This is a genomic window from Pseudidiomarina terrestris (genome assembly GCF_030466375.1).
GTDB lineage: Bacteria > Pseudomonadota > Gammaproteobacteria > Enterobacterales > Alteromonadaceae > Pseudidiomarina > Pseudidiomarina terrestris.
In genome coordinates this window covers 113,786-229,128 of the sequence record NZ_JAGGJE010000003.1, presented here as the reverse complement: position 1 = coordinate 229,128, position 115,343 = coordinate 113,786, and the positions used below count along the sequence as shown (strand labels likewise).

General features: G+C 52.6%; 99 protein-coding genes and 1 riboswitch (2 of these 100 running past the window's edge). Of the genes, 58 read left to right on the top strand and 41 right to left on the bottom strand.

The features are described 5' to 3' along the window. From J6J28_RS09530 to J6J28_RS09520, 3 genes are all read right to left on the bottom strand, one after another. Positions 1–22, bottom strand: partial view of a putative RNA methyltransferase gene (locus J6J28_RS09530; RefSeq protein ID WP_301721347.1) — the 5' portion only. Its footprint begins 836 nt before the window's first position; only the first 22 of its 858 coding nucleotides appear in the window; its start codon is at positions 20–22; the stop codon falls past the left edge of the window. A gap of 176 nt (positions 23–198) precedes the next feature. After that, a complete protein-coding gene (locus J6J28_RS09525; RefSeq protein ID WP_301721346.1) occupies positions 199–2,487 on the bottom strand; it encodes an EAL domain-containing protein in 2,289 nt (762 codons plus the stop codon). Continuing rightward, positions 2,484–3,926, bottom strand: a complete 1,443-nt coding sequence (locus J6J28_RS09520; protein ID WP_301721345.1) for an ATPase domain-containing protein — start codon at positions 3,924–3,926, stop codon at positions 2,484–2,486. Before J6J28_RS09520 ends, J6J28_RS09525 begins: the two co-directional genes overlap by 4 nt. 333 nt (positions 3,927–4,259) lie before the next feature. On the opposite strand from J6J28_RS09520, the gene J6J28_RS09515 reads away from it, so the two are divergent. Then, complete coding sequence (locus tag J6J28_RS09515) at positions 4,260–4,796, top strand: helix-turn-helix domain-containing protein (protein ID WP_301721344.1); 537 nt, start codon at positions 4,260–4,262, stop codon at positions 4,794–4,796. Positions 4,797–4,824: 28 nt separating this feature from the next. Here the strand turns inward: J6J28_RS09515 and J6J28_RS09510 are convergent, their stop codons facing one another. Beyond that, complete coding sequence (locus J6J28_RS09510; RefSeq protein ID WP_301721343.1) at positions 4,825–5,865, bottom strand: sodium:calcium antiporter; 1,041 nt, start codon at positions 5,863–5,865, stop codon at positions 4,825–4,827. Positions 5,866–6,028: 163 nt separating this feature from the next. Here J6J28_RS09510 and J6J28_RS09505 point away from each other — a divergent pair, with 163 nt between their 5' ends. From J6J28_RS09505 to J6J28_RS09490, 4 genes are all read left to right on the top strand, one after another. Beyond that, positions 6,029–7,897: a DUF885 domain-containing protein gene (locus tag J6J28_RS09505; protein WP_301721342.1), complete on the top strand. Its 1,869-nt coding sequence runs from the start codon at positions 6,029–6,031 to the stop codon at positions 7,895–7,897. Between the two features lie 74 nt (positions 7,898–7,971). After that, a complete protein-coding gene (locus J6J28_RS09500) occupies positions 7,972–8,409 on the top strand; it encodes a nuclear transport factor 2 family protein (RefSeq protein WP_301721341.1) in 438 nt (145 codons plus the stop codon). Between the two features lie 112 nt (positions 8,410–8,521). Beyond that, a complete protein-coding gene (locus J6J28_RS09495) occupies positions 8,522–8,974 on the top strand; it encodes a hypothetical protein (RefSeq protein ID WP_301721340.1) in 453 nt (150 codons plus the stop codon). 19 nt (positions 8,975–8,993) lie between these two features. Next, positions 8,994–9,365 carry a VOC family protein gene (locus J6J28_RS09490; RefSeq protein WP_301721339.1) on the top strand — a complete coding sequence of 124 codons (372 nt, stop codon included), beginning with the start codon at positions 8,994–8,996 and terminating at the stop codon, positions 9,363–9,365. A gap of 15 nt (positions 9,366–9,380) precedes the next feature. Here the strand turns inward: J6J28_RS09490 and J6J28_RS09485 are convergent, their stop codons facing one another. The 9 genes from J6J28_RS09485 to J6J28_RS09445 all read right to left on the bottom strand — a co-directional run bounded on the left by J6J28_RS09485 (position 9,381) and on the right by J6J28_RS09445 (position 30,009). Beyond that, positions 9,381–9,659 (bottom strand): peptidylprolyl isomerase, encoded by a 279-nt coding sequence (locus tag J6J28_RS09485; RefSeq protein ID WP_301721338.1) that lies wholly within the window; start codon positions 9,657–9,659, stop codon positions 9,381–9,383. Positions 9,660–9,715: 56 nt separating this feature from the next. After that, positions 9,716–11,359 carry a class I SAM-dependent methyltransferase gene (locus tag J6J28_RS09480; RefSeq protein WP_301721337.1) on the bottom strand — a complete coding sequence of 548 codons (1,644 nt, stop codon included), beginning with the start codon at positions 11,357–11,359 and terminating at the stop codon, positions 9,716–9,718. 129 nt (positions 11,360–11,488) lie between these two features. After that, complete coding sequence (locus tag J6J28_RS09475) at positions 11,489–12,286, bottom strand: SDR family oxidoreductase (RefSeq protein ID WP_301721336.1); 798 nt, start codon at positions 12,284–12,286, stop codon at positions 11,489–11,491. Then, complete coding sequence (locus J6J28_RS09470) at positions 12,287–16,462, bottom strand: hypothetical protein (RefSeq protein ID WP_301721335.1); 4,176 nt, start codon at positions 16,460–16,462, stop codon at positions 12,287–12,289. Further along, the gene (locus tag J6J28_RS09465) at positions 16,452–20,867 is read right to left on the bottom strand and encodes a hypothetical protein (protein ID WP_301721333.1); all 4,416 of its coding nucleotides are present in this window, start codon (positions 20,865–20,867) and stop codon (positions 16,452–16,454) included. Before J6J28_RS09465 ends, J6J28_RS09470 begins: the two co-directional genes overlap by 11 nt. Continuing rightward, entirely contained in the window at positions 20,867–21,748 is an 882-nt protein-coding gene (locus J6J28_RS09460; RefSeq protein ID WP_301721332.1) for a hypothetical protein, read from the bottom strand. Before J6J28_RS09460 ends, J6J28_RS09465 begins: the two co-directional genes overlap by 1 nt. Next, positions 21,735–24,140 carry a hypothetical protein gene (locus J6J28_RS09455; protein ID WP_301721331.1) on the bottom strand — a complete coding sequence of 802 codons (2,406 nt, stop codon included), beginning with the start codon at positions 24,138–24,140 and terminating at the stop codon, positions 21,735–21,737. The genes J6J28_RS09460 and J6J28_RS09455 overlap by 14 nt, the downstream gene beginning before the upstream one ends. Beyond that, positions 24,137–27,358, bottom strand: coding sequence for a poly-gamma-glutamate biosynthesis protein PgsC/CapC (locus J6J28_RS09450; RefSeq protein ID WP_301721329.1), 3,222 nt, complete (start codon positions 27,356–27,358; stop codon positions 24,137–24,139). Before J6J28_RS09450 ends, J6J28_RS09455 begins: the two co-directional genes overlap by 4 nt. Further along, the gene (locus J6J28_RS09445; RefSeq protein WP_301721327.1) at positions 27,358–30,009 is read right to left on the bottom strand and encodes a sensor histidine kinase; all 2,652 of its coding nucleotides are present in this window, start codon (positions 30,007–30,009) and stop codon (positions 27,358–27,360) included. Before J6J28_RS09445 ends, J6J28_RS09450 begins: the two co-directional genes overlap by 1 nt. Before the next feature lie 174 nt (positions 30,010–30,183). Between J6J28_RS09445 and J6J28_RS09440 the strand changes: the two genes are divergently transcribed. Continuing rightward, positions 30,184–32,082 carry a diguanylate cyclase domain-containing protein gene (locus J6J28_RS09440; RefSeq protein ID WP_301721326.1) on the top strand — a complete coding sequence of 633 codons (1,899 nt, stop codon included), beginning with the start codon at positions 30,184–30,186 and terminating at the stop codon, positions 32,080–32,082. An 11-nt stretch (positions 32,083–32,093) separates the two neighbouring features. Then, positions 32,094–32,288, top strand: a complete 195-nt coding sequence (locus J6J28_RS09435) for a zinc ribbon domain-containing protein (RefSeq protein ID WP_301721325.1) — start codon at positions 32,094–32,096, stop codon at positions 32,286–32,288. An 18-nt stretch (positions 32,289–32,306) separates the two neighbouring features. Here the strand turns inward: J6J28_RS09435 and J6J28_RS09430 are convergent, their stop codons facing one another. Further along, a complete protein-coding gene (locus J6J28_RS09430) occupies positions 32,307–32,546 on the bottom strand; it encodes a helix-turn-helix domain-containing protein (protein ID WP_301721324.1) in 240 nt (79 codons plus the stop codon). 202 nt (positions 32,547–32,748) lie between these two features. Here J6J28_RS09430 and J6J28_RS09425 point away from each other — a divergent pair, with 202 nt between their 5' ends. Continuing rightward, entirely contained in the window at positions 32,749–35,292 is a 2,544-nt protein-coding gene (locus tag J6J28_RS09425) for a putative bifunctional diguanylate cyclase/phosphodiesterase (RefSeq protein ID WP_301721322.1), read from the top strand. 116 nt (positions 35,293–35,408) lie between these two features. On the opposite strand, the gene J6J28_RS09420 is transcribed toward J6J28_RS09425, so the two are convergent. Beyond that, positions 35,409–36,281 (bottom strand): LysR family transcriptional regulator, encoded by an 873-nt coding sequence (locus tag J6J28_RS09420; RefSeq protein WP_301721321.1) that lies wholly within the window; start codon positions 36,279–36,281, stop codon positions 35,409–35,411. A 115-nt stretch (positions 36,282–36,396) separates the two neighbouring features. On the opposite strand from J6J28_RS09420, the gene J6J28_RS09415 reads away from it, so the two are divergent. Next, positions 36,397–36,846 carry a DoxX family protein gene (locus J6J28_RS09415; RefSeq protein WP_301721320.1) on the top strand — a complete coding sequence of 150 codons (450 nt, stop codon included), beginning with the start codon at positions 36,397–36,399 and terminating at the stop codon, positions 36,844–36,846. 16 nt (positions 36,847–36,862) lie between these two features. Then, positions 36,863–37,675, top strand: a complete 813-nt coding sequence (locus tag J6J28_RS09410; protein WP_301721318.1) for a DODA-type extradiol aromatic ring-opening family dioxygenase — start codon at positions 36,863–36,865, stop codon at positions 37,673–37,675. On the opposite strand, the gene J6J28_RS09405 is transcribed toward J6J28_RS09410, so the two are convergent. Together J6J28_RS09405 and J6J28_RS09400 are read right to left on the bottom strand one after the other, a co-directional pair. After that, entirely contained in the window at positions 37,672–38,646 is a 975-nt protein-coding gene (locus tag J6J28_RS09405) for an LLM class flavin-dependent oxidoreductase (RefSeq protein ID WP_301721317.1), read from the bottom strand. The two genes, J6J28_RS09410 and J6J28_RS09405, sit on opposite strands and share 4 nt — an antisense overlap. Positions 38,647–38,719: 73 nt before the next feature. Continuing rightward, positions 38,720–39,058: a hypothetical protein gene (locus J6J28_RS09400; protein WP_301721316.1), complete on the bottom strand. Its 339-nt coding sequence runs from the start codon at positions 39,056–39,058 to the stop codon at positions 38,720–38,722. 92 nt (positions 39,059–39,150) lie between these two features. Here J6J28_RS09400 and J6J28_RS09395 point away from each other — a divergent pair, with 92 nt between their 5' ends. Next, positions 39,151–39,432, top strand: a complete 282-nt coding sequence (locus J6J28_RS09395) for a PepSY domain-containing protein (RefSeq protein ID WP_301721314.1) — start codon at positions 39,151–39,153, stop codon at positions 39,430–39,432. Beyond that, positions 39,419–39,964, top strand: coding sequence for a cytochrome b/b6 domain-containing protein (locus tag J6J28_RS09390; protein ID WP_301721312.1), 546 nt, complete (start codon positions 39,419–39,421; stop codon positions 39,962–39,964). Before J6J28_RS09395 ends, J6J28_RS09390 begins: the two co-directional genes overlap by 14 nt. Positions 39,965–40,013: 49 nt before the next feature. Here J6J28_RS09390 and J6J28_RS09385 read toward each other — a convergent pair whose 3' ends face one another. Both J6J28_RS09385 and upp read right to left on the bottom strand, forming a co-directional pair. Next, a complete protein-coding gene (locus tag J6J28_RS09385) occupies positions 40,014–40,439 on the bottom strand; it encodes an OsmC family protein (protein ID WP_301721310.1) in 426 nt (141 codons plus the stop codon). Between the two features lie 63 nt (positions 40,440–40,502). Next, positions 40,503–41,132, bottom strand: a complete 630-nt coding sequence (gene upp, locus J6J28_RS09380) for a uracil phosphoribosyltransferase (RefSeq protein ID WP_301721309.1) — start codon at positions 41,130–41,132, stop codon at positions 40,503–40,505. A 241-nt stretch (positions 41,133–41,373) separates the two neighbouring features. On the opposite strand from upp, the gene katG reads away from it, so the two are divergent. Next, complete coding sequence (katG, locus tag J6J28_RS09375) at positions 41,374–43,593, top strand: catalase/peroxidase HPI (RefSeq protein WP_301721308.1); 2,220 nt, start codon at positions 41,374–41,376, stop codon at positions 43,591–43,593. A gap of 52 nt (positions 43,594–43,645) precedes the next feature. Here the strand turns inward: katG and J6J28_RS09370 are convergent, their stop codons facing one another. After that, complete coding sequence (locus tag J6J28_RS09370) at positions 43,646–44,071, bottom strand: secondary thiamine-phosphate synthase enzyme YjbQ (protein WP_301721307.1); 426 nt, start codon at positions 44,069–44,071, stop codon at positions 43,646–43,648. Between the two features lie 70 nt (positions 44,072–44,141). Between J6J28_RS09370 and J6J28_RS09365 the strand changes: the two genes are divergently transcribed. Further along, positions 44,142–44,732, top strand: coding sequence for a class I SAM-dependent methyltransferase (locus tag J6J28_RS09365; RefSeq protein ID WP_301721306.1), 591 nt, complete (start codon positions 44,142–44,144; stop codon positions 44,730–44,732). Between the two features lie 3 nt (positions 44,733–44,735). On the opposite strand, the gene J6J28_RS09360 is transcribed toward J6J28_RS09365, so the two are convergent. Next, positions 44,736–45,785, bottom strand: coding sequence for a GGDEF domain-containing protein (locus J6J28_RS09360; protein WP_301721304.1), 1,050 nt, complete (start codon positions 45,783–45,785; stop codon positions 44,736–44,738). 133 nt (positions 45,786–45,918) lie between these two features. Here J6J28_RS09360 and J6J28_RS09355 point away from each other — a divergent pair, with 133 nt between their 5' ends. The 7 genes from J6J28_RS09355 to J6J28_RS09325 all read left to right on the top strand — a co-directional run bounded on the left by J6J28_RS09355 (position 45,919) and on the right by J6J28_RS09325 (position 53,246). Continuing rightward, a complete protein-coding gene (locus J6J28_RS09355; protein WP_301721302.1) occupies positions 45,919–46,644 on the top strand; it encodes a metalloregulator ArsR/SmtB family transcription factor in 726 nt (241 codons plus the stop codon). Between the two features lie 78 nt (positions 46,645–46,722). Further along, positions 46,723–47,724 carry an ArsJ-associated glyceraldehyde-3-phosphate dehydrogenase gene (locus J6J28_RS09350; protein WP_301721301.1) on the top strand — a complete coding sequence of 334 codons (1,002 nt, stop codon included), beginning with the start codon at positions 46,723–46,725 and terminating at the stop codon, positions 47,722–47,724. After that, positions 47,718–48,929, top strand: coding sequence for an organoarsenical effux MFS transporter ArsJ (gene arsJ, locus J6J28_RS09345; RefSeq protein ID WP_301721299.1), 1,212 nt, complete (start codon positions 47,718–47,720; stop codon positions 48,927–48,929). Before J6J28_RS09350 ends, arsJ begins: the two co-directional genes overlap by 7 nt. Before the next feature lie 51 nt (positions 48,930–48,980). Continuing rightward, positions 48,981–49,646, top strand: a complete 666-nt coding sequence (locus J6J28_RS09340) for a hypothetical protein (RefSeq protein ID WP_301721298.1) — start codon at positions 48,981–48,983, stop codon at positions 49,644–49,646. 92 nt (positions 49,647–49,738) lie between these two features. Continuing rightward, positions 49,739–51,220, top strand: coding sequence for a flavin-containing monooxygenase (locus tag J6J28_RS09335; protein WP_301721297.1), 1,482 nt, complete (start codon positions 49,739–49,741; stop codon positions 51,218–51,220). Continuing rightward, on the top strand, positions 51,217–52,152 hold the full coding sequence (locus J6J28_RS09330; protein WP_301721296.1) for an alpha/beta fold hydrolase: 936 nt from the start codon (positions 51,217–51,219) through the stop codon (positions 52,150–52,152). Before J6J28_RS09335 ends, J6J28_RS09330 begins: the two co-directional genes overlap by 4 nt. Next, positions 52,152–53,246 carry an SMP-30/gluconolactonase/LRE family protein gene (locus tag J6J28_RS09325; protein WP_301721294.1) on the top strand — a complete coding sequence of 365 codons (1,095 nt, stop codon included), beginning with the start codon at positions 52,152–52,154 and terminating at the stop codon, positions 53,244–53,246. Before J6J28_RS09330 ends, J6J28_RS09325 begins: the two co-directional genes overlap by 1 nt. Here J6J28_RS09325 and mscL read toward each other — a convergent pair. Then, positions 53,243–53,704, bottom strand: coding sequence for a large-conductance mechanosensitive channel protein MscL (mscL, locus tag J6J28_RS09320; protein WP_301721293.1), 462 nt, complete (start codon positions 53,702–53,704; stop codon positions 53,243–53,245). The genes J6J28_RS09325 and mscL overlap by 4 nt on opposite strands. 179 nt (positions 53,705–53,883) lie before the next feature. On the opposite strand from mscL, the gene J6J28_RS09315 reads away from it, so the two are divergent. The 3 genes from J6J28_RS09315 to J6J28_RS09305 all read left to right on the top strand — a co-directional run bounded on the left by J6J28_RS09315 (position 53,884) and on the right by J6J28_RS09305 (position 58,415). Then, the gene (locus tag J6J28_RS09315) at positions 53,884–56,046 is read left to right on the top strand and encodes a TonB-dependent siderophore receptor (RefSeq protein WP_301721291.1); all 2,163 of its coding nucleotides are present in this window, start codon (positions 53,884–53,886) and stop codon (positions 56,044–56,046) included. A gap of 3 nt (positions 56,047–56,049) precedes the next feature. Beyond that, the gene (locus J6J28_RS09310) at positions 56,050–57,165 is read left to right on the top strand and encodes a PepSY-associated TM helix domain-containing protein (protein WP_301721290.1); all 1,116 of its coding nucleotides are present in this window, start codon (positions 56,050–56,052) and stop codon (positions 57,163–57,165) included. Between the two features lie 80 nt (positions 57,166–57,245). Continuing rightward, positions 57,246–58,415: a DSD1 family PLP-dependent enzyme gene (locus J6J28_RS09305; RefSeq protein WP_301721289.1), complete on the top strand. Its 1,170-nt coding sequence runs from the start codon at positions 57,246–57,248 to the stop codon at positions 58,413–58,415. A gap of 11 nt (positions 58,416–58,426) precedes the next feature. Here J6J28_RS09305 and J6J28_RS09300 read toward each other — a convergent pair whose 3' ends face one another. From J6J28_RS09300 to J6J28_RS09285, 4 genes are all read right to left on the bottom strand, one after another. Next, the gene (locus tag J6J28_RS09300) at positions 58,427–58,894 is read right to left on the bottom strand and encodes a DUF4440 domain-containing protein (protein ID WP_301721288.1); all 468 of its coding nucleotides are present in this window, start codon (positions 58,892–58,894) and stop codon (positions 58,427–58,429) included. A gap of 25 nt (positions 58,895–58,919) precedes the next feature. Continuing rightward, entirely contained in the window at positions 58,920–59,513 is a 594-nt protein-coding gene (locus J6J28_RS09295) for an LOG family protein (protein WP_301721287.1), read from the bottom strand. A 13-nt stretch (positions 59,514–59,526) separates the two neighbouring features. After that, positions 59,527–60,894: a M24 family metallopeptidase gene (locus tag J6J28_RS09290; RefSeq protein WP_301721286.1), complete on the bottom strand. Its 1,368-nt coding sequence runs from the start codon at positions 60,892–60,894 to the stop codon at positions 59,527–59,529. A 113-nt stretch (positions 60,895–61,007) separates the two neighbouring features. Further along, positions 61,008–62,345 (bottom strand): DASH family cryptochrome, encoded by a 1,338-nt coding sequence (locus tag J6J28_RS09285; RefSeq protein ID WP_301721285.1) that lies wholly within the window; start codon positions 62,343–62,345, stop codon positions 61,008–61,010. 120 nt (positions 62,346–62,465) lie between these two features. Between J6J28_RS09285 and J6J28_RS09280 the strand changes: the two genes are divergently transcribed. Continuing rightward, the gene (locus J6J28_RS09280; RefSeq protein ID WP_301721283.1) at positions 62,466–63,719 is read left to right on the top strand and encodes an APC family permease; all 1,254 of its coding nucleotides are present in this window, start codon (positions 62,466–62,468) and stop codon (positions 63,717–63,719) included. Between the two features lie 65 nt (positions 63,720–63,784). Beyond that, entirely contained in the window at positions 63,785–66,457 is a 2,673-nt protein-coding gene (locus J6J28_RS09275; RefSeq protein ID WP_301721281.1) for an EAL domain-containing protein, read from the top strand. Between the two features lie 44 nt (positions 66,458–66,501). On the opposite strand, the gene J6J28_RS09270 is transcribed toward J6J28_RS09275, so the two are convergent. Next, a complete protein-coding gene (locus J6J28_RS09270) occupies positions 66,502–68,634 on the bottom strand; it encodes a TonB-dependent receptor family protein (RefSeq protein WP_301721279.1) in 2,133 nt (710 codons plus the stop codon). Between the two features lie 114 nt (positions 68,635–68,748). After that, the gene (locus tag J6J28_RS09265; RefSeq protein WP_301721278.1) at positions 68,749–70,038 is read right to left on the bottom strand and encodes an anti-phage deoxyguanosine triphosphatase; all 1,290 of its coding nucleotides are present in this window, start codon (positions 70,036–70,038) and stop codon (positions 68,749–68,751) included. An 86-nt stretch (positions 70,039–70,124) separates the two neighbouring features. Here J6J28_RS09265 and J6J28_RS09260 point away from each other — a divergent pair, with 86 nt between their 5' ends. Then, a complete protein-coding gene (locus J6J28_RS09260; protein ID WP_301721277.1) occupies positions 70,125–71,363 on the top strand; it encodes a permease in 1,239 nt (412 codons plus the stop codon). Here the strand turns inward: J6J28_RS09260 and J6J28_RS09255 are convergent. From J6J28_RS09255 to J6J28_RS09245, 3 genes are read right to left on the bottom strand one after another with little or no spacing between them, the layout of a single operon-like run. Continuing rightward, positions 71,360–72,010: a class I SAM-dependent methyltransferase gene (locus J6J28_RS09255; protein WP_301721276.1), complete on the bottom strand. Its 651-nt coding sequence runs from the start codon at positions 72,008–72,010 to the stop codon at positions 71,360–71,362. The two genes, J6J28_RS09260 and J6J28_RS09255, sit on opposite strands and share 4 nt — an antisense overlap. Positions 72,011–72,012: 2 nt before the next feature. Beyond that, complete coding sequence (locus tag J6J28_RS09250; RefSeq protein WP_301721275.1) at positions 72,013–73,314, bottom strand: sensor domain-containing diguanylate cyclase; 1,302 nt, start codon at positions 73,312–73,314, stop codon at positions 72,013–72,015. Positions 73,315–73,369: 55 nt separating this feature from the next. Then, positions 73,370–73,855, bottom strand: a complete 486-nt coding sequence (locus tag J6J28_RS09245; RefSeq protein ID WP_301721274.1) for a YajQ family cyclic di-GMP-binding protein — start codon at positions 73,853–73,855, stop codon at positions 73,370–73,372. Between the two features lie 232 nt (positions 73,856–74,087). Between J6J28_RS09245 and J6J28_RS09240 the strand changes: the two genes are divergently transcribed. The 4 genes from J6J28_RS09240 (at position 74,088) to J6J28_RS09225 (ending at position 78,532) form a co-directional block, all read left to right on the top strand. Beyond that, on the top strand, positions 74,088–74,987 hold the full coding sequence (locus J6J28_RS09240; RefSeq protein WP_301721273.1) for an alpha/beta fold hydrolase: 900 nt from the start codon (positions 74,088–74,090) through the stop codon (positions 74,985–74,987). Further along, the gene (locus J6J28_RS09235; protein WP_301721272.1) at positions 74,984–76,069 is read left to right on the top strand and encodes a homoserine dehydrogenase family protein; all 1,086 of its coding nucleotides are present in this window, start codon (positions 74,984–74,986) and stop codon (positions 76,067–76,069) included. The genes J6J28_RS09240 and J6J28_RS09235 overlap by 4 nt, the downstream gene beginning before the upstream one ends. A gap of 75 nt (positions 76,070–76,144) precedes the next feature. After that, on the top strand, positions 76,145–77,428 hold the full coding sequence (locus tag J6J28_RS09230; RefSeq protein WP_301721270.1) for an O-acetylhomoserine aminocarboxypropyltransferase/cysteine synthase family protein: 1,284 nt from the start codon (positions 76,145–76,147) through the stop codon (positions 77,426–77,428). Between the two features lie 120 nt (positions 77,429–77,548). Then, a complete protein-coding gene (locus J6J28_RS09225) occupies positions 77,549–78,532 on the top strand; it encodes an alpha/beta hydrolase (RefSeq protein WP_301721268.1) in 984 nt (327 codons plus the stop codon). Between the two features lie 10 nt (positions 78,533–78,542). Here J6J28_RS09225 and J6J28_RS09220 read toward each other — a convergent pair whose 3' ends face one another. Both J6J28_RS09220 and J6J28_RS09215 read right to left on the bottom strand, forming a co-directional pair. Beyond that, on the bottom strand, positions 78,543–80,177 hold the full coding sequence (locus J6J28_RS09220) for a M48 family metallopeptidase (protein WP_301721267.1): 1,635 nt from the start codon (positions 80,175–80,177) through the stop codon (positions 78,543–78,545). A gap of 32 nt (positions 80,178–80,209) precedes the next feature. Then, positions 80,210–80,803, bottom strand: a complete 594-nt coding sequence (locus J6J28_RS09215; protein WP_301721266.1) for a LemA family protein — start codon at positions 80,801–80,803, stop codon at positions 80,210–80,212. Between the two features lie 93 nt (positions 80,804–80,896). Here J6J28_RS09215 and gmk point away from each other — a divergent pair, with 93 nt between their 5' ends. The 4 genes from gmk to J6J28_RS09195 are packed head-to-tail and all read left to right on the top strand — an operon-like array spanning position 80,897 to position 84,396. Then, positions 80,897–81,544 carry a guanylate kinase gene (gene gmk, locus J6J28_RS09210; RefSeq protein ID WP_301721265.1) on the top strand — a complete coding sequence of 216 codons (648 nt, stop codon included), beginning with the start codon at positions 80,897–80,899 and terminating at the stop codon, positions 81,542–81,544. A gap of 59 nt (positions 81,545–81,603) precedes the next feature. Further along, positions 81,604–81,879 carry a DNA-directed RNA polymerase subunit omega gene (gene rpoZ / locus J6J28_RS09205; RefSeq protein WP_301721262.1) on the top strand — a complete coding sequence of 92 codons (276 nt, stop codon included), beginning with the start codon at positions 81,604–81,606 and terminating at the stop codon, positions 81,877–81,879. A 5-nt stretch (positions 81,880–81,884) separates the two neighbouring features. Continuing rightward, positions 81,885–84,002: a bifunctional GTP diphosphokinase/guanosine-3',5'-bis pyrophosphate 3'-pyrophosphohydrolase gene (gene spoT / locus J6J28_RS09200; protein WP_301721261.1), complete on the top strand. Its 2,118-nt coding sequence runs from the start codon at positions 81,885–81,887 to the stop codon at positions 84,000–84,002. 1 nt (position 84,003) lies between these two features. After that, a complete protein-coding gene (locus tag J6J28_RS09195; protein ID WP_301721260.1) occupies positions 84,004–84,396 on the top strand; it encodes a RidA family protein in 393 nt (130 codons plus the stop codon). On the opposite strand, the gene J6J28_RS09190 is transcribed toward J6J28_RS09195, so the two are convergent. Then, positions 84,393–85,724, bottom strand: a complete 1,332-nt coding sequence (locus tag J6J28_RS09190) for a Na+/H+ antiporter NhaC family protein (RefSeq protein ID WP_301721259.1) — start codon at positions 85,722–85,724, stop codon at positions 84,393–84,395. The genes J6J28_RS09195 and J6J28_RS09190 overlap by 4 nt on opposite strands. Positions 85,725–85,882: 158 nt before the next feature. Between J6J28_RS09190 and J6J28_RS09185 the strand changes: the two genes are divergently transcribed. Beyond that, the gene (locus J6J28_RS09185) at positions 85,883–87,406 is read left to right on the top strand and encodes a bifunctional GNAT family N-acetyltransferase/carbon-nitrogen hydrolase family protein (RefSeq protein ID WP_301721257.1); all 1,524 of its coding nucleotides are present in this window, start codon (positions 85,883–85,885) and stop codon (positions 87,404–87,406) included. A 30-nt stretch (positions 87,407–87,436) separates the two neighbouring features. Continuing rightward, positions 87,437–89,086 carry a fatty acid--CoA ligase gene (locus J6J28_RS09180; RefSeq protein ID WP_301721256.1) on the top strand — a complete coding sequence of 550 codons (1,650 nt, stop codon included), beginning with the start codon at positions 87,437–87,439 and terminating at the stop codon, positions 89,084–89,086. On the opposite strand, the gene J6J28_RS09175 is transcribed toward J6J28_RS09180, so the two are convergent. Genes J6J28_RS09175 through J6J28_RS09160 form a run of 4 tightly spaced genes read right to left on the bottom strand, consistent with a single transcriptional unit; the run spans position 89,083 to position 93,885 of the window. After that, positions 89,083–90,000: a histone deacetylase family protein gene (locus J6J28_RS09175; protein ID WP_301721255.1), complete on the bottom strand. Its 918-nt coding sequence runs from the start codon at positions 89,998–90,000 to the stop codon at positions 89,083–89,085. The genes J6J28_RS09180 and J6J28_RS09175 overlap by 4 nt on opposite strands. A gap of 1 nt (position 90,001) precedes the next feature. Further along, positions 90,002–91,861 carry a GNAT family N-acetyltransferase gene (locus tag J6J28_RS09170; protein WP_301721254.1) on the bottom strand — a complete coding sequence of 620 codons (1,860 nt, stop codon included), beginning with the start codon at positions 91,859–91,861 and terminating at the stop codon, positions 90,002–90,004. Between the two features lie 34 nt (positions 91,862–91,895). Next, positions 91,896–93,185, bottom strand: a complete 1,290-nt coding sequence (locus J6J28_RS09165; RefSeq protein ID WP_301721252.1) for a M20 family metallopeptidase — start codon at positions 93,183–93,185, stop codon at positions 91,896–91,898. Between the two features lie 58 nt (positions 93,186–93,243). After that, entirely contained in the window at positions 93,244–93,885 is a 642-nt protein-coding gene (locus J6J28_RS09160) for a TIGR01621 family pseudouridine synthase (protein WP_301721250.1), read from the bottom strand. A gap of 45 nt (positions 93,886–93,930) precedes the next feature. Here J6J28_RS09160 and trmH point away from each other — a divergent pair, with 45 nt between their 5' ends. Genes trmH through hemB form a run of 12 tightly spaced genes read left to right on the top strand, consistent with a single transcriptional unit; the run spans position 93,931 to position 105,192 of the window. Next, positions 93,931–94,611: a tRNA (guanosine(18)-2'-O)-methyltransferase TrmH gene (gene trmH, locus J6J28_RS09155; RefSeq protein ID WP_301721249.1), complete on the top strand. Its 681-nt coding sequence runs from the start codon at positions 93,931–93,933 to the stop codon at positions 94,609–94,611. Positions 94,612–94,613: 2 nt separating this feature from the next. Beyond that, positions 94,614–96,695, top strand: coding sequence for an ATP-dependent DNA helicase RecG (gene recG, locus J6J28_RS09150; RefSeq protein ID WP_301721370.1), 2,082 nt, complete (start codon positions 94,614–94,616; stop codon positions 96,693–96,695). A 42-nt stretch (positions 96,696–96,737) separates the two neighbouring features. Then, positions 96,738–97,493, top strand: a complete 756-nt coding sequence (gene ubiE, locus J6J28_RS09145) for a bifunctional demethylmenaquinone methyltransferase/2-methoxy-6-polyprenyl-1,4-benzoquinol methylase UbiE (protein ID WP_335342635.1) — start codon at positions 96,738–96,740, stop codon at positions 97,491–97,493. Continuing rightward, positions 97,493–98,095 (top strand): ubiquinone biosynthesis accessory factor UbiJ, encoded by a 603-nt coding sequence (locus tag J6J28_RS09140; protein WP_301721245.1) that lies wholly within the window; start codon positions 97,493–97,495, stop codon positions 98,093–98,095. The genes ubiE and J6J28_RS09140 overlap by 1 nt, the downstream gene beginning before the upstream one ends. A 2-nt stretch (positions 98,096–98,097) precedes the next feature. Further along, positions 98,098–99,744 (top strand): ubiquinone biosynthesis regulatory protein kinase UbiB, encoded by a 1,647-nt coding sequence (gene ubiB / locus J6J28_RS09135; protein ID WP_301721244.1) that lies wholly within the window; start codon positions 98,098–98,100, stop codon positions 99,742–99,744. A 7-nt stretch (positions 99,745–99,751) separates the two neighbouring features. Next, entirely contained in the window at positions 99,752–99,961 is a 210-nt protein-coding gene (gene tatA, locus J6J28_RS09130) for a twin-arginine translocase TatA/TatE family subunit (RefSeq protein WP_301721243.1), read from the top strand. Between the two features lie 5 nt (positions 99,962–99,966). Further along, a complete protein-coding gene (gene tatB / locus J6J28_RS09125) occupies positions 99,967–100,344 on the top strand; it encodes a Sec-independent protein translocase protein TatB (RefSeq protein ID WP_301721241.1) in 378 nt (125 codons plus the stop codon). Next, on the top strand, positions 100,341–101,078 hold the full coding sequence (gene tatC, locus J6J28_RS09120) for a twin-arginine translocase subunit TatC (protein WP_301721238.1): 738 nt from the start codon (positions 100,341–100,343) through the stop codon (positions 101,076–101,078). Before tatB ends, tatC begins: the two co-directional genes overlap by 4 nt. Before the next feature lie 25 nt (positions 101,079–101,103). Further along, positions 101,104–101,604, top strand: coding sequence for a hypothetical protein (locus J6J28_RS09115; protein ID WP_301721237.1), 501 nt, complete (start codon positions 101,104–101,106; stop codon positions 101,602–101,604). 10 nt (positions 101,605–101,614) lie between these two features. Then, positions 101,615–102,409, top strand: coding sequence for a TatD family hydrolase (locus J6J28_RS09110; protein WP_301721368.1), 795 nt, complete (start codon positions 101,615–101,617; stop codon positions 102,407–102,409). Continuing rightward, positions 102,394–104,190: a sensor domain-containing diguanylate cyclase gene (locus J6J28_RS09105; RefSeq protein WP_301721236.1), complete on the top strand. Its 1,797-nt coding sequence runs from the start codon at positions 102,394–102,396 to the stop codon at positions 104,188–104,190. Before J6J28_RS09110 ends, J6J28_RS09105 begins: the two co-directional genes overlap by 16 nt. Further along, a complete protein-coding gene (gene hemB / locus J6J28_RS09100; RefSeq protein ID WP_301721235.1) occupies positions 104,191–105,192 on the top strand; it encodes a porphobilinogen synthase in 1,002 nt (333 codons plus the stop codon). It abuts the gene before it with no gap. Positions 105,193–105,195: 3 nt separating this feature from the next. Here the strand turns inward: hemB and J6J28_RS09095 are convergent, their stop codons facing one another. Continuing rightward, entirely contained in the window at positions 105,196–106,119 is a 924-nt protein-coding gene (locus J6J28_RS09095; RefSeq protein ID WP_301721232.1) for a Ppx/GppA phosphatase family protein, read from the bottom strand. Next, positions 106,119–107,408 carry an ATP-dependent RNA helicase RhlB gene (gene rhlB, locus J6J28_RS09090; protein WP_301721230.1) on the bottom strand — a complete coding sequence of 430 codons (1,290 nt, stop codon included), beginning with the start codon at positions 107,406–107,408 and terminating at the stop codon, positions 106,119–106,121. The genes J6J28_RS09095 and rhlB overlap by 1 nt, the downstream gene beginning before the upstream one ends. 88 nt (positions 107,409–107,496) lie before the next feature. On the opposite strand from rhlB, the gene trxA reads away from it, so the two are divergent. The 6 genes from trxA (at position 107,497) to J6J28_RS09060 (ending at position 111,085) form a co-directional block, all read left to right on the top strand. Next, a complete protein-coding gene (gene trxA / locus J6J28_RS09085) occupies positions 107,497–107,823 on the top strand; it encodes a thioredoxin TrxA (protein WP_301721228.1) in 327 nt (108 codons plus the stop codon). Between the two features lie 226 nt (positions 107,824–108,049). After that, entirely contained in the window at positions 108,050–109,315 is a 1,266-nt protein-coding gene (gene rho, locus J6J28_RS09080; protein ID WP_301721227.1) for a transcription termination factor Rho, read from the top strand. A gap of 447 nt (positions 109,316–109,762) precedes the next feature. Further along, positions 109,763–110,101, top strand: coding sequence for a hypothetical protein (locus J6J28_RS09075; protein ID WP_301721226.1), 339 nt, complete (start codon positions 109,763–109,765; stop codon positions 110,099–110,101). After that, positions 110,098–110,400 (top strand): hypothetical protein, encoded by a 303-nt coding sequence (locus tag J6J28_RS09070; protein ID WP_301721225.1) that lies wholly within the window; start codon positions 110,098–110,100, stop codon positions 110,398–110,400. Before J6J28_RS09075 ends, J6J28_RS09070 begins: the two co-directional genes overlap by 4 nt. A gap of 44 nt (positions 110,401–110,444) precedes the next feature. Then, the gene (locus J6J28_RS09065; protein ID WP_301721224.1) at positions 110,445–110,783 is read left to right on the top strand and encodes a hypothetical protein; all 339 of its coding nucleotides are present in this window, start codon (positions 110,445–110,447) and stop codon (positions 110,781–110,783) included. Positions 110,784–110,848: 65 nt separating this feature from the next. Further along, a complete protein-coding gene (locus J6J28_RS09060) occupies positions 110,849–111,085 on the top strand; it encodes a hypothetical protein (RefSeq protein ID WP_301721223.1) in 237 nt (78 codons plus the stop codon). 95 nt (positions 111,086–111,180) lie between these two features. On the opposite strand, the gene J6J28_RS09055 is transcribed toward J6J28_RS09060, so the two are convergent. Further along, positions 111,181–112,182 carry an endonuclease/exonuclease/phosphatase family protein gene (locus J6J28_RS09055; RefSeq protein ID WP_301721222.1) on the bottom strand — a complete coding sequence of 334 codons (1,002 nt, stop codon included), beginning with the start codon at positions 112,180–112,182 and terminating at the stop codon, positions 111,181–111,183. A 121-nt stretch (positions 112,183–112,303) separates the two neighbouring features. On the opposite strand from J6J28_RS09055, the gene ubiD reads away from it, so the two are divergent. The 3 genes from ubiD to J6J28_RS09040 form a co-directional block, all read left to right on the top strand. Next, positions 112,304–113,791 carry a 4-hydroxy-3-polyprenylbenzoate decarboxylase gene (gene ubiD / locus J6J28_RS09050; RefSeq protein ID WP_301721367.1) on the top strand — a complete coding sequence of 496 codons (1,488 nt, stop codon included), beginning with the start codon at positions 112,304–112,306 and terminating at the stop codon, positions 113,789–113,791. Then, entirely contained in the window at positions 113,788–114,486 is a 699-nt protein-coding gene (fre, locus tag J6J28_RS09045) for an NAD(P)H-flavin reductase (RefSeq protein WP_301721220.1), read from the top strand. The genes ubiD and fre overlap by 4 nt, the downstream gene beginning before the upstream one ends. A gap of 21 nt (positions 114,487–114,507) precedes the next feature. Beyond that, a riboswitch (TPP riboswitch) is annotated at positions 114,508–114,625 on the top strand. 61 nt (positions 114,626–114,686) lie between these two features. Next, positions 114,687–115,343, top strand: the 5' end (the start) of a protein-coding gene (locus J6J28_RS09040; protein WP_301721219.1) for a TonB-dependent receptor. 1,446 nt of this gene lie beyond the right edge of the window; the window shows 657 of its 2,103 coding nt (coding positions 1–657); it begins with the start codon at positions 114,687–114,689; its stop codon lies beyond the right edge, outside the window.

Genomic DNA, 115,343 nt, shown 5'->3' with positions numbered 1-115,343 from the left:
TCAATGAAGTAGAAGTCGTCATGCGCGTAGTTTAAGGCAGATTATCAAAAAGGTCAGGCCTTATTGCTGACGATCTCTGTTTCTGCCGGTTTGGTTGGCATCGCGCAGGCATCGTGATGAGGCAGCAACGAACGGCGGCAGCGCTGCGGCGCCAACATGAATTGCCCGATCAACTACATTAGAATTTCGTTGGGGGATTTAGTTATCTAGCAAACGTTCGAATTCGTCTGCCGGAACGGCCGGGCTGAGCAAGAAACCTTGCCCCCAGGCATTATCGCTTGATGTTGCCAGCAACAGCTGGCGTTGTTGTTCAGTTTCGATACCTTCAGCGATGGTCCGAAGATTGAGGCTTTTCGCCATCTGATGAATGATTGCGATTAGAGCTTCACTCTTGCTTTCGGGCTGACAGAGCTGGCTGACGAAACTGCGATCTATTTTTAACGTCTGAATGGACAGTTGCTGTAATCGGCTAAGAGATGAATAGCCGGTACCAAAGTCATCGATAGCCAGTTGGAAGCCTTCGTCGCGCAGAGCTCTCAGTAATAACTCGATCTCGACTGGATCTCCCATTAACGCATGCTCCGTAACCTCAAGGTGAAGCCATGAGGGATCGACATAGGGTTTAACCAAATCGGCAAAAAGACTCGCATTCCCGTTCGGATAAAGTTGATTAATGCTGAGGTTGACCGTCATGCTTAACTCGAAGCCCCGTTTATGCCAAGCCTGTAACTGGCGGGCGGCGGTTTCCAGAATCCAGTTACCTAGCGGAATGATGAGGCCTATTTCTTCTACCAGTGACATGAAACTGCCTGGCATCACTATTTCGCCGCTCTGCTGTGGCCAACGAATCAGCGCTTCGGCGGCAACGATTCGGCAAGAGTCGAGCTCGAATATGGGCTGATAGTAGAGTTCGAATTGCTCCTGCGCCAGCGCATGACGTAGCTTGGCTTCTAATGAAAAGCGTTGCTGTCGACGCGTTGAGAAATCCTCTGAAAAAAGCCGCACGCAGCCGCTTCCCTGGCGTTTTGCTTCGTACATCGCCTTGTCGGCGTTTTCGATCAGCAACGTCGGTTCGCGACCATGCTCGGGGAATAGGCTGATGCCAACACTGGCGTTTAGGCTATGCGTGTGAGCGCCGATGGTCAGTGGTTCGCTTAGGTGGGTAATAATCCGATCTGCCAGATGAAAGGCAACATCGTCCACAGCGACATTATCCTGAATGCCACTACGGGGAGCGTTGTGAATGACGACAATAAACTCGTCACCGCCTTGACGAACCACCAGGTCGGAGTCGCGAACTGCGGACTGCAGACGATGTGCTAACTGTCGCAGTACCTCGTCACCTGCGTCGTGCCCCAGGGCATCGTTGATCAACTTAAAGCCATCCAGATCGACAAAGAGAATCGCACCCACGGTCTCTCGCATTTCTGGATCGCTCAAGTTGCGCTCCAGGTAATCAATCAGGTGTCGGCGATTAGGTAGCCCGGTCAACGAGTCGGTGTATGCGAGATAGTGGATTTCGGAGGCCTGTTGCTTACGTACAATAGCGGCCCGTAACGAGTTCAGGCCGAAGACCAAATTGCCAGCCAAGCGTTCCAGTAACTGCCGTTCATTGTGGTCGAAATATTCGACTCGGTCGGAGTAGATCGTTAAACAGCCGGATGGGCCGCTTTCTGTGTTTAATGGCAGCACGATGGCGGCGGCCAGCTCGTGCTGCACGGCGCGTGCGCGTAACTCAGGTGATACTATGGTTTCGTTAAGGTCATTGACGACGTGAGTTGTGTTCGTACGAATACTGTCGGCAACAGCTTCGGTGCAGTTTGATTGCTGGCTCATACTCTGCTTCAGATCGGCGACAAAGCCCTGAGACGGGCCAGCCATGGCGCATATATTCAGTGCCAAATGACTCTGATCCTCCCAGAACCCAATCCACGCAAGGTTGTAGCCGCCTTGTTCGACAATTTTTTGGCACAGGGCAGAGGTTAACTCGTTTTCTGATTCGGAGCGCACCACAACACTGTCGCAGGCACTCAATGTCCGTAAGGCACTAACCACGCCAGCAACATGTTTTCTGGCATCATCTTGCTCTCTTACCAGCGCTTTAAGCCGAAGCAGGTTTTTGATGCGAGCTGTCAACTCTGCCTTACTGGTAGGGATCCGCAAAATATCATCGACACTGATACCCAGTTCTGATGCCACTTTCGGATGTGGGCCCTGGCGACTTTCGATGACTAAAAGTACTGGCAAAATCATAGGCCTGGCACGGCGACGAAGGTCACGGATTAAATGATAATGGCGTTGCAAAGAGACGACATCAACGATCAGCAGATCAGCCTTTTCAGCGAGTTGTTCGCCGCGCCCTGTGAGTCCGTAGCTCAGCTGAAACGATCGGCCTAGTAACTGTTCGAGTAATTCTCTGTTGGATGAACTTGCCAGAGCTATGACAATTTGGAACGTGTTCTCTTGCCGACCTGTGGGCGCTATCACTCGCTATCCTGACGACTTTTATTTATTTCGGGCGTGCCACTCAGAATACCTCGTAGTCCGTGAAAGGGTTGGCCAACTTTCAATCCTTCCGAGGAAACTTCAAATTCGCGCAGCGCCCTTTCAAAATTCCCCGCGCGTTTTTTCAACACTCCGATAGATTTACGTAGTTCACTTTCGAGCTCGATGTAGCGAAGTATGATGATATTGTCGGCGAGGTAGCTGAGTCCGAATTCGGTCACCCGGGTGTGTTGATCGGTGATAGAAAAAATCTCGTTGACCAGGATGACAGTGACGCCCATGTTGACCAAATATCGACATAAAGCATGAACACGCTGCTCCAGACCCTGACCGCGTACGGATTGTTGATAACCCGACAGGCTGTCGATCATAACCATGGTGGTGTTACATTCTTCAACCTCGTAGCGCACCCGGTCTGCAAACTCATCGGGACTATAATGGAGTGGCTCGACGGGTTCAAAATTTAAATAGCCGTCTGCGATCATGTCGCTCACCGGCAGGCTCACTTGCTCGCAGCGGGCGAAGAAAGTTGAAGAACCTTCGTCGAAGGAATAGATCACTGAACGCTCGCGGCGTTTTGCGGCCTCGCTCATTATTTGTGCACCGAGGGTCGTCTTTCCTACTCCTGTTGGGCCTGACAGTAAGGTTACCGTCCCCCGTTCAATGCCACCGTGAGTGAGTGCATCAAATTCTGGCAGGCCGGATCCCAGCAAGGTATGCTCGACTTTACGACCGTGATGGCCGGGTACAAGTCGAGGGTATAATCTAATACCAGAGTCGCTTAAGCTGAAAAAGTGAGCACCACTGGCAAATGAAGAGCCGCGCAACTTACTAATCTGACAATGGCGGCCATTTTCAGATTGTTCCAGGCTAATAACACCATCGCTTAGAAAGGGCAGAATTTCATCGTCGTCACCAGCCCCTTCCTCGGAAGTAAACAAAACCGTTGCACCCAAGGCGGTAAGTTTACGCAACAGGGACATTACTTGTTTGCGAAAGAGGAAGGTATCGGCGGCAAGATAGCGCATCTGGCTAAGTGAATCGATCACTATACGTTCTGGGCGGTGCTCTTGGGCGTGGGATAAAATACGCTCATAGACACCATTCCCCTCTACCTCCCAGCTCTCAAGAAGTGTATATGTTTCGCCGGATTCCTCCAAACTTGGGGAAAGATCAAGTACTGCCACATCGTCCATGGGTAAGCCGCAGAGCTTGGCGTTTTCGCGCAATTGCTGCTCAGATTCACCAAGTGTGATAAATAGGCTATTTGACCGAGCGCCACTGAGCAAAAAATGCAGACCAAAAGTGGTCTTGCCTGCGCCAGGTCCACCCCGGATCAGGTAAGTGCGTTCAGGGATCAATCCTCCGTGAAGGATTTCATCGAAACCAGAGATGCCAGTGCGGATTCGTCCATTATTCATGTAGGCCCTCCAACATTGAAAGCTCTAAGATTGCTAACGCACATTTAGTAGTCGCAAATGAGCTTTCCTGGTACTCGTCTTTCGTCCGAACTTAATCGCTTCTGTGGTATACTCGGTGATCGAATTATGAAGGAAGCTCGTATACTGCGGACACAACAACTCAGTTGCCGCCTCTGTTGAGGTGCTAACCGTTGTGACTCTGTGCTCTCACTCTACGGAGATAGCAGACTTTACTTTAGGAAGAGAAAATAACACCAGAGAGTTACTTTTTCAACTCCCAGGTATGAGCTTTCTCAAATAATTTATGCTTTTGGCAGTTAAGAAGGCTTTAACATGAAGAAAAATAACAGAAAGTCATCAGCAAAGAACGGTTCTCATTCAGGAGTTTTGTTTAAACTAGAGAGTGGGTTTTCGTGTCGGCTTAAGCAGGCTATAGGCAAGCGGTCCGTGCATTCGTTTGCTAAGTCTTGCGGAATTAGTGACAGCCTGATTCGGAAGTACCTCGCTGGCTCACTTCCGGGTTTGGACAAAGCATTGATTTTAGCCAGAGAGGCAGGAGTGAGTCTTGAGTGGCTTGCTACGGGTCAGGCATTACCAGAAAAGTCGGAGTCCGCGACCGATAAAAAGCTTTTAGATGTCGACTTGATGGAGGAAGTGATCGCCAAAACCCGAAGAAAATTTCGCGATCAAAATATCAGTATGACGCCGGAGGATGAGGCGAAGATAATACGCTTGATTTATGAGTTTAATTCCGAGACAACTTCGTGTTTGGACGGTGCTCCAGTCATCGACAATACCAGCGCTTTGGAGATATTCTTTTCAGAACTCGATCTTAAAAATCAGGGGGCGTCCGATTTAGAGGATAACTAAATCGTGAACTTTTATAGAGGCTTATTTGCTATAACTGCGCCAGTAGCAGCCACACCCCAAAAAAATAAAGCACAATAATCAGCACACTCTCCAGGCCTATGCCGGCCGGACCTTTGCGCTCGCGGCGCAGCAGGCCCATCATTAAAATTGCGGTCATCAGTAGTGTCAGGCAGACCCACATCAAGGTGCTGTCGGTGATGGTGTGGTAGATAGAACCCTCGCGATAGGCAATATCAGAAGCTGCCGTGAACAGGGTGTCAAAGGCATTGCCGCCGATGATGCCACCGACCGCGAGCGTCAGGGCGCCGCGGCGCACGGCCGCGATAGAGGTGACTAACTCCGGTGTCGAGGTGCTGATGGCGGTCAGTAAGATGCCCACCACCGTTTGCGTCATGCCCGTTCGTGAGGCAATCACTGTCGCCGCGGACTCGAGCAGATAACCGGCCATGCCAAGAATCACAAAAAGCACCGCAAACTCTGCGCTCAACCGTGCCATAGACGGCATCAAATCGACATCGTCGGGTTCGTCCTCACGGGTGTCATGGGTATGCTTCGGCCGCCACATAGGGGCCTCGTGCGCGTTTTGCACCATGCGCAGTCCGACCACATAAGAGATAAAAAGCAGCGGTGTGACCGGATGCACACCCCACAGCGTGACAGAAGGTAACAAGGGCGCCAGCAGTATGAACGCAAGCAGAATCATTAGCAGCGCGTTTTGCATCATGTTGGGCACAGAGGCCGCGGCATGCTCGAGATTGGCATGCCGGTAGGAGATATCCGCCAGTGCCAGGAAGAAGGTCTGCACGGCGATACCGCCCAGTGCATTACTGACCGCCAGCTCAGCGTTGCCATTCCAGGCGGCAGTGACCGACAGTACCGAGCCGCCAATCGACGTGGTTGCGCCAAGCAACACCGCGCCGGCGGCTGCCTCACCAATCCCAGTGCGGTCCGCCAGCTGGTCAACGATGCGGGTGATGCGCGTGCCCGCCACGCCAATGACCAGCGCGAGCAGCACAAATACCACAATTCCTTGGGTTAAGGTCCAGCCAGAGGGATCCAGCAACTGCACAGTTCTCCTTACCATTCACTGATGAATTGAGTATAGTCAGTCACCAGAGCGGATCAACGCCAGCCACCGTCACTTGCCTTAACTAGTGGCCCTGCTATCGTCCCTGCGTTGACATCCGCGGCCACAAGGGATATCAAAGATAAAAACCTACAGGAGATGACATATGTTTGAATACAAACGCATCGCGCTAGCAGTCTCGCTAGTGCTTATGACGAGCGCATGCTCAGAAGCCCCAAAAGAGAACGCCACCACCGCCGCGGAAACAACGCAAACCGCAGCCGCTGAGACAACTGCACAAGACACTCAGCAAACAGAATCGGAAAAAGCCAACGCGCTGTTTGAAGACATTTTCATGCAGGGTGTGATGCGCAGCCCGATGTTCCAGTCGTACCTGGGTATTAAACAAGATCAGGACAAGTGGGACGATATCTCTGAAGAGCGTGCGCAGGAAGATTTAGCTCTGCAAAAAGAAAACCTCGCTAAGGTCATGGCCATTGATGAATCGAAGCTCAATGAGCAGACCCGCATCAGCTGGATGTTGATGAAGCAGCAGCTTGAGCAGGAAATCGAAGACTTCAAATGGCGCCATCACAACTACCCTGTGAACCAGATGTTTGGCATGCACTCAAGCGTTGCCTCGTTGCTGATTAACCAGCACGGCATCAGCGACGTGGATGATGCAGAAGATTACATCGCACGTCTGAACGGTTTAACCGGTCTGTTTGACCAGCTTGGTGAAAACCTGCGCCTGCGCGCGGAAAAAGGCATTATCGCACCTAAGTTTGTTTACCCTTATGTGATCAGCGACAGCAAGAACATCATCACTGGTGCTCCTTTTGATGACGGCGAAGCCAGTGCCTTGTGGGCAGATTTCACTAAAAAAGTGGATAACCTTGATATTGATGACAGCCAGTACAATGAGCTGATGAGCGCCGCCGAAGCAGCCATGCTGCAGTCGGTCAAGCCAGCTTTTGAAAATTTGATCGCTGTGGTTGAAGATCTTGAAGAGCAAGCCACCACCAAAGACGGTGCCTGGAAACTGCCTGACGGTGAAGCCTTCTATAATAACGCTCTGAAGCGCACCACGACGACCGACTTAACGGCGGATGAGATCCATGAGATTGGCTTAAGCGAAGTGGCACGGATCCACGACGAAATGCGCGTGATCATGGAAAAAGTCGGCTACGAAGGTACCCTGCAAGAGTTCTTCGTGTACATGCGTAACAACGAAGACTTCATCTACCCGTCAACGCCAGAAGGTCGTAAGCGCTACATGGATGAGGCTACCGCTTTCATCGACAGCATGCGCGGTCGTCTTGATGAGCTGTTCCTGACCAAACCTAAAGCCGATATGATCGTTAAAGCGGTTGAACCTTTCCGTGAGAAATCTGCCGGTAAAGCTTTCTATCAGCAGCCGTCAATGGACGGCACCCGTCCAGGTATCTACTACGCGAATCTGTACGACATGGCGGCCATGCCGACCTATCAGATGGAAGCGCTGGCGTACCATGAAGGTATTCCGGGTCACCACATGCAAATCGCGATTCAGCAAGAGCTGGAAGGTATCCCGTCGTTCCGTAAATTCGGCCGTTACACTGCCTACTCGGAAGGTTGGGGACTGTACACTGAGTTTCTGCCAAAAGAATACGGTTTCTATGAAGACCCTTACTCAGACTTCGGCCGTTTAGCGATGGAGCTATGGCGTGCAGTACGTCTGGTGGTCGACACTGGTATTCATGACAAGAAATGGACCCGTGAAGAAGGTATCGATTTCTACGTAACGAATACGCCAAACGCGAAGTCTGATGCCGTGAAGATGGTTGAGCGTCACATTGTGATGCCAAGCCAGGCAACTGCCTACAAAATTGGTATGAACAAGATCCTGGAGCTGCGTGAGAAAGCTAAAGCTGAGCTGGGTGACAAGTTCGATATTCGTGAATTCCACGACGTCGTACTCGAAAATGGTCCGGTACCGCTGAATATTCTTGAGCAGTTTGTAAATGAGTATATTCAGGAAAAGAAAAACGCTTAACAGCAATGTTTAGTTAAAACTGAGCCGGATGCCCGTCAACTCTGTTGGCGGGTTCCGGTCTTTTGAGGATCATTATGCCACTTGTCTACAGCTTTATTGTTTATCTGGCTCTTGCCGTTTTGCCCGCACAGGCTGATAGCCTTGCAGTCGAACGTGCCGGTCAGGTACACAGTTTCATGGCGGCTTTTAATGCCCACGACAGTGAGCGTATGGCTGAGCATGTGACGGACAACGTGGAGTGGTTATCGGTTAACGGCACCGAAATCGTCGTTGAAACCCGTGGTAAAGCAAACCTGATAAGTGCGATGGACGCTTACTTTAAGTCCTGTTCCTCATGCCAGAGTGAATTGCTGGAAGTGATGGTTTCCGGCAGCCGTGTCAGCACTGTCGAACGTGCCACCTGGCAAAGCGAGACTGAGCAGGCGGTGCAGAACCGTGAGCAACGCAGCATTGCCGTGTACGAGTTTGCTGGTGATTTGATTCAACGCGTCTATTATTTCCCCGCGGACTAGCTTCTCACCGAGCAGCCGCCGATCTTTTACCTTCCTTTTCAATGGTCACCTGTACATCGCCTATGCATCGGTTATGCTTAAATGAACGCTTAGCTGTCATTTAGGGGATAGTATGAACTTGTATTTACGTGGATTAGTACTGGCACTGGTTGTTGTTCTTGCTGGTTGCGCATCGCCGACGACCACCAACATGATCGGCACTTCCCGCACACCGCTTCAGCCCGAGCAAGTGACGGTCTACACCCAGGAACCTGCATGTTTTGAACCTATCGCGCTGGTCACAGCCACCAGTGACATGTCCTTCACTTTTACCGATCAGGCACAGATGGACGTCGTGCTGGAGCGCTTACGTGAGGCCGCAGGCCGCGTTGGTGCCAACGGTGTGCTGTTACAACGTACCGGTGAAGAACGCGATGAATCCGTGCACGTCGGTACCGGCGTGGGCCGTCAGAGTGGCAGCGTTGGCTTTGGCGTCAATATCGGCAAGTCGTTTGGGCTGATGGAGAAAACTGCTGAAGCGGTGGCGATTTGGGTATCCGCTGACGCTGCCTGCGAAGAATTCTAAGCTTGAGAGGAACACGACAATGAATCTGGGTGCATTTTCAGTAAGTCTGGCAGTGAAAGATATCGCCGCTTCGCTGGCGTTCTATAAGAAGCTGGGGTTTGAGCCTATGGTCGATCACCGCGAACAAGGCTGGGCCATCGTCAAAAATGGCGAACACGTGATTGGTTTATTTCAGGGAATGTTCGACGAAAACATCCTCACCTTCAATCCAGGCTGGGATCAGTCGGGACAGGAAACCGAAGACTTTACCGATATTCGCGAACTGCATCGCCAGCTCGAGGATGCCGGCCTTGAGGTCAGCAATGCTAACCTTGATGGCCCCGACAGCCGCGGCAGCCTGACACTCCGCGACCCAGACCGCAATGTGATATTGCTTGACCAGCATCGTTGAGCGGGGTCGCTATGCTTACGCCCGTGACAACACCTTAATCAAGTGCCAGCCGAACTTGGTCTTCACCGGACCATGGACTTCCAGAGTGGGTTTGCCGAACACTACTTTATCGAAGGCTGGCACCATTTGTCCGCGACCGAACTCGCCCAGATCGCCTCCATTTTTGGCTGACGGGCATAGTGAGTGCTTACGCGCGAGATCGCCGAACTTCTTGCCGGCGGCTAACTGCTTCTTCAAATCTTGTGCTTCGGCTTGAGTACTTACCAGAATGTGTAGGGCATGAGCGCGTGCCATAAATGCCTCTCCTATAGTGTGTCTGCCATGTCGTATATGAAAGTAATGCTCAAGCGTTACCAATCTTCCAGCTGTTGCAAATGCTTGATGCGATCACGTTGCAGCGCGAGTGCTTCGAACACGTCCGAGTAATTTTCATTGCGAGGCGACAGATTGGGCAAGGCGAAGTTGGCCTGAGTGAAGAACTCACTCTTGTAATCTTCCCAGCCTTGTTGCCACCAGTGAACAATAAATTCGCGAGATTGCAAGAGCTTGTGATTGGTCGGTAGTTTATCCGATTTTTGTGCATTGATGGCAGCTTTCGTCGGCAACAGGTTCCACAAATCATTATTTGGCCAACGGGCGAACGGGAAGGCATGATCAACTGCATAACTGCGATGTCGGATGGCACTACCGGACCAGCAACAGTGGACTTTATCTTCTGCCAGCAATGCTTCAACGCGTTTGCGTATGCGGTGGGTGGTACGCTCGGGATTTTCCCAGCGTAACGCATTAAGGTAGTCGACCTGGGAAAATGAGCGTTGCAGATTGAATGAGTAGCTCGCCATTAGATTGCTCCACTCATTGACGAGCGCAGGCTCAATCCAGACACTAAAGCGTGACAAGGCGTCCCAGATACTGCGCGGTACGTAGAATGTACCCAGTGACTTCAGGAAATCATAATCTAATACGAGAGCCCCACCTGGCTTTCGCGTGCGTTGCAATTCAACCTGGAACACTTCGGTTTTGGTGCCCGGCAAAGTGATGTATTTAGCGGGCATATTTTTGATGGTAGCGGCGATATCTTTCAGTGTGTGATAGAGGTTGTTGCTGGTGCCAGTATCGAAATAACAGGCGCCAATGTAAAAGTCGTTTGCGGTGAATGACTTCAAGGTCTGCCAGCCGTCAGCTTTAACGAATCCGAGGCCTTTACTACTGCTGCTTTGCTGTATTTCGTATTGGTCAAGCAACGGCTTATAAAGTTTCAACCAATAAAGTGCGACTAAGCCCATGGGGAGCGCTACCGTGGTATCGGTTTGTTCAAGTACCGCGCCGGGATGCCCTTCGGCGATGCGCAATAAGGTGCGCAGCAGCGCAACTTTGTAGGTCGATGCCTTACTATCGTTGATCACGATATTCCGAATCAGCGGAAATGCGCCGGTGCCATCGTCTGGCAAAGTGAGCAGGATGATCTGTCGTGATGAGGCGTCATCGCGGTTGGCGAGCAGTTTGTAGGTTAACCCCTGCTGCTGTGCAAATTGCGCGAGCTCATTAGCGTGCTCGTCAGGGGTATCGCCACGAGATAGCGAGACGACCATTTTGCCGTTGGGTTTGAGTAACGAGCTGAGTTTGCGGAAACTGCGTTGCCGCGCGGACGATGGCACGTCCATCCATGCAGCGCCAAGCAAAACCAGATCGAACTTGGTTTGCAGTTTGTGTACATGGCTGAGTTCGGGCAGGCTGTCATCTATCCAATGGATAGGTTGCGCCGCGCCATACTGTTGAGCTTGCTCACGAATACCAGCGTCGGACTCCACAGCGACAACGCTTAAACCTTTGTTGGCCAGGTAGCGCGCATCGCGTCCCGAGCTCGCCCCGATATCAAGCACCATGCCTTCCGATGGTATCTCGGTCAGCCAGTCACGCTGCGCCGCTTCGAAATCGATATGATCGACCAGACTTTCCGCGTTCTGGTTGGGGTACTTGATGCTCTTTTTCATCTTGCGATGGCTTATTTTGTTGTGCGAGAGTGACTTTCACTATAACGGCTGAATACTCCCAAGGGAACGCTTTCACCGAACAAATAAAAACCGGTAGTTAGCGGCATCACAAAGATCCCGGCTTAAGGTTTACCGCGAAATCCACTTATTACTAAGTCGCACCAGCCAGCTGGGCGAAATCTTGCTCGCCAGCGCCATGAGCTTGGTCTGGCGGCCGACATACCAGTGGATGCGGGAGCCTTTATAGTGTGCCATGCGATAGACGGTGGCGGCGATCATCTGTGGAGTCAGGCGCACACCGAGACGACGCATGCTGTCGCCCTGCATGTCGGCGACCATGGCGGTTTTGACGAATAGCGGCATCACATCCATGACCTTAATGCCTTGGTCGGCCCATTCCAGCTCCAGCGCTTCGGTGATGGCACGTACGGCAAATTTACTGGCTGAGTAGATGGCCAGCTTGGGTTGGCCATAGATAGCACTGGCCGAGCTCATGTTAATGACGCGGGCGGTGTTGGGGCCATCAACCGCTGCGGCCTCCAGATAGGGTCGTGCGAGGTAACAGCCGGCCAGTACGCCTTGCACGTTGACCTCAATCATCCGCTGCTGAGCCTCCAGGGAAATGGCCTCGAACGCACCGGAATAAAGAATCCCAGCATTATTGAACAAGAGGTTAAGCTTGCCATCGTTATGCTGCGCAAAGTCAGCTAGCGCGTCCTGCCATGAGGTATTTTCAGTCACATCCAGGACACCGGTAATAAGGCGTTCGCGCGCACTTTCAGCGACGTCGTTAGCCAGCTTGGCTAAGCCGTCCGTATCGCGATCGTAAGCCCCCACTTGCCACCCTGCCTCAAGAAAAAGCAGGGTGGTCGCGCGACCGATACCAGCTGCCGCGCCGGAAATGAAGATGCTGTTCCTGGTGTGCATTTACAGGTTCTTCTTATCAGCGAACTTGCGTTTAAATAGTCGCACCAACCAGTCGCCTTTTTGTGCTTTGTTTAACGCTGCCAGTTCGACTGTGGCGCGCTCCGTGCTAATGGTGTTCTTCAGCATAGCGTCGTAAATCGCATTGGAGGTTTTGCGCCGCTTGATGGCGTTACCGGAATCCAGAAAGGCTTCAATGGTACGCAGCACTTTGTACTGCCAACCGCCACCAGCGGAGCTTTGGGAGAGAATTTTGGCGGTTTCTTCCTGCTGGCGCTTCAGCTGTTGCTCGATGATTCTGAGGTCGGCCTGAATGCTTTCTTGTTGGCAGATTTGCCGCTCGCGCGCGATAGCAACGGTCGCTTCTACAAACTCAGCATCGAGTACGCCATATTCCTGCCAGGTTGCCAGCACCCGTGCCGCGGCCTGAATGTCAGTTAAGTCGCGGGATTCCCGCAGAATTCTGGCGTTACTGTGAACCTTGTCCCAGGCCTGCCAGCGGTAGATGAAATCAAGTCCGGTGCCTTTAATGTTCTGCACGCCTATGACACGTGCCTGCAGGCCCGGCGGGGTGGTGTCGATCAGGCACTGTACGGTCTCATTCCCGGTTGAGTAATAGTTCTCCACCACCACCCAGCGTTCTTTAAAACAGTTGAAGATATACTCGAGGGTGGTATCCACGTCCTTGTCCGAGCTGCGCAGCTGTTGCCAGTGCTGATATTCAGCATGCATTTGCGTGGTCAGCTGGCGAATAGCGTCCAGTTGCTCGCGGTCCACATTATCGGCATCGGTCTGCTCTTGCAGACGTGCAAACGCGGCACTACTATCGGCCTCACTTTGCCACTGGGGCAGCTCTGTCAGTAACTCATCCACCAGCGCCTCACTGACGTTGATACCGCGCAGCGCGGCGCCGATCCGTTTGCTGATGTGGTCCACTTCAGTTGCAATGCGAAAGCGTTTGCACAGCTGGGTCAGTTGCTGCTGTTGGTCTTCTTGCGCACCTTCTTTGAACTGAATGACAAAGTTCTGCCAGGCATCGCTGATGTAGGTCTGCAAACCGTCAAGATTGTCGCCGATGAAGTAATACCGATCGGCCTGCATATCGCTGACCAGGATCTCCGCGAAGACCTGTGAGCGCGCTACCCGGTCGGCGCGGTTATTCACTACGATGCCGGTCCAGACGTCAGGGGTCTCAACCAGGTTATGTTTATTGAATCCGGTGCGTTGCCAGTTGCTTAAGGCGCCTAAACGCTCGTTGGCAGACATGCCGTTGACGAACTCGATGTTGCGCCCCTGCACTGGTACTGTCGGGTAGATTTTCAGCACACCCAGATCGGCAATGACGTTGTCGGCCATGGCTTTGACGGCAACGTCATTGCGTACACCCAGACGTTTGGACATGGTTCGCACCAGCGCGATATTGTTCGGATGCTCGGCGTAAGGGAAACGTTTGAGCACGTCTTCGGTGATCAGGCCAGAGTCGAGCCAGGTGACCGCGGTCAGGTTGGCCTGTTTGCGGTGTGCTTCGTCCTGCAGCAGCGGCAGCATCGACTCTTCGGTGGTGTACACATCGCCTTTTTTGGCGATGAAGTTTTGCATCACAATCGGGATTTCAATGCCGGCCGGCCCCTGAATGTCTTCGTGATCGGGATAGCAGTTGGTGATGGTGGAAATATCGTCGCGCATCCACTGGCTTTGCAGGATCTCAATGTAGCGCGGGGTCAGCCCCATGCACTCCCAGAGGAACACATCGACATTGAGCTTGGAGGCAAATTTAGTTAAGAAGACTTGCTCCCAAATTGTTGCTTTGTCGTAGGGGCGGAACAGAAAGAGCTCCTTCATGGGCCGGCTGGCATTGCCGTACAGGAACATGGCTTCACAGCCGGTGGTCTTGGACAGCACACTTAAGCCAAGCTCGTTGAACACCGCTGCTTTGAGACGTTCAGTCCCCGACTTGCCCCGGGTACCCCAGCCACCAATGACCAGTGGCAAGCGCTTACGATGGCGGCGCAGTTCCACCAACTGGCGGACATGGTTGGCAAAAAAGCCAACAAAGACCACCGAGGTGAAGGCCAGCAGTTGGGTGATGGTGTTCTGGTACACCGAGTAGAAGTAGTTATAGACATCACTCATCGATGGCAAAGTGAAAGGCAGCGCCACCGCCGGGAAGAAACGGTTCACCCGCGGCTCGACGGGGTAGTTGTTGCCCTTGTTATCGGCATAACCACGAATCGATAGCTTAAAGCCTAACTGAGACACCTTTTTCAAATAGGCATTTGGGGCAAAGCTGTCGCCTTCTTGCCAGTTGCGCAGGCGAGAGAACCTGGCAAACTGCAGTTGAATTTTCCAGCGTGCCCGCAGCCGTGCCAGCAGTGATTTAGGCGGTAACACTTCGGTGACGCCTTCACTGCTGTAAATACGCATCGGCGCAGTGGGCCAGCCCTGATCCAGACAGGAGATCAGCTGATCGACCAGCGGCAGATAGCTGCGTTCGCCTGCTTCTTCACTGATGTACACCGGCTCGCCCGGGACTTTGGTGATGCTCTGTTCGGCCACGATACGGCTGTTAAACTGCTCCAGTCCGTAATACACCCGACCTTTGGTGTGGCTGTGGTTCTGTCGTTTATCCGTGGCCGGTTTGCGCCATTCATGAATCATGCGCCACAGGCGCGGGCGGAAGCGGAAGCCGGACCAGATCTTGAGCTTATTGCCTTGCGCACGCACATTAAAGCCAAAGCGTTTCGAGGCCATATAAGCCATTTGCCGGTACCAGGCTTCAGTGCGTTGGCGCGCATCGGCTTTTAGCGTCAGGCTGGCTTCCAGTGGCAGGCGCTCGAGGTTCTCGCGCTGTCTAGTATCAAATGCGGAGGCGCTGGTGTAAAAGAAGATGGCTTCCCGGCATTCTGCGGCCCAACGCCGCAAACGGGTGTCGTCATGGTGATGGTTAAGCCAGGTCAGCTGGCTATCGATCTGGGCCAGGTGCTCTTCACTTACGTCGAGGCGCGGCAGGTAACGATGCAACAGATGCGGTAACACATGGAAGACGGTGCGCAGTAAAAACACGTCATCGTCGTTGTTGAGGATGCTCAGCAGGCTCTCGACAATGCGATCCAGTTGCTGTTGCGTCCAGTCTTTGCGCAATAGGGTCAGTAAAAACTGTGCTTTGACCTTATTTGATGACTCCGACTGCAACAGCCGCAGTCCCAGTCGCAGCGCAACCTGGGGCTCGACGTACTGGGTCGACTCGGCAAAGCGCTGGCGCACATATTCAGAAGGTTCACTGCGAACGGCCCGCAAGGCATGGCGCAGCGCTTTTACTTTTAAGGGCACAAAGCGCAGCAGAGATTCCACCATCCGTGCTTTCAGGAAGATGTCAGCATCAGGCTCTTTGGCGTAAACATGCTGGAAAATCGTCAGGTACTGCGATGGCTGGGTGACCGCGATGAGGGTCATCATTTCTGCCCGCATCCAGATATGTTTTTCTTTATCCAGACAGGTGCGGTAGACGTACTGGATAGTATTACTGGGTACTAAGTCCCGAATAGCCGGACGCATCTCCTGCAAGACCACGCGCAGGCCCCGACAGGCGGCGATGCGAATAGTTGCCTGCGCCTGATAACTGAGGCTCTGGGTCAGGGCTTCCGGCAGCGCCATGAGTTGCCACAGTCGCTTAAGCTCTTCATCGTCATCAAGCTGAACCAGCGTCAGCCGCACAATTTCACACAGGCGGCCAAGCACAAACACAATGAACTTTTCATGCTCCGAGGTGCGCTTCTCAAAGTATTCACTGATGGCGGCATCATCGAACCAGTCGAGCTTGTTGGTTGCAATTTTTCGCACGATACGAGCAGGGTAGCCCAGGTATTTGGCCGCAGATACCAGGTGCTCAGTGCGCTCAGGCTCAGACGCGGACTGATGGTAGTTGTAGTTAAATTCTGCCTGGCGCGTACGCAGTTGCTCGATAGTTTTAAAGCGTGTTGCCAGCTCGTTCTGCAAAAACAGCACCAGCTGCAGTGCGTCCTGATTGGCTTCATCTTTGCCTTCAAGATTCTTCGAAACCGCTGACCATTTCTTAAAGCGCTGCTGGCACTCACGCAGTGACTGCGCGTAGATGTTTTGCCAGATCGAATCCAGCCCGGACCTTAACAGAGAGTCTGAGGATGACAGCTTAGTTTTCATCTACAGCCTCCAGTGGATCGTTGATGGTAATGTCATTGGTCTCGATATATTCCAGCGCGTGACGCTGGCGTAATGGCGAAAACAGTAATGTCGGCGGCGCGAAATCATCGTAGCCCTGACCGGCGGTGTGGTTCCAGCTGATGCCGAGAAACGCACCTGTGGTATTACGGTTGATGTCATGGCGAATATCAAAGCTCAGTTGCCACAGGTTACCTTGCGCCTGCCACCATTCATAATCGACAGACAAAGCCAATTGCGTTGAGGACAAGCGACGCCTGCGGTTGTCGTCGCGCAGGTACTGGGTGTAGCTGGCGTCCAGACCCAGCCGCCAGGGTTTAAAATACTGCCGCCAGCCACTGGTCACCGACCAGTGATCGAGCAGCTGCCCCTGACCCAGTTCATTGAGGGTGAACTGACCTTCCAGGTGCACGCGTGTGTCCAGCCAGGGTTGATAAGTGAGCTGGTCGCGTACAGTCAGACCGTAGCGGTGGTCCAGCTTATACTGGGTGACGATATCATCGTCGATGGGCACAGCAGGGGTCAGCTCTTCGCTGAGCTCACGGCCAAATACCAGCAGTTCCAGCTCGTTGCGGGTGCGGTTATTCCAGTAGTACTTCCAACGCCCTGACAGCGACGCATAAGCCGACCAGGCACCCTCGGCTTCGTCGTCGGTAGCAGCGGCCTGATAATAGAGATTTAGCCGCGCCTGAGCATCGAAGTACTTGTTGGGTAGCCAGTAGAGGTCATTATCACTGACCAGCGTGTGCAGGTCGGTGTCATTGTGTGCGCGCCACTGTAGCGAGCTGTTCCAGTAGGCGTCCCAGTCGTTAAGCTGACGTTGGTAATTCCAGCGGCTATCAATAAACTCTTCACGGCCCGTGCGCAAGTCTTCATCAAAGTTGTTACGAGCGCGGTAGCCAAGCGCAAAGCCCCAGGTGCCGTCGTCCTGCTCACCCAACTGGTACAGCGTACCAGCGAACACTGCCCGCTGTGGGTCCACCGGCCAGATGGTAGGTGGCTGCTGAGCAACACTAGGCTCTGGCTGCGCGGCCGACAGCAGTGGCGTTTGCGGCTCATCCGCCAGTGGCTGTTGTTGCCAGATAAAGAAACGGTAGTAGCTGTGCTCACCGGAACCGTCACTGTGCGCCACCTGGTAATGCGTATCTTCTGCAAACCATTGGTAACTGTGGCTGGCTAATGCATCCCGGTGTGTGTAGTGGTCGATGCGCAGCAGGTTATTGGCCGGAATGAAAAGTTCAATCTCGCGGTCTTGGCTGGCCCGGTAGGTTTTCACCTGAGTGCCGGGTAGCAAAGACTCGCCATCGCTATCCAGCAGACGGTACAACACCAGCGCTGATGAGGGCTCGGTAAATTCAAGTGAAAGCGTATGTTCACCGCTGCTCAGGTTCAGCGGAATGGACAGCAGCTCGCTGCTAAGCGCTCTTACCATGGTGCCATCAGAAGTGGTGATACTCAGCGTGGCAGGTGCTGCTGGACCGCTGAGCTCGGTGGCTTTACGAACCTCCAGCGTCACTGCCTTGGGTGCACGTAAATCCAAAGCCAGCTGCGCTTGCTCGTCATCGGCCAGACGGCGTTCGCCGGGGCGGACGTCGCTGGTCATTAGCGCGCGGCGGACCTGCCACCAGGGCGCGCTGGGTTGCCAGCGCTCTGTTTCTAAATAGGCGATGCCATCGCTGCTGCTTACGGTATCCAGCCGTTGCCAGGCATAGCCTTGGGTTAAACGATCCAGCAACAGCTGCTGGGTGTCGGTCAGCGCCGTACCCAAAGTGTTGGCTTTCACTTGTTTGCGCTCGGCATCGGCTAGCTCAGAGTGTTGCGTTGCCAGCGCTAATTCCGACAATCGTTGTGTCAGAGGCGGTGTCACAGCGGGTAACGAGGCGTTAGCGGCCGCGGCGGCTGACGCAGTCAGGAGCTGCGGCTCTGCTGCTTCAATGACCACCCCGGCGGCAAATCCTTGCGCCTCGATACTGATGTCGTTGACCTGATCCGCGTTGAGCGTAAAGGTGTAACTTTGTGGCAGGCCAACCCACAGTTGCTCGCTTTGCGACCAGCTCAGGCTCTCGCTGGCGCGGTCCATGCGTACAGCCAGCGGGTAGCTGTTATCGTTAATGGTCAGCGTCACTTTGTGCAGCTCACCGGAAGCCGTAGCTTCGGTGAGTTCCGGGTACAGAGTGACTTTCAGACGCGGCGAACCCGCCAAGCGCAGGCGTAATGAGGTAGCGTTGTCGAGATAAAACGTTGTTAAATACAAATCCAGATCGCCGTTGTAGATCAGCGCTTCGCGGGTTTTTCCGGCGAATTCAGGGCGCTGACGAACCCAGTGGTAATCTGTTACGTCAGCGGGCCAGCTTTGCTGTTGTACAGCTGTAAGTTTGCCAAACCAGTACTCGGCCAGATCGGATTGCTGTGAGACAACCGCTGCCCGTAAGGCGAGCTCGGTCGGTATTTCGGTACTTTGGCTCTTATCGATCAATAAGAACAGCAGCGCCGCCTCACGCTGGCGGTTCTGCTGGGTCCAACTATAAGCAATCGCGGCAAGAGCTTCAGGGTCAGCGTGATGGAACAGGCGCCAGGCCCAGTAACCTTCGGTGTCAAACCAGCGCTCCTGCTCGGCGAAAAGTTGCAACAGCAGCGTCTCTGCTTGGGTTTGCAGCGCGGACTCTGAACCTGCTGCAAGATCCACCAGCAGTTGCCGGGCGGTAAAGTTGTAGCCCAGCTTCGTCAACTGCTGGTAGACGTCAGCAACATCCTTTAACTGCACGTCGAAGGTCGTGGCGAGTGCGTTGCGAACGCTGGCAAACTGGTCTGCAGTGATACTGCGCTGCTTATCCAGATACGGACTGGCATAGCGCTCGGTAAACTGCGCCGAGCGGCTCTGCAGTCTGGTGTGCCATTCCGTGGCAACTGCTTGCTTTAGGGCGCTGTTCGTCAATGCCGACGAGCCCCCTTCACGCAGTGCGCTAACAAGCTCGGCGCTGGCACTTGGCGAGAGATTGAGCCAGCCGGATTCACTGACACTTGCCGGTTGTTCATTGGCATAATCGAGACGTAACCAAGCATCGTGGTCGCCGGCGCTGGTGACCGTCAACGATTGGTAGGGCTGGTTAAAATCCAACAGTATTTCAGTGACCTTATGCGCCGGAGTGTCGGTTTTGGATATCAATGCCAGTTGCGAGCCATTGTCCAGCTGCCAGTGCTGCAGTGGCGTGAGCTCAGGGCGTAGCCTTACTTCCTGTTGTTCACCACTGTTAGTGCGCACCATGAACGCGGTGGCATCTTCCTGCCATTTTACCGTCAGTTTTACCGGGGCGTTGCGGGTTTGCTCTGGTAAAGCAAAGCTGGCGCTGTGTCCGGCTGGCAGTTGGTAAAAATACTCTGGCTCGCGCGTCGGGTGTGCAGAGCTCGGCAGGACCAGCGCTTCTGGCTTGCGGACCGCCCCCGTTAACGGAATAAAGCTCTCCGTTGCTAATGCCTGCTGTGGCGGCAGACTACGAAAAAACGAGGTCGTCAGCCACGGCTGCTGCTGCAGCGCTAATTGCTTGTCTTGCGCCTGCTCAATGGCGTCTGGCGCATTGCGTTCGGCTAGAAATTGCGCGCTGGCATCGCTTTGCAGCCAGCGCAGATACGCGTCGCGGTCCAGATCAAGGCTGAGCTGTTGGCCAGCCTCAGTCACATAAAACGGCACCCGGATTGGCCGTGACAGCAGCTGCACATAGCCTCGGTCGTCTTCATAGCGGGTGCTGTCGTCCAGGTTGGCCGCCAGCTGCAGCTGACGCTCAGGGGTTTGCAGTGTCAGTGTCTCGTAGAGTTCATACGAGGCCCGCCAGGGGATGCGGATTTCCAGATGATAAAGGCCAGGTTCACTGAACTCAGTGACGTAATCTTCCTCGCCGGGCACCAGCTGCATGTCGTGGGCTTCAAAGCCGGTCTGCATGGTCAGGGTGGTGACACTGTGTTGGTCGCTGAGCTTGATGCGCGCATCGTCATGAAGCACAGCGGCCGATGTTCTCTTTGAGTGGTACAGGCGAGTCGTTCGCGCGTCGCTGTGTTGCAACAGGATACTGCGCTCTTCGGTAGTGTTCACCGCATAAAAGTAGTCGGTGTAATCTTTATCGTGGTGAGCATCGAGCGGGCTATGGCTGACAAAGATGCCACCGCCCGTAGATGACCAGATCTCCGGCTTTGCTTGCTGATCTGCCGCATTGTCGGCGTAGACACGCAGGCGCCACCAGTCACTGGCGGGCGCCTTAAAGGTCGCCTCGGCGCGTGATGTGGAGGTCGTTTCTGCCTCGTACCACAGCACCCGGTCGACCGGTTGTGCGCTGGCTGGCACTAAGCCAGCCCATAACATCAAAGCAAAAGCACAGATACCACTTCGGATCATTACCCGGACGCTCCTGTCATGCATTGCAGGGCCTGAATCGCGGTGGCGCGATCGGCAGCCAGACTGTCACGCACGCCACGACTCATTTCCACGTGGATAAATTGCTCAGACTTGCCCCAGTCGGCGAGGGCCTGGGCAACATTGTTCTGGGTGCCGCCAAGTTCGCCGACCTGATCCGGGTACCGCAGCACATTCACGCCTAGCAATGCAGTCAAACAGGCCTGAATACTATGCAGGCGGGTTTCCTGTGGAAACAGCTCGTTGGTGCCATGACTGAGGATGATGTCAGCATTGCGACCGGCTTCGGTACTGCGTTTACTTTTGGCGTAGCCGTGCAACTGTACGATGACGCCCTCGGAGTTCTCAGCTATCCAGGCTTCCGATGCGGCCAGTAAAGCACTGCGCCGGGCATTGGAAATGTCGCTGTTGACCTTGGGTTTTTGATCCTGACCGGCACGGCGGTGAATCGAGTTCGTCATGTACACCTGCGCCAGGTTCACCTGCCAGCCGACATCAGCGATGGCACCCGTATGCAAGTCAAAGTAACGGTGCGGTGCTTGCAGAAAGACCGGGTTGCTGTTGCTGTGCCGGTAACCGACAGCGCCCCAGCCGAGATTGGCATTACTGGCGGCTAAAATGACCTCCTGTTCCTGCCAGTTTGCCGTCTGGAGCTGGTAGAACTCGGTCAGTCCACCATTACTGCCATTGCGAAACAGTGACAAAAACGATGCCTCAAGCGTTGATTGGTTGGGCGTCGAAACCCGCTCATAGTAGTCGCTGCGCGGCACAGTGTCGTACCAGGGCAGATCCACGGTTTCGGCGTGAGTCGGTAAAGTTTGCATGGCGAAGCCTATGACACATAAGAGTTTAAAATAACGCATTGCCGTCCTCCGTATAAATCTCTATTTGATAAAGTGGCACTGCAGCAGAGTAACCGGCCTGAACATATCCGGAATTCGGTGCTGAGGTGCTGACAGTGACACGGTAGCGTCCCTCTGCTAAATCGCGGCCCAGTAAAAACGGCAGCCGTATCGGTTGCCAAACAGGCGCTTGATTTTGATTGAGCAGTACCACCGAGGGTGACCTCTCGGCTGCGGCAAGCGGGAAGCTGCGTTTGGCCACAGTATAATCCGCGTAGACACCCACCTGCTCCTGTTTTTCCAGGGTTAAGGTCAGTTGATGCGGCGCGGCAATTGCCGGGAAGTAATTGAAGGTTAACCACTCTTCTTCGGCAGTTTTGTCGACCACGAAAGTGAGGGGTTGCGTGAGTTTGTAGCCGTTGCGCACACGATAGTGCGGTTGGGCTGATACCGGCTGATAATTGCTGTACCACTGCACCGCAGTCGGCGCGGTTAGGGTTAAAGTGTAGTCGCTTTGCGCCAGAGCAGGCAAAAACAGTCTGCCAGAGCGGGCATTGAGCCAGTCCTTAGCAACGAGCTGGCCATTGAGCTTGATCTCCACTGGTACAGGAGCGTCCGTTGCTTTTTGATACACCAGTTGTGGGCGTACTTTCTGCGCATGGCCAGGTGCGCTCACCACATAGCGGGAACCGTCCCCCGCGACCGGCGCGTAAACCAAATGAGCTGAGTCCGCAGTCACCTCCAGCTGCTGACCGGGCTCGCCCGCGGCTAAAAACAACTCAAAATACGGTGCCTCGTTGACACTTGTCAGCGTGTACCACTGTTCTTCAACACCGGCTTCAGCGGTTGCCGCCGGCTCAGGCAGGGGCATTTGCCAGGATATCAGTTGCGTGACCACCGGTAGTTCAGTGTTGTTTAGCATGGGATATGCCAGGAACCATTTGGGTATGCTCTGCTGCTGCGGTTCATCTTCGTTGCCGGGTTCGACCCGGTAAGCTAAATCGGCCGGGCGCGTGTAAAGGTTGACCAGCACTTGTCCGGCCATCGTTGCCGGGGCATGGCTCAGGCTTACGTGCAGCTCAGCCGAATTGGCTGGTGCGACGATATACTGCGAGCTTTTCTCATGCACCGTTGAGACCAGACTTGAATCGACGCTGACTTGATAGGGGTTAGGTTCCAGTTGTGGTTGCAGCTGACCACTTAGCAGCTCTTGGCCAGCTGCATCGACGATGCGCCACTGCAGGCTCAGGTCTTGCGCTGGCGTCGCACCCCTGCGGGTCAGGCGCCTGGCATCCAGTCGTAGCGGTTGTGCTTGCCGCGCGTCAGGCACCAGCGCGAAGGTCAGCGAGCTGTCGGGTTGCACGACGCTGGCGCGCAAATAATTGTAATCCGCGCTGACCATCTCGCCATTGGCGTCATAGAACACCAGTTCGCAGCGCGCCCTGGCGCTGAGCTGATACAAGTCTGGTTGCGCTGGCAGCTGCGCCCGCGGGGATTCGGCATCAAGACGGACAGGTTTAACCACCGACTCGCCCGCCTCGGTAACAGAGCTCAGCTGGAGCTCTGTAGAAGCCGCTCCGCTAAGACTTTCACAGGCGAACTCTTGCAGATTAGTTTGCACGCGGGTATCGATGGTAAACCAGCGCTCTGGACCGATCACAGCGAGCTCATCGGTGATCTGATCTTCATCATCCTCAAAGACTTCCGCCTGTTCGTTCACAAACAGAATGCGAGAGTTGATACGCTCGCTGGAGGAGTCGGCCGGGCCAATGGGCTGCCAGCGCTGCATCAACCGCGCGGCGCGCTCACGTTCGGGAACCAGCTCGACCGGATAAATGTGGTCTTCAAAAAAGCGTGCCTTTTGTTCTTCATTTAAGCGCTGCCACATGCGGCTGACAGAAGCTTCATCGTATTGCACCAAAACTGCCACGCGAATTGCTATAGGCCTTGAGGATTCGGTCAGTGTCAGCGCAAACTCGTTCAGGCTCTGGCGCTCTGCAAAACTCACCACATGCAACTGTGTTATGCCGGCCAGAGTGTCCTGTGGCGAGTCAAAAAAGCGTCCCGGAAGCTGCTCGCCAACCGGAGCTTCCTCGCCGTACAGCATGACGTTGTAGCTTTCTGAAAGCGACGTGTCCGGGCGCGCGGTAAACTGCAGCGTTGCTTGTTCATCGTCCGCAACCACGCCGACCGGAGTATGTAAAATGCGCAGTTGCGTGGCTTCATTGGGGACATCGAACTCGAAGGTTTCACCAGGCTGCAAAATGTACACCGTGGATTGTTCGTAATCGTCTTCCCAGGGCTGCACATCGATTTTTTGCAAACTTTGCAGACTGAGCTGCGCGGCGTACCAAAGTGCAGCTAGCAGAGCTAAGCCGAGTAGGAGCAGAAGCAGGCGTCCGAGCATTCTCATTCGCTCACCTCCAGTTGCAGCCATTGCATGCGTGAGCGAACAAACTCACGGAAGGTTTCCACACGGGCGTCCTGCAGTGATACCTCCAGCGTCGATACCGACAGCGGCGTCAGGTTTTTAACTGCCACCACTTTACCTTCGGCGTTACGCAGTACGATGTAGCTTTGCAAAGATTCGTTGTCCTGCCAGAGCTCGAACGCTAAGGCAGGGAACCGCTCACGCAGTGTTGCTAATACCTGAATATTTTGCGACTGCTCAAAGCGATTGAGCATCTTTTTGACCTCGAGCAAGGTCTGGGCAGGCAGCGTAGCTAGTTGTTGCTCAGCAAGAAACTGCGCAACGTCATGGCGCTGCGTTTCAATCCCCAGCGCACTGAACTGCTGATAAAGCACCGATTCGGATTCAACCAGGCGGAAGCTCTCGCGAAGGCCTCTGGGCAGCCAAATCTCGGCATACTGAGCCGAGGGGATAAATTTGGTAAAGCGTGCCTGCGCTGTGTAATTGGCCGCGGCCAGCTCGACCTGACCGGCAGCGCCACCGACGCCGGCACTAACTAATAAGTTTTCTAAATAATCGCGCAGCTCGAGGAACTGCGACTGTTGCGTAGCAAAGGGCTTATGCAGTTCGTAATAACTCAGTTTCACGCCGCCATCGGCGTACTCATCGGTGGCACTGTAGCCACGCACCTGCACTGCAGTTACGCCCATATCCGCGTGATGCCTGAGCGTCGACTGGTGCATGAGGTTGAACAGCGACAGAGGGTTACTGCGGGCAACCACCCGCGCCGAACCATCGGCGTTTGCCTGTGGGTGCGCGCCACTGACTAATAAAGCGCTGGCATCCATTTGCTGAAACAGAGAGCCGGCAAACTCGAAGCTGCCACTTTCGAAAATAGGTGATGGCGCTTCAATGACATAAGGCTCGCTGGCGCCAAGTTTAAACACATAGGTGCCCCAATGCCGCAACCTGTTGGTGTCGGCGTTGACCTTTTCGCGCAGAATAAAGTACTCGGCGCCGCTGGAAATGTGTTTATAGAGAATAATCTGATAACCCAGTTGCGCGGCCGACTGCGCGACCTGGTTGATCAGCGGCTGAGCCTCCTCGAGCCAGTTGGGCGCACCATAGCGTTCTATGGTCATGAATAAGGGCGTTAATACGGTCTGGTCAAAATAAAGCAGTTCCGCCTGAGTAGGCACCACATACTTTTCGGTATTTTTTGCCGCCAGCAGCCGTTTATTTTCCTGCAAAAAGGACAGCAGATAACCGGCGATTTGCTGTTCATTCGCCACGGTATCGATAGGTTTGTTAACGGCACTTTGGGTCAAAATTGAAAGCATCGCCGGGCGTGTCAGAAACAGCTCAGCAAAACCGTAACGTGCCACATCACGCTGCCGGTTCTGAAAGTCAGGCGTATTCCAGACAATGTCATAACCGCCGGTGAGCTCTTCCAGCGTCGCCAGAGACAGGTCCATCGGCGGTCGATCTTTGACCCACATCCGGGTGTCTTCGGCAGTAATTGCTGTGGCCTCACGCTCGCCCAATAATAGCCGGGCAAGACGTGGGGAGTACTCACGCACCTGCAGCGTATTATTCGGTGACAGGGTCTGGTGAAAGGTCTGGAACAGCGTTTGCGAATTCAGCAGGACCTGATCGCTGCCATCCTGTGCCCGTTCCGAACGTGCCGATGCCACCGCCAGGTACTTGGCTTCGAGACGGTTAAAGAGCGGCAGCATCGCCAGCGCGGTGATATTTTCGTCCATCACCGTGGGGAACTGCAGTGCCAGCTGATTGGTTTGCTGTAAGTCAAAAATGTAAAAGCCCCAGCCGCGCTCGGGCGTTGCGTCGCGCAAGATGATATAACGTGACTCGACCCACACGGCTTCATAGCCAAACTCATTGGCAAGACCTGCCACCTGATCCAGCTGTCGACCGGAAGGCGATGGACCCAGCGTATCAATGGTTAAAATCGTTTGGCGGAACTGGCTCAGGGTTAACGGCGAGATGGTGACGCCGCGTTTCATCGTGTAAGAGGCAAAGTTTGCTTGCCGCGAGTTTTCTACCACGCTGGCCAGACTCTGCTCGCTAACCTTAATCTCTTTCAGGTTGCTCAGTTGCATGGCGCTGGCATCGTTTACCGGGTTGTAGAGGGTCAGGGAGAAACCTATAACACTGGCAACGATAGCGGCAATCAAAGAGGTTTGCACTGTGGTGCGGGTCATCTTGATGGCGATGTTCTTCTGGTACATTTTTATCGCCAGCAAGGTCGCCAGCAAGTAGCCGAAACCGTACAGATCGGTGATCTTCTGTGCCGGGAACCAGAGGACAATGATGTAGCCAAGAATCAGCTTGTAGACGAAGCTAATGTTGAAAAACAGCAACAGCTGGCGCGCGCCCTCAATATTCTGATTACGGATCATGGGCAATTTCAGCAACCCGATAGCACAGGCCAAAATCACAAAGGCTTCGACGAAGGTGGTGGCAATTTTCAGCGGGTTATACCACTGCAACGCCAACAGACTGGGAATGAGTATGCCGTTGAAGTCCCAGCCGTACCTGAGGTTCAGCCGCGAGGCCAAAAACGCAGCGGTGATAAGAATAATGTAGGCTTTGGGACTGGCCAGGATGTTACTGGCAACGTCCTCGTACATGTAACCGAGGGTGCTGATATTAAAATTGGTCAGCGGTATCAGAATGAAACTGACGATGGCGTAGGTGACCGCCAGGTGAATCATCAGGGTCGACACACCACGCTTTAAGCCACTGTTCCAGAACTGATTCGCGCTAAGGGCGATAATGATGAGGCCAAAGCTATGCAAGCTACTGCGAAATTCGTAGTCAACGCCGCGCTGCAGTAAAAACTCGTCGAGCTCAACCAGTAAGAAGGCGTCAAAAGTGACCCGCACCAGTACACTCATCAGAATGAGCATAAAGAAGCGGTCCCGGCCAAAGAATTCACCGAGCCCAAACCTGACCAGTAACCTGTCGGCCACCGCCCGCGTCAGCAGGTAGGTGATGATACTTTCCACCACGATAACCACGGCGGAGCCGGGTTTTACCAGCAGCAGAGGCACAATGTACCCGGGCACCACCAGACCCGAAAGGGTAGTGCCGTAGCGCAGGTTCATGAAGGCGACCACGGTGACACCAATCCACACGGTGGTGACCACCGAGCTTGCTAATCCCCCCGTGGGGAAAATTTCGAGCGGAAACCAGTCCATTATTGAATAGGCCTCTCACTATCAACAATATTAGCTTCGAAGGTAGGTAATAAAAGTGTCAGCTGGAAGCCCTCGCCTAACTCGCTTGTCACCTTAAGCTCAGCGCCCCATTCCTGGATTTGTCGTGCCAGGTAAAGTATATGGAACAGGTCTTCGCGCTCACTGAAAAGCTCAATATTGGAGAGCTCATGTAAACTCTCCAAGCGCTCCTGAGGCACGCCGTAGCCCTTATTCATAAACTGTATCTCGACGCGTCGGCATTTGTTTTCTAACGAGCAGCTATTGATCGAAACCCGAAGTTCACCTTGGCTGCTATCGGCATCTTTGATTAGCAGCGACAAAATGGCGTCGATAAGTTGCTTGGCCTGTTCCACTGAAACCATTGCCAACGCTGGAATCTCTGGCCAGTCGAGGTCGACTTTGACGGCTTTTTCCTGCAGTGCCTGACTATGCTTACGCACACTGTTCTGCACCATGTTCGCTGGATTAATGGGAAACACCTCGTTGCTGTGTTGCTGCAGGTCCAGCATGCGTTCAACAGTAGTGCTAAGCTTATCGGTTTTATCCAGCACCTCGTGGATAGCTTCGATCTGTTCTTGCTGAGCTTCACCCTCTATGTGGGGCAGTCGATCGGTTATTTTTCGAATAGCGGCAAAGTCTGTTGCCAGCATGTCAAAGTAGTAGCGGTGTAACTCCCGTTTGCTTTCGATGACTTGTTGCACCGAGTGAACATCGACGAACTCGAAGAGGATACCGGCCAGTAAAAAGGGTGACATTTCATCGCTGCGGTTGACCTCACGCTCAATCGGTAGCACCCGCAGAATATAATCGGACTCGAGTTTGGAGCTGGATATCGGCCACTCAATCGTGCGGTGATGTAAGGTAATTTGCAGCAAGAGTTTCTTAACTTTCTCTGACTTCTCACCGGTGAGTTCAACCAATAAATCATGGGCGCTCATGGTGAAAAATTTAAGATCCAAGGCTTGTGCAACCTTGTCCATTTTTTTGTTGGAGGTCAGCACTTGGCCGAATAAATTGTAGAGCACCAGCGCTGAGCTGTTGCGGCTAAAGACATTTTGCAACAAACCTAAACGGCGCTCTAATAATTCGATAGCGGAATCGAGTTGGCGATGCTCGTTGACGGCGTAATTCAAATTAATGACCTTACGCAACCAGCGGTTCTCTCTGGCGGTTGACTGTACAAATTTGCTGCGATGATAAAGCAATTCCGATAGCTCGCGCGCGAAACTAACTAAATTATGCTCGAAGCTTTTCTCGTTCCAGCTGTCATCAGGTTCAACCGTCAATGCCCAGAAGCCTAAGACTTCACCGGCGAACATCAGTGGCACGATGTATTCGATTTCCTGCTCGGTGGTGTCTTTAAAGTAATGCTTACTACCGATGCGATGAGGCCGCTGCGTTTGAATGGCATCACTGTAAGGGGCACGCTGGAAGTCGCGGCGACGTTCTTCGATGTCATCAACGGTGCAGTTCAGGGAGTGTATTGCCAGCAGACGATGATCCTGCTCCACCCGATCCAGCAGGATTGAGCGTCGCATGTGCAGGTGTTGATCGATAAACACGTGCAGATTTTTCCACGGGTCTTCCGCCTGCAGAAATGATCCAGGCAGCATCCGCTGGTTTAATCGAGCTTGCAGTTTTGCGGTGCGCGACGAAAGAATACGACCCTCCCGGCGGCGCTCACTGATTAAAAACTGTAACAGCGCCATCACCTGGGTCAGGAACAGTTCACCAAACGGAAACACCAGCTGGAAGCCGACAAATAACAGATAGGCAAGTACCAGCGCCGTGACGAACTGCACCGTCTCGAACAGTAAAATACCGTTACTATTAAAAAGCTGCAGCAAAAAGAATGCCGCAAAGTAAGCACAAAACAGTCCTAGCGCTATCACCCATAGCGGAATGGTTTTCAGATTCAGATCATGGACAACGGTTTCGACCGCGAGGGCCTGCATCTCGACATAGCTGAGGTACTCCTGATCCAGAGTACCTGCTGCGTAGAAGCGCTCGTAGCGCTGGTTTGGACTGACCTGAATAAACACAATCTTGTCAGCGACCAGACTCCCGATGATGTCACCGTTGAGCGCCTGCTGAGTGGTAATGTTCGGCAGCAGGTTGGGGCGAATAGCGAAGTTAAAGAAGCGCTCATACTCTTGTTCTTTCGCAGCGGATGCAGGTTTGATGAGGCTTAAAAGCGAGTTTTCACGGCTGGTCAAGCTGAAGGAGCGGTAATTGCCATCACTGGAATTGAGTTCGAACAAACGCACTGAATCTGGGTATTCGTTTTGGAAGTCCTGGCCTCGGGATGACGTAAGATGGACATTATTAGGCCAGTCAAAGGCTCGGGTTGTGCTCCGTGAGGCGTTATCGAGAACCAGAACATGCGCTGCACCTGCATCGGCTAATTGACTGACAAGATTGTCCACTTCGTTGTCGGTGAGATCAAAGTTGCCGGTATTTTTTATGATAAAGGTTTTCGGTACAAACTCTGGGGCCGACGAAACGGATAAAAAAGCATCAGTAAGTTTTGCGTTGAAGATCCCCAGCGGCGCGGTCATGGATAGACCGAGGACAGCTGCTATAGCTAGCATGCCGATCACTAAATCAATGATAAATCCTTTTAGTCTCACTTCGGGACTCCAGCGCTTTTAGTTACCTGTTATTAACTGATATTACAATCTTTTCGATTTAGGATATACCTGTGTGTCAGTTATCTAAGCTACAAAGGAATATTTTTTTCTTGCATAGTGACCAATGCAGCCGAAGCGGTTAGGCTTAGGTGTAAATAAAGTTACGAGACAGACATGAGCTATCAGGATCAGGAACGCCGCGAGCACCCGCGCAAGAAAATTACGACCCGCTTGCTTTGGCATGTCATAGCAGTTTCTCTGATACTGCTGCTGATCGCTGTGCTTGTGTCTTTTTGGCAGACCTACCCAAGAGCGAAACAAGATGTCCTGGCCAAATTACAGGCGGACGTGCAGCAAAAACTCGCCTTCAACCAGGAAGTTCTCTCTGGTATTGAATATCAGGGCGATGTGTTAAGCGAAGCTTTTCTGAAGCGCTACGAGGCGTATGTCGGCAAGCCCGAATTTGCGGAGCTTTTCGATGACTGGTTTCAAGAAACATCCCCCGGCGTTTTCCGTTTGCAAGACGAATTCTTCGCAGGTACAACCACAGCCAATCATGTGTTTCGCCATCTGAGCTCCTTTGTGGGGCCGCGCGGCGAGCCTTTAGATGCAGAGCTTAAGGCACGTATTGTTATCAGCCTACTGGTCTTAAGCGAGCTGGCGCCGGCCTGGCAGAATGAGGTCACCAACACCCATTTCTCGATGCCTGAAAATATCATCAGTTTGTATTCGCCGGACTCTCCCTGGGGATCGTTAGCGGATAAGGATCTGGTGATCACAGACTTCTCCACCGTGCGTTCGACACTGCAACAGGAAAACCCGGAGCGGACACCCAACTGGACGGGACTCTATTTTGATATTTCCGCAGGTTTCTGGACCATTACCTATCAGCAACCCGTCGATTTTCAGGGCCAGCATCTTGTTAACTCGAGCTTCGATGTGAGTCTGCAGCAGATGATCACCGATTTTGGTCATGTCGACGAGGCTGGCGTAGAAAATTATGTGCTCAATGCCGATGGCCATTTGGTGGCCAGTTCAACCTTAGCAAATGGCATAGACGGGACGCGCAATACGCTGACGCCCGAGAATTATGATGACCCATTGTTCAGAGCGCTTGCAGCTCGCTTGCTTGCCGCGGACGCGCCGATTGAGCAAGCTGTGTGGGAAGACGTCGACGAGGACTATCTGATTCTTGTGCACCATTTCGAAACTCCGAACTGGTGGTACTTTTCGGTTTACCCGAAGGCGTTGATCACTGAGCAGGCGCTGCAGATACCGTTGCTGATGGCGGTAATGGGCTGCTTTTTGGTGGTGATCTTGCTATTGGCGGTGGCATTTTTTGTCACCCGCGATGTATCCCGCCCGCTGCGTGAACTGGCGAACATTGCCGCTTTGGTCAACCAGAAGAACTACCATGCCATCGAGCAGGAAAGCGTTTCGAAAGTACGCAGTTATGGCGAGGTTACTCAGGTTCTGAATGCGTTTCGAGTGATGGCCCGGCGCTTTGTCAAAGCCAATGAAGAGTTGGAACAGCGCATTGACGAACGTACCCTGGACCTGCGCGAAGCGAATCAAAAACTGGAGCAACTGGCGCACCTCGACGGCTTAACGGCATTGCGTAATCGACGCGCCTTCCAGAAGGACGTCGCGCAAGCTTTGCAAGATCACGAGGGCAGCTATTTCTTTGTGATGGCCGACATTGACGACTTCAAACCTTTCAATGATAACTACGGTCATGAAGCCGGGGATCAGGCACTGATCGCCATCAGCCGGTTGTTTGAACTCGTGGCGGCAAGCAAAACCTATCGCTATGGCGGTGAAGAGCTAGCGATTCTTATTGACGCCCCTGACGCGAAGCAGGTAGAGCAACGCTTGCAAGAGTTACTGCAGAGTATTGAGAAACTGGCTATTGAGCATCTGTACAGTCGTCGTAATCAGCCTTTCTTAACAGTGAGTTTCGGCTACACTCGTATTCGTCCCGGCGAGTCTGTCAGTGCGCTGATCCAGCGCGCCGATAAGCTGCTCTATCAAGCCAAACAACAAGGCGGAAATTGCGTTGTTGGTGATAGCTAAAAGGAGGTGATATGTCGCTTACTCACGAAGCTGAATTCAGTTGCCCTTATTGTATGGCGCCTAACAGTATCGAAATTGATGCCATGCATGACATCGGACAACAGCAAATTGTCGATTGCCAGGTCTGTTGTCAGCCCATCGAGATCATGGTGACGCAAGACCACGAAGGTGACTTTGAGGTGATTGCCAGTACCGACGAAGAATAATCTGTCGACTTTGCTGGGCTAGTCAACGGGCTCATGCCATAGCGGGCTGTTACGGCGCTGTAAAAGTAGCAGCTGCAAGTCCAGTGCCTCGACAATACGCAGCAACGTATCAATAAGCCCGTCGCCGGTGTTCTCGAACTTTGAGATCACCGCCTGCGTTGTCCCCACCCGAACTGCAAGCTCTGTCTGCGACCAGCCCAGCGCTTTCCGCGCCGCCCGCACCGCCCCTCCAATTTCTTCCGAAGTATTTATCCTCATATCCCCACCTATATCCATATCGATATAACCAAATATACCCACAAAGATATAAAAAGGAAAGAAAGGGCAGCCCTTTCTGCTGGCGGCGAAGCAAAAAGGGAGGGCTGCCCTTTCTGCTGGGGTGAGTGTCTGGGGAATTCGGAACTTCAAATTTCGTTATTGATTGATATACTTAGACAACGATCAGCGACAATGGCGGGCTATGAATTATTCATTTACTCAAACAGCTGCGAACAAAGCTTATGTGAGCGTGGTTTGCTTCTTCATCGTCCTCTTTTTTGTAGGTCTTGCTGACAGTCTTGTCCTATCGACTACCTTCTTAATGGGCGTTGTTCCAATCTACGTTGCTTTATTTTCAGCAGCGATCGCGCTTTTTCTGATCATAGCTTTTCGCTTTAGAACGCCCCCAAAACTGCAGCGATGTTGTCATGTAATGACACTGCTTGGAGCAACAGCTTTCACTTACCTTCAGTTGGTTTTTTGGCAGCTCATCCCGACTCCAGAGGTATTTTGGGCACAAAACCCAGTGAGCATGTCAATTATAACCATGATGGTTCTGATGCTATTCATTGGCCTTTTTTTGCGGCTCCGTTATCCGAATCTCGCGTTTGATATCACACGTTCTACGTTGGTGACGTGCATTATCATTGTGCTAACGGGTGTGACGGTATGGTATGGCATCAGTTACCAGGCAGTCGCGGAATCAAGTGAGAATGCCCGCACAAAAATTCATTTGATTGGCGACATGATCAACAAGAGGCTTGAAGACCAGGTAAATGCCTTAGGCCGGATCAAAGTTCGGCTCGATCGGCTTGGTGGCGATGATTTCGACGTGGTAACCCAGGTTGATATGGAAAACTATGTGGCGGACTATAGGGTCATCGAAGGCATGCTCCTACTCGACGAAGATCTTACTGCAGTCGCTTCCACTCCCTTTGCAAAGGAATTCAAAGATGCAGGGTTGCTCGGAAGTGAAGGAACTCAGGCCTGGCTACAAACACGGTCGTCCAATGTCAGACTAGCGGCCAACGCGAGCTCACTTGATACGCCAACGCCGACGGTCATGGTATCAGTACCTATTGACGCTAAGAGTGGAGCGTATTTTCAATTAATTGCGCTGCTCAACATGAATGCGCTAATTTCTACCGAGTACCTGGATTACTTAAGCTCTGTGCGGACGTATCTGGAGTTCAGTCCGGAACTTTTGATTTCGATGCATGGAGAGAGTCGAGGGTCGAGCAATCTTGCTGAACTGGAGAATGTATACCGTCATTCAGTTACCGAAACCGTTACTTTAACCAATGCAATAGACCACAATTTTCATAGTTATTTAGTGGACTACAGTGATTTAGAAGAAAGTGCAAGATTCAAGCAACTGTTGCTATGGCTGACCATGGCTTTTGGATTTATTTTTATTTTGGCTGCTGATAACACCAGGCGACTTCGTGAAAATCGTGAGAAGCTTGAACATATGGCGACTTATGATGACGTCACAGGTTTATTGCGTCGTGATGCTTTTAATCAACAAACCGAAGCGTTGAGAATAGGTTGTGAGGGCTGTCATCGCGCCGTGATTTTCGTCAATTTAGATGCTTTTAATTCGCTAAATAAAACCCTTGGTCACGACATTGGTGACGTTATTCTGGCTGAAATCGCCAAGCGTATAAAAGCAAGTGCTAACCACTGTGATATTCTTGCTCGCTTCAGTAGTGACGAATTCATACTTTATTATCGAGACACCACAGCACATAAACTCAAAAAAGATGCAAAAGCGGTACTGTCGAATATTGCTGATGTTTACAAACCGAACGACATGGAATTGCACCTAACTGCCAGCGCTGGAATTGCAGTGACGTCACAGGCGAAAGTTGAAGCCAAGACGCTGATTCAGCAGGCTGATATTGCGATGAATATCGCAAAACTAAATGGTGGTAATCAGTTCGCGATTTATCAAAGCACTATGGCTGATGAACGTAAGCAACTCGTGGCCGTGCGAAATAAATTGCAGACCGCATTAAATAAGCAGCAACTTGAGGTTTTTTATCAGCCGATATTTAGTGCTGAGCACCAGCGTATCGTTAGCGTTGAAAGCCTAGTTCGCTGGCGCACCGAAGAAGGCTTCATTTCGCCGGGAGTATTTATACCTATAGCGGAAAAAACCGGCCAGATTATTCAGCTTGGCGAGCTCGTCTTAGACATGGTCTTGAGGGATATCCAACAGTATGAAAAGCTGCAGGGAATAACAGTTGCAGTAAATATCTCTCCGCAGCAACTGACACGCATAGATTTTATAAAAACAATTGGGGAGCAGCTTAATCGTTACGCAGTTACCCCAAGCCAGCTTACCCTGGAATTAACCGAATCCGTAATATCTGATGGTGGGCAAACGGAGCAGGTGCTTAAATCGTTGCGAGCTCTTGGTTTTCACGTGGCTATAGATGACTTTGGCACGGGATTCTCAAGTCTTTCGTACTTAACGACACAGCCCTCAGATATCATCAAGATTGATCGGGCTTTCACTTTTGGCGTTGAAACAGAGGGGAAGGAACGCAATTTACTTTCAATGATTGTGCAAATTTGTAAGCAACTTGAAAAAACCGTAGTGATTGAGGGCGTGGAAACCCAAGCGCAAGTCGACTTATTCAAGGCCGTTGGTTGCGACAGACTGCAAGGGTTTTACTTAGGTAAGCCGATGCCTTTAGCTGAACTCATACCACTACTACAGAATCAGGATCCTCCCCGTTGAGCGCGCCTGAACGAACTGACAATGAATCCTTGATGTGCAAGGTCATCATTGGTGGCGGTATTTGTCAGTAATTACTTTGTTATCGAGCTCGGTAGTCAAGTGCATCAGTGGCTGGGCTAGAAGGAGTCCCAGTAGGGTGGGTCGCCGAAGTAGCCATCGACGAAGTCGATAAAGCTGCGGACTTTGCTGGCCATAAGCTGACGATGGGCGAAGACAGCGTACAAAGCGATAGGTTCGGGCGAGAAGGAGGATAAAACGACCTTTAAATCTCCTGCTCGTATAGCGGAACCGGTAATAAAAGTGGGTTGCAGTACTATTCCAGCACCGGCTCGCGCGGCGTCGACCAGTACATCGCCGTTATTACTCTCCAACTTACGGTTGGCTGACGGGGTCACAGACTCATCCATATAGCTGTAGTGCAGATAGCGGTGTTGGTTAAGTTGCTTTAAAGAGGTTGGTTCGCCATGTTCAGCCAGGTATGTAGGCGCTGCACAGTAGACGAGTCGAACAGGCGCTAAGCGCTTAGCCACAAGAGAGGAAGGCTGCAAACGGCCAATTCGCAGCGCAACATCGAAACCTTCGTCAATAATATCGACCTTTCGATCATTCAACTGCAAGTCGACAGTAACGCCCGGATGGGTTTTCTGAAAATCGTTAATTAAGGGCGCCATGTGCCGAATAGCGAAGGACACCGGCGCACTAATCCGAAGTGTACCGCGAGCTTGCGTATGCATACTGCCAAGTTGTTGTTCCATGTCGTCAATGTCGGCAAGCAATTGCTGTGCTCGCTGAAAATAGGCGCTGCCCGCCTCAGTCAGATGCAACCGGCGCGTGGTCCGATTCAACAACCGCACTCCGAGATAGTCTTCCAGTTGGCCAACGTATTTACTGACTAACTGCGGAGATACCGTCAATCGTTCCGCGGCCTGCGTGAATGATCCTTCGTTAATGACAGCAACGAAAATACGCATTGCTTGCAATCGATCCATAGACACCCGCAATTCAATTAACTACCAAAAGTGGATAATAAAGCAACATTAGCCATCTTAATCTACTTATGTAAGAAGAGTAAAGTAGCAGCATCAACTTACAGGAGGCATTCTTATGACGAACACAACTTTGAAACCTTTATTCACCTCAACAGCTGGCTTTGGTGCATTAGTACTTCGCGTGCCGGTCGGCATCATTTTAACCGCGCATGGCGCCCAAAAATTGTTTGGCTGGTTCGGTGGCTACGGACTTGAGGGAACCGGGCAATGGATGGCAAGTATCGGTTTGGAACCGGGTTTATTCATGGCATTGATAGCCGGTTTAGCCGAATTTGCAGGTGGCCTGGCGCTGATTCTTGGTCTATTCACGCGCCCCGCAGCGCTAGTCTCAGCAGTCACTATGACGGTTGCCATCTTTAGCGTGCACTTCAGCAACGGCTTGTTTATGGCAAATAACGGTTACGAATTTGCCCTGAGTCTACTCGCCGCGACGGCAGCTCTTACAGCATTGGGTGGAGGTAAGTTTGCAATGGACAACCTTCTTGCGGCTAAACTAGATGAGTAAGAGGAGTAGATGCACCATGAATAATAAACATGAAGTACTGTTCGTCTCGCATGGCGGGGGCCCTTTGCCCCTGCTGGGCGATCTCCAACATCTGGAGCTTGTCGAACAGCTACAAGAGATCACGCAACATTTACGCCAACCCAAAGCGATACTGGTGATTAGCGCACATTGGGAAACTGACGTCGCTACCGTCACCAGTGCCGCTCGGCCGGGGTTGCTGTATGACTACTATGGTTTTGCAGCAGAAGCCTATGAAATTGACTACCCTGCTTCCGGACACCCAGAATTAGCGCAAGACGTAGTACAAGCCCTGATCTCCAGCGATATCGAGGCTTACACAACCGCCATGCGGGGACTAGACCACGGTGTATTTGTGCCGCTGAAACTCATGTACCCAGCAGGGAATATTCCGGTGGTGCAGTTATCCTTAAATAACAATCTAGATGCCGAGCAGCATATTACGATTGGCAAGGCATTACAGTCACTCGAGTGCGAAAACCTGTTGATTCTTGGATCTGGTTTTTCTTTCCACAACATGAAAGCGTTCTTTGCGCCGCAAGCCGAAGCCACGGAAGAGCGGAATCTTGCCTTTGAGCATTGGCTCAAGGATACCTTAACCGACACTAAAATCAGCGAAGCCGAGCGAGAGGGTCAGTTAATTCACTGGGAGGATGCTCCGGAGGCCCGGTTTTGTCACCCCCGTGCAGAGCACCTATTACCGCTACACGTTTGTTACGGCGCAGCCCAACGTGCGGCTGACTACTACAGCATGGCGCGCACGCTTGGTCGAACCGCTGGGCTATTTCATTGGCAGGCTGACTGTGATTAAAGCTCTGCCGCGATTTCGAAGCTGCGTAAGCGCGCTTCATGGTCGTAGGCGTGGCAGGTGAGCATCAGCTCATCGACTTGGGTCGCGGCGACAAAGTCACCTAAGTAGTCATGAACCTGTGACGGTGTGCCGCAGGCGGTGTACTTCAGGGCATGATTGGCGCCGGCTAGTGCCATAGGGTCAACCACCCCTAGAATGTCGTCGATGGGCGCTGGCAAGGGACCGGGGTTACCCTGGCGCAAGGCCACAAACTGCAATTGCATCGAGCTTTTCATGCGTAAGGCGTCCGCCTCAGTGTCGGCGGCAAATACATTGACCACTGCCATTGCATAAGGCTCGGACAAATACTTCGAGGGCTTAAACGAGCGCCGATAGGTGTCCAGTGCAGCATGCAACTGGTCTGGTGCGAAATGTGAAGCGAAGGCATAAGGCAGTCCAAGAGACGCTGCAAGCTGCGCGCCAAACAAACTTGAACCCAGTATCCACACCGGCACCTTCGAACCTGTGCCAGGCACTGCGCGAATCGCCGCGCCCGGCTGAGCGTCATCCAGGTAGCTCAACAACTCCTGTACGTCAGCGGGAAAGCTGTCGGCACTGTTGAAACTACGCCGCAGTGCACGCAAGGTCGCGCCATCAGTGCCAGGCGCCCGGCCTAAACCTAAGTCCACACGATCTCCATAGAGCGCGGCTAGGGTGCCAAATTGCTCCGCCGCGACTAAAGGCGCGTGGTTAGGCAACATAATGCCGCCGGCACCGATGCGAATCGACGAGGTCACACTGCCGATATGAGCCAAGGCCACCGCAGTTGCGGCACTGGCGATGCCGGTCATGTTGTGGTGTTCGGCCATCCAGAAACGCTGATAACCCCAGCGTTCGACATGTTGTGCCAAATCGCCGGATCGATGTAAAGATTCCGCGGCAGTTGAGCCCGACGTGATCGGCGCTAAATCAAGAACTGAAAGAGGGACCAAGAGGCCTCCTGATTGACGGGGTATGGGCTAACTATGGCGTGCTAAATTCGATTTTCAAGTACCAAACGACGCTTTACTTCCTAAATTCGGTCGTTTTCGACCGTGCTTGTGCATCTGCCGAACGGGTAAAACGCTGGTCTGTCTTTTCGGTGTGCTCCATGAGTAGCAAGGTTAGGTAAATTTTGGTGGGCAGCGATAAAATGACGCCAATTGCGCTCATGGCTGCGCCAAGAATAAAGCCGCGATGGCCAATGTCGTCATCAACAAAGGTCACTGCCAGCACAATATGGCCCACAATGAGTAAACTAACACCCAGAATCATGGCTGTTTTCAAGAGTTTTATCAGGGTCGCGTCATTCATTAGGGTATCGTCAGCCGCCGCGTCGTTTGCAAATTGATCTAAATCAATCATAGTTCCATTAATTTAGTGTTTCTACTAGGCTTAAAGAAAACGTAATAGTTCTGGAGTAATCTGTAACTTAGGCAATACAAAAGGAGTGTGAAATGAAGGCATTAAAATTATTAACCTTAGCGGCCGCCGCAGGGCTTATCGCGGCTTGTAGTCCTGCTAAAGAGGTAACCCAATGCACCGTCGCGCCCATGAGTGACTGGCAGGACCAAGCGGAATTCCAAATGGAACTGGTCAATCAAGGCTATGAAATCAACGAATTTAAGATCACTGAAGGCAATTGCTATGAGATTTACGGTACCGATGCCGACGGCAATAAAGTGGAAGTCTACTTTAACCCAGTCGATGGCGAAGTGATCAAGCGTGAAGTCCACTAACACGGGGAAACAAACCACGGTGCGGATCTGGGATCCCCTGATCCGTATCGTGCATTGGACGCTCGTGGCGGTGTTTATCGCCAATTACTTTTTTCTGGAACCCGGCAGCCAGTGGCATCAGTGGCTGGGGTATATCGCAGTCACAGCAATTCTGGTGCGGATTGTCTGGGGTTTTATCGATAGCGGTTATGGCAGTTTTCAGAGAATTGACCTATCGCGTCAAGCTCTGAGGAAACATCTAAACCATCTAAAGGAACGCAAGATACCGGTCAAAAGCGGCCACAATCCAGTCGGCTGGCTGATGATATTCGCCGTTATTTCGCTATTTCTGGGGTTGGGTGTGACGGGCTTTTTGATGGAAGAAGTGGATGCCTTATTTGGCAACCCGACGCTTGAGCTCATCCATGGCTGGCTTGCGGATACGCTTTACGGTGCGGCACTGATTCATGTTGCTGCTGTGGTTATCGTCGGTTGGCGCGGGCGTATTCAGCTGATCAGGCCTATGCTTACCGGTAAGCGCAGTAAAAGCTAAAACGCGAGCCCGTATGAGCTCGCGTAATTCCAAAACGACCACTTAGAACTTAAGACTCGAGCTCAGCGTCCAAGGTGATTTCTGCGGTTAGCAGTTTCGAAATCGGACAATTATCCTTGGCGGTATTGGCCGCTTCCATAAACTTGTCTTTGTCCGCACCTGGGATCTTCGCTTTCAGCTCAAGATGCACTTTGGTCACCGCAAAGCCACCATCCTTCTCTTCAAGCTGCACCGTAGCCTTGGTGTCGATACTGTCGGCAACCAGGTCATGCTCGCCGAGCACCATGGATAGTGCCATAGAAAAACAGCCGGCGTGGGCCGCACCAATCAGCTCTTCCGGGTTGGTTCCTTTACCATCTTCAAAACGCGTTCCAAAGGAATACTGCTGCTTATCCAGCACGCCACTTTGTGTCGAGACTGTGCCTTGGCCGTCTTTTAAACCGCCTTGCCAATGTGCAGATGCAGTGCGTTTCATAAAGTATCTCCTTTTCCGTGAGTGTCCCTACAGTGTAGTCGCTAATCCCCGGGAAAGATCAAGTTATCGGGTACCGAAAATTTTATCGCCGGCATCACCAAGGCCTGGAACAATGTAGCCATGTTCATTCAAGTGGTCATCTAATGCAGCGGTATAAATCGGGATGTTCGGGTGCGCAGAGGTCACCTTTTCAACGCCCTCGGGCGCAGCGACCAGCACCAGTACACGGATATCCGAGCAGCCCTTCTGCTTTAACATATCCAAGGTCGCAATCATGGTGCCGCCGGTGGCCAGCATAGGATCAATAACTAGTGCCGTGCGCTGAGTGAGTTCGCCGGCAAGTTTCTCGAAATAAGCCACAGGTTCCAGCGTTGCTTCATCACGATAAAGACCCACCACGCTGACTTTTGCGCTCGGGATAAGCCCAAGTACGCCGTCGAGCATGCCAATGCCGGCTCGCAGGATAGGGACTACGGTAACCTTTTTACCTTTCAGGCGCTGGACCTGCACGGTCGCGCCGTCCCAGCCGGCAATGGTGTGTGGCTCCAGAGCGAAATCCTGAGTGGCTTCATAGGTGAGTAAACTGCCGAGTTCATTGGCCAGCTCGCGAAAGCTTTTGGTGGAGATCCCAGCTTCGCGCAAGAGGCCGAGTTTATGTTGAACTAAAGGGTGATCAATGACATGCAGCGACATAAGGTTATCTCTTGTGCTTGTTGTTTTTTGGACACTTACGCAAGTTTAGGCCGCTCGAGCGAAAGATAAAAGTAAAGATTCTTTTCAGCAACTCAAAGCTGACCCTTTTGAATTCCCGATGACCCTAATCTGTTTTTTCAATGGCGTATAAGGATCTCAATCGGACCAAAAGCGACTATAGTCTTTCTGTTGTATTTAATGCACGTCCATCTACCCAGCTTTATGCAAAAGGAAGATAACCATGATTAGAAAGTCCTTGCCGATGATTTCTGCGCTTACCCTCGCGTTGTCGATGGGTCTGGCCGCTACCGCGAGCCACGCGCAGGAAGCTAAATCAAAAATGTTCTGGTGGCCAGAACAACTCGATCTCACCCCCCTTCGTGATCATGACCAAAGCTCAGACCCCTATGGCGAGAATTTTGATTACGCAGAAGCCTTTAAACAAGTCGATATCGCTGCAGTCAAAAAAGACATCGAAGCCTTGATGACCGATTCGCAGGACTGGTGGCCAGCCGATTACGGTCACTATGGTCCATTCTTCATTCGCATGGCCTGGCACGGTGCCGGAACTTATCGTGTGAATGACGGCCGCGGTGGCGCTGGTGGTGGTCAACAACGGTTTGAGCCACTCAACAGCTGGCCGGATAACGTTAGCCTGGACAAGGCACGTCGCCTGTTATGGCCGATTAAACAAAAGTACGGTCGCAGTATTTCCTGGGCGGATCTGATGGTCCTGACTGGTAATGTCGCGCTGGAATCCATGGGTTTCAAGACCTATGGCTTTGCCGGTGGCCGTGAAGACGAATGGGAGCCTGACACTGTTTACTGGGGACCGGAAAAGCAATGGCTGGAAGACCAACGCTACAGTGGCGATCGTGAGCTGGAGAAGCCGCTGGCCGCAGTCCAGATGGGACTCATCTACGTCAACCCGGAAGGTCCAAACGGCAATCCTGACCCGCTTCTTGCGGCAAAAGATATCCGCGATACCTTCGGCCGTATGGCAATGAATGACGAAGAAACTGTTGCTCTGATTGCCGGTGGCCACACCTTTGGTAAGGCGCACGGTGCGCACAAGCCAGAAGAGTGTTTAGGCGCCGAACCTGCTGCTGCCCCTATCGAAGAGCAAGGCATGGGCTGGAAGAACAAATGTGGTAAAGGCCATTCTGAAGATACCATCACCTCAGGATTGGAAGGGGCGTGGTCCGTAAGCCCAACGGCCTGGACCATGCAGTACCTGGATAATCTGTTTGGTTTCGAGTGGGAGCAAACACGTAGTCCAGCAGGCGCCATCCAGTGGATTCCTGTGGACGGTCAGGCGTCGAACATGGTGCCCGATGCACACGTTGAAGGTAAGCGTCATGCACCCATTATGTTCACCACCGACTTGTCGCTTAAGTTTGATCCCGAGTACCGCAAAATTGCCAAACGTTTCCATGAGAATCCGGAAGAGTTTGAGTTAGCTTTTGCCAAAGCCTGGTTCAAATTGACCCATCGCGACATGGGGCCACGCGCACGCTATATCGTTGACACTTCTCCGGCGGAGCCATTGCTCTGGCAGGATCCGTTACCCGAAGCTGACTACACCCTGATCACGGACGCCGATGCGGCAGATCTGAAAGCCATGATCCTCGACACCGACTTAAGTGTTCCCGAATTGGTGCGCACAGCCTGGGCTTCAGCGGCAAGCTTCCGTGGAACCGATATGCGCGGTGGTGCAGACGGTGCTCGTGTAGCACTAGCGCCGCAAAAAGACTGGCCGGTAAATAATCCGCAGGAACTCGCGCGAGTCGTGTCAGTGTTGCAAGGTATTCAGTCTGATTTCAACAGCTCGCAGAGTGGCAACAAGCAGGTCTCGCTGGCTGATGTAATTGTGCTTGCGGGTGCTGCCGCCGTTGAAAAAGCAGCAGCTGATGCCGGTTACGACATCACTGTGCCGTTTACGCCAGGCCGCACTGACGCCACGCAGGAAATGACAGACGTTGCCTCGTTTGCATTTCTTGAGCCAAGCGCCGATGGTTTCCGTAATTACTACAGTGACGAAAGCCGTATGTCGCCTGCTGAAATGCTGGTTGACCGTGCTGATTTGCTGACCCTGACGGTTCCGGAAATGACGGTTCTGGTGGGTGGTATGCGCGTCTTGGGCGCAAATCATGGCGATGCTGCTCACGGTGTCTTTACCCAGACCCCAGGGCAACTCAGCAATGATTTCTTCGTCAACTTGCTAAGCATGGACACCAAGTGGCAGCCAGCGAACACTGCTGGTGTTTATGAGGGCTATGATCGCAGTTCTGGTGAGTTGAAATGGACCGCGACACCAGTGGATCTGATTTTTGGTTCCAATTCTGAGTTGCGGGCGATCGCCGAAGTCTACGCCTTGAGTGACTCGAAAGAGATGTTCGTCCACGACTTTGTCGATGCCTGGTCAAAAGTGATGAAACTTGATCGTTTTGACCTGGAATAACGTTAGTGATGTCAACGGGCGGCCTACGGGCCGCCTTTTTTATGCATGGCTCTTACTCAGCCTTGATCAGGGTAAGCACCAATTGACGGCTGCTAGGCTGATCGCGATGCTCGCATAAATAAATTCCCTGCCAGGTGCCCATATTCATGCGCCCCTGAGTAACAGGCACAGTGACGCTGCTACCCAGAATACTTGCTTTCAGGTGCGCCGGCATATCATCCGGGCCTTCGAATGTGTGCCGGTAGTAGGGCGCATTTTCTGGAACCATCTCGTTGAAATGACTCTCAAAATCCTCACGCACTGTGGGATCGGCGTCTTCGTTAATAGTTAGCGAGGCCGAAGTATGTTTGATGAAGACCTGTAACAGGCCTGCATCGACTGTAGCGAGTGACGCCAGAGCGCGCTCAATTTCCTCTGTAATCAAATGAAAACCGCGACTGCGCGGCTTAAGCGAGAGTTCCGTTTGAAGTTTTGACATAGATGCAGCTTTTACTTACGCAGTTTCAGTTACTATGCTACAAAAAAGGCCACAAAAAAAGGATGGAACCATGGACAGCACTATCCGTTTTTATTCAGAGAATGCCGACGAGTTCAGCCGTCAATACGACAGTTTGAGCTTTGCGCAGGTGCATGGCGACTGGCTTCACTTGCTGGATGAAATCCCCTCAGGTACACAAGTGCTGGATATTGGCGCGGGATCGGGGCGTGACGCCCGGGCTCTGGCGGAGCGTGGCCTGCAGGTGACTGCAGTTGAACCTGCTGCGGCGTTACGTGCCCTGGCGCAGGAAAAGTCAGCCGGCATCAACTGGGTCGATGATACCCTGCCTGACCTGGAAAGCCTTGATTCACGTTATGGCCTGGTGCTGGTGAGCGCGGTCTGGATGCATTTAAATCTATTCGGCCAGATTGAATCTCTCAAGCGCATTACAGAGCTGGTCGAGCAGAACGGCTACCTGATCCTCACGCTACGCCATGGCACCTTTGCCGACGAACGCGAAGGTCACGTGCTCAGCGAAAAACACATTCTGGAAAGTGCGGAGGGGCTCGGCCTGCATCTTGCGTTCTCAACCGACAACAGCGATCTGCTGGAGCGCAAAGACGTCCGCTGGCAGACGCTGGTGTTCCAGAACAGGGCCTGAAAACTATTTTTCGAGTCTGGTGACGCGGTTGCGGCCGCAGGATTTGCTGATATAAAGGGCCTTGTCCGCGCGGTTGAGGATACGATTCAGGGTTTCATTCGGAGCGAGCTGACTGACACCTATGCTTAAGGTGACGGTCATATCTTTTTTCAGGTTATCACTCCAGTTAAAACTACTAATGGCCGCACGGATGCGTTCGGCGACCTGTTCTGCGGTGGTAATATCGGTTTCCGGCAGCACCACCAGGAACTCCTCGCCTCCCCAACGGCCAATGAGGTCATGCTGACGGAGCTCCATGCGGATGAGCTTGGCCAGATGTTGCAGCACTTCATCACCTTTTAAATGACCAAAAAGGTCATTGATGAGCTTGAAATGGTCGATATCAATCAGTAGCACCGACATGGGCTTTTCATAGCGCTCGGAGCGGGTAATTTCCGCTTCGGTCAGCTCGGTGAGATGACGGCGGTTATGCAGCAGCGTCAGACCATCGGTGCTGGCGAGGCGATTCAGTTTGCGATTGGCGGAGCTTACCGTACGGACATAGATAAACCCCAAATAGCTAAACATCCCAAACACGACACTCAGGTTAAAAACGTTAACCCCAATCAAAGCTTCTGCAGAGATGGGCTGCAGCGGAGCGAAATAGAGGCTGGTAGCATAAAGCCCGACATAGTAAGCCCACAGCAGGACCAATAAAATGATGGCATAGCCCAGTCGCATCGTCACCGCCAAGGCTGGAATGAACATCAAAAGATAGTAATGAAAGCCACTATCCCAGCCAATCAGAATGATCCCCAGAGCCGAATGCACCAGCACCTCGGTCCACACCAGTACTATTGCCAGGCCATTCTGACGTTGACCGAAGGCATAAAAGGCCCACGCATACATGGCGACACTGACGACATTTACCCAGGCAAGAATGGGCGAATCAAGTGCCATAAAAATAGCAAAAAACGCAATGTCTACTATTGCAGCGAGCTGGCAACAGCGTCGCGCGACCTGCCAAAACTGCGGGCGCTGTTCGCTGTTTTTGCTACGCTCCATGCTGGTCATCAGGCATCCCTTAGTAATATTGTTTCAAAAAGTTAAGTTTAGATGAAAAGAGAAGAAAGTATAAACTACACTTGCTTTGAATAATATATATGGCTTACCGTATATATAACTTCAATTAGGCTCAGGCTTAACTATGAAAATTCTTTTCTTATGCAGTGCAAACTCGGCGCGCTCAATTATGGCGGAGGCTTTGTGCCGGCAGTTCGCATCTGCCGAGATTGAAGTGAGCAGCGCAGGCACCGACCCGACCAAGCCAGAACCTGCGGCACTCGAAGCGCTACAAAGCATGGGCATTGCCACCGATGGTTTGAAGTCTAAAGCGCTTGATGAGTTCGCCGACACCGAATTTGATTACGTTATTAGTCTTTGCGATCGCGCCCGTACCGAATGCCAGGCCGACTTTAGTGGGCAGAACTTCATCGCCTGGGATTTTCTGGATCCGGTGGCAAGCCGTGCAAGAGATGCGTTCAGGAAAACAGCCCAGGAGTTGAGCGAACGTATCCGTATGTTCTTACTCATCCTGAGCAAATCATCGACCGCTCCGCATTTGTACAACGCTCCGCAGGAATTTTTTAAAGTCATGGCCGATCCGCTCCGTTTGCAGCTGATCGTACACACCGCGCAAGGAGGGGAAGTTTGCGTTTGCGATTTCGTCAGCTTAACGGGTATGTCTCAGCCTAAAGTATCACGCCATCTGGCGCAGTTACGCGAATACGGAGTGCTGCTCGACCGCAAGCAAGGACGCTGGGTGTATTACCGGTTGAACCCGGCACTGCCGGACTGGATGGCGAAGATTATTCAGCTGACCCTAAGTCACAACCCACAACTGATAGAGGCACAACAGAATGAGTGTGTCTGACCACTTACTTAGGGCTTTCGTCTATTATTAATTTAAGAATCGGACAAAACATTGGTTTCAAGCGAAAAAGGAACGGGTATGACAATTAAAGTCGGTATTAATGGTTTGGGCCGTATTGGTCGCCTGGCGTTGCGGATTGCAACAGAACGTAGCGATCTTGAGGTCGTGAAACTCAATGACCCGGGTGGTAATGCCGAAGCCTTCGCGCATTTGCTGAACTTTGATTCGGTACACGGTAGTTGGAACCGACAGGCCAGCGCCTCAGGAGATCAGCTACTGGTGGACGGCCAGGGTATTGGCTTTTCGCAATTCAAAAGTATTGCGGAAAACGACTGGAGCGAATGCGATATCGTGCTTGAGTGCTCTGGCAAGATGAAGACTGTTGAGGTGCTGAACGCGTACCTCGAGCAAGGGGTGAAGCGTGTGGTCGTGTCTGCTCCGGTCAAAGAAAAGGGCGCTTTGAATCTGGTGGTGGGGGTCAATGACCATTTATTTGATCCCGCGGAACATCGTATTATCACCGCGGCATCCTGCACCACCAATTGCTTAGCGCCAGTGGTCAAAGTTTTGCACGAGAACATTGGTATCAAGCATGGCTCGCTGACCACCATTCACTCGATCACGAACACCCAGACCATTCTTGATGCACCCCATAAAGATTTACGTCGCGCCCGCGCGTGCGGCGAAAGTCTGATCCCTACATCGACGGGTTCCGCGACTGCCATTATAGAAATTTTTCCGGAACTCAAAGGTCGCCTGGATGGCCACGCGGTGCGGGTGCCATTGGCGAATGCGTCGCTCACCGACTGTGTCTTTGAGATGGAACGGGAAACCAGCGTTGAGGAAGTGAACAAGCTGTTTAGTGCTGCTGCTGAAGGGGAGCTTAAAGATATCCTTGGTTATGAAGAACGCCCGTTAGTTTCCATTGATTACCGTACGGATCCGCGTTCCAGCATCATTGATGCGCTGTCGACGCGAGTCATCAACGGCACCCATGTGAAAGTCTATGCCTGGTATGACAACGAATGGGGTTATGCCAATCGCGCGGTGGAACTTGTTGCCCGGGTGGGCGCATGCTGAGTCAGTTATCTCCTGCAGTTCGTCAATATCTGCTGGTGACCGGTAACTACTGGGCCTTTACCCTTACCGACGGCGCGCTGCGCATGTTGGTGGTGCTGCATTTTCACCAACTTGGCTACAGTGCCCTTGAAGTGGCGATGCTGTTTTTATTCTATGAATTCTTCGGCATTGTCACTAATTTGTTTGGCGGCTGGTTAGGCGCGCGCTGGGGACTGAACCGCACCATGAATGTTGGCCTGGGACTGCAGGTGCTGGCGCTGGGGATGCTGCTGGTGCCCGATGCGATGCTAACCGTGTTGTGGGTAATGACGGCACAGGCTTTGTCGGGGATCGCCAAAGATCTCAATAAAATGAGTGCAAAAAGCACCATTAAGCTATTGGTGCCGGAAGATCAGCAGGGGCGTCTCTACAAATGGGTCGCGTTGCTGACGGGGTCCAAAAATACGCTAAAAGGCGTGGGCTTCTTTTTAGGCGGCGTATTGCTGACCCTGCTGGGTTTTCAGGGGGCCATGCTGGCCATGATGGTGATGCTTGCGGCGGTCTGGGTGGGTAGCCTTATCTTTTTGAAAAAAGGCTCAGGCCGGGCGGATAATAAGCCTAAATTCAAAGACGTGCTGTCGAAGAGCCCGGCGATTAATATCTTGTCCATCGCACGTTTTCTACTCTTCGGTGCGCGTGATGTCTGGTTTGTGGTGGCGCTGCCGGTATTTCTGGCCAGTGAAATGGGTTGGGACCACTGGCAAGTCGGCAGTTTCTTAGCCGCCTGGTTGATTGGTTATGGCGTAGTGCAAGGTGCTGCGCCTAAATTAACCCGCAATGCCGATGCCAGCCCGCGCAAGCAGGCTCGCATCTGGGGGGCAGCCCTTAGTTTGTGCCCCTTTGCCTTGAGCCTGGCGTTATGGCAACAGGCACCGCTGGCGGCCAGTATCATGTTGGGATTGGGACTGTTCTGCATCCTGTTTGCAGTGAACTCATCACTGCATAGTTTTCTGATTGTCTCGTACGCGCGCTCCGACGGGGTTTCCCTGGATGTTGGCTTTTACTACATGGCCAATGCCGCTGGGCGGCTGCTTGGTACGGTGCTGTCAGGCTGGATTTATCAGGAATACGGACTGGTCGCCTGCTTGCTGATTTCCACCGGGCTCATACTGTTGTCAACGCTGACGATTAGCATTTTGCCGCAGCGGCAAGTTGGAAAAGAATGAGTTTGTCTCCTAATGTTGTCTTAAACAGACATCGATTAAGGACATCCTGTTATGTTTTCTAAAAATGCGCTTGTTGCTGCTGTGATTATCCTCTGTTTCCCCGCTCTGGCATGGGCGGATGGCAGTGCCTCCATCATGTCGGGAGGAGAAACCACCACGGTCGAATTTTCGGGGGAAAAGTTTTTGCGTATGGATGCGCCGGAAGCAGGTGGCTATATGCTGTTGCGCGATGACAAGCTTTATTCAGTCGCCCACGAAGGTGACAGAGTTATGGTATTTGATATTGCCGCTGCGCTTAAGGCGATGGGGGGAAGCGCCAGACAGGAAAGTTTCTGGGATGAAGATGTGGTTGAAGTTGTAAGCTTTGAAAACACCGGTGAAAACGAAACCGTCGCCGGTATCCGTGGCGAAGTTTACGAGCTGCAAGCATTGAACAGAGAAGGCAAAAAACAAGTCTCAACTCTGGTGTTAACGGAGCATCCGATTGTTGTGGAGCTCTCTGCTGCCATGTTCAGAATGAGTGAAACTCTGGTGAATGCTATTGGCGATGAAACACCCCGCTCTCTGCTGATGATGAAAGATCATATTATTGCCAAGGACAAGGGGATATTACGTCAGGGAGAAGACTTTGAAATTATCTCAATCACCGAGAATTCGCCCAGCGCAGAGCGCTTTGCGTTACCTGCCGAACCGATGAAATTACCGTTTGGCGGATAGCCCGACGCGAAAGCCTTGCTTTTCATTTGGGCCGAACACTGCTAATTTGCAGGACATAACAATAACAATTGAGTCGCCTTGCGTCGTCCTCCATGAAAGCAACAGAACACACCTATGAAGTCCTGATTATTGGTACCGGTTTTGGTGGCCAGTCGGCAGCTCTGCAACTAAAAAAACGCGGTATCGATGACTTCGTCATGCTTGAACGGCGCGATTTTATGGGCGGTACCTGGTGCCAGAATTCTTACCCGGGTGCGCAAGTCGACGTCCAGTCCCCGCTGTATTCGCTGGCCAGTGAACCCTATCCCTGGTCGCAGATGTTTGCCGAGCAACCTGAACTTGAAGCTTATACACATCATGTTTTAACTAAACATGAACTGGCGAATAAGGTACGGCTGCGCCGCACGGTCACCGAACTGCGCTGGTTGGCGGAGCGTTGCTGCTGGCAGGTGACGACCGACCATGAAGTTTATTTCGCTCGTTCCGTCATCAGTGCGCAAGGTCCGCTAAGCAATCCGTTGATCCCTGACTTTGCCAATCAAGATGCCTATCAGGGAAAGACGTTTCATACCAACCAATGGGATCATGGCTTTGCTTATAGTAACAAGCGGGTGGCCATCATCGGTAGTGGCGCCAGTGCCGCGCAAGTCATCCCCGCAATTGCCGATAAGGTGGCCCAGCTGCATGTTTTTCAGCGCACACCGCACTGGGTCATGCCACGCCCCGACCGGCGTTTTCCAGCTTGGTTCCAGCGCCTGCTAGGGGTTAACTTGTTTTACCAGACCTTACGAAAAGCTATTTATTGGGGACTGGAGTGGCGGGTTCTGGCCTTTAAATATTCGAAGACGCTGATGAAATTGTTCGCTGAGCGTGAGGCACGCAAGCACCTGCGCGAACAGATCCCCGATCCAGAATTGCGTGAAAAGCTTACTCCTGACTACATGATCGGCTGTAAGCGCATCATTGTGTCGAATACCCTGTATCCGGCGCTGGCGCGTGAAAATGTCACCCTGCACGATAAAAACGATGGCATTGCCCGCTTTACCGAGCAGGGTATTATCACTACGCAGGGCACGGAGCTGGAGCTTGACCTGGTGGTCTATTCGACCGGCTTTAAGGCCACGGACGGTGCGCTGGGCTTTGATGTCATCGGTCGTGACGGCAAGCGTCTGGATGAGGTCTGGGAGGATTACCCGCGCGCCTATTTGGGTACCACTATGCCGGGTTTCCCTAATTTATTTCTGGTCACCGGACCCAATACCGGCATCGGCCATACCTCTGCGATTTTCGTGATTGAATCGCAAATGTATTACATTATGCGAGCTTTAACCGAGTTACGGCGACGCCATCAATGCGTGATCGAGGTGACCGAGGAAGCCGAACAAGCCTACACCGACATGATCCACCGGGAGATGGCCAAAACCGTCTGGCAAAGCGGTGGTTGTGAAAGCTGGTACAAAAGCAAAAGTGGCAAAGTGACCGCAATGTTTCCAGGCTTTAGCTTTGTCTATCGCTTGCTGGCACAACGGTTCAGAGCCAAACATCATCAATTTAGCAACGGAGAGCGCGCATGAAAAAGGCCATTCTCGTAGTCGGCTTGCTGCTACTGGTGGTATGGGGCGCAACGCGTTTCCCGGCCACCGGGCAATGGGTCTATCAGGCCACGACCCGGGTCGAGGCGATGCTGTATGGCTTTGACAAAACCTCGGTCGCCGTTGGCGACCTGACGTTTTCCTTGTATCAGCGCAATGGCACAGATGCCAAGGCACCGACATTAGTACTCTTGCACGGCTATACAGCATCTAAAGAGCTTTGGTTGCGTTTTGCGAATCAACTGGACGAGCGCTACCAGGTGTTGATTCCGGATCTTGCTGGTCATGGCGAGACGGGCTTTGACCCGCAATGGAGCTATCGCCCGACGGCACAGGCCACCCGTGTGAAACGTATGCTTGATGCGTTGTCCGTTGAGCAAGCAGTGCTGATAGGCAATTCCATGGGGGGCTTAATCGCAGCCAACTTTGCTATCGATCATGCCGGCCAAACACAAGCGCTTGTGGTGATCGATCCCGCTGGCGTACGGGCTCCAATTCCGAGCCGCGCCGAGCTACTGTTTCAACAGGGAGAATCTCCTTTTGAAATTGACTCATGGCAGGATTTTCAGGAGTTTTATAAGTTGACGATGGCAGAACCACCTTTTGTTCCCGATTTCGTGTTACGCGGCATGGCCGAGCGCTATCAGCAACGCAAAGCCCAATATGTTCAGATTGCCGAGGATTTTCGCAATCTCGATCAACTTGACGGGCGTCTGCAACAAATTGAGGTGCCGACTTTGGTAATTTGGGGCAGTGTTGATCAGTTACTGGATGCGTCGAGCGCTGAGGTCTGGCAACAGCAACTTCCGCAGAGCGAGCTGGAGATTTTCGCCGGAGTGGGTCACATGCCTATGGTCGAACGTCCGGCGCAAACTGCCGGGCGGGTGCAGGAATTTTTAAAGGGTATCGAGTGATGACCAACACCCCAGGACCAGGCTACGTGTTCAAGCGCTTTTTGTTGTTAGCTGTGCTGTTGTTTGCTGCGTATCTGTTGTTGTGGCCAGTCACTATTGAGCCGCGGTCGTGGAATGCGCCCCGCGATCGTGGTTACGTCGGAGCCTACACGGTGAATCACGCGCTACAACAGCTTGAGCGGATCAGTCTACCGAATTCCGTTGGCCCCGAAGATATTGCCATTGACGCCGAAGGCCGGCCAGTTTTTGGGGTGTTAAGTGGTGACATTTTGCGGCTTGAGGCAGATGGCAGCTTTACCACCTTAACCACCACCGGCGGCCGGCCCTTAGGTCTGGAGTTTGACCAGCAAGGCGGGCTTTGGATTGCGGATGCCTATCAGGGACTCATGTACTGGTCTCCTGAGTCAGGTTTAGAGCTTCTGGTTACTCAGGTGGACGGTGTGCCCGTGCGTTATGCCGATGATGTCGATGTTGCCGCAAATGGTACGGTTTATTTTTCAGATGCCTCGACCCGCTTTGCCGCCGATAGTCTTGGCACCTATGCGGCCAGCCTGCTGGATATTATGGAACATGGCGGCAATGGTCGCTTATTGGCGTTTGAACCAGATAGCGGTCATACCTATACCGTGCAGGGAGGACTGCACTTTGCCAACGGTGTTGCCGTCAGTCACGACCAGCAATGGGTGATGGTGGTGGAAACCGGCAGCTACCGGATACTGAAAATTGGCATTGGCGAGCGCAACAACGGCGAAGTCATCACTCTCATGGACAACTTGCCGGGCTTTCCAGACAATATTAACGATGCACCAGATGGTCTGTTTTGGGTGGGACTGGTCAGCCCCAGAAACAGCATGCTTGATGCGCTCTCTGATTATCCGTTGGTCCGTAAAATGATTCAGCGCTTGCCCGCTTTTATGCGCCCTGCGGCGGAGCGCTATGGCCATCTCATTGCTATTGATAGTAATGGCAGTGTGGTCCGCAATCTGCAGGACCCGGAAGGCGGTTTTGGCCAGATCACCGGGGCTGCAGCGAACGATACTTATATTTACGTCAGCAGTCTGCATGAGAACGCGCTGGCGCGACTGAAACGTTAATCCGTTGCCGGCGCTTTTAGCTCAGAGGTGCAGCTCGGACAGCGCGTTGCTTTCAGCGGAATGGTTGAATAGCAGTAGTCGCAAGCTTTAGTGGTGACTGCCGCCGGCTCTTCTTTGGCGCGTAAGTTGTTCATACCTTTTACCAGCATGAAGACAGCGAAGGCGACAATGAGAAAGCTGATAGTGTTGGTAATAAAGAGTCCGTAATTCATGGTCACGGCACCGGCTGCTTGTGCATCAGAAAGTGCCACGTAGGGACCAGGGTTCTCCACGCCCTTTTTTAGCACCCAAAACATATTATTGAAGTCGACGCCGCCCAGTAACAACCCAATCGGCGGCATAATAATGTCTGCGACAAAGCTTTTCACAATGGTGCTAAAGGCACCGCCGATAATGATACCCACGGCCATGTCGACCACGTTGCCTTTTAGGGCAAACTTCTTAAATTCCTTCAGCATAAAATCCGTTCCTCTTCAAAAAACCATGAATTTCATCTTTTTAGACGTTTAATTTCTTATAGCTCAAATAGTTAGGAAAGCAAGTGAAAGACAATTGTTTAATCGTATTGCGAATGATTCGCATTTGGTTTAGTATGCCGCCCATAATTTTCGCTAACTTTAGTTCTGGAGATATCTACGTGCGTTATTCAGCAATCACACTGGCACTATTTTCTGCGAGCCTTGCTTCGGCTCCGGCTTTTTCTGCAAAGATGCTTGAGCCACAAACCATGGAAGCGATGGAGCGTCTGCAAATCACTGGCCAGAAGCAAAGCGGCTATTTGACTGAAGAGCAGCAGGGTGGCTCGAAATTAAAACTGTCGATCAAAGAAACTCCGCAAACGGTGACTGTGATCAGCAAAGAGCAGATGCAAGATTTTGCCCTGGATGATCTGAACTCGGTTTTGGAAACTTCCGCAACGGTCAATGTCGAGCAGGTCGAAACGGACCGCACCTACTACAGCTCGCGTGGCTTTGAACTGAATAACTTCCAGGTCGACGGACTGGGCCTGCCGCTGATTAACAGCAACACCCACGGTCGTCTGGATAGCGCTTTGTATGAACGTATTGAAGTGGTGCACGGTGCTAACGGCATCATGACCGGTGTCGGCTCTCCGGCGGCCACGGTGAACCTGGTGCGCAAACGGCCCACCTCTGAGGTGCAAGGCTATGTCAGTGGCACCTTGAGTTCATGGTCAGGACAGCGCCTGGAAGGCGATGTCAGCGGTGCATTGAACAATTGGTTACGCGGCCGTGCGGTGGTCGTGGTGGACAATGGTGAGTCGTATCTCGACCGTTATGAAAATGAAAGTGAAGTCTTTTACGGGGTGATTGATATTGCCCCAAGCAATTCAACTCTTATCACCCTGGGTCACAGCGAGTCACGCAGCAAAACCGATGGTAATATGTGGGGCGCACTGACGTTGTTTTATGGCGACGGTACTCCTACCAACTTTGACCGTTCAACAAATATTGCCGCCGATTGGTCCACCTGGAATGTGAAAGAGTCACGGAGCTTTATTGATCTGGAGTCTGCGCTGAGCGATCACTGGACCTTGCGGATGGCCTATAATCGCGTCCGTACCGACGAAGACAGCTACTTGTTTTACACCTATCTGCCTGACCCGGCCACGGGACTGGATCCGGAAACAGGTTTAGGCTTGGTCGGCTATGCCAGTGAATACGATTTAGACGACAAACAGGACATGTTCGACGTGTATCTGAGTGGCTCGTTTTCTGCCGCAGGCCGTCAACATGAGGTGGTGGTCGGTGCCAGCCACGCACGTCTGGATTATATCGATACCTCCCTGTATGACTTCCATACCGGTAATGGCTTCCCGGCTATGCCGGCTCTGGAAGACTGGGATGGCGACACGCCTTTCCCTGAGTTTACCGATGGCTTAGCGGGCAGCGAAATTGATAACACCCAAAAAGCGGTGTACGCACAGGCACGTTTTGCCCTTACCGATGCGACCAAATTACTGGTCGGTGGTCGTTACAATGACTTCACCACTGAAGGTGTCGGTTATGGTGTCGACCAAAGCCGCGATGATGCGCAGTTCATTCCGTACCTGGGCCTGACCCATGACTTGAATGAGGTGGCAACGGTTTACGCATCCTATACCGAAACCTTCATGGCGCAGACCCAGGTGGATCGTAACTTTAACCGCATTGACCCACTGACCGGTGAAAACACTGAAGTTGGTATCAAAATGAGCTTATTTGGCGATCGCGCGCTCTTGTCGGCTGCTTACTTTGACGTGCAACAGACCAACCTGGCGGTTGGCGACGGTACTGTTGAAAACCCGAATACAGGTGCGCCTACTCAGGTGTATCGCACCACTGATGGTGTCAGTTCAAAGGGTTTTGAAGCGCAACTTGCAGGTACGTTAGCAACTGGCTTGCAAGGTACCCTGGCGCTGACCTCATTTGAGGTCGACGGCGATGAAACCGTTGAAGACTATACACCGGAGAACCTGTTCCGGGCGTCATTAACCTATCAGCCGGAAGCCATTGCTGGCTTAAAATTGGGTGCAAGCTTCCTCTGGCAGGATAGTATTTCACGGTTCCAGCGTTACGTTGGTGATAGTTATGCCAATGCCGGCGACCCTATTATCACCCGTCAAGGTGCTTACGGACGACTTAACCTGATGGCGAGCTATGCTTTCACCGAGCAACTCAAGCTGACCTTGAATGCGAATAACCTCGGTGACAAAAAATACATCAACAGTTTGTTGTGGCCCAACCAGGGTTACTATGGTGCGCCGCGAAACTACTCCGCGAGCTTAACCTGGGCGTTTTAAACCATGCGCAAGACTCTCCATAAATGGCATGGTTGGATAGGGATCATTATTTTGATCCCTTTCCTTTTTGTCTGTCTGACCGGCAGCATTCTTATCTTCAAAAAAGAAATTGATGCGTGGCTGATCCCGGAGGTTACCGGACTTTCCCAGACCGGCGGTGAGCGCTTGTCTCTGAATGCCTTGACTGAACGGGTGAACGCGCAGCTGCCGGACTATGAAATTGGTAGTTGGGAGATTTTCCCGGCGGGTCACGATGAAGCCGATCGGGTGTTCGTGATCAAAGAGGGTACCGACGAGTGGCATAAGGTCCACCTGGATCCCTACACTGGTGAGCTGTTGAGCCAGCCGACCACACCGGGCCATTACCTGACCGACTGGTTGCTGGAGTTGCATTACACGCTGCTGCTTAACGATATCGAGGGGCTAGACGAGCACCTGGGTCTGATTATTACCTTTATACTGGCAGTGTTCCTGGTCTTTATGGGCATTTCCGGACTGATCATCTATCGTCGTTTCTGGGCGCGCGTGTTCACCCTACGCTGGAATCAACGATTATTAGTGGTGTTTAGCGACTTGCATAAAATGTTTGGCACACTGGCGTCACCGATATTGCTCATTCTGGGTATTACCGGCGGTTACTACAGTGCCATCATTTACTGGGAAGAGTTTAAAGAGCATGGCGATGGTGCTGAGCACCACATCATGTCGGAGCGGTTGTACGCGGACCACCTGGATATCGATAGCCTGGTGGCGCGCAGTCAAGATGCCATAGATGACTTTAAGCCGACCTATTTGTTGTTCCCCTTTGAACCCGAATTACCTTTCACGGTATTTGGCCGGGCGCCGACAGCGAATCCGTTACTAAGCAACTATGGCTCGGTGGTGAACTTTGACCCCTGGACGGGAGCTTATCAAAGTACCTACAACCTGAATGAACAAGGCGTCGGGATGAAAACCCTGGATAGTTTCCGGCGCCTGCATTTTGGCACGTTTGGCGGCTTACCTATTAAAATCTTATGGTGTGTGGTCGGCTTGACCCCGTTACTTTTAGGAATTACCGGAACTTACCTATGGTGGCAAAGGCGCAATAAAAGTGCCCGTAAACGCCGCCGTCGATAAGGTTGTGCCTGCTCCTGCACGCATCGTGAGGTCGCACTCGCGTGCAGGAGCACTTGTCGCTTTGCCATTGCTCTTCCATAATGAGCATTACTTCCACAGCAACATCTGCAAAAGGCACCCATGCGATGAACAATCTGGCTGATTTAACCACGCCCTACCTCTTGCTTGATCCCGAGAAAATGCGCGCGAACTGTGAACGTTTACAGAAGCATATGGATAAACTCGGCGTGCCCCTGCGTCCCCATGTAAAAACCGCGAAATCCGTCGATATCGTGCGCCGGATGATTCCCGCCGGGCGGGGGCCTATCACAGTTTCTACGCTGAAAGAGGCGGAATATTTCGCTGAGCATGGCTTTACCGATATGACCTATGCAGTCGGTATTAGTCCTGACAAGTTGCCGCGGGTGGCACGACTAAACAGGGCGGAGGTGACTCTCCGCGTATTGTTAGACAGCAAAGCGCAAGCGGAAGCTGTGGTGGCTTTTGCGAAAATGGAGCGGCTTAGCATTCCCGCACTGATTGAAATTGACTGCGACGGCGAGCGCGCCGGGTTACAGCCTGGTGATGATAAAATCGTCGAAATTGGGCGAATACTGCATGAAAATAACCAACTTGCAGGGATTTTAATGCATGCGGGCGGGTCTTATCATTGTCCCGATAAAGCTGCCAAGCAAGCTGCCGCTGAACACGAACGCATGACTGCGGTCGCAGTAAAACAACAGTTACTTGATGCGGGGCTGCCCTGTGAGATCGTCAGTGTCGGCTCGACACCGACAGCGCATTTTGCCAAAGATCTGACGGGCATAACCGAAATGCGCGCGGGGGTTTACGTTTTTCATGATCTGGTGATGGCGGGTATCCACGTCTGTAGTACCGACGATATTGCAATTAGCGTTGTGGCGACAGTCATTGGCCACCGCCCCGACAAGGGCTGGATCATGACCGATGCGGGGTGGATGGCGTTATCCCGGGATCGCGGTACAGCGAAACAAGAGGTGGACCAGGGCTATGGGTTGGTCTGTGCGATGGATGGCACCCCTTATCCGGATTTGATTGTGGCCAATACCAGCCAGGAACATGGTGTGCTGGCGCTGCGTAAAGGTAGCAAAGCCAAACTGCCGGAACTCCGCGTGGGCAGCAAGGTACGCATTCTCCCGAACCATGCCTGCGCCACGGCCAGTCAGTTTCAGGGCTACGTTGTGCCCGACGGCGATGAACTGGTGTTCTGGCCGCGCATCAACGGCTGGTAATTGGCCCCGCGTTAAGGTTGTGTGGCTGGCGCGGCGCGAGTGGCATGCCAGTTGACCGCTTGCCAGCCGTCACGCCGGGGCACCAAAACCCCACTGTTTAAAAAGGTCTCGCGGGACTGATCCAGCACCTGGGTGGAAACCAGTGTGAAGTTGACAATTACAGCTGTGCCAAAGGATTTCAGTTCAATATTTTCAGCCGTGTACCAAGCGGTGACTTCACCATCGCTAAGCGCTTCACTGTCCATCAGGCCTTGCATCAATTCGGCTTTACCAAAGCGTGTACCGTTGGAGCTGGTATAGGTCAGTTCTGGCGCCCAGAATTTATCATGGGCCTGCGCATCGTTGATCGATGCCCCATAGAGAAAAGCCTCAATGGCTGCGGTCACCTGTTGCGCCTCACTCGCACTGATAGGACGTGCTTCCTGAGCGCTGACCACGCTGCTTAGTAACAGGACAAAGGTAAGAAAAAGAGTACGCATAAGTGTTCCATCATGGTTGTTAAAATTAAGTCTCTGCGGCGGTTATCCATTTCGGCTGCTGCGGTGCTTCGTGCGCTTCCATCAACTCGAGCAGGGTCACCGGGTCGTCGTGGCTGAGCAAAAGATGACGGTGCTCGTCACGAATGAAGCCCTGAGAAACCGCCCCCTCAAGAAAGTTGAGTAGGCTTTCATAGTAGCCGTCAACGTTAAGGACTGCACAACTTTTTTGGTGAAAGCCAAGCTGCGCCCAGGTCAGCATCTCAAAAAGTTCTTCGAGAGTTCCCATGCCGCCGGGCATAGCGATAAAGCCGTCAGCTAACTCTGCCATTTTGGCTTTGCGGGCATGCATTGAAGGCACCACATGCAACTCGGTCAGCCCCTCATGAGCCAACTCTTTATCGACCAGAGCTTGCGGGATCACCCCGATGACCTGGCCGCCCTGTGCGAGCACGCGATCCGCAAGAATTCCCATTAAGCCGACGCTGGAACCACCGTAAACCAAAGTGATACCGGCGTTGGCCAGAGTATCTGCAAGCTGCACGGCGGCGTCCTGATAAACCGGACTAAAACCTGCGTTGGCACCGCAGTACACACAAATCGTCGTTAATTTTTCAGACATGAGCCCGCTCCAGTTAACGTATGACATGCCATTGGGTCTGGCGACCGGCAAGGTAAGTGACCGCAGTGCCGTCGAAGAAGGCACTTTGCTCAAGCATGATTTGCACGTTTTGTCCGTCCCACATTTGCAGAGGAACCTTAACGTTACCCTCAATGGCGTAAGCCGTATTGGCATAGATCGGCCAGTCGCCACGAATCGGAGTAGGCCCTTGGTTGTCCCACATGCCAATAGTTGGCCCTGGCGCGTGACCGTAAAAACCCAACGGGTGGGTGTAGGTGCTGGACATCAGGCTTGCTTCAGTGCTTTTTAGCAGGGTCTGTTCAAGTACTTCGTTGCCGCTGCGGCCGGTCTTGAAGGCAGCGGTCAGGTGATCCTGCCATAAGTTCCCGCGGGCCATGGCGTCCTGCAGTTCCTGTGGTACCTCGCTGGTGCCAAAGGGGAGCACGTAGGCCAGCTCCTGGGTGTCGGTACAGAGTTTCAGGTAGCAAATACCGACATCGGTGTGGATGACATCGCCCCGTTGAATGGTGTGCCCGGCCTGACCGCAGAAGGCTTGTTCGTCGGTACAGCCATTCCCGGCGCGTTGCAGAGTGACATAAGGCATAAACCAGATCGGCAGTTGCAACTCGGCAAAACGGTCACGAATAAACCAGGCAACATCTTCGGTGGTGGTCACGCCTGGAGTGATGACTTTATTGCTGAAAGCTTCGGCGATGACCCCGCGGGCGAGCGCGACAACTTGCGGATAGACGGCAACTTCCTGTGGCGTGCGGGTTTCCACCCAGCGTACCACCAGCTCTTCAGCCGAGACCAGACGCTGCTGCAGGTCAGCGGATAATACCTCACGTAAACGCTCTTGCAACCCGTGGGTCAGGCCGTCTGCCACCGGCCAGTCGCGGGAGACATTAATGCCGATACGCTGCGGGTTGCGCTCGGCAATCAAATCCGCCAGCGCTTGCCATTGTTGGTCGAGATCGCCGCCAGACCAAACGGATTCGTAGGGTTCGCCCAATGGGTAGCGGTTGACCGACAGACGCTCAACGGTACCGTCGGCGTTACGATGAAACACCAGCATGGTCGTGCGGCGGGCAGCAAAGGTGGGCTGCGGCACTAAGGTGTAATACACCGGATCTTCAGCATACTCGCGATTGATGACCAGCCACATATCGATGTCAGTTTCTGCCATAAGCTGCGGCAACAGCGTCTGCATACGTTCGTTGAGCATGGCATTTTCGGGGGCGATACGGGCTTTGTGACTGAGCACTGAAAACTCTTCGGCGCTTTCAATGACGCGCCCTTGCTTAAACTCTGCTGCTGTTGCCAACGGGTTGGTCGCAATAACACATGCCATGGCGACAACAGTTTTTAGGATTGAATGCATAGACGCTTCCCCGGCCTTTGGTGGACAAATAGTAGTTTGCTCGTCCTCGATAGTAGCCAGCTTTATCAGGTCAGTGCAACGAACAATTGTTGCGCATGCGTTGATCGGCTGTGTTACTTCGGTGGGTGAATTGGCCAGTCGGCGGCATCAACCCAGTCGAGCGTTGCTTCAACCTTGCCGTGCCAGCGTGCGATGAAGTCGCCATTGGGATCGTATTGGCGGGTCTGCTTGTCCAGATCAAAGCGGCGATGTCCACGTGGGTCGGCGCCCACCCCTGCCAGATACTGCCAGTTGCCCCAGTTGGAGCTGACATCATAGTCGATCAACTGCTGCTCAAAAAACGCCGCGCCGTAACGCCAGTCCAGTTGCAGTTCATGCACAAAACAACTTGCTACCAATTGTCTGCCCCTATTGGAGAGGTAGCCCGTAGCATTGAGCTGGTTCATGCAGGCATTGACGATGGGGAATGGCGTAGTGCCACTGCACCACTGTTGCCAGCGGCCCGCATAAAAACTGGTTTGCGGGCGCTGCTGTCTGATGCCATTAAAGGCAAAAAGTGAACGTCCATGGCGGTGTCCATACCAGTGAAAGTACTCGCGCCACAGCAGTTCAAAGAAGATCCAGTAGGTACTTTCATTGGCGCCCTGTTGCTGTTCATAATTCAGCAGTTGCTGGTGCAGGCGCCTGACTGAGAGTGAGCCATCGGCGAGCCAGGCGGAAAATTTAGTGGAAGCAGACCAGCTATCGAGTGCATTGCGGGTTTCTTTATAGGTGCTGGCGGCGCCACTGGCAAAGTAAGCTTGCACGTGTTCATACGCGGCATGACTGCCGCCGACAAATTGACTATGCTGCGGCGCTGTGACAACCGGCAAAGGCTGCCGGGGTACAGCACGCAGGCCTGCTGGTGGTGGCGGCAACTGCCGCGGCGACGAAAGCGGCGCAGGGATTGCGTCCCGAAGATCCTTTTGTTCCAGTTGCCGGCGGAACTTCGAGAACGAATCAGGCAGATCAGTCAGTGTAAATGGTAGTTGCTGCTGCTCCCAAAGACTCTGACTGCCCATCGCATGATGCTGCAACAGGGGGTAGCGGCGCTTAAGGAGCTCCGCGTAGGTCCGCTCGTAAACACCGGGGTGCTCAGCGTAATAAAGGGCATCAACATTGTGTGCGGTGATGAGCTCGGCAATAGCATGTAAAGGAGATTGCGGAAGCACCAGCAATTGCTGGCCAAGCTGTTGCAGCAGCGCATCTAAGTTGGTCAGGCTCTCCCAGATAAAGCGCCACCTGCGCTCGCCAATACTGCGCAAGCCGTACCGGTTGGCATCAAACCATTTGGGATTGGCACAATACAGAACAATCAGCTGCTGACACTCTGCAGCTGCTTTGCAAAGCAGTGGGTTATCATCGGTTCGTAATTCATTTTGTAGCCAGACGATGCCAACGCGGTGTTTCATAGAGAACGTCTTCATTATGAGTTTCAACTGTGTACGTTAAACTTAGCAAAGCAGATCGATGACACCAATGGTGTGCGTGGGTACACTGGGCTAACAGTAGCAAGTTTTTGGGACAGAACCATGAGTGACGCGCGACTAATACGCACGACCGGCCTACCGGGCGCAATTGTTTTGGGGTTGGGATCCATTGTTGGTACCGGAGCCTTTGTGAGTTTGGGATTCGGCTACGGCCTTGCCGGCGACGGTTTGCTGATCGCTATTTTACTGGCCGCCTTTGTCGCCTTATGCAACGGATTGTCGAGCGCGCAGTTGGCTGCCGTGCATCCGGTAAGTGGCGGTACCTATGAGTATGGCTATAAATTTCTGAATCATGATTTAGGCTTTAGTGCCGGTTGGCTCTTTGTCTGCGCAAAAAGTGCGTCTGCGGCAGCGGCGGCTCTGGCCAGTGCCTGGTTGCTGAACCATTATCTTGGCTGGTCTGAAGGTGCAGTCATCGCCTTGGCGGTCGGATTACTGGCAGCGATTACCGCATTGGTACTTGCCGGCTTACGGCGCTCCAATCAAGTCAATGCGCTGATGGTTTTACTAGCCATCGCAAGTTTGTTGGTGTTTGTGGTCTGGTCAGCTCAGCAGCCACAAGAGGCGATGTCGATGCCTGTAACTGGAGGCGGTAATAGCAGCTGGCGTGACCTGTTGGCTGCCGCAGCATTGCTATTTGTTGCCTACACTGGTTATGGACGTATCGCCACCATGGGTGAAGAAGTACAGCAGCCACGGCGCACGATTCCGCGGGCGATCATCGCCACCATGATCGTGGTCACGCTGCTCTACGGAGCGGTCGGCTGGGCCATCGTTCATCTGGCTCCGGCAGGTATTGGCGAAGATTTCATTTTAACCCAGCTGATACCCGCAGGTCAGGTCCACAATGTGGTCTTTGCCGGCGCCATCATTGCTATGTTGGGGGTCACCTTGAATTTGGTGCTGGGTGTTTCACGAGTGATTCTGGCCATGGCGCGGCGCAATGATCTGCCGTTACGCTGGGCAAAGTTAAATGTCGGCAATACCTCGGCACCGGCGGCGACCCTGGTGACCGCCGCCATTATGATGGTGATTGCGCTGTTCGGCGGCATCAAGCTAGCATGGACATTTAGCGCGTTTACCGTACTTATCTACTACAGTATCACTAACCTTGCCGCACTTAAGGTAGCACCAGAGCAGCGATTTATTGCCCGGTTTTGGTCAGTACTAGGACTCATTGGCTGTGTAAGCCTGGCGCTGATGGTGGAGTTAACTCTCATTGGCGTGGGCGTGGCTCTTTTGCTGGTTGGACTAATCTGGCATCGTTATCGTTACCAAAAGCTGCTTGAAAGGTGAACAATCTTTAGCAATACTCAGCAATTGGGTAGGAACTACCCTTTCCCAAACCTAAAGGAAGGCCTGTGACCATAGGACAACTCGAATGGCAGCATCAATTCCTTGTGTATGGTCTGCTCCTGGCAATTGTTTGCATTGCGATTGGCTGGTGGATAGGTCATCGCGAGCGTGTCCGCTTGACACGGTTGGTCAATGCCAAATTCCGGACGCTCGCCTCCTTAGCGCAAAATAAGCCGCTCAACGAAAAGCTCACTGATATCTGTGCGTTGATTGAAGACCAGATTGGCAATGCCATGTGCTCGGTGATGCTGGTTGATTCTAATAAAGGGGTTTTGAACGCCGCGACTGCGTTGAGCCTGCCAGACGAGTTTACGCAGGCGTTACAAGGCTTACCCATTGCTGATGGTGTAGGTTCGTGCGGGACCGCAGCGTATCGTAGAATTCCGGTGGTGGTAGAGGATATGACCCGGGATGCCCGCTTTGATGCTTTTAAAGATCTGATTGAGACTCATAATCTACGCGCCTGCTGGTCCTATCCGGTCATGTCGCCCACAAATAAGAATGTGATTGGCACCTTTGCGGTGTACTTCAATAAAGCGCGCAAACCCTGTCTACGTGAGTTAGATCTCATTCAACGTAGTCGCGATTTGGTGGCCTTGGTGATTGACCAGCACAACGACCGCGTTCAGCGTGAGCGTAGCGAGCAACACAACCGCTCGCTGTTCAGCTATAACCCGGAAACGGTGTTCACCCTCGACCGTGACGGGAACTTTATGAGTTTAAACCGGGCTGGCTCCGACTTAATTGGCTACGACGAACTCGAAGTACTGGGTCAGCACTACGAACTTGTGGTACCTGAGTACGAGCGGGCCAAGACACGGACGCATTTTGAGGTGGCGTTGTCAGGTAAGCCGCAACGCTATGAAATTAAAATATTCGATCGTAAGGGTGCAATGCACCACCTGGATATCACCAACATGCCGATCATCATTAACGGTGAGATCACCGGCGTGCATGGTATTGCCAAAGATGTCACTGCGGCAAAACGGAATGAGTCGCAGCTGGCGCTGCTAGAGCGTAGTGTCGAGTCCAGTACCAATGGTCTGATTATCAGTGATGCCAACACGTCTGGTTACCCCATCATTTATGTGAATCCGGCATTTAAAGAGATCACTGGATATCATGACGACACAAAAATCATCGGACGCAGTTGCAACTTTTTACAGGGCGAGGGGACAGATCCTGCGGCGGTGCAAAAGATTCGGGAAGGCTTGAACCGACGCGAAGAAGTTCGGGTGACCATTCTTAACTATCGCAAAGATGGCACGCCCTTCTGGAACGATCTCATTATATCCCCAGTGCGGGATAGCGGCGAAAAAGTCACTCACTTTATTGGTTTGTTAAGTGATATCACCGAGCGTGTCACCCGTCAGGAAGAGCTTGAATACCTTGCCAAACATGATGTGCTCACGCACCTGCCAAACCGCAATGCTCTGGAAGAATGTCTGGCTAAATGTCTGGCCCAGGACGGTGATGGAGATCCGTGCGAGGTCGCCGTGCTGTTTATTGATCTGGATGGCTTTAAACCTATTAATGACAGTCTCGGCCACGCCGTTGGCGACCGCATCCTGGTGGAGACTGCTGAACGGCTGAAGGCGCAGATGGCGCCAGAGGACCTACTCGCCCGCTTTGGTGGTGATGAGTTTGTCGCTGTTGTCACCAGTACCCGCGACCGCGATGCAGTGAGTGGCTTAGCGATGAAATTACTCAATCAGTTCCATCAGCCTTACCGGTTTGATGAACTGGAGGTATCGCTTTCGGCAACTATTGGTATCGCTGATAACAGCGCGGTATTTAATCACCCGCTTGAATTGATTCAGCGCGCGGATGTGGCGATGTACGAAGCCAAGCGCCGCGGCGGTAGTTCGTACCATTGGTATAGCACTGATCTGGATGCCGGGATGCAACATCAGATTGAACTACGTACGCAGTTGCAGGAAGCCATCCAGGCGGAACAGTTTGAACTCTTTTATCAGCCTATCGTTGACCAACACGGCCAGCCACGTGCCGTGGAGGCATTGATTCGCTGGCGGCATCCGGAAAAGGGCTATATCTCACCTGGTGAGTTTATTCCATTGGCGGAGGCTACGGGGCAAATTATTGCGATTGCCGACTGGGTGTTCCGGCAAGCCTGTCACGACACTAAGGCACTATTAGGTGCAGGCCTTGAAACTGTCAGTGTGAATTTTTCACCACTGCAGTTTTATCGGGATGACTTTATCCAGGACGTCAAAGACGTGATGACAGAATTTGGCATTGAGCGCGATCAACTAGTGGTCGAGATCACCGAGAATGTATTTATGCGCGATAGCCATAACATGATTGCCCTGCTGCATAAATTACGCGATCTGGGACTGGGGCTTTCCATCGACGATTTTGGAACCGGTTTTGCCAGTCTAAGTTATTTGAACCAATTGCCGGTGGATGGCTTAAAGATCGACCAGTCGTTTATTCATAATGTTGATAGCACCAAGCGTAACTCTGCAATTACCCGTGGCGTACTGGCGATTGCCAGTGAACTTGATATTCGCACGGTAGCTGAGGGGGTAGAGACTGAGGCTGAGCGGGATTACGTGGTCGCGCATGGCTGTAAATTAATGCAAGGTTACCTGTTCTGTCATCCGAAACCTTTAGCCGAGGTCTTGCAGTGGATAGAAAAACAGCAAGTGCACGTTTAGTCGCACTTGCTGTTTATAGCCGATGGCTGACTTAACCTGATCGTTTAGAAACGATAGTCAAAACCGACCGATACGGTTTGCGGTTTGTTCGGACGGGCGCCATATGGCAAACGTGAGATAATCACTTGCTCGTCAAACAGGTTCTCAACTTTCAGGAACACGGTGGTCTGTTCAGACAGCGGATAACGGCTTACCCAGTCTACCGTCAGCAACGAATCAGTAAGTAGCATGGGGTCGTTTTCACGCTTACAGCCCACACTGATGCAAGTTTCATCCATGTACTTAACAATCAGATGGTTGTCCCAGCCGTTGTCGTTCAGAAGGCCTAAGCGCGCGCTGAAAATATGCTCCGGAATGTCGGCTAAAGTATCACCATCCTGAACGCCGGTTACCGGATTATCTTCACTGATTTCGGCACTGGTGTAGGTATAGTTGAAGCTCGCCGGGATGGTCCATTGACCTTGTTTCCAGGTTTGTCCTAACTGTACTTCAAGACCTTGTACCAAAGCTTCACCCGTGACGAAGCTGCCAGACGTTGCGCCGTTACTGCAAGGGCTTGCCACGGAGCAGCTTTCCGCTTGGTTATTAAAGTCGCTGCGGAACACAATGGCTTCAGCAAAGAAGCTGGCCTCATTGTAACGCGCACCGAATTCAAAGTTGCTGCTGGTTTCTGGTTCGTCAGTTTGCTTGGCGCCACCGCCTAAAGGAGCAAAGCCACGGTGCACACCGGCCAACACTTGTACGTTGTCATTCAGGTCATAAGTAAATGAAACGCCCGGCAGCCATTCCTGAGTATCACTGCTGCGGAAACTTGGCGTATCGCTGCGGTCAGTGTTGGCGAATTGCTTACGATAGGTATCAACATCTTCGTAGCGCAAGGTTGCCTGCACTTTGAAGTCCGCCGTCGCTTGCCAGGTGTCTGCAAGCCAGAACGCATTGGCGTCAGCACCTTCAAGGCGGTTATTACTGCCCGTGGGTTGCACCGTCTGCTGGTAAACCAGACTGCCGTTGACCTGGTCATAAATCTCAACCGGCTGGAAACGATCCATGCTGTCAGTGTGGTCACGTGCGCCAAACTCAATATCGTGGTCACCCACTAGAGCATTGAGGCGCAGTTCTAGGCCGTAAGACTCATACGCACGATTATTGTGTTTGTAGTCCAGCCCCGCGTAATCCTGCTCACCATGTAAAACAGCGATTGCATCTGCGTCGCCAGCGTTGGCTGCCTCAATCAGACTGCTAGGGCTGCCTTTAAACCAATCGCGCTTGTACTCATTGCGATAAGCAATGGCGGTCAGGTTCAGGTTTTCCGTCAGTGTGGCATCATAGGTCAGGGTAAAGCCTGAATGCTGATTGTCCATCTGGTCAATGGCGGTTAAACCGTAACGACGATTAGGGTTGGCAGCGAAATCTGCATCGGTCAGTCCAGCATAAGTTTCGTTGGAAACCTGCTCTGAGTATTGCATTTTTGCCGTCAGGCTCTGGTTTACACCCGACCAGCGTAGTTTGACCAGGTAGTCTTCGATGTCGTGACCAGCATCGCGGTTGCTACGGTCAATGGTTTTAAAGCCATTTGAATCGCGCTGAACGGTATCAATCAGCCAGCCGAAAGCACCTGAAGTGCCGCCATAGTAGGCATGGATATCACGGCTGTTGTTTTCACCCATACGCAGGGTGATCTGGCCTTGTGGCTGCTGTGGAATTGGTGTGGTCAGTAAGTTGATGACACCACCGGTCGTTTGCGGGCCGTAGCGCAACAAAGGCGCGCCTTTCAGTACTTCGATGCTATGCATCCGATAGGCTTCAGGGAAATAATACGCTGCTGGGTTAGAATAAGGAGCTGGCGCAATCATGACGCCATCTTCGAGCAAAGTCACTTTGCTCGAGCGACCGCCTGCTGCCGCGCGAATACCAATGTTTGGACGTAAGCCCTGGCCATCTTCTTCGCGGATATAGACACCCGGAACGGTTTTCAGAAGCTGGTTAATGTCGGCGTTGACTTCCACATCCAGCTGTTCAGGCGTGACGACAGCACCGGATCCGGCGACAGTTTTGGCATCTTCAGCGGAACCGATGATTTTAATGACCTCGGTAGCATCCGGTGTCTCTGTTGCTGCCAGACTTGCTGGAGTGGTGAGAGCTAACGCCAGCGCGCTGGCGATCATGGAATAACGCATATTTCCCCCAAAAGTTATTATTAAGAACAATTTGCGGGGCAGTATAAATAAAAACTATTCGCATTTGCAATAGCAAATGCGAGTTATTCCCATTTAGGTAGAGTGTAGCCAGCTTTAAATGACGAAAAGGTTACGGTACATGCGCTCTGCGTAGTCATCTGTCATGCCGGCGATGTAATCGCAAAGTATGCGATCGGCAGCCGACTGTCCCTGTTTACTATAGGCTGCTTGCCAGCGGGCACGCGTATTGTGGGGTAGCAATCGCATAGGTTCCGTATGAAATGCAGTGAACAGGTTTAACAGCATGTTTTGACTGCGGTAGCGCAGTTGCTGAATGGCGGGCTGATTAATGACGTGTTCAAAGACAACCGCTTTCAAACTGTCTAACAAATACCTTTCAGCCTCAGGCAGGCAGGCGTTGAAACGTACCAGCGGCTCTTCGGCATCAGCGAGGACTTCGGTGATATGCACCTTGGTCACAAAAATATTTACCAGCGCGCCAATGGCGTCTTTACGGACACTGTGTTCATTCGAAAACAGCTGACGACCGAGTTGCTGCATCAGGCTGGCCAGCTCGGGATTAAGATTCGCCACAACTTCATCAAGATGGGTATGCCACTGACTTTCGGATAAGGTTCCGGTGACCACGGCATCTTCAAGGTCGTGCACACCGTAGGCAATATCATCGGCAAGCTCCATCAGTGATGCGTCAAGGCTCTTATGCTTAGACTTCTGCCATGGGCTTTGCGCCAGGGTGTCAACGGCCTGGAACTGTTCACGGTCGGTGTCGGAGAGAGGCTCCAGCACCCAGTCCAGCAGATCACTGTCACAGGCAAACAGAGCTTTCGCCGGTCGCCACTGAGCAAGGCTGCCCGGTGGCTCGGAGCTTGCTGGAACGGGAAGCTCTGGCATCAGCACGGGGTATTTGAGTAAGCCAAGTAAGGTTCGGCGGGTCAGATCCATGCCATGATCGGGATGGTAAGCCTCAAGTTTACCGACAATACGAAAGGTCTGGCCGTTGCCTTCGAAGCCGCCCGAGGGCAGCATCTTAAAGTTCAGTGCGGTTTCGCCACCATGACCAAACGGCGGGTGACCGATATCATGGGCAAGGCACAAGGTCTCCATAAGGTTTAAGTCAGGCAGCATCGCCACTTCAGCCTCAGAGCCAACATGGCTCAGCTGGTTAATCAGCGAGGCACCGATTTGCGCGGCTTCCAGGGAGTGGGTTAAGCGCGTACGGTAAAAATCGTTCTCACCCACGTTCATGATCTGAGTTTTTGACTGCAGCCGGCGAAAAGCCGCGGAGTGAAGCACGCGGGCCCGGTCACGTTGCCATGGGGTACGGCGATCGCCAGGGCGCTGAGTCGAAGGGCCTGAGCGGCGTGCTTGCCAGTGTGCAGTCATAGTCTGTCCTTGCCTGGTTGAGAGGGTGAATTGTACCGCTTTAGTATGCTATGTTTGAGACCAGATACCAACTAGGGAGCTGCAATATGGGAGATTTTGTGCAGGGGTGGGAAGATGCTGCCACCACGAGCCTCGGCTTTTTTTGGATGGCGTTGTGGGCATTCGTGCTGGGCTACTTTCTCAGCAGCATCATTCAGGTTCTCATCACCCGTCGGCAAATGCGTGCGGTTATGGGCAACGATGGTGCAAAGTCGCTGGCCCTTGGCACATTCTTTGGCTTTATCTCCAGCTCCTGTAGCTTCGCAGCACTGGCCACCACCCGGGCGCTTTTTAACAAAGGTGCCGCCTTCACAGCTTCCATGGCGTTCTTACTGGCGTCCACCAATCTGGTGATTGAGCTGGGTTTTGTCATTGCGGTTTTTCTCAGCTGGCAATTCGTCCTCGGCGAATACCTCGGCGGCGTTCTATTAATTCTTTCAGCCTGGGCCTTTGTTAAACTCACCCGCCCGACACAACTCATTAAGCAAGCCCGGGATGGCGATGCCGAGGATGGCGATGAAAAAGGCTATGACCTGCGGCATTGGGCTGACCTAGGCGATCCAGAGCTCTGGCAGATGGTGTCAAAGCGCTTCGTGATGGAATGGCAGATGGTCTGGAAAGATGTCCTGATCGGGTTCACCGTCGCCGGCTTGATTTCCTCATTTGTACCCTCTGAGTTCTTCGCCTGGCTGTTTCAGGGCGCAGGTGCGAGCGGGGGCGATTTAAGTTTTTGGCAAGTACTGCAGCAAACCGTGATTGGCCCTGTTGCCGCATTTTTCACTTTTATTGGCTCCATGGGGAATATTCCGCTGGCGGCGGTACTTTTTGGCGAAGGAGTGGCCTTTGCCGGCGTCATGGCCTTTATATTCTCAGATTTAGTGGTATTGCCGGTACTGCGGATTAATGCCCAGTACTATGGCTGGAAAATGGCGCTCTACATCACCGCTATGCTGTTCACCTGTTTAGTGGTGACCTCTTTGCTCATGCATTACGGCTTATTCGCTTTTGACTTGCTACCCAGCAATGAGGGAGTGCGTGCCATCAGTGAACGCGATCACTTTCAGTTGAATTACGGCTTTGTGCTGAATTGTATCGCCTTGGGACTCTCAGTGGTTTTGGTGTACTTTTTTCGCCGTAAGCAACGCCAACAGCAACAACACGAGCATCATGATCACGACCATTCGCACGACCATGGCAGTAGCTCCTGGACCGAGCGTCTGATGCTCACGCTGTCATTTGCGGCAATACTCTGGCTGGTCGGCGGAGCTTTACTGGCAATGACTTAAGCGGGCTTGCGCAGCAGTACCACGTCCTGCTGGTCGTACTCGATTTCAAGTTGCCAGTGCGCTGCCAGCCAGCGGAAGCTGTCGGCGTGAAAGAAGCTGATATGGGTGGGGTCATTGCGATACGACCAACCTTTGAACTGCTCAAGGTTGTGCCAACGCTTGGTCATCAGTGCTAACAAGCCGCCTGGCCGTAAACATGCGCTGAGTTGCGCCAGAATGACTGCCGGCTCGGCGAGATGCTCAATGACTTCGGTACAGGTAATGAAATCGTAGGTTTTGCGCAGACGTTCCGGATGGGGTGCATAGTAGATATCATAGGTGGTGCAAGGGAAGCCGGCGCTGTTTAGCATTGACGCCAGCGCCGGGCCGGGGCCACAGCCGAAATCCAGACCCTTGGCGCCAGGCTGCAGACGCGGTTGCAGCGGCGTCAGGCAGCGCGCCAGGAACCGTCGGTAGCCTGGATCATCGGGGTCGTTTTCGTGTAGGTCATAAATCGCTTTTTCTTCGCTGGGGCTCAGGCGTTGGGCTGGCGCGACCTGAATTAATTGGCAGCTGCGGCAACGCCAGAATTCGCGTCCGCTTAATAAACCACGACGTTGACAGTAAAACAATTCATGTTGCGCCGCGCCGCAAAGTCCGCACTCCACGTTTAGTTCTCGCTCGCTTTACCATCTTCGCACTCTGCAATGCGCACCCGGTCCCGTCCGTCAGTTTTCGCCTGATACATCGCACGATCCGCGCAGCGCAGGATATCGCCGGATTGCTCAGCATGGGCGGGGTAAATGGCGATGCCCAGACTTGCAGTAATTTGCAACTTTAGCTTCTCGATGGCAAAGGGTTTGGCCAGCTCTTCACGAATGCGTTCGGCAATGCTCGTCGCAACCTGGTGAGCTATCTCAACAGTGGGCAGGTCATTGGCGAGTACGAGAAACTCATCGCCGCCGGTACGACAGGCGACGTCAGTGTCGCGCAGACAGGATTTGATACGCCGGGCGACATGAATGAGCAGTTGGTCGCCAACACTATGCCCATAGGTATCGTTGACAGGCTTAAAGTAGTCCAAATCAACGAATAATACTGCAAGCGAGCGGTTTTGCTGGCTCGACAGCGCTAAGCTGCGCTCGAACAGTTCATAAAAGTAGGCCCGGTTGGGCAGGTTCGTCAGCATATCATGGCGCGCCATGCGGGCAATCTTTTCCCGTTGCCGGCGCTGTTCGGTGATTTCACGGGCAATGCCCAGCAAATGAGGTTGCTGGCAACTGTTGTCCTGAATACAGGAAGCGCGGCAAGTGTACCAGCGCCAGGCACCGTTAGCGTGGCGTACACGGAACTCGATGTCCTTGACCTCCTCAGCACCACTGATCACGGCCTGGATATAGGCATTGCAGGCGGGAATATCATCGTCATGGACGATTTCTTCGAAGGACTGGTTGATGGATTCGTCTATCGCGTAGCCGAGCTTGTCCTGCCAGTTGGGTGATAAGTAGCCCAGGATGCCGTTGGCGTCGACGGTAAAAATAATATCGTTGGCCTGCTCGACTAAGGTGCGAAAGCGTTGCTCGCTGGCGATAAGTTCACTCTCCAGGCGACGCCGCTCGCTATCTTCGACTAGATAGCCGGTCCAGACCAGAGTGCCATCCGCCAACTGTTCGCCGTGATTGAACGCGTTCAGCCAGAGCTCATTATTGCCTGGACGAAGCAGGCGAAAGTGATAATGCCAGTCAATGCCGCGCTCGGCCGATGAAATCCCGGCCTCAGTCACATCGCGGTAGTCGTCAGGGTGGATGGCGCTGAGCAGATCGGAGGCGTCCTGCAGTAGCTGTTGGTGCGAAAACCCCAGCAGCGATTCAACCCATGGGCTGATATAGGCAAAGTGGCACTGCCCCGCCGGGTTACGCATCAGCTGATAGGTGACGCCTGGCATTTTCTCAAGAAGACTGTTTACGTCCATTCTCAACTCACTGCTGCGGGGCTCTACTAATATTCTATTAGCACTCTATTAAGTATTAGTCGCGAAAGTTCTCAAATTGCAAGGGTAACTCAATATCGGATTCGCGTAACACCGCCATTGCTTGTTGCAAATCATCTCTCTTTTTACCTGTGACACGAACTTTATCGCCCTGAATCGCGGCCTGAACTTTTAGCTTACTCTCCTTCAGCAGTTTGACGATCTTTTTTGCCAGCGGCTGTTCAATACCTTGCTTAAACGTCACTGTGGTACTGAATGTTTTGCCGCTATGAGTCAGTTCTTCCGGTGATTCTGTGCCTGCCAGACTAAGGTTTCGTTTGGCGCAATGGTTGGCAAAAATGTCATGCAGTTGCTGGACCTGAAAGTCAGACTCTGAAGCCAAAGTCACGGTCGTCTCTTTTAAGTCGATGTGCGCATCGACACCGCGAAAGTCAAAGCGTGAGCTTAACTCCCGGTTGGCATTATCGACAGCATTTCTCAGTTCCACAGTATCGACTTCAGATACAATATCAAAGGAGGGCATAGGTTCACCTATCTCGCTAATTTGCTTGATGATTTGTTTTATTATCGTGAATAACCCCGGATACCACAAGCAATTGGACAAATAAACAACATTAAAAGGCCTTTGTCTGATGAGTTTGTGGCGCCTGTGGTGGTTATGGATATCTAGACGTCTATATTGACAAGATGCCAGAGCCCCAGTAGAGTCGCAAGCAACGCTGACCTATTGATTCAACTTACGAGATCCCACCCAGATGAGCTATAAACAGGTCGACCATCTAATCTCCACCCCGCAGGGACAACTGGCTGTGCGGCAACAAGGTACTGAGGGCGCGCCGAACATACTTGTCCTTGGCGGCATTTCCGGAGGGCGTGAAGTCTACACGCAATCCGGCGAGGGCTGGTGGCAGGGGCTGTTTCGCGATACCGATCTGCTGCGTTATAACGTTTGGAGTCTCGATTACCTTGGCGGTATGGGCGCAAGCTCCTGCGCTGTCACTCCCGGCAGCGTTGAATTACAGGCGCAAGCCGTAGAGGAAGCTCTGCTGCAGCTTGGCGTGAAGCATTTGCATGCCCTCATCGGTGGTTCCTACGGTGGCTGTGTTGGCATGGCTCTGGTGGCGGCCGGTAAGCTTTCGGTAGCGCGGCTGGCGGTATTGGGCGCCGCGCACAGAGCAACCGCGCAGGCGGTGATGTTGCGCAGCCTGCAACGGGATTTTATCGAACTCGCTGAACAAGCTGGCGATGCTGAACGTGGCGTGGTTTTAGCGCGTGCGCTGGCCATGGTCAGCTACCGAGGTACCACCGGTCTTGATGCCCGTTTTAGTGATGCAGCAGGTGCCATCGACTTTATGCATCAACGCGCACAGCGCCTGGTGCAACGTGATCCCTGGCAGGCCCGCCGTTTGTTCACCGAGTTTGGCCCTGCGCTTGATGCCTTTCGGGTTGCCCCGCAACGTGTGCAGGTACCGACATTCCTACTGGGATTCAAAGACGACCTGCTGGTTCCACCGCATGTGCTGAATGAACTACAAGGGTTACTGCCCCGGTGCTGGGCTTATGATGAGGTCGCTACGGCTCATGGTCACGATGGCTTTATTTTAAATACCGCGGTGTTCGGACCGCGGTTACAAGAATTCCTGGAGGATGTATGAGTCGGGCAGAGATCGCGCTTGGAGTGATTGGGGTTGGCACTATAGGCAGCTCTTGGCTTGATCAGTTCGCAGGTCAACTAAGCCTGGCCTCGCATGCGCAGGTTACGGCAATTTTTCGCAGTTCCTGCTGGCTCGATGCTCCCCGCGGAGTGAACCTGGATAGCTGGCGGGAGCAGCTTGCGAACAGCGGCGAGGCCGGGTCAGCGGCAGACGTGCAGACGTGGTTACAGCGCTGCCGCGAGCGTGAGCAACAACCCGTGCTTATCGATCTGACGGCGTCAAAACAGGTCAGCCGCAGTTACCCGGCCTGGGTAGCGGCGGGCGCGCATGTGATATGTGCCAATAAATACGCAGGCTCCAGCGACCTGAGCTGGTACCGTGACTTCAGACGGGTACTCGATCAGTACCAACGGCACTGGCTTTACAACACCACGGTTGGGGCCGGCCTGCCGATTTTAAGTGCGCTGCAGGAACGCTGCCTGTGTGGCGACAAAGTACTGCGCATTGAGGGCAACCTTTCCGGTTCCTTGTCCTGGATTTTTCAGCAGTTCCGCGCCGGTGAAAAGCTCTCAGACTGGTTGGCGAAAGCGCAGGAAGAGGGACTGACCGAGCCTGATCCACGGCTTGATCTCGGCGGGATGGATGTTGCGCGGAAACTGGTTATCCTCGCTCGTGAGGTGGGGTGGGCGCTGCAGCTGAAAGATTTGTCGATTCATAACCTGGTACCGCCCGAGCTGCGCGAGTGCACGACGCAAGAATTTGTCGGTCAAGGCGAGGCCTTCGATAAGTCGTTTGAAAGCTGGCGTCAGCATGAGTGCCCTGAGGCTAAGCAGTGGGTGTATCTGGGTTATATTTGCCAGGATGACGACGGTCACTACCATGGCGGTACGGAGCTAGTGCCGATCGAAAGCACCTCGGTTTATGCAAACTTACCCGGAGGCAATGCCAACTTTACCGTGCGGACACAGCAATACGATGCCAACCCCCTGGTGATACAAGGACCCGGTGCCGGGCCTGAAGTCACTGCAGCTGGTGTCCATAGTGATGTTTTGCAATTAATTGCAAGGTTAAAAAAACATTAGCCTCAGGGCTTGCAGCTTAGGTAATTTTGGTTAATATGGACGTCTAAACGTATAAACATCCATGCTGAGGCTATTATGACACACACCTATCGCGCTGCGACCCTTGCAATCCACCACGGCTATGAAACCGATCCCACCACCAAGTCGGTTGCCACCCCCATCTACCAGACGGCGGCCTTTGCCTTTGATGATGCCCAGCATGGCGCTGATTTATTTGATTTGGCGGTACCGGGGAATATTTACAGTCGCATCATGAACCCGACCAATGACGTCCTCGAGCAGCGGGTGGCGGCGCTGGAAGGTGGCATTGCCGGGCTTGCTGTAGCTTCCGGGATGGCCGCCATCCAGTACGCTTTAATCACGCTGGCGAGCAATGGCGATAACATTGTGACGACGCCGCAGCTTTATGGCGGGACCTATACGTTATTTGCTCATATGTTGCCGTCGCTGGGCATTGATGTGCGCTTCGCCAAATCCGCTGCTACCGCAGATATTGAAGCCTGTGTCGACGCTAACACCAAAGCAATTTATTGCGAAACCATCGGTAATCCGGCGGGAACCGTTGCTGATCTTGAAGCCTATGCTGAGCTTGCCGAGCGCAAGGGGGTGCCCCTGGTGGTCGATAATACCGTGGCATCACCCTCGCTTTGTAAGCCTATCGACTGGGGTGCCCATATCGTGGTGCATTCACTGACCAAATACATCGGCGGGCACGGCACCACCATCGGCGGATTGATTGTCGACAGTGGCAAGTTTAACTGGCCGAACTATGCCGACAAGTTTCCGCAGTTCGCCCAGCCTGAGCCGGCGTATCATGGCATTGTTTATAACGAGACCTTCGCCGAGGCAGCTTTCATTGCCCGTGCACGCACCGTCGCACTACGCAATACCGGTGCTGCTTTATCGCCCTTTAATGCTTTTCTTATTTTGCAGGGGCTGGAGACACTCGAGTTACGGATGGAGAGGCATTGCCAGAATACCTTGCGCGTACTGCACTTTTTGCAACATCATCCGGACGTCGCCTGGGTGAACTACGCCGGGCTTGAGAACCACGCTGATTACGCGTTGGCCCAGAAGTACATCCGTGGCGGCTTACCGGCGTCATTGCTGACCTTTGGTCTGAAAGGCGGCTACGAGGCGGGCGTCACGTTTTACGATAAACTGGAGCTGTTTAAGCGCCTGGTCAATATCGGCGATGCCAAGTCGCTGGCCTGCCATCCGGCCTCCACCACCCATCGGCAACTGAGTACTGAGGAGCAGGCGCAAGTTGGGGTCCGCCCCGAGGCGATTCGGCTGTGTGTGGGTATTGAACATCCCGATGACATTATCGCCGACCTGGAGCAAGCACTCGCAGTTTAAGGAAAGGATGCAGCAAGCACCAGCTGAGGCGGACGAGCTCTGAAAGCAGTAGCCCTGAAAACCGACTTTCGCTATAGTGTCGCCTCATTTTTCTACGGTAACGAAGAGTAGAGGCGGAGCATGAAGCGAACGAGTCTTCTGGGCCTGGTTTTGGCTTGCAGTGCGCTTTTGACAGGGTGTGCGAACTATATTGAGTACGAACTTTCCAAGCGTCCGCAGGGAACCAACTGGAACGCTGAGTCCGAAGCAGGTATGCGCACCCTGCAACTCAACAAGCGCGAGTTCTGTCTGCCCTATTTAGGCGGTTGCACGGGGTATTACTTTGGTAAGCCCTATCATTTACTGGACAGCGAAAAGTTCCAGCGTCTGACGCTTGATGCTGAACTCGAGGTGAACGATAAGCTTGACCATTCGCGGTTGGATCTGAGCCGCGACGCGACACCGCCAAAGTCCGGAACCGTGGTGTTACTGCACGGCTATGGTGGCGATAAGTCGACCATGGGGTATCTGGCCGCCTACTATATGTTTTTGGGCTACCACGTCATTGTTCCGGATTTGCTTGGCCACGGCGATTCCAGCGCGGACCAGGTAGGGTTCGGCGTACATGACGCACCACTGATTAATGCCCTGATTGATAGCTTGCCGCAACGGGAAGCGCCGCGACCGTTGTACCTGGCAGGGGTGTCGATGGGAGCCGTTGCTGCTACTCAGGTGACCCGAGCACGGGATGACGTTCGTGGTTTGATGCTGTTTGCGCCGATGCGGCCAATGGATCAGGCGACCACCGCTATGATTGAACTGCTGTATCCCAATCTGAGCAAGCTGATGCCCGCCGACTCAATTCGCGAGGGGGTGGTGCAAGCCATGCGCAGGCAGGATATTGCGGTGGCTGCCACAGATTTGATGCAATTGCTTCCGAAGATCACCGTACCGACCTTGATTGTGGCCAGCGATAAAGACAGCATCGCTCCGTATGAGCACTATCTGCCACTGGAGTCTGACCAGGTGACGCTGATCATGGCACCCGGTCGGCATCACATGAGCTTAGGGGTGATGGACAACGAGCGCCACGCGCATATCAATGCCTGGTTGAATGCCCGCTAATACTGCCAGTTTATTGCAGCATTTCATCTGGCAACGGCACTTCAATACAGGCACAAAGGATCGCCAGCAACTGCCGCTCAGCTGGCGAGATAACATCGTCAGCGCGCACGGTTGTCAGCCAGTTGTCGATAAGCGTTTGTTTGGCTTTGGGCGACCAGCCACGGCAAGTGTTCAGAGCCAGGCATAACGCCTGACGGTCAACCTTTTGGCCGGCGTCGGTGCGCTGCAGGGCTTCCACCGTAACCTGCAGCGCCTGATCATTATCCAGCGTTTCTTTAAACCGAGCTTTGGGTAAGAGCTGACGGGCAAGCAATTGGTACAAGCCCCAGTGAAACAGGTCCTGACTGTTGGCCATGGTCTCTAAATCTTTTAACAGGTTCAGCCGATCCGCTTCACTGGCCTGGCGTAGTGCCGGTACAGCGACTTCAACCAGCGCCAGTTGCTGTGCAGGAGCGAGATCCTTCAGAGCTTTATTGGGCTCGTCCAGCAATTGACTCAGCACGATATCGTGCACCAGTTTGGGCGCCTGCCTGGGGCTATGAGCTTGTTCCATGAGCACCGAAGGCAAGGCCAGCAGTGCCAGCTTGTTAAGCGCTGACGGTTTCGGCTGCGCCTTAACATGATCTTTCTCGGAGCGGCTGCGTGCGGTGCGGGGTTCGGGGTAGTGGCCGTTCCAATGCGGTTCAATGCGCTTGATGCGTTTGGCCAGCGGTGGGTGCGTGGCCATCATTCCAAACCAGTGACTTAAGGCCTCGCCGAAAAACAGGTGCGCCGCTTCATCCGCATTTTTATGCTGCACCCGGCTGCCATGCTCCCGCGCACCTATTTGCTTCAATGCACCGGACAGGCCTTCCGGATTTCGGGTGAACTGCACGGCGGCGGCATCAGCAAGAAACTCACGCTGGCGACTCACTGCCGACTTAATAAGATTGCCAAATAAAATACCGATACCACCAAGAATGATTAACCCCAGGCCGAACAGTGGCAGCGCATTTTTATTATTGCGGCCGCGGCTGGCATGACCCGAGTACAACAGAATACGCCCCAGATGGGCGACCGCCAGAATGCCGGCCAGTGCTGCAATTAAACGGATGTTCAGGCGCATATCACCGTTTAGAATATGGCTGAACTCATGCGCAACCACGCCTTGCAGTTGCTCCCGTGAGAAACTGTCAATGGCGCCCCGGGTGAGTCCAATCACCGCATCGCGGCTGTCATAACCTGCTGCGAAGGCATTGATGGAGCTTTCATTGGGGAGAATATAAACCGCAGGAACGGGCATGTTAGCGGCGATGGCCATTTCTTCCACTACGTTCATTACCCGCCGTTCGACGGCGTCCTGGGTGTCCGGGCTTACCAGTGTGCCGCCCAGATGTTCGGCAACAACCTTGCCACCTGCTTTTAATTGTAACCATTTGAACAGCATCACCAGCAGAATACCGCCACCGACGATGGTGCTGACCCAGATAAAAGGTTCCCAGCTGAGTTGATAATCACCCTGGCCATTGGTCCCCACTGCGCCAATCACAAAGGCGGCGACCAAGGTCACCGCGGCAATGATAAGGGCAAAGGCGAGGAAGAACAGAATGACCAGCAGGCCGGTGTTACGTCGTGCCTGCTGCTGATGTTCAAAAAAGTTAACCATAGTGCCGCCGTGTTAGTTAAAACTGAACGTGTTTAAAACTGAACTTTCGGCGCAGCCTGAATCTCTGCGCTGTCAGCAAACTCCAACAAGGTCGCATCTTTGCCATGACCGAAGAAACTGGCAAAGACCACTGGTGGGAACGACTGGCGATAGGTGTTATAGCTCATCACCGCATCGTTAAATGCCTGACGGGCAAAAGCAACGCGGTTTTCAGTGGTGGTGAGCTCCTCTGAAACCTGCATCATGTTCTCATTGGCTTTCAGCTCCGGGTAGGCTTCCATGACCACGTTAAGCCGGCCCAGTGCGCTACCGAGCGCAGTCTCTGCGCCACCCAATTCTTGCATTGCGGCGGTATTACGCGGGTCCTGTGCGGCTTTCGGTAGTGCTGCAGCGGCTTGATTGCGAGCCTGAGTCACAGCCTCCAGGGTTTCCCGTTCATGGCTAAGATAGGCTTTTGCGGTCTCAACCAGGTTAGGAATCAGGTCGTAACGACGTTTCAGTTGCACTTCAATTTGCGCAAAAGCATTTTCGAATTGATTCTTTAAGCGCACTAACTTGTTGTAGATACTGATCAGGTACACAAACAAAGCAATGGCAATAATGATGATGATCCAACTGGTACTCATGGACACTTTCCTCGTTGTTAAGATGTCGCACCTAAAGGTGCAACATGCTATGCTTTGCCGTCAATCGCAAGTGAAGAATGTGACCACGCTATCATGACCACAACATCAGCCGCTGCTGACGGAAATTTATTTATTGTTGCCGCACCTAGTGGTGCTGGTAAATCCAGTTTAATTCGTGCATTGCTTGAGCGCCATAATGACGGCAGCATGCAGGTCTCGGTTTCGTGTACTACGCGTGCACCTCGCCCTGGAGAAATTGACGGTGAGCATTATCACTTTCTTGATGTTGCCACGTTTCAGCGCAAGATCGAAGCAAATGCGTTCTATGAATGGGCAAAAGTTTTCGATAACTACTACGGCACCTCGCGGCAGGTCATAGAAGATACTTTAAAAAAAGGTATCGATGTGTTTTTGGACATCGATTGGCAAGGCGCCCGACAAGTTCGGGAGGCGTATCCGCAAGCCCAGTCGATATTTATTGTGCCGCCAAGTCTGGATGCCCTCGAGCAGCGACTGCGCAGCCGCGGTCAAGACAGCGACGAAGTGATCCGTGGCAGGATGGCCAAAGCCCAGGCAGAAATGTCGCATTATCATGAGTTTGACTATCTGCTGGTCAACGACGACTTTGCCGATACTCTGGCTAATTTTGAACATATCGTGCTGGCGCGACGTCACCGAATGGCGTTGCAGCAAACACGGCATGCGACTAAACTTAAAGATCTCTTGGCGAATGACGGCTAAATCCGTATAATTCGTGACCCATTTTGCATTTGCAATCTACTTATTGAGTTGGAGAAACTATGGCGCGCGTAACTGTAGAAGAAGCTGTTGATCGTATTGGCAACCGATTTGACCTGGTATTGGTCGCATCGCGTCGCGCTCGTCAACTGGCGATCCAAGGCAAAGACGCCTTGGTGCCGTGGAAGAACAGCGAAAAAGCAACCGTTATAGCGTTGCGGGAAATCGAAGAAGGCTTGATCGATGCTGCCCGTCTGGATGTTGAAGAGCGTTCACAAATGATGCAGCAAGAGTCAGCAGAACAAGCTGAATTTGAAGCGATTCGTAGTTCTGAGTAACGCGGGTGTATCTATTTGAAGGGCTCCGGCAGCAATTAGCCGAGTACTTACCGCCTGATCAGGTACAGCGTGCTGCTGCGTCTTTTAAGCTGGCCGCAGAAGCGCACAAAACGCAAAAACGTCGTAGCGGCGAACCTTATATTACCCACCCTGTGGCCGTTGCCGGCCTGCTGGCAGACATGCGTCTGGACCATGAGACTATCATGGCGGCGCTGCTGCATGATGTCATTGAAGATACCGAGTTCACCCAGGAAGATCTTGCCGAGCAGTTCGGTGCTACAGTTGCTGAACTGGTCGAGGGTGTGTCTAAGCTCGATAAGCTGACCTTCAATTCCAAAGAAGAGTTACAGACTGAAAACTATCGCAAAATGATCATGGCGATGGTGCACGATATCCGGGTGATTCTGATCAAGCTGGCCGACCGTACGCACAATATGCGCACCATTAGCCATCTCCGACCGGATAAACGCCGCCGCATCGCGCGGGAAACCCTTGAGATCTACGCCCCATTAGCCCACCGTTTGGGTATCCATGATATTAAAAACGAGCTCGAGCAACTTGGCTTCTACGCCCTGTATCCATGGCGCGCCAAGCTCCTCGAGTCCCAGGTCAAGCAAGCGCGGGGCAACCGCCGCGAGCTGGTTGAGCGGGTTCAAAAAGAAATTGAAACACGGCTTGCGGACCATGGCATTCATGCCCGGGTTTTGGGCCGCGAAAAGCACCTGTACAGCATTTACCAGAAGATGCTGCACAAAGAGCTTCAGTTTGAGCAAGTGATGGACATTTATGCGTTTCGGGTCATCGTTGATGAAGTCGATACCTGTTACCGCGTGCTTGGCGCTTTGCATAATCTCTACAAGCCGATTGAAACCCGGTTTAAAGACTACATAGCAATTCCCAAATCGAACGGCTACCAGTCCTTGCACTCCTCGCTGAAAGGGCCGCATGGTATCCCAGTCGAGATCCAGATCCGTACCGAAGAAATGAATCTGATGGCGGACCGCGGGGTTGCCGCGCATTGGTTGTACAAAACTGAAGAAAGCAGTGGCACCACCGCGCAAGTGCGCGCCCGGCGCTGGATGCAAAGTTTGCTGGAACTGCAACAAAGTACCGGTAACGCGTTTGAATTTATTGAGAACGTGAAGTCGGAGCTGTTTCCCGAAGAGATTTATGTGTTTACCCCGGAAGGGCGGATTATCGAGCTGCCTCAGGGGGCAACACCGGTGGACTTCGCTTACGCCGTGCATACGGATATTGGTAACACCTGTATCGGTGCGCGGGTCAATCATAAGGTTTACTCGTTAAGCAAACCGCTGGAAACCGGGCAGACCGTCGAAATTAAAACGGCACCTGGCTCGCGGCCTAACATCGCCTGGCTTAATTTTGCTGTCACCGGAAAAGCGCGGGCGAAGATTCGTCAGTATTTGAAAGGACAGGAGTCACTTGAAGCCGAGCAACTGGGCGAACGCCTGTTGCGTGCTGCACTTGGGTCAGTGAGCTATGATGACATTAAAGCAGCAGAATTTGAGCGGGTCTGTGCTGAGGTCAAACTCGAATCGAAGTCAGCCCTGTTAAGGGAAATTGGTCTGGGCAATATGATGTCAGTAGCAATTGCCAAGCGCCTGCTTGGTGAACTGCAGCAGCCAAAAGATGAGCAAGTGGTCACAGCGGGTAATCAGCGCAGTCTCTCGATTAAAGGTGCTGATGGCCTACTGGTCAGTTTTGCCAAGTGCTGCCGACCCATTCCCGGTGACGATATCATCGCTCATGTGAGCCCGGGCAAAGGCCTGGTGATTCACCGTCGCGAGTGTAAAAACGTACGTGGCCATGAAGATGAGCCCGGCCGTTACTTCCCGGTGCAGTGGGATAACAAGCCGGATGCTGAATTTATTACTGAGGTGCGGGTTGAAGTCGTCAATCACCAAGGTGCGTTGGCGAAGTTAACCTCGAATATAGCGGCCAGTGGTTGTAATATTCACGGCCTCAAAACAGAGGAAGTCGATGCTAATATTTACTACATTGATGTGGCATTGACGGTTCATGATAGAAAGCAACTTGCGGACGTGATTCGCCATATTCGCAAAATGCCTGATGTGCAGCGCGTAGCGCGGTTAAGGAAGTAATATGTCTAAAGTCATTATTAGTACTGAAAATGCACCTGCCGCTATTGGCACCTATTCGCAGGCGGTTAAAATTGGCACCACGGTTTATTTATCCGGGCAAATCCCATTAGTTCCGGAGACCATGGAATTCGTCAGTGAAGACTTCCGTGCGCAGGCCAAACAGGTGTTTAAGAACCTTGCTGCGGTGTGTGAAGCCGCGGGTGGTGAGTTACAGGATATGATCAAAGTACAGATTTATCTGATTGATCTGGGTCAGTTCGCCATCGTTAATGAAGTGATGGCTGAGTTTTTCCGCACGCCTTATCCTGCGCGCGCCGCTATCGGCGTTAAAGCCTTGCCGAAGGGCGCGCAAATTGAGATTGATGGTGTGATGGAATTACCGAGCACGAATTAAGCCGCGCTCGGCTCCAGTTTTTCCCGACCTTCAAGTGGCTTGCGCCAGATGATCATGGCAATGGCCACTGCCCCCAGAATAAAACAATACCCGGTATGAATACTGACCTCGACGGGCGTTAAGCCGAAGCTGGCGCCCATGAAGAGCGCCTGCGCTCCATAAGGTAATGCGCCTTGTACGACACAGGCGAAAATATCTAATAAGCTGGCACTTTGTCGCGGCGCGAGATTACCCTCCTCGGCGAGTTTTTTACTGACCTCACCGGAAAGCAGAATGGTGACCGTGTTATTGGCGACCGCAAAGTTCGTCAGCCCGGTCAGTCCGGCCACGCCAAAAGCTGCGCGCTGTTGCTGATGACGGAACAAACGCTTGGTGACATTACCGACTGTATTGGCGAGAAACTTCAAGCCACCCTGCTGGCGAATCAAAGCGGAGAGACCACCGATCAGCAAGCTCAGCAAGAAGATCTCCTGCATGCTGGTGAAGCCTTCATAAATATCCTGACTGAACGCGACCCATTGATAGTCAACGGTGACCATCCCGAAGCCGGCGGCCAAAATAATCCCCAGCGTTAGTACCGCAAAGACATTCAAGCCCATCACTGCTAGCACAATAATGAAAAAGTAGGGCAGACTTAACCAGAGGTTGGCATCAGGAATCTGTGGTGGCGTGGCACCGGTATCATAAGTAAGCAGCCAGATAATGGTGATAATAGCCGCCGGTATTGAGATTTTAAGGTTAGCCTTGAATTTATCACTCATGTTGCAGCCCTGCGTTCGGGTTGCGGCAATGGTGGTATCGGAAATAATGGAAAGGTTGTCACCAAACATGGCGCCACTGACCAAAACCCCTGCTAATAAGGCGAGATCGATGCCTGCCGCCTGACCTAAGCCCAGCGCGACCGGCGCCAACGCACCCAGAGTACCCATTGAGGTACCCATGGCGGTCGAAACCACAGCGGCAATGATAAACAGGCCGGGTAGCAGGAAGCTGGCTGGGATCACATTCAGGCCCAAGGCCACCATGGCATCCACACCACCGGTTGCCGCGGCAACAGTGGAGAAGGCGCCGGCCAGCAAATAAATCATACACATGGTGACAATATTGCGGTCACCGACTCCGGCCACGAAGGTGTTGATGCGTTCTTCAAAGGCCTGCTTACTTAGCAAAACACCAAGAATAATGGCCGGCAAGATGGCGACTGGGCTGGCAAGTTGGTAGAACGCCATATCCACGCCAGTTGCCTGAAAGTAAATCCCTGCGCCGAGGAATAGTGCAAGAAAGAGACCGAGTGGGAGTAGCGCACGCGCACTGGCGGATTCCGTCATAATACAGCCAACCTTTATTATTAAAATTAATTTTAGACGTCCAGAAGTTTATATGTCCTAACCTTCAGGTGCAATAGCTAAAGTCCATTGGTTGTTGCCAATTACTGCGACTTCGTCATACTAGTTGTATGTTGTACTAAGGATTCCAAAGGATGTCTATGAGCCCTGATGAACTGCATTTGCAATTACGCAATTTGCGCAAAGAAGATTACCCCCAATTGAAGTCGTTGATGGATAAGGTTTATCCAGACATTGGTGGGGCTTGGGGGGAGCATACGATCCTCAAGTTAGTGAAAGAATTTCCGGAAGGCCAACTGCTGTTAGAAGATAACGGCGAGCTGGTGGGCGTGGCCTTAACGGTGCGCGTCAAATACGCGCGCTTCAGTAACCCGCACACCTATGACGATTTGATGGATGCGCGCGAGAATATTCTGAATGATCGTAAAGGTGATGCGCTTTACGGTCTGGATGTACTTATCCACCCCGATTATCGTGGTTTCCGCTTGGGCCGGCGTCTTTATGATGCGCGTAAAGAACTCTGCCGTCAGCTGAATCTGAAAGCTATTTTAGCCGGTGGACGCATTGTTAACTTTCATAAATACGCTGAAGAGCTAACGCCTGGGCAGTACATTGAAGGCGTGCATCGACGTGAAATCTACGATCCAATTCTTACCTTCCAGCTGGCCAATGACTTTACCGTAAAACGCCTGCTGGGTAAGTATTTACCGGAAGACAAGCGCTCTGCCGGCTTTGCCACACTGCTGGAGTGGAACAATTTCTTGTACGAGCCCTCGGACAATATCCTTGGCAGCCGGATCCGCAATGTGCGCATCGGTGCCGTGCAGTGGCAAATGCGTGAAATAGATTCCGTCGAAGAAATGCTGAAGCAAGTGGAATACTTTGTCGATGCGATGTCCAGTTATCAAAGTGACTTTGCTGTATTCCCGGAATTTTTCAATGCACCGCTGATGGGCCTGACCGACCAAAGTCAGCAAAAAGATGCGATTCGCTTTCTGGCCGGTTATACCGAGCGCTTTAAACGCGAAATGTCGCAAATGGCGGTGAGCTATAACGTCAATATTATCACCGGCTCGATGCCGCTTGATGAAGACGACGTGATCTACAATGTGTCCTATTTGTGTCGTCGCGATGGTACCGTCGAAGAGCAACGTAAAATTCATGTCACCCCGCACGAGAAGCGCGACTGGGTGATTGAAGGCGGTAACCATGTCCAGGTGTTCGATACGGATGCCGGTAAAATTGGTATTTTAATCTGCTACGACGTCGAATTTCCTGAGCTGGGGCGTTTAATGGCAGCTGAAGGGCTGGAGATACTGTTCGTGCCATTCTGGACGGACACCCGTAATGCATTTTTGCGTGTGCGCCACTGTGCACAGGCACGGGCCGTCGAAAACGAATGTTACGTGGTCACCTGTGGTAGCGTTGGTAACTTGCCTCAGGTAGAGAGTCTGGATGTGCAATATGCACAGTCGGCTGTATTCTCACCCTCGGATTTCGCCTTCCCACACGATGCGATTTTGGCAGAGACCACGGCCAACACCGAACAGCTTATCTTCTCTGATCTAAATTTGGATGAGTTACGGTATCTACATCACGAAGGCTCAGTAACGAACTTGAAAGATAGAAGAACCGATATCTACGAAGTCACCAGAAAATGGTAGACCCGAGTGAGTGAACTTTAAGGAGCAAGCATGGCTGTTAAACTGATTCCACCCGCGGATGACGCTTACAATTATCCGCTGTTGATAAAGCAACTGTTACTGTCGGCTGAGCGTTACGCCGGTGATAACGAAATTGTTGGCGGTAACAATGGTAAACGTTACAGCTATGCCGAATTCATCGAACGGGTTCATCGTCTGGCGAATGTCCTCACCGAAGCAGGTGTGAAAGAAGGGGATACGGTCGCCGTTTTGGACTGGGATACTCCGCGTTATTTAGAGTGCTTTTTTGCGGTGCCCATGATTGGTGCGGTGCTGCACACAGTGAATGTGCGGCTGGCACCTGAGCAAGTGGTCTACACCATGAATCATGCGGAAGATGATCTGGTGCTTGCCCATGATGATTTCCTGCCGTTGCTGGCACAAGTCAAAGACGACCTGACCACCGTCAAAGGTTACATTCAGTTGAGCGATGACGATCAGCCTCCAGCTGCACCGCTCGAAACCCTTGGCGATTATGAAAGCATGCTTGCTGGCGCGATGACGGAGTTTGATTTTCCGGACTTTGATGAAAACGCGATTGCGACCACCTTTTACACCACCGGCACCACCGGCAATCCAAAAGGGGTGTTTTTCTCACACCGGCAGCTGGTGCTGCACACTCTGGCGTTAGCCGCCACCACCAGTATGAACGACAACATGCAGCTGATGCAGGCCTCGAGTGTGTACATGCCGATCACGCCAATGTTCCATGTGCATGCCTGGGGTGTACCTTTTGTCGCGACCATGATGGGACTTAAGCAGGTGTATCCGGGTCGCTACGAACCGGCGACCCTGCTGAAATTATTTATGACCGAAAAGGTTACGTTCTCGCATTGCGTACCGACGATTTTGCAGATGGTGCTAAGCAGTGAGCAAGCGAAAGCAATCGACTTTAGTGGTTGGCAGGTATTGATTGGTGGCAGTGCGCTCACTGAAGGTCTGGCCAAAGCGGCGTTGGATCGCGGTATCGAAATTTATACCGGCTATGGCATGTCCGAAACCTGTCCGTTGTTGAGTACCACCTGGCTGCCGCTCGATGCCGATGACTTTAGCCTCGAGCAACAGGTGCAGACGCGGGTGAAAACCGGCAAACCTGTGCCACTAGTGAATATGCGCATCATTGACAGCAAAGGCCGCTTCTTACCCCATGACGGCGAAGCTATGGGTGAGGTGGTGGTGCGAACGCCGTGGCTGACCCAGGGCTACCTGCATGAACCTGATAAGAGTGACGAGCTGTGGGCGAATGGCTGGATGCATACCGGTGATGTCGGCAGTATCGATAGTGGCTACACCCTGCAGATCAGAGACCGCATTAAAGACGTGATTAAGACAGGTGGTGAATGGGTGTCATCACTGGATATTGAAAACCTGATCAGCCAACATCCTGACGTCGAGTTAGCGGCGGTGGTTGGCTTACCCGACGATGAGTGGGGCGAGCGTCCGCATGCAGTGATTACTGTTCGTGCCGGTGCGCAGGTGGACCGTGATGCAGTGGTGCAGCATATGCAGCGCTTTGTCGATGAGGGCCACATTGAGAAATGGGCGATTCCTGACACCGTCAAAGTAGTCGATGAAATTCCTCGCACCAGCGTGGGCAAAGTCGATAAGAAGCTGATCCGCAGCCAGTTGCAGGACGACTAAATCAGGCCTTTCACAAATGCGACCACACTCCTGCCCAGGGAGCTGTGGTCGTAACCGCCTTCCAGCATACCAATGACCCGCCCTTCGCAGTGTCGCTCGGCAAGCTCTTTCAATCGTTTCGCAATCCAAAAATAATCGTCTTCACGCAGGTTAAAGTTCCCCATATCATCTTCCGCATGACCATCAAATCCCGCGGACACCAGAATCAGCTGCGGCGAAAAATGATCAAGTGCCGGTAACCAGCGCTGCTCGACTTCGGCGCGCCATTGTTCGCCACTGGTTCCGGCCGGCATCGGGCTATTGATAATGTGTGGGCTAATCGTATCGGCGCCAGTATCGGGGTAGAACGGATGCTGGAATGATGAGCAGAGTAGGACCCGTTCGTCATTACTGAAAATATCTTCGGTACCGTTGCCATGGTGTACGTCAAAGTCGATGATCGCCACACGCTCCAGATCATAGGCGGCCATCGCGTGGGTCGCAGCGACAGCGATATTATTAAAAATACAGAAGCCCATCGCTTGATCATGGGTGGCGTGATGCCCCGGCGGACGCACCACACAAAACGCGCGTGGATTGTCGCTGTGCATGACTTCATCGACGGCATCAATACCACAACCAGCAGCATACAATGCCGCTTGCAGGGAGCCAGGCGTCATCAGCGTATCGGGATCGAGCCAGACGTGTCCTTCGTCCGGAGCTTTATTGAAAATTTCGTGCACATAATTGACGTCATGGGCATGATAAAGTTGTTCTTTGCTGGCTGCTTTGCCATCGCGCTGGCGGATGGCCAGCTCCAGCCCGGAGCGAATGATCTGGTCATTGATAGCGCTCATGCGTGCCGGTTCTTCCGGGTGGATTTCGCTGACCTGGTGCTGCATGCAGGCTGGATGACTGAATAAGGTGATCGACATACTAAGACCCGTCGGCTAATGATAGTTTAAGGTGCACCTCACCGGGCTCCTCGCTGGCTAAACGTTTAAACCCTGCGCGCTCAAACACGGCTAACATCTTGTGATTTTCGGCGCGCACGTAGGCGACCATGTGCCCCAGCTGACGCACCTTGGCGATACTTATCATCTCGTCCAGCAAGCGACTGGCCATTCCCTTACCCTGATGAATTTCCCGCGTCACAAAGGCTACTTCACAGCTGTTATCTGCTGGCACATAATAATAACGGCCGACCGCCTGTATTTCAGCAGCAGAACCTTTTTGCCGGACAATGCAAAGGGCCAGATCCGTGGCCTGATCAACACTGACCAGAGTGCAGGACTTTTCCCGACTCATCTGCGTCGGTACTGTGTTGTAGCGCATTTGCAGAGTTTCTTTGGTGTGTGAGTAGAAAAACTCCTGCAGGCGGCGTTCATCACTTGGATTCAACGGCCGCAAGTCATAATAGTGACCGTCGATGCACAACTCTTTAAAGCCGACATTGCCAAGCTCAGGAACCTCAACGGATTTAATGGTTTGATAGTTAGGCACGTAGTAGTGCTTACGTACTTCATCGAGCAACTGCTGCCGGAATTTAGGATGGGCAACCCGAATCAGTTCCAGTGCCCGTTCGCGGATACTCTTGCCACGCAATGACGCCACCCCAAACTCGGTTACCACGTAATAAACATGCGCGCGGGAAGTGGCGACGCCGACACCTTCGGTCAGATGAGGGACAATGCGTGAAATCCTGCCATCTTGTGCGGTCGAAGGCAGTGCAATAACGGGTTTTCCACCCTTACTCATTGAGGCGCCGCGGCTGAAGTCCACATGACCACCGATGCCGCTGTAGAACTGATGACCAATGGAATCCGACACCACCTGTCCGGTTAGGTCGACCTCAATCGCGCTGTTGATCGATATCATGCAATCGTTGCGGGCAATATTAGCGGGCGAGTTGACGTACTCACTTGGGTAAAAACCGATATGAGGATTGCCGTCGACAAAGTCATACAAGGCCTTGCTACCGACGCAGAAACTGGTCACGGTTTTATGTTGATGGTAGGTTTTTTTGCGATTGTTGATCACGCCGCTTTGCATCAATTGCATAATGCCGTCAGTGATCATTTCGCTATGCACACCGAGATCTTTATGGTTGCCAAGGTAGCGTAAAACCGCATCGCAAATATTGCCAAAGCCGATTTGAATGGTGGCGCCATCTTCCACCAGCAGCGACACATACTGACCAATGCGCTCGGTGACGGCGTCAAGTTCTGTCGCCTCGATTTCCGGCAGGTCAGCTTCCGCGTCAAAGAACGCATCTATCTGACCTTTATGGATAAACGCCTGACCAAAAGTGACCGGCATTTTCGGATTGACCTGCGCGATCACTTTTTTCGCAGAGCGCAGCGCCGCGGAAACAATATCCACAGACACTCCCAGTGAGTGGTAACCGTATTCGTCGGCCGGGCTGACCATAATCAGCGCTGCATCAAGGGGCAGAATCCCGTCCTGGAACAGGGAGGGAATGTCGGACATAAAGCAGGGGGTGTAATCGGCACGCCCTTCAGCAACGGCGCGGCGTACCTGCGGACCGCCAATAAACAGCGTATTCACCTTAAACTGCTGGGTATATTCAGGTTCGGCCCAGGCGTTGTCGCCTAACGCATAGACCTGCACAATTTCGATATCGTGCAGGTGCTGGCTGTGTGCGCTGAGGTCGGCGATGAGTGCGTGCGGAACCGCTGCGTGAGAGCCTATAAAAATACGACTCCCGGATTTGAGCAACTGGCGCCAGTGAACAGACTTGCCATCACTATGCAGGCTTCCTTGTTGCGCACTCATCACTTACCTCCTGCGGGTACAGAACGACCGGGATTTAGTTTTTAGCGTAATCAAACACCCAGTTCACGTACATTTCCGTGCCCACCTTCAACGCGTCTTCATCGGCGTAGAAATAAGGTGAGTGGTTACTCGGTGCCTTAGCAGGATCCTGACCTTCTGGCGTCACACCAAGGAATACAAACAGTCCCGGAACTTCCAACGCGTAAAAGGAAAAATCCTCGGCGCCGGTGATGAGCGGGCTGACCACAACCTTATCCGCGCCGGCAACACGCTTCATGGTGGGCAGCATCTTCTCAGTGAGGCCAGGATCATTGACGGTGACCGGGTAGCCTTCATCAATGTGCACATGCGCCTCAGCGCCCGAGCTCATTGCGGTATGCTCAGCGGTGGTTTTGAGGTTTTCAAAAATCTGCGCCCGATTATCCATATCGAAATTACGAATGGTCCCTTCCAGGTAAACCTCGTCAGGAATAATGTTGTTACGTACGCCACCATCGACGATACCAAAGCTCACCACTGCCGGGCCATTGGTGATATTGGTTTGGCGACTGATGATAGTTTGGGTGTTGTTGATAATTTGCGCCGCAGCGACAATAGGATCCACTCCGCCCCATGGGCGCGAACCGTGGGTTTGTACGCCTTTAACATTAATCTCAAAACGGTCTGCCGAGGCCATCAGCGGGCCACTGCGATAAGCAATGTAGCCCGTCGGAGCAGAGGAGCCTACATGAATGCCAAACACAGCATCGGGTTTGATGTCGGCGAACAGGCCTTCTTCGAGCATCAGCTCAGCACCACCTTCTTCACCTTTGGGCGCGCCTTCTTCTGCTGGCTGGAAAATAAACATCACGGTGCCAGGGATCTCGTCGCGCATGGCAACTAATTTTTCAGCAGCGCCCATCAACATGGCGATATGCATGTCGTGACCACAGGCATGCATGACACCTACTTCTTCACCGCGATACTCGGTGGTGACGGTTGAAGCAAAAGGTACATCGGTCTTTTCGGTGACCGGTAAGGCATCCATGTCTGCGCGCAGCGCAACTGTCGGGCCAGGCTTACCACCTTTTAGAATACCCACCACACCGGTATGGGCGATATCGGTTTGCACGTCCATGCCGAGGGCACGTAAATGCTCGGCAACGATTTTTGATGTGCGGAACTCGCGATTACTGAGTTCAGGGTGCTGATGGAAATCACGGCGCCAGTCGATGACCTGTGATTCTAAATCTGCGGAAATGCGGATCGGTTCTTGCGCGAAGCTGGCATGACATGCCAGTAAACTGGTAACACAGGCTAACGCCAGAGCAGTAGGTTTTAACATGACAGTACACCTTACAGGTTTGGAGAAGTAACGTGTCCTGAGTATGCCTTGAACTTAGTTAGTTTGCCAATGCGTCTTTGGTCGCAAGTTCAGCGAACAAGCCGTAGTTTGGCAAAGGGGCTTTGGCGATAATTTTTTCACCCCGGAATGCAAAGGCCAGTTGCCAGGCATGCAGGTGCAGGTGCGGGTTGGCTTCACCGCCGTAGCGCTGATCACCAACAATAGGGACACCCAGACTTTTGAGCGCGACCCGCAACTGATGGGTTTTACCGGTGCTGGGATGCAGGGTGTAATAGCGATAGCCCGGCAGCAGCGACTGACTGTTAAAGTAGGTTCGCGCCGGGTTTGTGGTGCTATGTAGCAGGCGCCAGCTGCCGCGGCGGGCTTTGTCCATATCCCCTACGACCCACCCTTGTTTCTTCTTCGGCCGCCCGGCGGCAATGGCAAGGTAGGTCTTGCTGATTTCGCGCTCGGCAAACAGCTGACTTAACTCAGCTGCGGCAGCAGCGTTGCGCGCCACCAAAAGGGCGCCGGAGGTGGGCGTGTCGAGACGGTGCACCGGCCACAGCTGTTCCTGCAACTGTTCGGCCAGCTGATGCACGACGCTGGGTTCTTGCGCATTGGCATGCATGGGGGCGCCAGCAGGCTTATCCATGACATAAAAATCAGTATGTTGAAACACTAGGGTTAGTTCGCGCATACCGTTATACTCCTAAAAAACCGAATAACGAATGACGGAATTTCTATGTCGCCGGAACGCTTTGCTCGGATCAATGCTTTGCTGGATCGCCGTCAGGCTGATCTTACGCTTTGCCTTGAGAGTGTCCATAAAAATCATAACTTATCTGCATTGATCCGCACGGCTGATGCGGTCGGGATCCATGAAGTCCATGCGGTCTGGTTCGACCGCCGGGGCAAAGTCAAAGGTGGCACCGCCATGGGGTCACAGCAATGGGTCAAGGTGCATCACCACCAGTCCACTGCGGCTGCCGTCGCGCAGCTGAAAGAAGAGGGGAAGCAGGTCCTGGTGACCCACTTATCGGCGACTGCGATTGACTTTCGGGAGGTCGACTATACGCGTCCGACCGCGATTTTGCTGGGTCAGGAGAAGCAGGGTGTCTCGGAGGACGCGTTAGCTCTTGCCGATCATCATATTGTAGTGCCGATGGTCGGCATGGCGGAGTCGTTAAATGTCTCCGTCGCCGCCGGTATTATTTTGTACGAAGCCCAGCGTCAGCGTCAGGCGGCGGGGTGCTATGATAAACCCCGGCTGGCGGCCAGTGAACGGCACCGGGTTCTCTTTGAAGGCGGTCATCCGATTTTTACGAAGATCTGCAAACGCAAGAATTTGCCCTACCCAGACCTTGATGAGCAGGGACAGATTGTCGCTGATGAGGCCTGGTGGCAGGCGGTGAGGTCGAAATAAAAATGCACAGCGAGGGTTTACACCGCATACCGTTAACCGTGCTCAAGGGGGTTGGCCCTAAGTTGCAGGAGCGTCTGGCGAAGTTAGGTCTGGCGACCCTGCAGGATGTCTTGCTGCATCTTCCGTTACGTTATGAAGATCGCTCGCGCATTTATCCGATAGCAGGGCTGCAGCCTGGCACCACAGCAACGGTCATCGCCACCGTGGTGAAAGCCGAAATTGTGTATGGCCGCCGGCGCATGCTTAAAGTCAAAGTGCAGGACGCCAGTGGTGGCTTGAATCTCGTGTTTTTCCAGTTTAGCGCGGCTCAGCTGAAGCAATTCGCCGAGGGTACGCGCCTGCAATTATTTGGTGAAGCACGACGCGGGCTGCAAGGGCCGGATATGATTCACCCCGAATATAAAATTATCACCGGTGCTGCGCCAGAGCTGGCCGAAACCTCACTGACACCTGTTTACCCTACCACCGAAGGCGTGCAGCAGGCGACCTTGCGCAAACTAACGGAGCAAGCACTTACTTACCTCACCGATAAAGCCGTTCCTGAACTCTTGCCTGAGCAATTGCAACCGAACGCGATGGGCTTAGCTGCTGCGATCCGACTCTTACATCGGCCGCCACTGGATGTAAGCCTAGGCGCCTTGCAGGAAGGCAATCATCCGGCTCAGGAACGCCTGGCAATGGAAGAGCTGGTCGCCCATCAACTGAGTCTGTTAAAGCTTCGCGCCATTAAACAACAACATCAGGCCCGCGCGCTGGCGCCTCATAGCGAGCTGGAGCAAGCATTCCTACAACAACTGCCATTTCGGCCCACTGCTGCGCAGCAGCGCGTGGTGACTGAAATTCAGCAGGACTTGAGTGAATCTTTGCCAATGATGCGTCTGGTTCAGGGCGATGTGGGTTCGGGCAAAACGCTGGTGGCGGCATTGGCAGCTCTGACGGCGATTGGCCAGGGCTATCAGGTTGCACTGATGGCGCCGACCGAAATTCTTGCTGAGCAACACGCGCTGACGTTCCGGCAATGGTTCGCGCCGTTGGGCATTCAGGTGGGCTGGCTGGCCGGTAAGCAAACGGCAAAACAGCGGCGGGAAAATCTCAGTGCGTTAGCCAGTGGCGAGCTGAATATGGTAGTGGGTACTCATGCGCTGTTTCAGGCAGAGGTGACCTACCATAAGCTGGTGTTAGTCATTATCGACGAACAACACCGCTTTGGCGTACACCAGCGTCTGGGCTTGCGGGAAAAAGGCGTGCAACAGGGCTATCAGCCCCATCAGCTGATCATGACAGCAACACCCATTCCGCGCACGCTGGCGATGACCGCCTATGCGGATCTGGCCACCTCGGTCATCGATGAACTCCCGCCTGGACGCACGCCAGTGACCACCGTGGCTGTGCCTGATACTCGTCGTGCACAAGTGGTGGAGCGGGTGCATCAGGTCTGCGTGGAAGAGCAGCGCCAGGCCTATTGGGTGTGTACCCTTATTGAGGAGTCTGAGGCCCTGCAATGTCAGGCAGCAGAGGATACCGCCAGTCAGCTGGCAGATGCCTTGCCGGATCTGCGCATCGGGCTGGTGCATGGGCGCTTGAAAAGTGCCGAAAAAGAACAGGTCATGCAAGCATTTAAGGCCCACGAGCTGGATCTGCTGGTGGCGACGACTGTCATTGAGGTAGGGGTTGATGTGCCCAATGCCAGTCTGATGATTATTGAGAACCCGGAACGCCTTGGCTTGGCGCAACTCCACCAGCTGCGCGGCCGGGTCGGCCGTGGTGCGGTGGCCAGCCACTGTGTGTTGCTTTACCATGCTCCCTTATCCAAAACCGCCACCCAGCGACTTGGGGTGTTAAGGGACAGCAACGATGGTTTCGTGATTGCCCAGCGTGACCTAGAGTTAAGAGGGCCCGGTGAGTTATTAGGACAGCGGCAGACGGGAGTGACCGAAATGAAGGTTGCTGACGTAATGAAACATAATCACCTGCTTGATAATGCGCAACAGTTGGCCGAGCAATTATGGCAACAGTATCCGGAGACATCCGAAGCATTGATCCAGCGCTGGTTACCGCGCCGTGACCACTACGCCCAAGCTTAAATTCGTAGTACACTAGGCGTCCATTTATGAAAAGGCAGCATGATGAAAGATTCGAAGTCTGACACCATTGATTTTGGCTACAAGCAAGTTGCTAAAGACGAAAAGCAAAGCCTTGTTGCCAATGTTTTTAATTCAGTGGCGCAAAAATACGACATCATGAACGACGTGATGTCGTTTGGTATTCACCGTCTATGGAAACGCTACACCATCGACTGTAGTGGTGTCCGCAGCGGTATGAAAGTACTTGATATCGCAGGTGGAACCGGTGATTTAACGGCGCAGTTTTCACGTCGCGTCGGGCCCAGCGGAAAAGTCGTATTGGCCGATATTAATCAGGCCATGCTGGATGTCGGTCAGGACAAACTGCGTAATAAAGGCATCGTTGGCAATGTCGATTATGTACAGGCCAACGCCGAGAGTTTACCTTTTGACGATGATACCTTCGATATCATTACCATCGCTTTTGGTCTGCGCAATGTCACCGACAAGCAAAAAGCACTTGAGTCCATGTTTCGTGTACTCAAGCCAGGTGGCCGTTTGCTGGTGCTGGAGTTTTCTAAGCCGGTGCCGCCAATGTTGTCGCAAGCCTACGATTTTTACTCGTTCAATGTGTTACCTAAGATGGGGCAGCTGGTGGCCGGTGATGCCGAGAGCTATCAATATCTGGCCGAATCCATCCGCATGCACCCTGATCAGGAAACGCTCAAAGCAATGATGGAGCAGGCCGGTTATGAGCAGGTCACCTTTGATAACCTGACCGGCGGCATCGTTGCCTTACACCGGGGGTTTAAATTCTAATGTTGTGGACCGTGTTACCGACTCAGGTTGCCGAGGGCTTTGCGAATCATATTCTGAGCCTGGACCCGCACAGCAACGAGCGCTTGCAGAAACTTGCCGGGCGGCGCTTGCGCCTGACTTTAAAAGAGTTGGGTCGCCCGTTTACGCTGGGGGTCACCGAGTCCGGAATTGTCTTCAGCTGGATTGACGATCAACAGGTTGATTGCCACATCATCACTGAACTTGCCGTACTACCAGAGCTTCGCGATAGTGCCAATATTACTCGGCTAATTAAAGCCGACAAGCTGGATATCGAAGGCGATCCTATGCTGGCGCAGCAGTTAAGTAAGCTGTTTAGTGAGCTCGACATCGATTGGGCGGAGCAACTTTCCCGCCGTATTGGTGATGTGCCGGCGCAAGTGCTGGTGAATGCGTACGGGCGAGGGCGTAAGCGCATGCAACGTTTTCAGCAGGACTCGGGACAATGGGTAAAAGACGCCCTGACCGAAGAAAAACGCGTCATTCCTGCGCGTGAGCGGTTTATTCAGTTTCAACAGGATATGCAGGCCCTGCGCGCACGTCTTGATAAGTTAGAGCGGCACTTAAAAGAGCAGCGAAATTAATTATGCGAACGAAGCGACTGTACCAAATTACCCGTACGTTTTTGCATTATGGCCTCAACGAGCTCATCCCGGCGCGCTGGATGCCTTGGTCAGTGCGCTTTGCGCGCTACACCTTATTCTGGTTGCCGAATAAACATAAAGACAAGTCGCCTGGGGTGCGTTTGCGTCTAGCTTTAGAATCACTGGGGCCAGTGTGGGTGAAGTTTGGTCAGATGCTGTCAACCCGGCGTGATTTACTACCGCCGGAGATTGCTCTGGAACTGGCGAAGTTGCAGGACCGGGTGAAACCTTTTCCTGGCGAACAGGCCCAGCAATTGATCGAAAAAGCATTGGGTCTGCGCAGCATCGACGATGTCTTCGTCGATTTCTCGGTAGCGCCGCTGGCTTCAGCTTCTATCGCACAGGTGCATACGGCCACCCTGAAAAATGGTGACGACGCCGGTGCTGATGTGGTGATTAAGGTCATTCGCCCCGACATCCGCGGTGTCATTGGTGCCGATTTGCGCTTAATGGAGACGCTGGCCGGTGTGCTTGCAAAGCATTTGCCTGATGGTCGTCGCCTGAAGCCGAAAGAGGTTGTAAAGGAGTACCGCAAGACTCTGCTTGGGGAGCTTGACCTGGCTCGTGAAGCAGCAAATGCGATTCAGCTGCGGCGTAATTTTGAAGACTCAACCTTGCTTTATATCCCGAAAGTGTACAGCGACTTCAGTCGCCATAACATCATGGTGATGGAGCGTATTGACGGCATTCCTGTAAGTGATGTGGATACCTTGCTGGCGGCCGGGGTTGATATGAAAAAGCTGGCAGAGCGCGGCGTTGAAGTGTTCTTTACCCAGGTATTTCGGGACAGTTTCTTCCATGCTGACATGCATCCTGGCAACATTTTTGTATCCAGAGAACATCCAGAAAACCCACAGTATTTAGGCATCGATTTTGGCATTGTCGGCACGCTGAACCGCGAGGATAAGCGCTATCTGGCAGAGAACTTTCTGGCGTTCTTTAATCGGGACTACCGCAAAGTGGCCGAGCTGCATGTCGATTCCGGCTGGGTACCTGCGCATATTAATGTTGAAGATTTCGAGTCAGCGATCCGTACCGTGTGTGAGCCCATTTTTAATAAGCCGCTTGCCGACATCTCATTTGGGCATGTATTGGTGAACTTATTTAATACCGCCCGGCGCTTCGAAATGGAAGTTCAGCCACAGCTGGTGCTGCTACAGAAAACCCTGCTTTACGTCGAAGGTCTGGGGCGCACGCTGTATCCGCAATTGGATCTATGGCAAACCGCGAAGCCGTTTCTGGAACGCTGGATGAAAGAGCAGCTGGGCTGGCGCGCGGTGCTGCGCTCAGTCAAAGAGCAGGCACCTTACTGGGCAGAAAAAATGCCAGAGATGCCAACCTTGCTTTATGATTACCTGAGCACCCAAAAGCATCAGATTGCGCAGCAGCAACTTGCCGCGCAAGCCATCGTCACAAGTCAGCGGCAATTTGCCTGGCGCATGTGGTGGGGCATTGCCAGTGGCGCTCTGCTGGTAAGTAGCGCTTTATTTTGGGTGACGGGACAACATATAGGACTGACGTCAGCGAGTGGCGCACTTACCGTCGTTAGTATCGCAATGAGTTGGCGCAAGCCAGCCACAACTAGTTGAGGGTGTTATGGGTATTAGTATTTGGCAACTTCTGATCCTATTGGTGATTATAGTGCTGCTGTTTGGCACCAAGCGACTGCGTTCTCTTGGTGGTGACCTGGGCTCGGCCATTAAAGGATTCAAAAAGTCAGTCAGTGATGACGACGATGACGATGCGACTAAAAGCAACGCGCAGAAAAAGGTCGATAGTAAGTCTGAGCAGGATAAGGACGCTTAAACTTAATGTTTGATATCGGCTTTTGGGAGCTCCTGTTCGTCGCTCTTATCGGATTGCTGGTACTGGGGCCAGAGCGCCTGCCAGGGGCGCTGCGTGGGCTCCAGCGCGGGATGCAGAAACTGAAGAACTTTGGAACTTCGGTACAGGCAGAGCTTAATCATGAGCTTCGCATTAAAGAGCTACACGAGCATTTAAAGAAAGCGGAACAGATGGAAGTTGATAAATTGTCACCGGAACTGCAGCGTTCGATGGCTGAATTGCGTGAGGCTGCGGCCGGTGTGCAACGTCCCTATGAGAAGAAGAAGCCTTCGTCTGCCGGTGATGACGGTGATACAGGGACGTCATCAGCTGCCGATAAAGATGAGTCGAAACCATCGTCATGAGTCAGTCGCCGTTAATTGATCACCTACTGGAGTTACGTCGACGACTGTTGTGGAGCGTGGTCACGGTACTGGTCATTTTCGCAGGCTTTGCGGTATTCGCCGATGAGCTGTATCGGTATGTCGCGGCGCCCATGCTGGCCAGCTTGCCGCAAGGTAGTACGCTCATCGCAACCGATGTAGCAACACCATTTTTTACGCCGTTCAAATTGGCTTTAGTGGCTGCGATTGCGGTGGCGGTGCCAGTATTACTCTGGCAGGTCTGGGGTTTCATTGCACCAGGCCTTTACCGGCGGGAAAAACGTCTGGTCGTGCCGCTGATGGTGTCGAGTAGCCTGTTGTTCTATGCTGGTGTCGCGTTTGCTTATTGGGTTGTTTTGCCGTTGGCATTGAACTTTTTGGCGAATGCAGCGCCTGAAGGAGTAACCGTCGCTACCGACATTGCCCGCTATCTTGATTTTGTACTGGCAATTTTTATGGCTTTTGGGATTGCCTTTGAAACGCCCGTAGCGATAATTTTACTCTGCTGGACCGGTGTGACCAGCGTCAAGTCATTGCGTGCAAAGCGGCCCTATGTCATTGTCGGAGCCTTTGTGGTGGGAATGATACTCACACCACCGGATGTTATTTCGCAAACTTTATTGGCTATTCCAATGTGGTTGCTCTTTGAACTTGGACTGGTGATTGCTAGTCTGTACCAACGCACGCCACGCGACGCTGATGCAGAAAATGAATAAACTATTGAAGTGGGAATCATTGAAGATGATCAAATTGTTTGGTTTGGGGAGTGTTGTCGGTTGTATCACGTTGGCAGCTCTATGGGCTCCAAACGCTAATGCACAAGAGATTTCACAGCAACAGTTGCGCAATTGCGCAGCTATTGAAAATCCATTACAGCGCCTGGTTTGCTACGATAAGTTAGCAGCCGGCGAAGCCCTGCCAGCTACAACTCAGGGCAGTGCCTCCGGATCACAAAATGCCGGCAATGTAGAAGCAGAGTTTGGCCGCGAGCACCTTGACGATCCGACCAGCGATCGTCCCGATAAGATCCTGGTCAAAATTGCTGACGCGCAGCGTAATTTCTTCGGCAAGTGGGAAATACTACTCACCAATGGCCAGCGCTGGGAGCAAACGGACTCGCGCACAGTGCCACTTCCGGATGACGCCGATTATTATATCGAGCGTGGCGTTCTGAATAGCTTTTTCCTCGGCCGCGTCGGCGATGAAGCGCGGCGTATTCGAGTGCGTCGCGTAGAGGAATAAGGTGTCGCATTTGCGTTGGTTTGATGCGGGAGTGAACCTGACCCACTCCCGCTTTGCCGAAGCACCCGAGGCCACTTTACAACGCGCGCAAGACGCAGGTGTCGAAAAACTGCTTGTGATTGCCTGCAGTCTTGCTGAAACTGAGCATGCTATCCAGCTTGCTGAGCGCTTCCCCCAATTGATAGTGACGGCAGGCGTCCATCCGCATGATGCTGTCAACGCACCGGATGATTTGCAGCAGCAGCTGATTGAGCTCGCCAAGCACCCCGCTGTGCATGCGATCGGCGAATGTGGCCTTGATTTTAATCGCAATTATTCACCACCCGAAATCCAGCTTCGCGTTTTTGAGCAGCAGCTTGAAGTCGCAGCAGAACTTGAACTACCGGTTTACTTACATGAACGGGATGCTTTTGCTCAACAACATGAGTTGTTACAAAAGTATGCTAATAAAATTCCAAGAAAGTTGGTTCATTGTTTCACTAATGGTTGCGCCGAACTCGAAGAGTATCTAAAGTTAGACTGTTTTATCGGAATCACGGGGTGGGTATGCGATGAGCGACGTGGGGAAGCTCTGCGCCAGGCTGTACCGCGGATTCCTCTTGAGCGTTTGATCCTGGAAACGGATGCACCCTTTTTAGTGCCCAGAACGCTAAAGCCCCGCCCAAGTATAAATGAGCCGTACTGGCTTCCCGAGATCGCCAGAGTAGTTGCAGAATTGCGCCACGAATCCTTGCAGGAGCTGGCCGCAGCAACCTGGCAAAATAGTCACTTATTATTTGGATGCGAAGGATGGCAAAAAGCTTAGTTCGATGGTTCGCGCTGGTAACAGTGATGTGTTACTGGGGATTAGCTGCGACAGACGTCTCTGCACAAGAGAATATGCCGCCTGTTTATTATCATGTCGATGCTACTGGTAACCAGTCGGTAGAACAGCTGCTCGACAAAGAACCAAGCTTTTGGAGTGTGCTGAATAACGGCTCCCCGTCCTTTGGCTATACCTCCGCGACCTATTGGTTTCACTTCAAGTTGCCGGCTGTCGACTACGACCGCGTCATCCGCATTGGCTATCCGTTGCTTGATAACGTTGATGTCTATTTTGTTACGGACAATGAAATTATAAAGCGGGTCCGGCTAGGTGATGCGTATGAGTTTGATCAGCGTCCGGTAGACAACCGCAACTTTGTTGTGCCGGTCGCTTCGCGGGATAGAGTCGAGGTCTTCCTGCGCGTTAATACTACGAGTTCGATGCGGGTACCTTTGAGTGTCTGGCAACCTACTGACCTGATGGGGGCTGAGCAAGCTCTGACGACAGCGACAGGCATGTATTTCGGTCTGCTGCTTTGCATGATCGTCTACAACTTATTTAGTTACAGCGTGACCCGAGATCGTCGTTTTGGCTATTACAGCGCCTATATTGTCGGTATCGGTCTACTCTTGGCAGGTCTTGATGGCACCGGTTATCAGTATCTCTGGCCTTGGTCCGAATGGTTGCAAAGTAAAGCGATCCCACTCTTTGGCAGTGTGGTTTTCCTGTTTGCCAGTCTGGTCGCCAGTCAGGTACTGCAAACCAAACTGCGTAGTCCGAAACTGCATATGGGTCTGCAGGGCATCATGATTGCTGCGGTGGTCTTGTTTCTTGCAAGCATCTTTCTGCCGTACGAGTGGATGATTTCTATCGTCCTGCCGGTCGCTATTTTAGCCAGCTGCTATTTAATTTTTACTGGTCTGACGCTTTGGCGCCAAGGTCTGGCCTATGCGCGTATTTACTCACTGGCACTGAGTGTGCTGCTGCTTGCCATCATTATTAATGCCATTGGCTACCTGGGCTTCCTCGAGTCGTTCTTTATTCAGCGTTATATGATCATGATTGGCTCAGCGATTGAGATCATGTTGCTGAGTCTGGTGCTTGCTATCCGCTTTAACGAAGATCGTAAGGAGCGTCTGGCTGCTGAGCAACGCCTGAACTCGCGCCTTGAAGTGAAAGTGAAGCAGCGTACGAAAGAACTCGAAGCGCTGATGCGTAAGCTCAAGGAAATGAATCAGCGACTTGAGGTGAAAAGTAGCGAAGACCGCCTGACGAAGTTGTTTAACCGAGGCGTTCTGGACGATGACCTGCCTCTGGAAGTGCGTCGTGCGCGCCGTACCGGGTACGATATTGCGGTGGTGATGATTGATATCGATCACTTCAAGAAAGTAAATGACAAGTTTGGTCACCCCGTGGGTGATGAAGTGCTGGTTGAACTGGCGCGATTGTTGCGTGTCAACTTCCGCCGCGCCGGCGATCGTATCTATCGCTACGGTGGCGAAGAGTTTGTTATTTTAATGCCAGGTGCCCAGGAACTGGGTTGTCATGATAAAGTATTAACGGTTACCGATGTTATCCGTGGACACACCTTCCATACCGAACGTGGCGCGGTTAACATTACGGTCAGCGTGGGCATGGCGTTGCTCAACAGCTTGCCGGGGCATGCTTCGAGTAAGCAATTGTTAGAAGCCGCCGATAACGCACTTTATCAAGCGAAAAATGCAGGCCGTGATCAGATTCGAATCGCCCGTTCCGTGAAAGATGTGAGTGAAAAACCTTAGATGCAAAGTATGAGTCAGTTCCCTTTCCGCCGCATGCGCCGTCTGCGACGGCATGACTTCAGCCGCCGTATGGTGGCTGAAAATGTTTTAACGGCTGCCGATTTTATTTACCCGATGTTCGTCCTGCCTGGTGAAAACCAGCGCGAACAGGTGGCATCAATGCCTGGGGTAGAACGCCTATCCATCGATCTGCTGGTCGCTGAGTGCCGTGAAGTCTTTGCCTTAGGTATTCCGGCTATCGCTTTGTTTCCTGTCACTCCTGCGGCAGATAAGTCACTGACGGCCGAAGCTGCATGGGCGCCGGATGGTCTGGCGCAGCGGGCTGTGCGGGCTATCAAAGAGGCGGTACCCGAACTCGGGGTGATCACTGATGTGGCCTTGGATCCGTTCACCACGCACGGTCAGGACGGTATTATCGATGAACACGGCTATGTGCAAAACGATATCACTACTGAAGCTCTGGTTAAGCAAGCACTCTCGCACGCCGAAGCGGGTGCGGACGTGGTTGCGCCTTCGGATATGATGGACGGCCGCATCGGTGCGATTCGTGAGGCTTTGGAAGAAAAGGGCTACCACAATGTCCAGATCATGGCCTATTCAGCGAAATATGCTTCAGCATTTTATGGCCCCTTTCGCGATGCTGTGGGCTCGTCCGGCAATCTCAAAGGTGGTAATAAAAAAACCTATCAGATGGACCCTGCCAATGCCGATGAAGCCTTGCATGAAGTCGCTCTGGATTTAGACGAGGGCGCCGACATGGTGATGGTCAAACCCGGCATGCCTTATCTTGATGTGGTGCGAAATGTGAAAGAAACCTTCAAGGTGCCGACCTTCGCCTATCAGGTGAGTGGTGAGTACGCGATGCTGCAAGCGGCTATTGCCAATGGCTGGTTAGGGGAAGACGTGATCTTTGAGTCCTTGCTGAGCTTTAAGCGCGCTGGCGCTGATGGCATTCTGACCTATTTTGCTAAGACGGCAGCAGCAAAACTCGCCAACAGTTAAAGCTTATGCCAACGAGCGCTTGCGCTCGTTGAGCATGGTGTTCACGAGACCTTCGCGCAAAGCGCCTTGTGCCAGATCAACGGTCTGTATGTCAAGGTTGTCGGTAAGTGCGACCAGAATTGCCAGTCCGCCACAAAAAACCGCTATCCGATCTTCGCGAACACCAATCGCCGGTAAAGCGTCCACGCTACCTTGTTTGATGCTCTCCTCCATACAAAAGCGAATGAACTCTGCGCTCATTGCGTCAGCGCGGTAATGGCGCAGACAGTCCTGTAGTCCGCGGAAGGTGCCAGATGCGCCACAGACGGTTTGCCAGCCATGAGCCTGATAGGTTGTTGCCAATGGACGGATTTGCTCGGCCGCAGCGGCAACGGCAGCGGCAAAGCGTGCTGCGGAAATCATGCCACCGGCAAAGAAACGGTTTTGCCAGACCACACATCCCATATCAAGGCTCTTCAGTACGTGCGGCTCGGTGCCGACGCCGGCAATAACCTCCGTACTGGCACCGCCGATATCCAGGACCAGCATGGCACTGTCCGGGCGTGCGAGTTCGAGGGTGGCCCCCTGATAAATAAGACCTGCTTCGGTCATCCCGGAAATAATATCAATAGGCGAGCCAAGCGCTCGTTCAAAGCGCTTGAGAATTTGTTTTCGATTGTGAGCTTTGCGTAATGTGGCGGTGGCCACACAACGGATTTGCAAAGGTTGATAATGGGCGAGGCGCTGAGCAAAGTCTTTTAAACACTCAATGCCCCGCTCAATAGCAGCATCATCCAGCGTCAGATCAGGCGTCAGGCCATCGGCGAGGCGAACCTTTTGCCGATGGCGGGTGATGATGCGGTAGCCCCGTGTGGTCGCTTTGGCAATCAACATGTGGAAGCTGTTCGATCCCAGGTCGATTGCGGCGATACGCGGGTGCGGATGCATTAGCCGTTACGCTTTGCTGGCGGTTTACGCTGCCCCGACGAGCGGCGCTGTTGACCACCACTGCCACCACGACGGCCGCCACGGCTGCGACGACGTCCACTTGGCCGAGGACTGCGCACGTCGGTTAACAACGCGTCAGGGTCATATTTGGTGACAGGAATCGCATGACCAATGTAGTCTTCGATAGCCGGCAGGTTATAGACGTATTCCTCACAGGCCAGGTTGATCGCCTTACCACTAGCTCCAGCACGGCCGGTTCGGCCAATACGATGCACGTAATCTTCAAAGTCATCCGGCAAGTCATAGTTATACACGTGACTTACTTCCGGAATGTGCAGACCGCGGGCGGCGACATCGGTGGCAACCAAAAAGTCGAGGGTGCCCTCGGAGAACTCTTCAAGAATCTTCAGTCGTTTGCGCTGCGGAACATCGCCGGTGAGCAAGCCGACCCGGTGGCCATCGGCCTCCAGCCAGTTATACAGTTTCTCGCACACATGCTTAGTGTTTGCGAAAATGATGGCTTTATCTGGCCAATCCTCTTCGATTAGCGTCAGCAGTAGCTTAATTTTGTCTTGTTTCGACGGATAGAAAAGCTCTTCGCTGATGCGGATGCCAGTTTTTTGGGTAGGCTCAACTTCAACTTTCGTCGGTGAGTTCATGTGGTCGTACGCAAGTTCCTGCACACGTTGCGACAAGGTCGCTGAAAACAGCATGCTTTGACGTTCTTTAGGACCAGGCATGCGCTCAAACATGTAACGAATATCTTTAATGAAGCCTAAATCGAACATGCGGTCGGCTTCGTCAAGTACGACAACTTCAATCTTATCAAGTTGGTAGATACCCTGTTTGCAATAATCAATCAGGCGACCGGTGGTTCCGATCAAAATATCTACGCCTTCTTCGAGTTGCTGGCGTTGACTTTCGTAACCTTCGCCCCCATAAATAATGCCAAGGCGCATATCACAGTGAGCAGCAAGAAGTTCAGCATCGTTTGCGATCTGAATTGCTAGTTCACGCGTAGGAGCCATAATAATAGCGCGCGGATAACGTTTTTCGCCAGAACGCGGCTTGTTAAGCAGGGTAGTGAAAGCTGCAATCAGGAAGGCAAGAGTTTTGCCAGTCCCCGTTTGTGCTTGTCCCGCTACATCTTGGCCTTTTAGGGCAATAGGTAAGCTCAGGGCCTGGATTGGCGTACAATACTCAAAGCCCGCTTTATTCAAAGCAGTTAATACCTGCGGGTGCAGGTCGAGATCGGCAAAGCGTGTCTCTGTCAGGTGTGTTTTACTCATAGCATAAGCATACCAGTTTGCGCTAACATTCAAAAACAGAAATAATAGTGTTTTATTATTTCACGCGAATTCAGCAGCGGAGATTACCATGAGTGATAAAATTGTTCAGCTAAGTGATGATTCTTTTGAGGCAGATGTACTCAATTCAGACAAACCAGTACTGGTAGATTTTTGGGCAGAGTGGTGTGGCCCATGCAAAATGATTGCACCTATCCTTGACGATATTGCAAACGAGTACGGTGACCGCATCACTATTGGTAAACTCAACGTCGACCACAACAGCCAGACCCCGCCGAAGTACGGTATTCGCGGCATCCCAACATTGCTGTTGTTCAAAAACGGTGAAGTGGCCGGCACCAAGGTTGGTGCTCTGTCAAAAGCTCAGTTAGCCGAGTTTATTGAGCAAAATATCTAAACACGTCTTTCGGAAAGTTGCCAAATCATGCGGTTTGGCAACTTTTTGCGTGCAGTTGGTTCAAATAACGAGCAAAAAACTGGACGTACTGCGGTTTAGGTGTTACTTTTCAATCAATATTTCTTCAGGTTGTCAGCCTTCCGGCAGCCAGATAGCAAACCCCTAAAGCTATAAAACATAAACTAACCCTTTGTTTTCCTATGGACACTAAAGTCATATCCCTCTTATGAATCTTACAGAATTAAAAAACAAACCCGTAAACGAGCTGGTACAGCTCGCAGAATCCATGGGTCTCGACGCCATGGCTCGTACCCGCAAGCAAGACATCATTTTTGCCATTTTAAAAGCGCATGCGAAAAGCGGCGAAGATATTTATGGTGATGGGGTGTTGGAAATTTTGCAGGATGGCTTCGGCTTTTTGCGCTCGGGAGACTCGTCATACCTGGCAGGTCCAGATGACATCTATGTGTCGCCAAGCCAGATTCGCCGTTTCAATTTGCGAACTGGTGACACGGTGGCCGGGAAAATACGCCCGCCGAAAGAAGGTGAACGTTATTTTGCCCTTCTTAAGATTCGTGAAGTCAACTTCGACAAGCCTGAAAACTCCCGCAATAAAATTCTTTTTGAAAACCTTACACCTCTCCACGCGGAAGAACGTCTGCGCATGGAACGTGGTAATGGTTCGACGGAGGATATTACTGCTCGGGTGTTAGACCTGGCCTCGCCAATTGGTAAAGGGCAACGGGGTTTGATCGTGGCGCCGCCGAAGGCTGGTAAGACGTTATTGCTGCAGAACATTGCGCAGTCGATCGCTGCGAACCACCCTGATTGTGTCTTGATGGTGCTGCTGATCGATGAGCGTCCAGAGGAAGTCACTGAGATGCACCGCCTGGTGAAAGGCGAAGTTATTGCTTCGACCTTTGATGAGCCGGCAAACCGTCACGTGCAGGTCGCCGAGATGGTGATCGAGAAAGCCAAGCGTTTGGTCGAACACAAGAAAGATGTGGTCATCTTACTTGATTCAATCACCCGTCTGGCGCGTGCTTACAACACTGTTATTCCAAGCTCCGGCAAGGTACTGACGGGTGGTGTTGACGCCAATGCATTGCACAAACCAAAGCGTTTCTTCGGTGCTGCGCGTAATGTTGAAGAGGGTGGTAGTTTGACTATCATCGCGACGGCATTGATCGATACGGGTTCGAAGATGGACGAGGTGATTTACGAGGAATTCAAGGGCACGGGTAATATGGAAATGCACTTGAATCGTAAGATTGCTGAGAAACGTGTTTTCCCTGCGATTGATTTCAATCGTTCGGGTACGCGTCGCGAAGAGTTGTTAACTTCGCCGGAAGAGCTGCAAAAAATGTGGATTCTGCGCAAAATCGTACACCCGATGGGTGAAACGGAAGCGATGGAATTCCTCATCGACAAGCTGCAAATGACCAAAACCAACGACGAATTCTTCGAGGCCATGAAGCGCCAGAAGTCTTAGGCTTGGCTTTGCGCCTCGCTGGGGCCTTCGTCATAGGGACGCCGTAAACCCTTCCCTGGGGGCTTGGCGGCCGCATCCATGCGGCCGACACCCTATGACGAAGACCCCAGCAAGGCACTCGCCGGCGCTCTCCCGCATCCATGCGGCGCACATCCTCAGAGATAACCCTGTCGGTTTCACCGCGCCTCATGCGGCCGAACCCTATGACGAAGACCCCAGCAAAGCACTAGCCGGCGCTCTCCCCCATCCCTGCGGCGCACACCCTCAGAGACAACCCTTTCGGTTTCGCCGCTATCGGCATGCTTTCGTTTCCGTGCGACTATATTGTTTGATAATCTTTAAATATTGGTTTTTTTTGTTATATATTGGGGGTTAAAAACTTAAGGATCATTTCATGAAAGCGCTGTTGTCGGATTTAATTTTGACTCTACGTCTTTGGAGAAGCCAATGAATCAATCTAAAAAGGGCTACCGAATGCGCTCGTGGCTACTCGGCTTTGTTGCAAGCATTCTAGGTCTCTTAATTGGTGTTTGGATGGGAGTGAGGTTCGTTCCTAACTACTTATTAGCGAGTGAATTTGGCTTCACTTTATTTTTATGGACCGTCGAAGATAGCGTAGAGAAAGGCGATATTCCTGAAGCGAAAAAACGAATGCAAGATTTCTACTTTAACAACCGGGATCGTCAGATTGGTGACTTATATCAAAATGAGCTTTTTCTCGGTGAATTACAGCTGAAGGACTGGGAGTTTGTGCTTGCGGAGCGCGTAAAGGAGAGTGAAGAATGAGAATCTGGGGGGCACTGTTATCATTTATTCTATTTTGTATCGCAGGCTTTATTCTCGGTTATCAAATGACTCGTATTTATGGGCTAGAGAATGAATTGCGAAGATATGTCATCGCAGTAGAAATTCAACAGCGACTGCACAACAATGAAATTGCCTCTGCTAGTTCGTTGTTGCAGAAAACTCTCGAGAGTCAATACGAAATCATTGAAGCATTGGCGGAAACTAATCCAGATATGTACCAATATTATCGCGAGTTAAAGTCACGGTCAGAACGCACTGACGAGGCAACAAAAAAATAATACAGAGGATGTTGCTGTAATTCCCCGACAAATAGGAGAAGCCGATGAATCAATCTAAAAAGGGCTACCGAATGCGCTCATGGCTATTCGGTTTTGTCGCAAGCGTTATAGGGCTTTTGACTGGTGTGTGGATGGGGGTGGGTATGGCTCCTAATTCACTATTAGCGAGTGAAGGTGGCTTTCTGCAGGTGTTAAGAATTGTTGACAATAGCTTGGCCGAGGATGACATTCCGGAAGCGAAAAGGCGTCTGGAGTTATTCTACTTGAGTAATCGTGATGGTCAGCTTGACGACCTTTATCAAAATGAGTTTTTTCTTAATGAACCGCAGAAGAAAGAGTGGGACTTTGTGCTAGAGAAACGCGTAAAGGAGATTGAAGAATGAAAATTTGGGGACCCCTGTTATCCTTTATTCTATTCTGCGTTATCGGCCTAGCCTTAGGTTTTCAAATGTCGCGTCTATCAATATTACAGATGGAACTGCGTAGATACGTCATTGCCGTCGAAATTCAAGAACGGTTACAAAATAATGAAATTGCCTCCGCTCGCTCGTTGTTGCAGCGCACTTTAACCGATGGATACGAAATCGTTGAAGCTTTGGCGGAAACTGATCCGGATATATACGAGTATTATCGCGATCGAATGTCACGGTCAGACCCCACTGACGACAACAAAGTTAAAGAATAGGACAGGTGTTGAGCTGTCAGCCAATTGCCGTCGTGCGCCGCAATCGGAAATCGAAATGCAATAAGCAAGTGAGCGTATCAAGGGAAGAGGTCACGTCACTCTTTCTTCAGCGCCAGTTCAATCAGTAGCGGGAAGCGGTCGGAACCGAACTTGGGCAGTCGCCGCATTTTCACCAGCATGAAATGCTCACTGTGGAACAGGTGATCCAGCGGCCAGCGCAGCAAGGGAAGCTTCGCGTGGAAGGTATTGAAGAAGCCGCGTCCCATGCGCGGGTCAAGTAACTTACTGGTACTTAAAAACTCGCGCGTTGTGGGTGACCATGCGACGTCATTCAGATCGCCGGTAACAATCACTGGACCTGGCTCGTTAGCCGCACGTTCCGCAACCTTCAGTAACGCCCGATCCCGGGGCTTCGATTTGTCATTATCGCTGGGACCTGGCGGCACCGGATGCACACAATGCAGGTGGATTTCGCGGCCCCCTGGCATTTGCACATCAGCGTGCACCGATGGCACCTTATCCTGTACTAAATTTTCTACACTGACATTAGCTAGCGGCCAGACCGAATACACCATCATGCCGTAGAGGTTGTTCTGCGGGACACGGACAACATGGGGTAAATCATCCTCAATATCGGTGAGCTGTTGTTCCCACCATTCGTCGGTTTCAACAGCGACGATAATATCGGGGCGGATGCGGTTGATCATGCGCACTAGCCCGACGGCATTGCGGTTATGTTCGAATACGTTCACGATCAGGATCCGCAGATGCTCTTCCACGGCTTTCTCGTCACGCTTTCTGTTGTAGCGTTCAACGGTACGTTCGCCTAGCGGCGTATACGGAAAAATCCACCAAAGCTGCCAGGCACAGCAGGCGACCTGAATGGCGACTAAAAGCCAGGTAAAAGGTGAGGTTACGGGTAACCAGTGGGCGCTTGTCACGAGCAACAAAAGACCTAAACCCGCCAGTTGTAAGCGGGGAAAATCCCAGACTCTGATCAGCCAATGGGTGCGCTCTGTGAGTGGCAGGACAGAGAGAATAACAAGTAACGCGGTGAAGCATCCGATAAGGATAAATGCGATGGGGAGGTCCGTCATGAGTAACTTGTATCCTTAAGCTGGTGGTGTCCATCTAGCCTAGCTCAATTTGAAAGCGCTGAAAACAGTGATAAAAACCCGTATAATCGTTGCCATTCTTTTAGGCATGGGGCAACCACCAGTGAAGTATCAGGACTTACGCGACTTTATGGCCTTATTGGAGGCGCGTGGAGAGTTAAAACGAATTCAGCTTGAAGTCGATCCTTATCTGGAGATGACCGAGATTGCTGATCGCACTTTGAAGGCAGGTGGCCCGGCGTTGTTGTTCGAGAACGTCAAAGGACACAGCATTCCGGTGCTGGCGAATCTGTTTGGCACCCCGGAGCGCGTCGCTTTGGGCATGGGACAGGAATCTGTGGCTGCGCTGCGCGATGTCGGCAAGTTGCTGGCATTTCTGAAAGAGCCCGAGCCGCCGAAGGGTTTTCGCGATGCGCTGAATTTATTGCCGGTCTATAAAAAAGTGCTGAGCATGTCGCCGAAACAGCTAAAAAAAGCGCCCTGCCAGGACGTTGTGATGAGCGGTGACGAGGTCGATTTAACCAAGTTACCCATTCAGCATTGCTGGCCGGGGGATGTTGCGCCGTTGATTACCTGGGGTCTGACTATTACTAAAGGCCCGCATAAGCAACGACAAAATTTAGGCATCTACCGCCAGCAGTTACTCGGCAAGAATAAAGTCATCATGCGCTGGCTGTCGCACCGCGGTGGCGCGCTTGATTTTCAGGAATGGCAACGGCAGCATCCGGGTGAGCGATTCCCCGTTGCTGTGGCTCTGGGCGCTGACCCCGCCACCATTCTTGGCGCGGTGACACCAGTCCCGGACAGTTTGTCAGAATATGCGTTTGCGGGCTTATTACGCGATGGTAAAACCGAAGTGGCCAAGTGCCTGAGCAATGACTTACAGGTACCTGCGCACGCCGAAATGATTCTCGAGGGCTACATAGAGCCTGGTGAAATGGCTCCTGAAGGCCCTTATGGTGACCATACGGGTTACTACAATGAGGTCGATGAGTTTCCGGTGTTTACCGTAACGCACATTACCCACCGTCGTGATCCTATTTATCACTCGACCTACACCGGGCGTCCACCGGATGAACCGGCGGTGCTGGGTGTTGCGCTGAACGAGGTGTTCGTTCCCTTGCTGCAAAAGCAGTTTCCGGAAATTGTCGACTTTTATTTGCCGCCCGAAGGCTGCTCCTACCGCGTGGCGGTGGTCACTATGAAGAAGCAGTATGCCGGTCATGCCAAGCGCGTGATGATGGGCGTGTGGTCTTTTTTACGGCAGTTTATGTATACCAAATTTGTGATTGTCTGTGATGACGATGTCGATGCCCGCAACTGGCACGATGTGATCTGGGCCATGACCACCCGCATGGATCCTGCTCGTGATACAGTGCTGGTTGAAAATACGCCCATCGATTATCTGGACTTTGCCTCGCCGGTCTCTGGCTTAGGCTCGAAGATGGGCATGGATGCCACCAACAAGTGGCCTGGCGAGACGGATCGTGAGTGGGGCGTGCCCATTGTGATGGACGAGGCGGTGCAGCAGCGCGTCGATGACATCTGGGATGAACTTGGAATTATGCAACAGGATAAGCAGGCGAAATGAAACAAATGTTAGCTCAGGTGACAAGCCTGGAAACCTTGTCGAAGAACGTTTACCAGGTCGTCCTGGCGCTACCCGAAGCGATGACATTCGCTGCCGGTCAGTACTTACAGGTGGTGATGGATGAACGCGACAAACGCCCATTTTCGATTGCTTCCTGTCCTTCGAGCACGACTACCGTTGAGCTGCATATTGGCGCGATGCCCGATAATCCTTATGCTATGGAAGTTATCGAGGCCATACGTAACAACGGTGAGCTGACTATTGAGGCGCCGCTGGGCCAGGCGAGCTACCGCGCCAACAGCGATCGGGCCATGATTCTTATTGCCGGTGGCACAGGTTTTTCTTACACCTGGTCGATTCTGCAGGCGCATCTGCGTGATGACACCCAGCGACCTGTCACTCTTTACTGGGGCGGGCGCGCGCCTGCGGACCTCTATTATGATGCGCGGTTGCGCGAGCTGAGCAAGCAGCACAAGAACTTTCACTATCGTCCCGTTGTAGAACAGGCGAATGCAAACTGGCATGGCGCCATAGGCTTGGTCCATCATGCGGTGCTGGCCGAGCAAACCGACCTGAATGAAGCCGATGTTTACGTTGCCGGGCGCTTTGAAATGGTGCGTATCATCCGTGATGAATTCCATGCGCAAGGTTTACCATTACAACAACTTTATGGTGATGCGCTAGCCTTCATTTAAGCGCGCTGTTATACTCCGCAGCGCAATACCAAGGGGTGCCCCTCTACGTTCTCGCGTAGAGCCAGGCTGAGATGCATATCGCAAACCCTTTGCACCTGATCCGGTTAATACTGGCGTAGGGATGGTAGCTAACACTCTTAGTCCATTTGAAATCCCGCCCGACCGGATTGTTTCTGAACCAGAAGTTGAGGAAATAATCCATGTTCCGTAAGTCTTATTTAGTCCTGGCGCTCATCGCGTCAAGTCCTGCGTTTGCGCAATCCGATAACGAAGAAGCGGTAGAGCGTATTACTATTCAGGGCGAATTCCGCCGCATGACGGTGCAAGAGGCGCCTACAAGTGTTACCGCACTGGTGGCAGATCGCCTGGACCAGCGCAATGCCTTGCACCTTGAAACCGCCCTGAATGCTCTGGCCAATGTCAATTTCTCCGGCGGTAGTTCGCGCGCACGTTTCATTCAGATCCGCGGTGTGGGTGAACGCAGTCAGTTCGTTGATCCGATTCAGCCGTCGGTCGGTTTGCTTGTCGATGGCATTAACTACAGTGGCCTGGCGCAGGCCGCCCAACTGTTTGATATCAGTCAGGTCGAGGTCTATCGCGGACCGCAAAGCGGTCGCTTTGGTGCTGATGCAATGGCCGGTATGCTGGTTATGGAAAGCACCCAGCCGACCCGTGACACCGAGGGCGTCTGGCAACTCGGCGCCGCCAACTACAATGCGATGCAGGGTGGCTTTGCGGTAGGTGGTTCATTAGGTGCAGTCGGCCGTGCCCGTCTGAGTGTATTCCAGCAACGTGATGATGGCTTTATCACCAACAACTATCTGGAACGCGACGATACCAATGATCGTTCAGAGCGC

What these genes read in the sequence shown, in the direction of transcription:
- J6J28_RS09305 (WP_301721289.1), top strand. Translation starts at nt 57,246, where the DNA reads ATGAGCATTACTTCCACAGCAACATCTGCAAAAGGCACCCATGCGATG.
- J6J28_RS09190 (WP_301721259.1), bottom strand. Translation starts at nt 85,724, where the DNA reads ATGACGGAATCCGCCAGTGCGCGTGCGCTACTCCCACTCGGTCTCTTT.
- trxA (WP_301721228.1), top strand. Translation starts at nt 107,497, where the DNA reads ATGAGTGATAAAATTGTTCAGCTAAGTGATGATTCTTTTGAGGCAGAT.
- rpoZ (WP_301721262.1), top strand. Translation starts at nt 81,604, where the DNA reads ATGGCGCGCGTAACTGTAGAAGAAGCTGTTGATCGTATTGGCAACCGA.
- rhlB (WP_301721230.1), bottom strand. Translation starts at nt 107,408, where the DNA reads ATGAGTAAAACACACCTGACAGAGACACGCTTTGCCGATCTCGACCTG.
- gmk (WP_301721265.1), top strand. Translation starts at nt 80,897, where the DNA reads ATGACCACAACATCAGCCGCTGCTGACGGAAATTTATTTATTGTTGCC.
- J6J28_RS09165 (WP_301721252.1), bottom strand. Translation starts at nt 93,185, where the DNA reads ATGTTAAAACCTACTGCTCTGGCGTTAGCCTGTGTTACCAGTTTACTG.
- J6J28_RS09055 (WP_301721222.1), bottom strand. Translation starts at nt 112,182, where the DNA reads ATGACGGACCTCCCCATCGCATTTATCCTTATCGGATGCTTCACCGCG.
- J6J28_RS09140 (WP_301721245.1), top strand. Translation starts at nt 97,493, where the DNA reads ATGTTGTGGACCGTGTTACCGACTCAGGTTGCCGAGGGCTTTGCGAAT.
- fre (WP_301721220.1), top strand. Translation starts at nt 113,788, where the DNA reads ATGAAACAAATGTTAGCTCAGGTGACAAGCCTGGAAACCTTGTCGAAG.
- J6J28_RS09215 (WP_301721266.1), bottom strand. Translation starts at nt 80,803, where the DNA reads ATGAGTACCAGTTGGATCATCATCATTATTGCCATTGCTTTGTTTGTG.
- J6J28_RS09245 (WP_301721274.1), bottom strand. Translation starts at nt 73,855, where the DNA reads ATGCCCTCCTTTGATATTGTATCTGAAGTCGATACTGTGGAACTGAGA.
- J6J28_RS09220 (WP_301721267.1), bottom strand. Translation starts at nt 80,177, where the DNA reads ATGGTTAACTTTTTTGAACATCAGCAGCAGGCACGACGTAACACCGGC.
- J6J28_RS09285 (WP_301721285.1), bottom strand. Translation starts at nt 62,345, where the DNA reads ATGAAACACCGCGTTGGCATCGTCTGGCTACAAAATGAATTACGAACC.
- J6J28_RS09270 (WP_301721279.1), bottom strand. Translation starts at nt 68,634, where the DNA reads ATGCGTTATTCCATGATCGCCAGCGCGCTGGCGTTAGCTCTCACCACT.
- J6J28_RS09420 (WP_301721321.1), bottom strand. Translation starts at nt 36,281, where the DNA reads ATGGATCGATTGCAAGCAATGCGTATTTTCGTTGCTGTCATTAACGAA.
- J6J28_RS09385 (WP_301721310.1), bottom strand. Translation starts at nt 40,439, where the DNA reads ATGAAACGCACTGCATCTGCACATTGGCAAGGCGGTTTAAAAGACGGC.
- J6J28_RS09395 (WP_301721314.1), top strand. Translation starts at nt 39,151, where the DNA reads ATGAAGGCATTAAAATTATTAACCTTAGCGGCCGCCGCAGGGCTTATC.
- J6J28_RS09240 (WP_301721273.1), top strand. Translation starts at nt 74,088, where the DNA reads ATGAGCTATAAACAGGTCGACCATCTAATCTCCACCCCGCAGGGACAA.
- ubiB (WP_301721244.1), top strand. Translation starts at nt 98,098, where the DNA reads ATGCGAACGAAGCGACTGTACCAAATTACCCGTACGTTTTTGCATTAT.
- J6J28_RS09330 (WP_301721296.1), top strand. Translation starts at nt 51,217, where the DNA reads ATGAAAAAGGCCATTCTCGTAGTCGGCTTGCTGCTACTGGTGGTATGG.
- J6J28_RS09365 (WP_301721306.1), top strand. Translation starts at nt 44,142, where the DNA reads ATGGACAGCACTATCCGTTTTTATTCAGAGAATGCCGACGAGTTCAGC.
- J6J28_RS09490 (WP_301721339.1), top strand. Translation starts at nt 8,994, where the DNA reads ATGAATCTGGGTGCATTTTCAGTAAGTCTGGCAGTGAAAGATATCGCC.
- J6J28_RS09485 (WP_301721338.1), bottom strand. Translation starts at nt 9,659, where the DNA reads ATGGCACGCGCTCATGCCCTACACATTCTGGTAAGTACTCAAGCCGAA.
- J6J28_RS09450 (WP_301721329.1), bottom strand. Translation starts at nt 27,358, where the DNA reads ATGGACTGGTTTCCGCTCGAAATTTTCCCCACGGGGGGATTAGCAAGC.
- upp (WP_301721309.1), bottom strand. Translation starts at nt 41,132, where the DNA reads ATGTCGCTGCATGTCATTGATCACCCTTTAGTTCAACATAAACTCGGC.
- katG (WP_301721308.1), top strand. Translation starts at nt 41,374, where the DNA reads ATGATTAGAAAGTCCTTGCCGATGATTTCTGCGCTTACCCTCGCGTTG.
- J6J28_RS09290 (WP_301721286.1), bottom strand. Translation starts at nt 60,894, where the DNA reads ATGCATTCAATCCTAAAAACTGTTGTCGCCATGGCATGTGTTATTGCG.
- J6J28_RS09425 (WP_301721322.1), top strand. Translation starts at nt 32,749, where the DNA reads ATGAATTATTCATTTACTCAAACAGCTGCGAACAAAGCTTATGTGAGC.
- J6J28_RS09360 (WP_301721304.1), bottom strand. Translation starts at nt 45,785, where the DNA reads ATGACCAGCATGGAGCGTAGCAAAAACAGCGAACAGCGCCCGCAGTTT.
- hemB (WP_301721235.1), top strand. Translation starts at nt 104,191, where the DNA reads ATGCAAAGTATGAGTCAGTTCCCTTTCCGCCGCATGCGCCGTCTGCGA.
- J6J28_RS09175 (WP_301721255.1), bottom strand. Translation starts at nt 90,000, where the DNA reads ATGTCGATCACCTTATTCAGTCATCCAGCCTGCATGCAGCACCAGGTC.
- J6J28_RS09340 (WP_301721298.1), top strand. Translation starts at nt 48,981, where the DNA reads ATGTTTTCTAAAAATGCGCTTGTTGCTGCTGTGATTATCCTCTGTTTC.
- J6J28_RS09455 (WP_301721331.1), bottom strand. Translation starts at nt 24,140, where the DNA reads ATGAGAATGCTCGGACGCCTGCTTCTGCTCCTACTCGGCTTAGCTCTG.
- J6J28_RS09370 (WP_301721307.1), bottom strand. Translation starts at nt 44,071, where the DNA reads ATGTCAAAACTTCAAACGGAACTCTCGCTTAAGCCGCGCAGTCGCGGT.
- J6J28_RS09335 (WP_301721297.1), top strand. Translation starts at nt 49,739, where the DNA reads ATGAAAGCAACAGAACACACCTATGAAGTCCTGATTATTGGTACCGGT.
- tatC (WP_301721238.1), top strand. Translation starts at nt 100,341, where the DNA reads ATGAGTCAGTCGCCGTTAATTGATCACCTACTGGAGTTACGTCGACGA.
- J6J28_RS09060 (WP_301721223.1), top strand. Translation starts at nt 110,849, where the DNA reads ATGTCGCGTCTATCAATATTACAGATGGAACTGCGTAGATACGTCATT.
- J6J28_RS09325 (WP_301721294.1), top strand. Translation starts at nt 52,152, where the DNA reads ATGACCAACACCCCAGGACCAGGCTACGTGTTCAAGCGCTTTTTGTTG.
- J6J28_RS09475 (WP_301721336.1), bottom strand. Translation starts at nt 12,286, where the DNA reads ATGCACACCAGGAACAGCATCTTCATTTCCGGCGCGGCAGCTGGTATC.
- J6J28_RS09195 (WP_301721260.1), top strand. Translation starts at nt 84,004, where the DNA reads ATGTCTAAAGTCATTATTAGTACTGAAAATGCACCTGCCGCTATTGGC.
- J6J28_RS09310 (WP_301721290.1), top strand. Translation starts at nt 56,050, where the DNA reads ATGCGCAAGACTCTCCATAAATGGCATGGTTGGATAGGGATCATTATT.
- J6J28_RS09095 (WP_301721232.1), bottom strand. Translation starts at nt 106,119, where the DNA reads ATGCATCCGCACCCGCGTATCGCCGCAATCGACCTGGGATCGAACAGC.
- J6J28_RS09225 (WP_301721268.1), top strand. Translation starts at nt 77,549, where the DNA reads ATGAAGCGAACGAGTCTTCTGGGCCTGGTTTTGGCTTGCAGTGCGCTT.
- J6J28_RS09180 (WP_301721256.1), top strand. Translation starts at nt 87,437, where the DNA reads ATGGCTGTTAAACTGATTCCACCCGCGGATGACGCTTACAATTATCCG.
- arsJ (WP_301721299.1), top strand. Translation starts at nt 47,718, where the DNA reads ATGCTGAGTCAGTTATCTCCTGCAGTTCGTCAATATCTGCTGGTGACC.
- J6J28_RS09250 (WP_301721275.1), bottom strand. Translation starts at nt 73,314, where the DNA reads ATGGACGTAAACAGTCTTCTTGAGAAAATGCCAGGCGTCACCTATCAG.
- J6J28_RS09280 (WP_301721283.1), top strand. Translation starts at nt 62,466, where the DNA reads ATGAGTGACGCGCGACTAATACGCACGACCGGCCTACCGGGCGCAATT.
- trmH (WP_301721249.1), top strand. Translation starts at nt 93,931, where the DNA reads ATGTCGCCGGAACGCTTTGCTCGGATCAATGCTTTGCTGGATCGCCGT.
- J6J28_RS09300 (WP_301721288.1), bottom strand. Translation starts at nt 58,894, where the DNA reads ATGCGTACTCTTTTTCTTACCTTTGTCCTGTTACTAAGCAGCGTGGTC.
- J6J28_RS09480 (WP_301721337.1), bottom strand. Translation starts at nt 11,359, where the DNA reads ATGAAAAAGAGCATCAAGTACCCCAACCAGAACGCGGAAAGTCTGGTC.
- J6J28_RS09235 (WP_301721272.1), top strand. Translation starts at nt 74,984, where the DNA reads ATGAGTCGGGCAGAGATCGCGCTTGGAGTGATTGGGGTTGGCACTATA.
- J6J28_RS09415 (WP_301721320.1), top strand. Translation starts at nt 36,397, where the DNA reads ATGACGAACACAACTTTGAAACCTTTATTCACCTCAACAGCTGGCTTT.
- ubiE (WP_335342635.1), top strand. Translation starts at nt 96,738, where the DNA reads ATGAAAGATTCGAAGTCTGACACCATTGATTTTGGCTACAAGCAAGTT.
- J6J28_RS09265 (WP_301721278.1), bottom strand. Translation starts at nt 70,038, where the DNA reads ATGACTGCACACTGGCAAGCACGCCGCTCAGGCCCTTCGACTCAGCGC.
- J6J28_RS09400 (WP_301721316.1), bottom strand. Translation starts at nt 39,058, where the DNA reads ATGATTGATTTAGATCAATTTGCAAACGACGCGGCGGCTGACGATACC.
- J6J28_RS09075 (WP_301721226.1), top strand. Translation starts at nt 109,763, where the DNA reads ATGAATCAATCTAAAAAGGGCTACCGAATGCGCTCGTGGCTACTCGGC.
- rho (WP_301721227.1), top strand. Translation starts at nt 108,050, where the DNA reads ATGAATCTTACAGAATTAAAAAACAAACCCGTAAACGAGCTGGTACAG.
- J6J28_RS09070 (WP_301721225.1), top strand. Translation starts at nt 110,098, where the DNA reads ATGAGAATCTGGGGGGCACTGTTATCATTTATTCTATTTTGTATCGCA.
- J6J28_RS09440 (WP_301721326.1), top strand. Translation starts at nt 30,184, where the DNA reads ATGAGCTATCAGGATCAGGAACGCCGCGAGCACCCGCGCAAGAAAATT.
- J6J28_RS09230 (WP_301721270.1), top strand. Translation starts at nt 76,145, where the DNA reads ATGACACACACCTATCGCGCTGCGACCCTTGCAATCCACCACGGCTAT.
- J6J28_RS09430 (WP_301721324.1), bottom strand. Translation starts at nt 32,546, where the DNA reads ATGAGGATAAATACTTCGGAAGAAATTGGAGGGGCGGTGCGGGCGGCG.
- tatB (WP_301721241.1), top strand. Translation starts at nt 99,967, where the DNA reads ATGTTTGATATCGGCTTTTGGGAGCTCCTGTTCGTCGCTCTTATCGGA.
- recG (WP_301721370.1), top strand. Translation starts at nt 94,614, where the DNA reads ATGCACAGCGAGGGTTTACACCGCATACCGTTAACCGTGCTCAAGGGG.
- J6J28_RS09495 (WP_301721340.1), top strand. Translation starts at nt 8,522, where the DNA reads ATGAACTTGTATTTACGTGGATTAGTACTGGCACTGGTTGTTGTTCTT.
- J6J28_RS09460 (WP_301721332.1), bottom strand. Translation starts at nt 21,748, where the DNA reads ATGCGTTATTTTAAACTCTTATGTGTCATAGGCTTCGCCATGCAAACT.
- J6J28_RS09410 (WP_301721318.1), top strand. Translation starts at nt 36,863, where the DNA reads ATGAATAATAAACATGAAGTACTGTTCGTCTCGCATGGCGGGGGCCCT.
- J6J28_RS09295 (WP_301721287.1), bottom strand. Translation starts at nt 59,513, where the DNA reads ATGTCTGAAAAATTAACGACGATTTGTGTGTACTGCGGTGCCAACGCA.
- J6J28_RS09470 (WP_301721335.1), bottom strand. Translation starts at nt 16,462, where the DNA reads ATGAAAACTAAGCTGTCATCCTCAGACTCTCTGTTAAGGTCCGGGCTG.
- J6J28_RS09435 (WP_301721325.1), top strand. Translation starts at nt 32,094, where the DNA reads ATGTCGCTTACTCACGAAGCTGAATTCAGTTGCCCTTATTGTATGGCG.
- J6J28_RS09115 (WP_301721237.1), top strand. Translation starts at nt 101,104, where the DNA reads ATGATCAAATTGTTTGGTTTGGGGAGTGTTGTCGGTTGTATCACGTTG.
- J6J28_RS09515 (WP_301721344.1), top strand. Translation starts at nt 4,260, where the DNA reads ATGAAGAAAAATAACAGAAAGTCATCAGCAAAGAACGGTTCTCATTCA.
- mscL (WP_301721293.1), bottom strand. Translation starts at nt 53,704, where the DNA reads ATGCTGAAGGAATTTAAGAAGTTTGCCCTAAAAGGCAACGTGGTCGAC.
- J6J28_RS09260 (WP_301721277.1), top strand. Translation starts at nt 70,125, where the DNA reads ATGGGAGATTTTGTGCAGGGGTGGGAAGATGCTGCCACCACGAGCCTC.
- J6J28_RS09170 (WP_301721254.1), bottom strand. Translation starts at nt 91,861, where the DNA reads ATGAGTGCGCAACAAGGAAGCCTGCATAGTGATGGCAAGTCTGTTCAC.
- J6J28_RS09350 (WP_301721301.1), top strand. Translation starts at nt 46,723, where the DNA reads ATGACAATTAAAGTCGGTATTAATGGTTTGGGCCGTATTGGTCGCCTG.
- J6J28_RS09355 (WP_301721302.1), top strand. Translation starts at nt 45,919, where the DNA reads ATGAAAATTCTTTTCTTATGCAGTGCAAACTCGGCGCGCTCAATTATG.
- J6J28_RS09520 (WP_301721345.1), bottom strand. Translation starts at nt 3,926, where the DNA reads ATGAATAATGGACGAATCCGCACTGGCATCTCTGGTTTCGATGAAATC.
- J6J28_RS09160 (WP_301721250.1), bottom strand. Translation starts at nt 93,885, where the DNA reads ATGCGCGAACTAACCCTAGTGTTTCAACATACTGATTTTTATGTCATG.
- J6J28_RS09185 (WP_301721257.1), top strand. Translation starts at nt 85,883, where the DNA reads ATGAGCCCTGATGAACTGCATTTGCAATTACGCAATTTGCGCAAAGAA.
- J6J28_RS09500 (WP_301721341.1), top strand. Translation starts at nt 7,972, where the DNA reads ATGCCACTTGTCTACAGCTTTATTGTTTATCTGGCTCTTGCCGTTTTG.
- J6J28_RS09065 (WP_301721224.1), top strand. Translation starts at nt 110,445, where the DNA reads ATGAATCAATCTAAAAAGGGCTACCGAATGCGCTCATGGCTATTCGGT.
- tatA (WP_301721243.1), top strand. Translation starts at nt 99,752, where the DNA reads ATGGGTATTAGTATTTGGCAACTTCTGATCCTATTGGTGATTATAGTG.
- J6J28_RS09505 (WP_301721342.1), top strand. Translation starts at nt 6,029, where the DNA reads ATGTTTGAATACAAACGCATCGCGCTAGCAGTCTCGCTAGTGCTTATG.
- J6J28_RS09465 (WP_301721333.1), bottom strand. Translation starts at nt 20,867, where the DNA reads ATGATCCGAAGTGGTATCTGTGCTTTTGCTTTGATGTTATGGGCTGGC.
- J6J28_RS09105 (WP_301721236.1), top strand. Translation starts at nt 102,394, where the DNA reads ATGGCAAAAAGCTTAGTTCGATGGTTCGCGCTGGTAACAGTGATGTGT.